Consider the following 105,123-nt stretch of genomic DNA (forward strand, 5'->3'; position numbering starts at 1 on the left):
GGCAGTCAAAGGCATGGCAAAAAACAACAACAAACAAAAACCACCAAACACACTATTGAGTTCTCAAACAACACACCCGGTTTTCAGGCAACCCTGCCACTGTACTCCAGGGCTTGGGCGACGTCAACCCCGGACGTCGGCTCCGTACGGAGATCGCAGCGGTTTCGACGGCCGCGGGGTTGGCACTGCGGACTACTCTACCCGTTCGATCTCCGCACCCAAACTCGCCAGGTTCTCCACGAATAACGGGTACCCGCGATCGATGTGATAGACGTCGTGGACCTCGGTGTCTCCGTCGGCGACCAGGCCCGCCAACACCAGGCCAGCCCCCGCGCGGATGTCCGAGGACCACACCGGCGCGCTGGACAACTGCGGGATCCCCCGCACCACCGCGTGGTGTCCGTCGGTGCGCGCGTCGGCGCCGAGCCGGACCATCTCCTCGACAAACCGAAACCGGGCCTCGAACACGTTCTCGGTGATCATCGAGGTGCCGTCGGCGATCGAGGCCAGCCCGATCGCCATCGGTTGCAGGTCGGTGGGGAACCCGGGAAACGGCAACGTCGCGACGTTGACGGCTTTGGGCCGCTCGTATTGCGCGACGCGGAAGCTGTCATCGGTCTGGGTGACGGTGGCGCCGGCGTCGTGCAGCTTGTGCAACACCAGCTGCAGGTGCGCGGGATCGATCCCGGTCACCGTGATGTCGCCGCGGGTCATCACCGCCGCGATGGCCCAGGTGGCCGCGACAATGCGGTCCCCGATCACCTGATGTTCGGTCGGGTACAGCCGCGGCACCCCGGTGATCGTCAACGTCGGCGACCCGGCGCCCTCGATCTGGGCACCCATCTGGTTCAACATCGTGCACAGGTCGACCACGTCGGGTTCGCGGGCCGCATTGTGAATCGTGGTCACACCCTCGGCCAGCACCGCGGCCATCAGGATGTTCTCGGTCGCTCCCACGGACGGGAACTCCAGCTGAATCTCCGCGCCCCGCAACGTGTCTGCGTGCGCGACCACGCAGCCGTGCTCGATATTGCACTGGGCGCCCAGTTGCCGCAGCCCGGCCTGATGCATATCCAGCGGGCGCGACCCGATGGCGTCACCGCCGGGAAGCGCGACCTTGGCCCGCTTGCACCGGCCCACCAGCGGGCCCAGCACGCAGACCGAGGCCCGGAACTGCCGGACCGCAGCGAAGTCGGCGTCGTACTTGAGCTCGTCGGGGGACGTGATGCGGACGGTGACCCCGTCGAGTTCCACGGTGGCGCCCAGGCCGCGCAACACCTCGGCCATCAACGGGACGTCGAGGATGTCCGGGCAATTCGTGATGGTGCTGGTGCCCTCGGCCAGCAGCGCCGCGGCCATCAGCTTGAGCACGCTGTTCTTGGCGCCCCCGACGGCGACCTCGCCGGACAACCGGTTGCCGCCAGTCACCACGAATCGCTCGCTCACGCGAGTCAGTCTAGTGAGAGTGATGACCAGTGTCAGTCGGACCGGTACGGTTTGACCATGGCTGTGCACATCACGCGCGTCTACACCCGGACCGGCGACGACGGGACCACCGGGTTGAGCGATTTCTCCCGTGTCTCCAAGAATGACACGCGCCTGACGGCGTACGCCGACTGCGATGAGGCCAACGCCGCGCTCGGCGTCGCGGTCGCGTTGGGCAAGCCCGACGAGGCGCTGACGGCCGTGTTGCGCCAGGTCCAAAACGACCTGTTCGACGTGGGCGCCGATCTGGCCACCCCGGTGGCCGAGAACCCGGAGTATCCCCCGCTGCGCATCACCCAGGCCTATATCGATCGGGTGGAGCGCTGGTGCGATGAGTACAACGAAAGCCTGCCGAAGCTGAATTCGTTTATCTTGCCGGGCGGTTCGCCGCTTTCGGCGCTGCTGCACACCGCCCGCACCGTGGTCCGTCGCGCGGAGCGGTCGGCCTGGGCGGCGATCAGCGCCCATCCCGATGACACCACCACGTTGCCGGCCAAGTACCTAAACCGCTTGTCCGACTTGCTGTTCATCCTGGCGCGGCTAGCCAACCCGCACGGCGATGTGCTGTGGCAACCCGGCGGCGGGGCCTAAGCGCTCGGGCTGAGCGCCGAAATCGACGTTAACGTGTGCTCCACTCGCACTTTCCCGCGATAACGTCGATCTCGCCGTGAAAAACCCGAGCCCGTCGATCTCGCGGCCAAAACCCGAGCCCGTGAAATCCGCGGCAAAGCCCGAGCCGATCAGGTGCTGCGGCGACGGGCGCGCGGTGAGGGTCGGGATTCCAGCCAGGACAGGAACGCGGTGCGGGCGCCCTGATCCAGCGCGATCTCGAATCCCTCTCTGCGGTCCTGGGTGCTGTCCCGGAGTTCCAGGACCACGATCTCGCCGGTCATGATGTCGAACTCGTCGCCGCGCGGCGAGCGCCGCGACACGATTTCGACGCCGCGCCGGGCCAGCCGACGGTCCGGCCACAACCGCACGCTGGACAGCCGATAAAACGCCGCTTCACCACCGCGGTAACGGATTACCCCGTGGCGCCAGCCGTGCCCCCCGACCGCGGGGATGTCGCGCATGATCGCCGCCGTGCCGCCCTGCCGCAGATTCCAGAGTCGGTAGCTCAGCGCCAGGACGGCAAGCAACAGGACGGCGCTGAGCACGGCCAGGAGGATCATTGGCACGTGCATCGGCCAGACCTGCTAGTCGATCACGCCCAAGGCGCGCAGCCGGGCTCGTCCCCGGGCCGCGACCCGCGGGTCGCCGGACTGGGCGTCGTGGCGGGCGGTGGCCTCGTCGATCTCGTCGGCGAAGTCGACGGACTCGGCGAGGATGCTCACGCCCTCCTCGGTCACCGACAGGAAGCCGCCGTGCACCGCGATCCGCAGATCGTCCTCGTCGTCCCGCTCGACCTTCACCATGGCGTCATCGACGAGTTCGGCGACCAACGGGATGTGCCGGGGCATGATCCCGATCTCGCCGACGGTGGTGCGGGTGAAGATGAAGCTCGCCTTGCCCGACCACACCTTCCGGTCGACGGCGACGATCTCGACATCCAGTTCTGCCACCTCATACCACCTTTCGCCGCCGGGCCGCCATCACAGCTTGGCGCCGAGGCTCTCGGCCTTCTTGGCCAAGTCGTCCAGACCGCCGATCAGGAAGAAGGCCTGCTCGGGCAGGTGGTCGAACTCGCCCTTGCACAGCTTGTCGAACGCCTCGATGGTCTCCTTGAGCGGCACCGTCGAACCGGGCTGGCCGGTGAACTGCTCGGCGGCCATCATGTTCTGGCTCAGGAACCGCTCGATACGCCGCGCCCGGTTCACCAGCTGCTTGTCCTCCTCGGACAGCTCGTCGATACCGAGGATCGCGATGATGTCCTGAAGGTCCTTGTAGCGCTGCAGGATTCGGATGACCTCTTGGGCCACCCGGTAGTGCTCGTCGCCGACCACACCCGGGTCGAGGATGGTCGAGCTGGACGCCAGCGGGTCCACCGCCGGGAAGATGCCCTTGGAGAACACCGCACGAGAGAGCTCGGTGGTGGCGTCCAGGTGCGCGAAGGTCGTCGCCGGTGCCGGGTCGGTGTAGTCGTCGGCGGGCACGTACACGGCCTGCATCGAGGTGATGGAGCGACCCCGGGTCGAGGTGATGCGCTCCTGCAGCTCACCCATCTCGTCGGCCAGGGTGGGCTGGTAGCCCACCGCCGAGGGCATCCGGCCCAGCAGCGTGGAGACCTCGGAGCCGGCCTGGGTGAACCGGAAGATGTTGTCGATGAACAGCAGCACGTCCTGGCCCTGTTCGTCGCGGAAGAACTCGGCCATGGTCAGCGCCGACAGCGCCACCCGCATACGAGTGCCCGGCGGCTCATCCATCTGCCCGAACACCAACGCGGTGTCCTTGAGCACGTTGGCCTCACCGAGCTCGACCCACAGGTCGTTGCCCTCACGGGTCCGCTCCCCCACCCCGGCGAACACCGACGTACCACCGAAGTTGCGGGCGATGCGGTTGATCATCTCCTGAATCAACACGGTCTTGCCCACACCGGCACCACCGAACAGCGCGATCTTGCCACCACGCACGTACGGGGTGAGCAGGTCGACGACCTTCAGCCCGGTCTCCAGCATCTCGGTGCGGGGCTCCAGCTCATCGAACGCCGGCGGCTTGCGGTGAATGGCCCAGTGCTCGAAGTCTTCTCCGTAACCCGGCTCGTCCAGGCAGTGACCCAGCGCGTTGAAGACGTGGCCCTTGACCCCGTCACCGACCGGGACCGAGATCGCCTTGCCGGTGTCGGTGACCTCCACGCCACGCACCAGCCCGTCGGTGGGCTGCATGGAGATGGTGCGCACCAGGTTGTCACCCAGGTGCTGGGCGACCTCCAGCGTCAGGGTTTTCGCCAGCGACTCGAACGTGACCTCCGCGTGCAGCGCGTTGAACAGTTCGGGAACGGCACCCCGCGGGAACTCGACGTCGACCACGGGGCCGGTCACCCGCACCACGCGTCCGGCGGTGTCGGTGCCGCGGGTGGCGGTGGACTTTTCAGCGGTAGCAGTCATGATCTTCTTCGCTTCCTTAGGGGCTTACCTGGCGTCGGCCAGCGCGTTTGCGCCACCGACGATTTCGCTGATTTCCTGGGTGATCTGGGCCTGACGCTCGCGGTTGGCCTCCAGCGTCAGGGCCTTGATCAAGTCGTCGGCGTTGTCGGTGGCCGACTTCATCGCCCGCTGACGCGACGCCAACTCCGAGGCGGCGGCATCCAGCAACGCGGCGTACACGCGGGTGGTCAGATACCGCGGCAGCAGTGATTCGAACAGCGTCGTCGCGTCCGGTTCGAACGAGTACAGGGTGCGCGGTCCGGTCTCCTCCCCGACGTACTCCACCACCATCGGGGCGATCCGACGCGCCTCGGCCGACTGCGACAGCATCGATTTGAACTCCGTCGCGACGATGTGCAGTTCGTCGACGCCGAGCACACCGTCGGTGCCGGGGTCGTCGCCGTGGTCGTCGGCCCCGGCCAAGAACGTCTTCACCAGCGTCGAGGCGATGCCGGTGGCATCCTCGTAGCTGGGCCGTTCGGAGAACCCGGTCCACGACTCGGTGATCTTCCAGTTCCGGAAGGTGTAGTAGCTCAACGCTTTCCGGCCGACCACGTAGAGCACCGGGGTCTTGCCTTCGGACCGCAGCAGGGAGAACAGCTCTTCGGCACGGCGGAAGATGTTGGCGTTGTAGGCGCCACACAGACCACGATCCGACGACACCACCAGCACGCCGGCCCGCTTGGGCTCGTCGCGTTCGACCAGCAGCGGATGGTCCAGCGCGGCTTCGGCGGCCAACGTGGTGAGCAGCCGGGTGATCTCGACGGAGTAGGGCCGGGCCGCTTCCAGCCGGGCCTGCGCCCGACCGATGCGCGAGGTGGCGATCAGCTCCTGGGCCTTGGTGATCTTTTTGATCGACCCGGCAGAGCGGATACGTCCCCGCAGTTCGCGAAGTGTGGCAGCCATGTTCTTCCTGGGTCCGTTACTTCTTCTTCGGCGCGGGCTTGCGGACCTGTACCGCTTCCTTGCCCAGTTGCTCTTCGTCCAGGGCCTCGACGTGCGCGTCGGGCACCACCGAGCCGCCACCGGTGGCGGCGAAGCCCTTCTTGAACTGGTTGACCACCTCGGTCAGCTTTTCGCTGGCCTCATCGGAGAGCTTCTTCGACTCGCGGATCTCGGAGAGGATGTCTTCCTCGGAGGCCCGCACGTGGTCCAGGAATTCGGTTTCGAAGCGGCCGATGTCCTCGACCGGCACCGAGTCCAGGTGCCCACCGGTACCCAGGAAGATCGACACCACCTGCTCCTCGACCGCCATCGGTTGGTACTGCGGCTGTTTGAGCAACTCGACCAGGCGGGCGCCGCGCTCCAGCTGAGCCTTGGAGGTGGCGTCCAGGTCGGAGGCGAACGCCGCGAACGCCTCGAGCTCGCGGTATTGCGACAGGTCCAGACGCAGCGACCCGGCCACCTCTTTCATGGCCTTGATCTGGGCGGCACCACCGACGCGGGACACCGACACACCGACGTTGATGGCCGGCCGCACACCCTGGTTGAACAGGTCGGTCTCCAAGAAGCACTGGCCGTCGGTGATCGAGATGACGTTGGTCGGGATGTAGGCCGAGATGTCGTTGGCCTTGGTCTCGATGATCGGCAGGCCGGTCAGCGAGCCACCGCCGAGTTCGTCGGACAGCTTGGCGCAGCGCTCCAACAGCCGCGAGTGCAGGTAGAACACGTCACCGGGGTAGGCTTCGCGGCCCGGCGGGCGGCGCAGCAGCAGCGAGATCGCGCGGTAGGCCTCGGCCTGCTTGGTCAGGTCGTCGAACACGATCAGCACGTGCTTACCGGCGTACATCCAGTGCTGGGCGATCGCCGAGCCGGTGTAGGGGGCAAGCCATTTGAAGCCGGCGGAGTCCGACGCCGGGGCGGCCACGATGGTGGTGTAGTCCATCGCGCCGCCCTCTTCCAAGGCGCGACGCACGCTGGCGATCGTGGTGCCCTTCTGGCCGATGGCCACGTACACGCAGCGCACCTGCTGCTTGGGGTCGCCGGTCTCCCAGTTCTTGCGCTGGTTGAGGATGGTGTCCACGCAGACGGCGGTCTTACCGGTCTTGCGGTCGCCGATGATCAGCTGACGCTGGCCGCGACCGATCGGGGTCATCGCGTCGATGGCCTTGATGCCGGTCTGCAGCGGCTCGCTCACCCCTTGGCGCTGCACCACCGACGGCGCCTGGATCTCCAGGGCGCGGCGGGTCTCGGCCTCGATGTCCCCGCGCGCGTCGATCGGCTGACCCAGCGGGTTGACCACCCGGCCCAGGAACGCGTCGCCGACCGGCACCGACAGCACTTCGCCGGTGCGCTTGACCTGCTGGCCTTCTTCGATGTTCTCGAAGTTACCCAGGATCACCGCGCCGACGCTGTGCTCGTCGAGGTTGAGCGCCACCCCGAGCACGCCGCCGGGGAACTCCAGGATCTCCTGGGTCATCACCGAGGGCATACCCGCGACGTGGGCGATACCGTCACCGGCGTCGATGACCGTGCCGACCTCTTCGCGGGCGGTGTCGGAGGTAAAGGAGCTCACGTACTCCTCGATTGCCCCCTGAATGTCATCAGCGGAGATTGTCAACTCAGCCATGGCGTTTCGTCTTCCTGCCTTAGATATGGGTAGTTATCGATAAGTCTGGGTTAGTCGGGCAACTGGGCCTGGGCCGTGGCCAGACGCGCCGCCAACGTACCGTCGATCACCTCGTCGCCCACCGCGATCGAGAGCCCGCCCAGCAGTGCGGGATCGATCTGCATCTGCACGGTCACCGGGTGGCCGTAGATCCGGCTCAACACCGCGGTGAGCCGGGTGCGCTGGGCGTCGGAGAGGCCCGCGGCCGCACCGACGTGGGCGATGACCTCGCCGCGGCGGGCCACCGCGACCTCGGCCAGGCCCAGCACCGCCTGCGCGGCCGGTTCGCCGCGCAGCAGCTGGATGGTCTGGGACAGCAGCGCCACCGCGATCGGGTTGGCGGTGCCGCCGGCGCTCTCCAGCACCTTGCGCAACAACGCCACCCGGCCTTCGGCGGGCGCGGCGTTGTCGCTGAGCAGCGTGTCCAGGCGCGGCTGGGCGTCGAGCACGCGGGAAAACCGGAACAGCTGGTCTTCCACCTCGTCGACCTGTCCGGCGCGTTCGGCGCGCACCAGCAGCGCCTGCCGAGCCAGGAGTTCGACGGCGTCGACCAGATCCGCGTTCGCCGACCAGCGCTCCGCCACAGCGGCTTTGACCAGCTGCAGGGCCGAGTCGGCGATCTTGCCGCTCACCAACCGCTGCACCAGCTGAACCCGGGGAGCGGGGTCGTCCGCGGGTTGCGTCAGATACCGGGTGACGACGGTTTCGCGGTCCAGCAGTGCGGCCACCGAGGCGAGGTCCTCGCCCAGGGTGGAAAGTCCCGCGTCGTCGAGGCCGGCGACCACGTCATCGAACCGCGCCGCCAGATTCGTCAACGCTTGCCGGCTGACCGAGCGCATCTTGGACGCCACCGGATATTGGACTTCGGCCGCCGACGGGGCCATGGCATCCAGCTCATCGAGGAACCGGTCGACGCTGGCCGACTGGTTGGCCGAATCGGTGACGTGATCGCGCACCAGCTCCTCGGCACGCCGCACGGATTCGCTGCCCAGGTCGGCGCGCAGCTGGCGGATCAGTTGGGCGCGCAGCAGTTCGACCTGCTGGCCGCCCTGCACTTTGATGCGCTCCACCTCGCTGTCGGCCTGGGCCCGCAGTTGTTCGGTGAGGCGTTTGGCATCCGCCTGGGCCTCCTCGGAGACCCGCTTCGCCTCGGCCTTGGCGTCTTCCAACGCCTTGGCGTGGGCCTGGTCGGCTTGCGCCAGCTTTTCGGCGGCCGCGGCGGACTCCGCCAACTGGTCCCGCACCGACTGCTGCTGGGCGGTCATCAGGCGGCGGACCGGCGGCACGACGTAGCGCCACACCAGCCAGACGATGACCGCGAAACCAACCAGTTGTCCGATGAACGTCGACATGATCCGCTACCGCCCTGTGGTCGCCGGGGTTGCTGCCGAGGTGGTGAGGTCCACGCCGAGAATCCGGCTGGCCAGGGTCGCCGAGAGTGTCTCCACCCGGGCGCGCAGCTCCCCGGCCATAGCGTCCCCCTCCTGCTTGAGTTGCTCGCCGGCGCTTTGCAGGGTGGCGGCCACCTCCGCGTCCGCGCGACCGCGCATCTCCTCGAGGACCTTGCGGCCCTCCGCCCGTGCTTCGTCGCGCACCGCGGATGCTTCCACCCGCGCCTGCGCCATCTGCTTCTCGTAGTCGGCCTCGGCGGCAGCGAATTGCTCGGCCGACTTCTTGTTGTCGGCGATGGTCTTGGTGACCATGTTCTCGCGCTCCCGCAGCACCTTCATGATCGGCGGCACCACGAAGGTGCCGATCACGCCGAGCACGATCAAAAAGATGACCAGCACGACGAAGAAGGTGCCGTTGGGGATGAGGAAGTTGTTGCCGCCGCCTTCCTCGGCTCCCTGACCGGCGGCCAGGACAATAGCGCTCATGTCACCCATCTCTGCGGATTACTTGACCGGGGTGGCGAACACGAACAGCGCCATGAAGGCCAGGTTGATGAAGTACGCCGCCTCAACCAGACCGACGGTGATGAAGAACGGGGTGAACAGCCGGCCCTGGGCCTCGGGCTGCCGCGCGATTCCGGAGATCAGCGCGTTACCGGCGATACCGTCACCGATACCGGCGCCGATCGCGCCGCCGGCCATGATCAGTCCACCACCGATGAGGGCGCCGGCAGCGATTGTGGGGTCCATTCCTTATCCTCCTTGATAACTGGTAGCCATCTACCAGGTCTGTAGTGGTCCGCGTCAGCGGGGTTCGGGTGCTCTAGTGGTGCTCATCTTCGAGCTCCATGGCTTGACTGAAGTACAGGATCGTCAGCAGCGCGAAGATGAACGCCTGGATCAATCCGACGAACAAGTCGAACGCCTTCCAGATCGCGTTTGGCGCCCACAGGATGTAGGGCGGGAACAGCGCGATCAGGCCGACCAGGATGCCGCCGGCGAAGATGTTGCCGAAAAGCCGGAGGGACAATGAGATCGGTTTGGCGATCTCTTCGACCAGGTTGATCGGCGCCAGGATCGCGACATGGCCCTTGAGCAGCTTGACCGGGTGCCCGATGATGCCGCGCCGCCAGAACCCGGCCAGGTGATAGCAGAGGAACACGAACAACGCCAACGCCAACACATAGTTGATGTCGGCGGCCGGTGGCGCGAACAGCTCCTTGGCGTTGCCGGCCTTGTCGCTGTACTGCAGCGGCAGCACCGACAGCCAGTTGGAGATCAGGATGAACACGAAGATCGTGACCGCCAGCGGCAACACGAACGGCGCGATCTTCATCCCGATGGCACCCTCGATCTGGTTGCGCATCTGAATGGTGATCGCCTCGAAGAACAACTGCACCCCGCCGGGCACCCCGCTGGAGGTGACCTTGGCGCGCAAGAACAACGCCAGGGCGATCACGATCGCCGCGGCGATCCCGGAAGCCACGATGGTGTCGACGTTGACCTCGCCGAGCACCGGCCAAACGGCCGTCTCATGGTGGCCGACCTCGATAGCGGCCTCGGCCAGGATCGTCTCAGTCATCTGCGGTCCCTTCGTCCACGCCGGGCTCTGTCGCTTGTGTGCGCAGCTTTTTTACCACTGGCATCGCGGTGGTCAGCACGAGTACTGCCTGAAACAGCGCCAATCCGAACAGCACACCGAGCCCGGTGGGCTGGAAGTAGAACGCGATCGCCAGCCCGACCACCGTAATGACCAGCAGCCGCGACGCGGAATTGAGTGCCATCTTCTTCTTCAGCGGATGGTCCTGGGCGGTGATGGCCAGCGCCGCACGGCGCACCAGCACGGCGTTGAGCAGACCCAGCGCGAGCCCCAGACCGAAGAACAACCCGAACGCCAGGTGGCCCAGCTGGGCGGCCGCGGCGGTGGCGACCGCGGTCAGGGCAACGCAGATGAGGAGCAGCCGAACCGGCCGGAATACCACAGAGGGCAACACCAACGGCGCGTCCTGCGCTGGTGTCGTCACCGCCTCACCTCAATCCCCGCGTTCTCGAGTGCCGCTGTTGTGATCTGTTGCGCGACCCGCCGAGCGTAACGGATGGGCCAGGGCGCGCTTGAATCACTCAAGGGGCAGCTCCCTGTGTCGGTCGTTGGTCGGCGCCGATCGGCTTGTACACCGATGGGCCGGGGCCGGCAACCCGCGAGGTTTTTTCGGGTTCTGCCAGCACCGTACCACATGGTAGACACCCCTACTACTGGTCGTCGTAGAGTGTTTCGCCGCGGCGCAATAACGGGATCACCGTCACCACAATCGCCACGAGAATCGCCCCCAGCATGACCGCCCCGGTGTAGCGCGGATCGAAGAAGATGGTACTGGCGGTGCCCAGGGCGATGATGCCCACCCACAGGTAGATGAGCAGCACCGCGCGCCGGTGGGAGTGGCCGATCTGCAGCAAGCGGTGATGCAGGTGCATCTTGTCGGGGGTGCTGAACGGGCTGAGGCCGGCGCGGGTGCGGCGCACGATCGCCAACAACGTGTCCAGGGCCGGCACGAACATCACCGCGACCACCAACAGGAACGGCGACAGCAGCGCGAACGCGTCGCGGGCGCCGTAGGCGCTCTGCGAGATCGGACCGGCGGCGGTCGTCGACGCGGCCGCCAGCATCAGGCCGATCAGCATCGACCCGGAGTCGCCCATGAAGATCTTGGCCCGGTGGAAGTTGTGCGGCAAAAACCCCAGACACGCCCCGGCGAGCACCACCGAGATCACCGCCGGCGGGTAGAACAACACGTCGCCGCCGTGGTCGCGCAGCAGGCCGACGGAAAACATGCAAATGGCCAATGCGGTGATGAGCCCGAGGCCGGCGGCCAGTCCGTCGAGGCCGTCGACGAAGTTCATCGCGTTGACGATCGAGACGGTCAACGCCAGCGTGAGCAGGATCGAGGAGACCTGATCCAACACGATGGTGCCCACCCCGCCGAGCGGGATGTACAGCACGCTCCAGGCCACCCCCATGGTGACCAGCACGCTGGCCGCGGTGATCTGGCCGGCGAACTTGGTCAACGCGTCCAGGCCCCACCGGTCGTCGATCAAGCCGATGCCCATGATCACCCCGCCGGCCACCAGCACCGCGGGCATGCCCGACGAATACACGAAGCCGCGGGTGAGCGCCGGCAGCTGGGACGCCAAAAAGACCGCCGCCAGGACACCGACGTACATGGCCAGCCCGCCCATCCGCGGCGTGGGCTGCACGTGCACGTCGCGGTCGCGCGGGTAGGCCACCGCGCCCAACCGGGTAGCCAACAGCCGCACCGGCCCGGTGGTGAAGTAGGTGATGATCGCCGCGGTCAGCCCGACGAGGGCGAGCTCGCGCAGCGGGACGCCGGCACCGCGCTCCGACAGCGCGAGCAGACCGCCGGCCAGGGTGTCCACGTCGCTGAGCACCCCGCGACCGTACTGCACGACCCTAAGCTCCGATCACGCCGTCAACTCGGTGGGCTCCACGCCCAGCACGGTGCCGATGGCTTCGGCGCTGACCGGTCCCACCCGCAGGATGCGCGGGGTGGCGGCGGTCAGATCGACGATGGTGGAGGCCGCTTGCTGCGCCGAGGGTCCCGCGTCCAGATACACGTCGACCAGGTCGCCGAGTTGGCGGTGGGCCTCGGCGGCGTCGACCGCCGGCGGCTGGCCCGACGTGTTCGCGCTGGAGACCGCCATCGGGCCCACCTCACGCAGCAGTTCGATGGCCACCGGGTGCAACGGCATGCGCAGCATCACGGTGCCGCGCGCGTCGCCGAGGTCCCACTGCAGCGACGGCGCCTGGCGGACCACCAGGCTCAGCGCACCCGGCCAGAAGGCGCGGATCAATTCGTGGGCGGCGTCGGGCACCGCGACCACCAGCCCCTCGATGGTGTGCCAGGAGCCGACCAGCACCCCCACCGGCATATCGCGGCCGCGGCGTTTGGCGGCCAACAGTGCGGCGACGGCGCCGCCGTCGAAGGCGTCCGCGCCGATGCCGTAGACGGTGTCGGTGGGCATCACCACCAGCCGGCCGCTGCGTGCCGCGCTGGCCGCCGCGGCGATGCCCTGGGCCCGCTGATCGGTGTCGGTGCAGTCATAGATGGTCATGGCCGCCGCTCCTTCCTGACCGCCGTCACGAAACGAAGGCGCCCGGTCAGGTCCCGTCGCGCCGTGATGTCGTCGAAAAGGCCGGTGGCCGCGACGGTGTCGACGGTGAGCGTCGAGGTGGTGTCGTCGTGTTCGACGGCAAACCGGCCGCCGGGACGCAGCCAGCGGCCCGCGGCGGCGGCCACCGCCGCAATCACCGTCATCCCGTCCGGCCCCCCGAACAGCGCGTGCGCGGGATCGTGCTGGGCCACTTCGGGTTCGAGAACCGCACCGTCGGGAATATAGGGCGGGTTGGCCACCACCAGATCGACGCCGCCGTCGAGCTCGGCCAGCAGGCCGGGCGTCGTCGCGTCGGCGCGCACCACCTCCACGCCGGTGCCCGCACAATTGCGCCGGGCGTAATCCAGTGCGGCCTCGGAGTCGTCGACGGCGCACACCCGGGCCGCGGGCCAGTGCCGCGCCAACGCGATCGCCAACGCGCCAGATCCGGTGCACACGTCGACGATCACCGGCTGCGGGTCCAGTGGCTGCGCCATCGCCCACGCCAGCAGCGCCTCGGTTTCCGGACGCGGGATGAACACCCCCGGGCCGACGTGCACGGTCACCGGGCCCAACGACGCCGTCCCGGTCAGGTGCTGCAGCGGCACCCGTTGCGAACGCGCGGCCACCACGTCGTGATACCGGGCGAAAAAGTCGTCGCCGGGCGGGTCGAGCAGCGCCAGGCGGCCGCGCTCGGTGCCCGCCAGATACGCGGCCAACTCCTCGGCATCGGTGCGCGCCGAATCGATCCCGGCCGCGGCGAACACCGCGGCGGCGGAGTCGATGGCGCACCGCAGCCGGGTCATGGCTACGTCTCCTGCTGCAGCCGGGACTGTTTGTCGGCGGCGGCCAGCGCGTCGAACAGCGCGTCGAGGTCGCCGTCGAGTACCTGGTCGAGGTTGTGCGCCTTGAAACCGATCCGGTGGTCGGTGATGCGGTTCTCCGGGAAGTTGTAGGTGCGGATGCGTTCGCTGCGGTCCACGGTCCGGATTTGGCTGGCCCGGTCGGCCGACGCATCGGCCAGCGCCTGCTCCTCGGCCATGGCTTGCAGCCGCGCCGCCAGCACCTGCAGCGCCCGGGTCTTGTTCTGCAGCTGCGAACGTTCGTTTTGGCAGGTGACCACGATGCCGGTCGGCAGGTGGGTGATCCGCACCGCGGAGTCGGTGGTGTTGACGCCCTGGCCGCCCTTGCCGGAGGAGCGGTAGACGTCGATACGCAGATCCGATTCGTCGATCTGGACCTCGCCGACCTCCTCGGGTTCGGGATACACCAGCACCCCGGCCGCCGAGGTGTGCACCCGGCCTTGGGATTCGGTCACCGGGACCCGCTGCACCCGGTGCACGCCGCCCTCGAACTTCAGCCGGGACCAGACCCCGTCGACGGCGTCGCCCTTGCTGGCGATGGTCAGCGTCGCGTCCTTGTAGCCGCCCAGATCCGAGGTGGTCTCATCGAGCACGGTCACCGTCCAGCCGCGACGCTCGGCGTAGCGGATGTACATCCGGGCCAGGTCGGCGGCGAACAACGCCGATTCCTCGCCGCCCTCCCCCGATTTGACCTCGAGCACGACGTCGTCGGCGTCGTGCGGGTCGCGGGGCGCCAGCATGTCGGTGAGCTGGGTGTCCAGTTGGGCCACCCGGGTCTCCAACTCGGTGACCTCGGCGGCGAACGAGTCGTCGTCGGCGGCCAGCTCCCGGGCGGTGTCCAAATCGCCGCGCGCCGATTCCAGCTTGCGGTGGGTGGCGACGATGGGCGCCAGCTGCGCGAACCGCCGCCCGGCCTTGCGCGCCTCGACGGGATTGTTGTGCAGCTCGGGGTCGGCGAGCTGACGTTCCAGGTCGGCGTGTTCGGCCAACAACGCGTCGATCGCCGCGACGCTCTGCGTCATCTCAACCTCCGAACACAAAGCGACGCCCGGCCTGCGCGGGTTGCCGCAACAGTCCGGGCGTCGGTGCTGCTACTTGTCGGCCGAAGCTTCCTGCTGGGCCCCGGTCTTGCGCTTGCCGTAGCGCCGCTCGAAGCGGGCCACCCGGCCGCCGCTGTCCAGGATCTTCTGCTTCCCGGTGTAGAACGGGTGGCACTGCGAGCAGACCTCGACCACGATGTGGCCGCCCGGCTTGGTGCTTCGGGTGGTGAACGAGTTGCCGCAGCCGCAGACCACGGTGGTCTCGCCGTAGGCAGGGTGAATGCCAGATTTCATGATGTCCTCTTCGATTGCGGGTCGCCGGGTCGCCGGTAAGGCGTGAACCGGAACCTCAAGGTGCCTGAAATGCCAGGGCGGTCGCCGGTCGATTATGCCAGGTCAGCCGCCATCCTCCCAAACGTCGCGCTGAGCGCCCGCATTCCCGCGGTCCGCCGCGGTGCCCGCGGTGCCGCCCCACCCCCGGATGAATAGGGCCCCCGGCCGACGTTAAACAATTAACGCCGGTGGCAGATCGTCACCGACACGGACAGAAAGTTGCGGCGGTGACGATGAAGATGCAGATCAAACGCCTAATGACCGGGAGCGCGGTGGCCGCGGTTGCGCTGGCGCTGGGCGCCGGGGTGGCCAGCGCCGACCCGGAAGTGCCGCCACCGCCCCCGGTGCCCAACGTCGACGCGCCCGTTCCCCCGGTTCCGGCGGCCCCGCCGATCCCGGAAGCGCCGCCGATCCCGCCGGTGCCGGCCGTCCCGCAGCCCGGCGGGCCGGTGGAGGCACCGCCCGTTCCGCCGGTGCCGGCGATCCCGCCGGTCCCGGCCGTCCCGCCGGTGCCGCGGGTCAGCGTGGGTGGCTGACCTCGTCGACCGCTGACGCGGCGGTGCGGCGCCCCTCGACGGGGGTGTAGGTCCTGCAGTTTCCGTTGCGGGTCCACAGCACCCCACCGTCGGGTGTCGCACCGCGCGCGGTCAGTTCCCGCTTGAGCACCTTGTTGGTCGCCGTCGCCGGCAACGCCTCGGTGAGCCAGACGTGCCGCGGCCACGCCTTGGGCGACAGATCGGATTGGCCGGCCAAAAAGTCGCCGAACTCCTGCGGCGTCAGCGCGGCGCCGTCGTGCAGCACGATCGCCGCCATCACCTGATCCCCCACCCGCTCGTCGGGCACCGCGTACACCGCGACCTGGCTGACCGGCTCCAGCCGCAGCAGGATCCGTTCGATGGGGGCGGTGGTCATGTTCTCGCCGTCGACCCGCAGCCAGTCCCCGGTGCGTCCGGCGAAATAGATCCAGCCCTCGGCGTCGGCGTAGGCCAGGTCGCCAGACCAGTACATGCCGTGCCGCAGCCGGGCGTCGGTGGCATCCCGGTCGTTGTAGTAGCCGGAGAACATGCCGGCCCCGGTGGTGTTGACCAGTTCACCGATCGCCGCGTCGGGGTTGGTCAGCGTGCCGTCCGCGGCGAATTCGGCGGCGACGCACTCGGTCACCGTGTGGGGGTGGTAGATGGCCACGCCGGGAAACGGTTTACCCAAGGCGCCCGCCGGGCAACCGTCCTCGCGGGTGACGATGATGGCGCCTTCGGTGGAGCCGAAACCGTCCCAGACCGTGCACCCGAAGCGGCGGGAAAACTCGGCGATGTCACGGTCAGTGGCTTCGTTGCCGAACGCGACCCGCAGCGGGTTGGCGTGATCGTCGGGTTGTTCGGGGGTGGCCAGCACGTAAGCCAGCGGTTTGCCGACATAGTTCATATAGGTCGCCTGGTAGCGGCGCAGGTCACCCAACAACCGCGACGCCGAGAACGCCGCGGGCACCATCGACGCACCGCAGCCCACCGCCACGCTCCAGCCGGCCAGCACCCCGTTGGAGTGAAACAGCGGCATCGACAGGTAGCAGATGTCGGACGCGCTCAGCTCGAAACGTTGAATCAGCGACGCACCGGCGAACGGCACGATCAGGTGCGGCAGCTGCACGGCTTTGGGATCCCCGCTGGTCCCGGACGTGAAGATCATCATGAAGGTGTCCGTGGGGGCGACCTCGCGGTGCGGGACCAGGTCGCCGGCGTCGGCCAGCATCGTCGACCACTCGGCACCGTCGACATCGATGATCCGCACCCCGGGCAGGTCCAGGCCGTCGAGCAGGTCGGCGTGCGCGGCATCGGTGAGCAGGATCTGGCTGTCCGACTTGCGGATATCGCCGGCCAGCGCGGCCCCGCGGCGGGTGTCGTTGATCCCGCACAGCACGTAGCCGCCCAGGGCGGCGGCCGCCATCGCGGTGAGCATCTCGGGGGTGTTGCCCAGCAGCACCCCGACGTGCAGCGGCCGGTCCGGGTCGGCGGCCTTGATCAGCGCGGCCGCGGTGGCCGCGGCGTCGGCCAGGTGTTCACGCCAGGTCCAGATGCGCTCGCCGTACCGGACCGCCGGGGCGTCGTCGCCGACCCGTTCGCGAAGGAGTTGTTGCACCGTGTCTGCCACGGGCACCATTGTGGCCCAACACACACGACGGCCCCCGACGCACTGGGTGCCGGGGGCCGTCGCCGGGTGTGCTAATCGATTTCTGCGCCACCCGGTGTCGTCTTGGACACCTGCACTAAGAACTCGTAGTTGTTCTTCGTCTTGCGCAGCTGGCTCATCAGCAGGTCGATCGCCTGATGCGAATCCAGCCCGGAAAGCACCCGACGCAGCTTGTGCACGATGGCGAACTCGTCCGGGGACAGCAGCAACTCGTCTTTACGGGTGCCGGACGGGTTGACGTCGACCGCGGGGAACACCCGGCGCTCGGCGATCTTGCGGTCCAGCTTGAGCTCGGCGTTGCCGGTGCCCTTGAACTCCTCGAAGATCACCGTGTCACCGGTGGACCCGGTCTCCACCATCGCGGTGGCGATGATGGTCAGCGAGCCGCCGTCTTCGATATTGCGGGCCGCACCCAGGAACCGCTTCGGCGGGTACAGCGCGGTGGAGTCCACACCACCGGACAGGATGCGACCCGAGGCCGGCGAGGCGTTGTTGTACGCGCGCCCCAACCGGGTGATCGAGTCCAGCAGCACCACAACGTCCTTGCCCTGTTCGACCAGACGCTTGGCCCGTTCGATGGCCAGCTCGGCCACCGAGGTGTGATCCGACGGCGGCCGGTCGAACGTCGAGGCGATGACCTCGCCCTTGACCGAGCGCTGCATGTCGGTGACTTCTTCGGGCCGCTCGTCGACCAACACCACCATCAGGTGGCATTCGGGGTTGTTGCGGGTGATCGCGTTGGCGATGTCCTGCAAGATCGTGGTCTTACCGGCCTTGGGCGGCGACACGATCAACGCGCGCTGGCCCTTGCCGATCGGCATGATCAGGTCGATGACGCGGGTCGTGAGCTTGTCGCCCCCGGTCTCCAGCCGCAGCCGCTGATTCGGGTACAGCGGGGTCAGCTTGCCGAATTCGGGACGCTTCTTGGCGTCTTCGACCGGACCACCGTTGACGCTGTCCAGGCGCACCAGCGGGTTGAACTTCTGCCGCTGGTTGGGTTGTTCCCCTTCCCGCGGCACCCGCACCGCACCGGTCACCGCGTCACCGCGGCGCAGGCCGTTCTTGCGGACCATGTTCATCGAGACGTAGACGTCGTTGGGACCGGCGAGATAACCGGAGGTGCGCACGAACGCGTAGTTGTCCAACACGTCGAGGATGCCGGCCACCGGCTGCACGACGTCGTCCTCGCGCAGTTCGGTGTCACCGCCCTCGCCGGAGCGTTCGCCGCGGCGGCGCCGATCGCGGAACCGACGCCCCCGCCGGCCCTGACGGCCGTCGCCGTCGTCGTCCCCGCCCCGGTTCTGCTGGTCCCGCTGGCCCTGCTGGCCGCCGGAGCCCTGCTGGTCACCGCCTTGGTCGCCGCCCTTGTTGTGGCTGCGCTCCTCGGACTTGTCGGTCTTGGTGTCCTCGGATTTGCGGCCCTCGGTCGCGGTGTCCTGGTCGTTGCGCGGGCCGGACTTGCCGGCGTCGGACTGCTCGGCCTTGTCGCTCTTGTCGGCCTTATCCGCCTTGTCGCCCTTGTCGGCGGCCGTCGGCTCGGCGGCGGGCGATCCGGCGTCGCGGCTCGCGCCCCGACGCGCTCGGCGCGGGGCGGTGCCCGACGGCGCCTCGGCCGGCGGAGTCGACTTGGTGTCGGCGGTGTCCGCCGACGGTTCCGGGGCGGAGCTGCCGGCGGGCGCTTCCGTGGCGCCCCCGTTGCTGTGGCCGGGGTTGGCGCTGCCGCCCGGGTTTTGGCGATCCTTGATCGCCGCGATCAGCTCGCTCTTGCGCATGCCCGAGGTGCCTTTGACACCAATGCGGCTGGCCAGCGCGCGCAGTTCCGGCAGCACCATCGCCGACAGCGCCGCCTGCGGTGCGGCGGCGTTGTCGGATTTCGCGGCCCCGACCGGGGTGTCACCGCCGGTGGTGGCGGACGCGGAAGTGTTTGTGGTCACGGAATCCGACAGCAGGCTGCCTTGGGTGCTGCTGCCAGCCGTGATGAGGTCCGTATCAGTCACGGATTTCCTTTCTTCCCTCGCTGGTTGTGTCGCGGCGAGGGGTTAGTTGCATTCAGCCAAATCGCCGAGTGCGTTCCACCATCTCCTGTGTTGCGGTGCTGACCCGCATCGGCGGCGTTGAATGGCGAACCGTCTCCACGAGAAGAATTTGGTGGTGTGTCCCAGTGATATCGCAGTATTAGTGCAGACGCAGATCCTGCGATTGCTGGACGGCTCCGAGAATAACCTGCTTCCGAGCGGGAAGCAAGGCATACCCCGCGCCGCGTGCCGAGCCTCAGCTCGGCACCACCACTCCCGAACTCCAGCGAACTCCGTCGCCGACGGTCATCTCCCGGACGGCAAAGCCCTTTGCCGCGCCGTACTCGACGACCTCATCCGGCAACGCCGCAGCGGTACTGAGCGCAATCACCGCAGGTCCTGCACCAGAAAGCACCGCTGCGATGCCATAACGCCGCAGCAGCTGCAGGTATTCCGTGGACGCCGGGAGCGCGGCGGCGCGCTGCGGCTGGTGCAGCAGGTCCTCGGTGGCGGCCAGCAACAGATCCGGCCGCTGGGTGAGCGCCACCACCAGCAGCGCGGCGCGGCTCACATTGAACCGGGCGTCGTGGTGGCTGACCTGTGCGGGCAGCAGCACCCGGGTTTCGGCCGTCGACGAGCGTTGCTCGGGAATCGCCGGGAACAGATGGATATCGGGGTGCAGCCGCAACGGCACCGCCCCGTAGGCCGGTGGGGTGCGGCTGCTGTCGGTCCACGAGACCACCGCGCCGCCCAACACCGCGGCGGCGGCGTTATCCGGATGGCCTTCGAACTCCGAGGCCAGCTGGACCAGCTCCGCCTCGGTCAGCGGCGTCGTATCCACCTGTGCAACAAGGCCATTGACGGCCGCCAGCCCGCCGACCACGGCCGCCGCCGACGAGCCCAGCCCGCGCGAATGGGGCACGACGTTGCGACACCGCACCACCAACCCCGGGGCGGCGACGCCGGCCGCCTGCAGCCCGCGCCGGATACCTTGGACCACAAGATGATCCGGGCCCAGCGACACCTGGCCGGCACCCTCGCCGTCGACCTGCACCACCAGCCCGGAATCGGCTGTTTCGACGATGATCTCGTCGTAGAGGCCTAGGGCCAGGCCAAGGCTGTCGAAGCCGGGTCCGAGGTTGGCGCTCGACGCCGCCACGACCGCACTCGCGGACAGCCCGGCCGGCAGAATCTGGGTCACCGACACCCCTTCTAGACCAGTCCCAACTTCGCAACCACGGCGACCGGGTCGACGGGCACCGGGGTCACGCTTGGCATGTCTTTGAGTGCGGTGTCGGGATCCTTGAGGCCGTTGCCGGTGACGGTACACACCACCGTCGAACCGCGGGCCACCCAGCCGTCCTCGATGGACTTGAGCAGCCCGGCGATGCTGGCCGCCGAGGCCGGCTCGACGAAGACGCCTTCGGCGCGGGCCACCAGGTGGTAGGCGGCCAGGATCTCCTCGTCGGTGGCGGCCAGGAACCGTCCGCCGGACTGCTGCTGGGCCTCCACGGCTTGGGCCCACGACGCCGGCGAACCGATCCGGATCGCGGTGGCGATGGTCTCGGGCTCGCTGACCGGTTCACCGAGGACCAGCGGCGCCGCGCCGGCCGCCTGGGTGCCCAGCATGCGCGGCAGGCTTTCGGTGACGCCGTCGTGGTAGTACTCGCGGTAGCCCTTCCAGTACGCGGTGATGTTGCCGGCGTTGCCGACCGGCAGCGCATGCACGTCCGGGGCGGCGCCCAGCGCGTCGACGATCTCAAACGCGGCGGTCTTTTGCCCCTCGATGCGCACCGGGTTGACCGAGTTCACCAGGGAGATGGTGGGGAAATCGGCCGCCATCTTGCGGGCCAGTTCCAAACAGTCGTCGAAGTTGCCGTCGATCTGGATGATCTTGGCGCCGTGCATCACCGCCTGCGCCAGCTTGCCCATCGCGATCTTGCCCTGCGGAATCAGCACCGCACAGGTGATCCCGGCCCGGGCGGCGTAGGCTGCCGCCGACGCGGAGGTGTTGCCGGTGGAGGCGCACAGCACCGCCTGCTGGCCGCGGGCCACCGCATCGGTGACCGCCATCGTCATCCCCCGGTCCTTGAAGGAGCCGGTGGGGTTGAGCCCCTCGACCTTGAGATGCACGGTGCAGCCGGTCTGTTCGGACAGCCGGGTGGCGTGGATCAGCGGGGTGCCGCCCTCGAGCAGCGTGATCGGGGTCCAGTCGTCGCCGACCGGCAGCCGGTTGCGATAGGCCGCGATCAAGCCCGGCCAGGGCTGGTGAATGGTTCTCGGGGCGGCGCTCACTGGCCGGTTCCTTCCAGTCGTAACACACTGGCCACCCGCTGCACGGCGTCCAAATCAGCCAGCGCGGCAACGGTTTCCGACAGCGCGGCTTCGGGGGCCCGGTGGGTGACCACCACCACCCGGGCGCCGATGCGGCGGCCGTCCTCGTCGGCCACGCCCTCCTGACGCACTTCGGCGATGCTGACTTCGTGTTGGGCGAATTCGGCTGCCACCGTGGACAGCACACCGGGTTTGTCGGCGACATCCATGCTGACGTAGTACCGGGTGACGATGTCGCCGATCGGCGCGATGGGCAGTTGGGCGTATTTGGACTCGCGCGGGCCGCGGCTGCCCTGCACCCGGTTGCGCGCGGCCATCACCAGGTCACCGGTCACCGCCGAGGCGGTCGGCGCCCCGCCGGCGCCCTGCCCGTAGAACATCAGCCGACCGGCGGCCTCGGCCTCCACCACCACGGCGTTGAAGGCGCCGTTGACGGTGGCCAGCGGGTGACTCGACGGCACCAGGGCCGGGTAGACGCGGGCCGAAACCCGTTGCTGGCCTTCGGCGGTGGTGATCCGTTCGCAGATGGACAGCAATTTGATGGTGCAGCCCAGGGAACGCGCGGACGCCACGTCGTCCGGGGTGATGTTGGCGATGCCCTCGCGGTAGACGTCGTCGGCGGTGACCCGGGTGTGAAACGCGATGGACGCCAGGATCGCGGCCTTGGCCGCGGCGTCGTAGCCCTCGACGTCGGCGGTGGGATCGGCCTCGGCATAGCCCAGCGCCCGGGCATCGGCCAGCGCGCTGGCGTAATCGGTGCCGGTGGAATCCATCTCGGACAGGATGTAGTTGGTGGTGCCGTTGACGATGCCGGCCACCCGCCGCACGGTGTCCCCGGCCAGCGACTGGGTCAGCGGCCGGATGACCGGGATGGCGCCGGCCACGGCCGCCTCGAAGTACAGGTCGACCCGGGCCCGTTCGGCGGCGTCGGCCAACTCCCCGGTGGAGCGCGACAGCAGCGCCTTGTTCGCGGTGACCACGGACTTGCCGTGCTCCAGCGCCAACAGGATCGCCTTGCGGGCCGGCTCAACCGGCCCCATCAGCTCCACCACAATGTCGACGTCGTCGCGGGAGACCAGTTCCTCGATATTGTCGGTCAGCAGTTCGGCGGGCACGCCCCGATCGGCGGCGATCCGGCGCACACCGACACCGCGCAGCACCAACGGCGCACCGATCCGGGCAGCGAGGTCATCGGCGCTGTCTTCGATGATTCGGACCACTTCACTGCCGACATTGCCGAGCCCTAATACCGCGACACCGACCGGCTCCTCGTTTAACACGCTCACCTCACTTCCAGGCTCAGTAGGTCATCGACCGTTTCCCGCCGCAGCAGCAGGCGGGCCTGACCGTCGCGCACCACCACCACGGCGGGACGCCCGATCAGGTTGTAGCGGCTCGACATCGAATAGCAGTAGGCGCCGGTGGCGGCCACCGCCAGCAGGTCACCCGGTTGCACATCGTCGGGCAGCCAGGCGTCACGGACGACGATGTCGCCGCTCTCGCAGTGCTTTCCGACGATGCGGGACAACGTCGGGGCGGCGTCGCTGGTCCGCGAGACCATCCGGACGTCGTACTCGGCGCCGTAGAGGGCGGGGCGGATGTTGTCGCTCATGCCGCCGTCCACGCTGACGTAGCGACGCTGCGCGGTGGCGCTCACGTCGACGTCTTTGACGGTGCCGACCTCGTAGAGCGTGACGGTACCCGGACCGGCGATCGCCCGGCCGGGTTCGACCACCAGCGTCGGGGTGGGCAGGCCGACGGCCGCGGACTCGTCGCGCACGATGGCGCCCAGCGTGGTGGCCAGTTCGGCGATCGGCGGCGGATCGTCGTACGGCAGATAGGAGATGCCCAGCCCACCGCCCAGGTCGACAACCGACATCTGCGCGGTCTTGTCCACCCCGAACTCGGCGACCACGTCGTGCAGCAGCCCGATGACCCGGTGCGCGGCCAACTCGAATCCGGCGACGTCGAAGATCTGCGACCCGATGTGGCTGTGCAGGCCGACCAGCCGCAGGTGGTCGGTGGCGAACACCCGCCGGACGGCGGCCATCGCGGCGCCGCTGGCCAGCGACAGCCCGAACTTCTGGTCTTCGTGGGCGGTGGAGATGTATTCGTGGGTGTGCGCCTCCACGCCCACGGTGACCCGCACCAGCACGTCCTGCACCACCCCGGCTTCGCCGGCGATCACGTCGAGGCGCTCGATCTCGGTGATCGAGTCCAGCACAATGTGGCCGACCCCGGCCTTGACCGCCGTGGTCAGCTCGGTGACCGATTTGTTGTTGCCGTGCAACGTAATCCGCTGCGCCGGGAAACCGGCGTGCAACGCCACCGCCAGCTCGCCGCCGGTGGCGACATCCAGGGACAAGCCCTCCTGGTCGATCCAGCGGGCGATCTCGCTGCACAGGAAGGCTTTGGCGGCGTAGTGCACGTTCGCGCCGCCGCCGAAGGCCGCCGCGATCTCGCGGCAGCGGCCGCGGAAGTCGTCTTCGTCGATGACGAACAGCGGGGTGCCGTACTCGGCGGCCAGGTCGGTGACGCCGACACCGGCGATCCGCGCCACCCCGTCGTCGCCGCGAACGGTGTTGCGCGGCCAGACATTCGGCGCCAGCTGCACGGTCTCCTGCGGGGTTTGCGGACGCGGCGGCGCGCCCGGGTGCGGGATCTCTTCGGCGTGCCGGGGTCCGGCGGGATGGACGTTCACATGCGCTCCGGTGCGGTCACGCCCAGGATGCCCAGGCCGTTGGCGATGACCTGACGGGTGGCCTGGCACAGCGCCAGCCGCGCGGTGTGCAGCTCGGTCGGTTCCTCATCGCCTTGCGGCAGCACCCGGCACGAGTCGTAGAACCGGTGGTAGTCGCCGGCGAGGTCTTCCAAGTAGCGGCACACCCGGTGCGGTTCGCGCAGCGACGCGGCGGTCTGCAGCACCCGCGGGAACTCACCCAGGTTGCGGATCAGGGTGCCTTCCTTGTCGTGGGTGAGCAGCTCCAGGTGGTGGGTGTCTCCGATCAGGCCCAGTTCAGCGGCGTTGCGGGCCAGCGCCGAGAGCCGCGCGTGCGCGTATTGCACGTAGTAGACCGGGTTTTCGTTGGACGCCGAGGACCACAGCGCCAGGTCGATGTCGATCGGGGTGTCCACCGAGGAGCGGATCAGGCTGTACCGGGCGGCGTCCACCCCGATGGCCTCGACCAAATCGTCGAGGGTGATCACGGTGCCGGCGCGCTTGCTCATCTTGACCGGCTGGCCGTCGCGGACCAGGTTGACCATCTGGCCGATCAGCACCTCGACGGTGGCCGGGTCGTCCCCGAACGCCGCGGCGGCCGCCTTGAGCCGGGCGATGTAGCCGTGGTGGTCGGCGCCCAGCATGTAGATGCACAGGTTGAAGCCGCGTCGCCGCTTGTCCAGGTAGTAGGCCAGGTCCCCGGCGATGTAGGCGGGATTGCCGTCGCTTTTGATGACCACCCGGTCCTTGTCGTCGCCGTAGGCGCTGGTGCGCAGCCAGGTGGCGCCGTCCTTCTCGTAGATGTTGCCCTTGTCGCGCAGCTGCTCGATGGCCTGCTCGACGCGGCCCGACGTGTGCATCGAGTCTTCGTGCGTGTAGACGTCGAAGTCGGTGCCGAAATCGTGCAGCGAGGCCTTGATGTGGGTGAACATCAAGTCGACGCCGATCGCGCGGAAGGTCTCGTGCTGCTGCTCGGCCGGTTGGTCGAGGGCGTCGGGGACCTCGGCGAGGATTTGCGCGGCGATGTCGGTGATGTAGGCGCCGGCGTAACCGTCCTCCGGGGCGGGCTCGCCCTTGGCGGCGGCGATCAGCGAGTTGGCGAACCGGTCGATCTGGGCGCCGTGGTCGTTGAAGTAGTACTCGCGCACCACGTCGGCGCCCTGGGTGGTCAGCAGCCGGCCCAGCGCGTCACCGACGGCGGCCCACCGGGTGCCGCCGATGTGGATCGGGCCGGTCGGGTTGGCCGAGACGAACTCCAGGTTGACCTCGAGGTCCTTCAGCTCCTCGGAATGGCCGTAGTGCGTGCCGGCGTCGACGATGTTGGTGACCACGACGTTTTGCGCCGAGGCTTCGATGCGCAGGTTGACGAAGCCCGGCCCGGCGACGTCGGCCGCGGCGATGCCGTCGGTGTTGGCCAGCGCCGCGGCCAGCCAGCCGGCCAGCTCCCGCGGGTTGGCGCCCACTTTCTTGCCCAGCTGCAACGCCAGGTTGGTGGCGTAATCGCCGTGCTCGGGGTTGCGCGGACGCTCGACGGTGACCGTCGCGGGCAGTGCGGCGGTGTCGAGGTCATGCGCGGCGAGGACCGCGGCGGCGGTGGCCTTGAGCAGTTCGGCCAGATCGGCGGGGGTCACGAGGCTCCATCCTATGGTCTGACGTGGTCAGGACCCGAATCCGTCCGGTTCTTGGGCTCGGGCGTTCATGCGTTAGGCTGTCGGAGCCCACTGGCGCAGCATGTTGTGCACGCGCCCCCGTAGCTCAGGGGATAGAGCGTCTGCCTCCGGAGCAGAAGGCCGCAGGTTCGAATCCTGCCGGGGGCACCACGTCTGACCTGGTAATTCGTGGTGTCAAGTCCCCCACGCCCCGTACGACGCCACTTGGTACCCGCCCGGAGACCGGCGCGACCACGTCGGCCGCCAAACAGGACGCGGTGTATCTATTTCGTCAGGTATCCGATCAGCGCCTCACGGATCAGCTCGGACCGAGACCGATCCTCCATCGCGGCTTTTTCGTCCACCAAGGCGACCGGTTGTTCGTCGCTCCTGCCGGCGATTGTGCGGACCGTCACGCCTACCAGGATGCGGCGCCTGCCAAGCGACGGAGTAGAACTGAAGTCTGTGGTCTGTATCCGCCGGTCACGTTGAGCCAAAGGGTTAAAGCGATGTTGAAGAAGATTGGGATTGGCGCCGGCGCAATTGTTGCCGCGATCACATTCTCGGCACCTGCGCACGCCGATGATGCCAGCTACCTCGACTACCTCCGATCACACGACGAGAACATCATGCGCTACGGCCCGGTCGAAAATGACTGGGTGACAGCCGGACACTTCGCTTGCGCTCGGCTGCGCGACGGCGAGACCCCCGAGCAGGCGGCCAACCATCCCTGGCACGCCTTCCAGGCCAACGGCCCGCTGGTCGTCGACGCGGCACGCCATGAGCTGTGCCCGGACAAGCTCTAGCGATCTGACCCGTTCGGCGCTCGGCGGTCGTCATGCTTGACATGATGTACCGCGCCGCGCGGCGGCGAGTCGCCGACTTGGTCAGCACGCTGCGCGACGACCAACGGCGCACCCCGGTACCGGCCACCCCGGGCTGGACGGTGCACGACGTGCTGGCGCATCTGGTCGGGGGTGCGGCCGACCTGGCGAGCGGACGCCTGGACGGGGCACCCGGTGACGCGTGGACGTCCCGCCACGTCGCCGAGCGTCGGCACCACTCGGTGGCCGAGCTGCTCGCCGAGTGGGAGCGCATCGGCCCGGCGGTCGAATCGGGCCTGGCGACCGCACAATTCTCCGGCCCCAACCTGGCCGGGGACGTCATCGGCCACGAAGCCGACCTGCACGAGGCGCTGGGACTGGCCCGGCCGGACCGCGCGCACTGGCAGCCCGTGCTGGAGGTGATGATGGCGCTGGTGGGGCGGCGGCTGCGCCATGGGACGGCGCTGGTGATCCGCGACGAGCACGGCCAGCAGTGGCGCTGCGGTTCCGGGGATCCCGAGACACTGCTGCGCGCCGACGGCTATGAGCTGCTGCGCGGCGCCTTCAGCCGCCGCTCCCAGCGCCAGATCGCGGCGTGGGACTGGACACCGGCGCCAACGGCCCAAATGACCGAGCGGTTCGGCTTGTTCGGCCCACGCGAGGACGACCAGCCGATCCCGGTTGGGTGACGTCGTCGAGGCGAGCTAGCCCAGCACGGTGTGCATCAACATCACGTCGTAGGCGTTCCACAGCGACAGCGTGAAGTACACGTCCTTGCCGTTGGTCCAGGGATGCAGGTACGGCGCGTAGATACCGCCGGGCATCTGCATCGAGGACACCAGGGGCTGTTCGGCACTCCAGGGTCCCTGCGGAGCCGGGGCGGTCCGCGCCACCACGTCGTTGGCGCCGTTGCTGTAGAGCACCAAGAACTTCCTGAGATAGGAGTTGTACTGGGCGGACATCTCGCCCACCGGGCCCGGGATCACCGGGGTCGCCGCGCCCGGATTGCTCGGCACCCAGTTCCCGGACTCGTTCCAGTACTGGTACCTGGTGACGTCGGTGAGCATGCCTTCGGGCACCCGGGAAAGATAGGCCGAACCGCCGCGCCCGGACGGTGTGCCGAACGAGTACAGGTACCCGTCGCCGCCCCGCAGGTAGGCCCCCATCTGGAAGTTCTCATTGCCCGGCACGTAACGGGCGCCGGGAACGTTCTCCGGAGAGGTCGACCGCACGGTCTGCGGGAAGATCCCCCAGTGCTCGCCGTTGTCGGGCGACATCGCGATGGCCGAGTAGTTCGTCGACCACTCCCCGTCGCGTCCCCATTGCTTGATGGACATGAAATTCATGTACTGCTTGCCGCCGACCGAGATTGCGGCGGTCGGAATCATGCCCTCCTGGCTGGGCGCCCACTTGACGTGGGGCAGGATCGGCCGGGAAAAGTTCGATTGCAGCACCGGTGAGCCCGAGTATTTGTTGCCGACAATGCCAGGGCCCACCAGGATTCCGTCGGACAGGTCGCGGTCCTGGCTGCGGAACAACGTGTTGTACCGCCATTGTTGGCCGGGCAGGCGGCAGTAGCCGAAGGTGTCGCCGAACGCCATGAGCACCTGACGGTTGGCGGGATCGCCGTTGTCCCACGGAATCCCGAGGTCGGTACCGGAGATGCCGAACCGTTCGAGGGTCTTGTTGGGGCTGTTGGGTCCGGTCACCCACTCGACCAGCGACGTCGTCGACCCCCCGATCGCGGCACCGGGATCGGGTGCCGCGGCCGCCGGAGCGGGCGCAGGGTTCGGGACCGGCTGAGCGGCTGCCGGCGGCGCGGGGGCACCCCCGCCGGGCGGCGGAACCGGCGGGGCCGGCACGACGGCCGCTTGCTGCTGGATCGGCGCGGCGGGGTCGGGTGGATCCCGGCGCGCGGCGTACCCCGAACCGCTCGGGTGCAGCAGGGACCTGATCAGCGGGCCCAGCTTGGGCAGCGGTGCCGATGGATTGGTCCCGCGAGGCCGGCGCCCGGTCGGCCGTTGCACGGGTCCCGGGGTGGGCGTCACCGGGACCGCGGTCGGGGGATCGACATTGGCTTCGGGCGAATTGCAGGTCGCCGCGGACGCAGACGGCGCGGGGCCGGTCTCAACGATCAGCGCGACGGCGGCCAGCACTGCCATCGCCGCTGAAACGATTCGACGGATCGCCGACATGTCACACCTTTCTGGGGGACGCGCCTTGACGTCCGCACTCGACTGGTGTGACGATAGTGGCCTGCGAGGCTGTTGTGGCCTGTGATTCGGGAGTGGTACCCATCCGTGACCGTGTCGCAACCGACCGTTTTGGCCCCGACGGCGGGTGGACGTGCTAGGGCGTCAGGGACCGTTTAGGCGAGAGCGCGCACCGCGTCGGATACCTGGCGCAGCTGGTCGAGGTCGGAACTGGTCGGGATGAGATGCACTTCGTCGGTGCCGATCGCCGCGAATTTACGCAGCACCGCGACCAGCTCGTCGGCGCTGCCCGCCCATCCGGTGGTCGGCGCCATCGCGTCGACGTACTCGGCCGGGATCCAGTTCATGTAGCGCCGCAGGTGTGCGTGCACCTGGGCCCGGGCGGACTCGTCGTCGCCCAGGGCGAACCAAAACGACGTCGCCAGATGGGGTTTGGGTTTGCCGGCCTGCGCCCAGGCGGTGCGGGCGACGTCGAACAACTCGTTTTGTTTGGTCACGTCGAGATCCAAGGTGGTGCCGGCCAGCCCGTCGGCCCACCCCGCGGCGCTGCGGACGGTCTTGGGACCGATGCTGCCCACCAGCAGCGACGGACCGCCCGGCTGCACCGGCGTCGGCCCCACCGGCAGCACCGATTCGGTGATCTTCTCCCCCGCCCAGACCCGTTTCATGACCGCCACCCGCTGCGCCATGCCGCGCATCGTCTGGGTGGCCGGGTCGGCGCCGACCGCGTGATAGTCCTCGTGCCGACCGCCCACGCCGATCCCGACGGTCAGTCGTCCGCCGCACAGCAGGTCGCCGGTGGCCAGCGCCTTGGCCAGCAGGACGGGATCGTGCAATTGGGGCACCACCACCGTCGTCACCAACCGAACCCGCTCGGTCCAGGCCGCCAGCGCCCCCAACAGGGTCAGGCTGTCGGGGTTGGTAAACGCGATCCGCTCACCCCAGCACAACGACGAGAACGGCCCGTCATCGATGGCGCGCGCCCAGTCCCGCAGCAGCGTCGCGTCTAAGTCTGGCTCCATCACCGGCATGGTCATCCCGATCTGCACGACGGCGATTCTGGCATGACCACCACAGGCGGCCGGCCGGGTGGCAGCATGTGGCGGGTGGCCATCACCAGCAGCTCCATCGCCCATGTCCGGCTCACCGTCACCGACATCGAGCGATCGCGGCAGTTCTACGAATCGGTGTTCGGCTGGCCGGTCCTCGTCGAGATCCCCGCGAACGCCGATCAGGCGATTCGGGCGCGGTTGGGTTTTCTGTTCGGCGGGGTCATCTACGACCTGGGCGGTGCGCTGATCGGGCTGCGGCCCGTCGCCGATGACCGCTTCGACGAAAACCGGGTCGGCCTGGACCACCTGGCGTTCCGGGTGGCCAGCAAGGACGAATTAAACTCGGCCGCAGTGCATCTCGACGGCCTCGGGATCAGTCACGAGCCGATCAAGGACATCGGCCCGTCGTACATCCTGGAGTTCCGCGACCCGGACAACATCGCGCTGGAGCTCACCGCACCCAAGTAGCGGGCGAGCGTGCGCAGAAACGGTGATCGGCTCGGCGTGTCGGCCGGGGACGCGCACGCTCGCGGCGGAGGACACTAGGGCCATGAGCATTTCCTTCAATCACACCATCGTCGCCGCACACGATAAGCGGGCGTCCGCCGGGTTTCTGGCCGAGCTGTTCGGGCTGCCCGACCCGCAGCCGTTCGGCCACTTCATGGTGGTGGGCCTAGACCACGACGCCAGCCTCGATTACGCCGAGGTGCCCGCCGATGAAGCGATTCGGCCGCAGCACTACGCATTTCTGGTGTCCGAGGCGGACTTCGACGCCATCTACGACAAGATCTCGTCGCGCGGCATGCCGCACTGGGCCGACCCCGGCGCCCAGCGGCCCGGCGAGATCAACCACAACGACGGCGGCCGCGGGTTGTATTTCCGCGACCCCAACGGGCATGCGATGGAGATCCTGACCCGCCCGTACGGCTCGGGTTCCTAAGTCCCGCGGGGGGCGCACCGCATCGAGAAAGGCGAGCTATGGCAAGCCATGAGGTCGACGTCGAGGTGCGCGGCCCGTGGTCGTTGGCGACCAGCCGTGAGTTCTGGGAAGGTTTCGCTCCCGCGGCCCTGCCCGATCAGGGCGCACCCAACGGTTCTGACGGCGATCAGTTGCGGTCGGTGTTTTTGATCGAGGAACAGTGGCGGCGCGCGGAGGTCACGGTAACGCAGCACGGCAGCACCGCGCGGCTGGCCCTGCGCGGCAGCGGCGAGCTAGACGTCGGCGCCGCGCAGGTGTGCCGGTTTTTGTCGCTGGACGTCGACGCGCGCCAGTGGCCACAGGTGGCCCGTCGAGACCCGGTGATCGCCCAGGCCCAAAAGCACCTGCCGGGGCTGCGTCCCTGCGGCTTCCATTCGCCCTATGAGGCTGCCGCGTGGTCGGTGCTCTCCCAACGCATCCGCATCCGGCAAGCCGCGCGGTTGCGCGGCGACTTGATCGACCGCCACGGCCAGCGGGGCGCTTTCCCGCCGCCGGCGCTGCTACGCGGTCTCGACTTGGACTTGCCCGGCCGAAAGACCGAGTATCTGCACGCCGTCGCCGAGGCCGCCCTCGACGGCCGGCTGGACGGGGCGACGCTGCGGTCCATGCCGCCTGAGCAGGCCATCGCTACCGTGCAAGAGGTCAAGGGTTTGGGCCCCTTTGCCGCCGAACTCGTCGTGATCCGCGGTGCCAACGCCCCCGATGTACTGCCCCGCCACGAACGCCGGCTCGACGCCGAAATTGTTGAGCAGTATGGGCCGGATCGCACCCTGGCCGACGTATCTGAAGCCTGGCGACCGTTTCGCACCTGGGCGGCGGTGTACTTGCGCGCCCTGCGCGAACAGCGCACCGGAGAAATCGGCGGGCGCGCTTAGTCGGTCCCGCGGTGGTGGCCGCGGGCGTGTTCCTGCGACCGGTAGTCGTCGGCGAGCCGGGTGACGTGATCGGGCAGCGAGCCGGTGGCCACATCGCCCAGGCTGGTCTTCTCCAGCACCAGGCGCATGCTGGCGCGCAGCGCCCGCCACACGTCGGGCAGCGCGGCGGTGGGACCACCGTAGGGCAGGTCGCCCAGCCCGATATCGCGGACGCTGGCCAGCGGGCCGTCGATGCAGCGCAGCACGTCGGCGATGCTGATCTCGGTGGCCGGGCGGGCCAGTTCGTAGCCGCCGTCGCGGCCGCGGTGGCTGCGCACCAGCCGATCGGTGCGCAGCGCCGTCAGGATGTCGACCAGAAACTGTGGCGGGATGCCCTGGGCTTGGGCCAGGTCATCGGTTTTCACCAGCGTGCCGGCCTCGGCGGTGGCGAGCTGCACCATCGCCCGCACCGCGTACTCCGCCTTGGCCGACATCCGCATGCTGGGGATTCTGCCACCCGACTCGCGCCGTCAGGCGATAGCGGCCAGCACCACCTCGGCGTATTCGGGGCGACACACCACCAGATCCGGCAGCAGCGGGTCGGGCCGGTTGTAGCTCAGCGCCGACCCGTCGATGCGGCAGGTGTGCAGCCCCGCCGACCGAGCCACCGCGACCGGCGCCGCCGAATCCCACTCGTACTGCCCGCCGGCGTGCACGTACACATCGGCGCGGCCTTGCACCACCGCGGCGACCTTGGCGCCCGCCGACCCCATCGGCACCAGGGTGGCGTCCAGCCGGTCGCGCACCGCCAACGCGAGTGCGGGCGGGCGGGTGCGCGACACCACGATCCGCGGCGGCCCGTGGTGCGCCGGGGGCGCGGCGACCGTCGGGGTGGCCAGCGTGACGCCCTGCGCGGGCAGCGCCACCGCGCCGGCGGCCAGTTCCCCGGACACCCACAGCGCCACGTGCACGGCCCAGTCGTCGCGGCCCAGTTCGGCGAATTCCCGGGTGCCGTCCAGCGGATCGACGATCCACACCCGCTGGGCGCGCAGCCGCGCCGGGTCGTCGACGCCCTCCTCGGACAGCACCGCGTCACCGGGCCGCTCGCGCGCCAGCGCGTCGGTCAACAAGTCGTGGGAGCGCTTGTCCCCCGCGGCCTTGCGTTCGGCCTCGCTGGCATCAGCCAGCTCGTGGCGCACACCCAGCAGCAGCTGGCCGGCTTGGGTGGCCAGCCGCGCGGCCAGCTCGTGATCGCTCACCGCCGCGACTCGAGCAGGTCGATGACCTGCTGCGCGAGTTCCTCGGTGCTGTGCTGCGGGGTGAGCCGCAGATCCGGGTTCTTCGGCCGCTGATACGGGCTGTCGATACCGGTGAAGTGGGTGATCTCCCCCGCCCGCGCTTTGGCGTACAGGCCCTTGGGATCCCGCTTCTCACAGTCCTCCAGCGGGGTGTCGCAGAACACCTCGATGAAGTCGAGGCCGGCCTCGGTGTGCACCCGGCGCGCCAGCTCGCGGTGCTCGACCAGCGGGCTGATCGCCGGCACCAACACGGTGTGCCCGGAATCGGCCAGCAGGGTCGCCACGTGCGCCAGCCGGCGCAAGTTTTCGGCCCGGTCGGCCATCGAGAAGCCGAGGTCGGCGTTCAGCCCGTGCCGCAGGTTGTCGCCGTCGAGCACGTAGGCCGGCACACCGTCGTCGAGCAGTCGGCGCTCGACCAGCATCGCCACCGACGACTTGCCCGACCCGGACAGGCCGGTGAACCACACGGTGCGGCCCCGCGCCATCCGGTCGGCGGCGGTCACCAACGACTGGTGCCGCACCGTATTCGGGCTCGAGGCGTGCCCGGCGGCGTCCCGCAGCACCATGCCGGCGGCCACGGTGCCGTTGGTGGCGGGATCGATCAGGATGAACGATCCGGTGCTGCCGTTGCGGGTGTACTCATCCAGCAGCAGCGGCGCCTGGGCGCGCAGCGAGATCCGGCCGAGTTCGTTGAGCTTCAACGCCGTCGCGGTCTTGTCGCGATGCAACGTGTTGACGTCGAGGCGGTAGTCCAACCCGGTCACCCGCACCCGGGTGGTGCGGGTGGTGTGCTTGATCAGGTAGTCGCGGCCGGGTTCGAGCGCCGAGCCGTCGGCCATCCAGCACACCGTCGCGTCGAAGTCCTGGCTGACCCGCGGCTGGTTGTTGGCCCGGGCGATCATGTCGCCGCGGGAGATGTCCAGGTCGTCGGCCAGGCTCACCGACACCGCCATCGGCGGGAACGCCTCCTCGACGGGTCCGGTGGGTCCGTCAATGGCGGTGATGCGACTGGACTTTCCGGTGGGCAGCACCACGATCTCGTCGCCGGGGCGCATCACCCCGCTGGCCACGGTGCCCGCGTAGCTGCGGTGGTCGCGGTGCTCGTGGGTTTGCGGGCGGATCACGTACTGCACCGGGAAACGCACATCGACCAGGTTGCGGTCCCCGGCCACGTACACCTCCTCCAGGTGCGACAGCAGCGCCGGCCCGTCGTACCAGGGGCTGGCATCGGACTTGGTCACCACGTTGTCGCCGTGCAGCGCCGACAGCGGAATGGTGGTCACGTCATGGATGTCCAGCCGGGTGGCGAAGGCGTGAAAGTCGTCCCGGATCGCCTCGAATTTCTCTTGGTCCCAATCGATCAGGTCCATCTTGTTGACCGCCAGCACCACGTGCCGGATCCCCAGCAGCGACGCCAAGAAGGTGTGCCGGCGGGACTGTTCCTGCAACCCGTGCCGCGCGTCGACGAGCACGATCGCCAGGTGCGCGGTGGAGGTTCCGGTCACCATATTGCGGGTGTACTGGATGTGGCCCGGGGTGTCGGCGATGATGAATTTCCGCTTGGGGGTGGCGAAATAGCGGTACGCGACATCGATGGTGATGCCCTGTTCGCGTTCGGCCCGCAGCCCGTCGGTGACCAACGCCAGGTCGGTGTAGTCGTGGCCGCGTTCCTTGGAGGTGGCCTCCACCGACGCCCACTGGTCCTCCATGACGGCCTTGGAGTCATACAGCAGCCGACCGATCAGGGTGGACTTGCCGTCGTCGACGGAGCCGGCGGTGGCGATGCGCAGCAGTGTCGTCATCAGAAGTACCCCTGCCGTTTGCGGTCTTCCATGCCGGCTTCCGAGATCCGGTCGTCGGCGCGGGTCGCGCCCCGCTCGGTCAGCCGCGACACGGCGGTTTCGGCGATCACCTCGGCCACCGTGGATGCCGACGACTCGACGCACCCGGTGCAGGTGACGTCACCGACGGTGCGGAACCGCACCGAGGTCTCGAAGACCTCCTCGTCGGGGCGCGGCTGCAGGTACCGGTGCTCGGCGAGCAGCATCCCGTCGCGCTGGAAGACGCGGCGCCGGTGCGCGTAGTAGATCGCCGGCAAGGTGATCTCCTCGGCGCCGATGTAGGACCAGATGTCGAATTCGGTCCAGTTCGACAGCGGGAACACCCGGATGTGCTCGCCCTTGTGGTGCCGCCCGTTGTAGAGGTTCCACAGCTCCGGGCGCTGCGCCTTGGGGTCCCATTGGCCGAACTCGTCGCGGAAGCTGAACACCCGCTCCTTGGCGCGGGCCTTCTCCTCGTCGCGGCGCGCACCGCCGAAGGCGGCGTCGAAGCGGTTCTCCCGGATCGCGCGCAGCAGCGTCACCGTCTGCAACGGGTTGCGTGACGGGCCGGATTCGACGACGCGCCCGGCGTCGATGTCGTCTTGCACCGAGGCCACCACCAGCCGCACCCCGGTCTGGGCGACCAGTTCGTCGCGGGTGGACAGGACCTCGTCGAAGTTGTGGCCGGTGTCGACGTGCATGACCGGGAACGGCAGCCGGCCCGGCCGGAACGCCTTGACCGCCAGGTGCAGCATCACGATCGAGTCCTTGCCGCCGGAAAACAGCAGCACCGGGCGTTCGAACTCGGCGGCCACCTCCCGGATGATGTGGATGGCCTCGGCCTCCAGCGAGCGCAGGTGACTGAGCTCGTACTGTCCGGGCGCCGGGGACGTCGTCTCTGTGTCGGCCGCCGGGCCGGCCGTCGCCGCGGACGTCACAGTATCCCGGTAAAGTTGGTAGAACTGACCATAATTACGAGCATAACCAACTATAAAACCAGCCGTGCTCCGCGCTGTCAACGGGCCTTTCCCGGCGCCTACCCGCGCTAGAGGGTGACCTCGTTGAGCTTGCCGGTGGCGACGTCGAAGACGAAGCCGCGCAGCGAGGTGGTCTGGGTGATGAACGGGCTGGCCTTGACCCGACGCAGCGATTGGCGGACATCGTCTTCCGGGTCGGGGAAGGCCTCGGCCGCCCACGACGGCCGGATCCCGGTCTCCGCCAGGACCGAGCGCTTGAACTCGTCGTCGGTGAAGGTGAGCATGCCGCAGTCGGTGTGGTGGATCAGGATGATCTCCCGGGTGCCCAACAGCCGCTGGCTGATCGCCAGCGAGCGGATCGCGTCCTCGCTGATCACGCCGCCGGCGTTGCGGATCGAATGTGCCTCGCCCTCGTTGATCCCGAGCACCCGATACACGTCCAACCGGGCGTCCATACAGGCCACCACCGCAACATGTTTGCTCGGCGGCATGGGCAGCGGGCCGTGGAAGGTCTTCGCGTACTCGGCGTTGTTGGCCAGGTAGTCGTCGGTAACTGTCACGCCCATCTCCTCACCACATTTGGGGGTATATCGTTTGCTAGACAGACGGTTGGCGCCGGTCAGTTTAACAATCAGCGGCGCCGATTCCACGGGTTAGGATCAGCGAAACTTAAGAAGGTGCGCGCCGGTGACCGGCGACACGGGGCGGCCAGCCACCGGCGAAGGCACCGGCGCGCTCTACCCTGTGCCCATGCCATCCGCACCGGGACGCCACGCATGACCCGTTTCCTGGCGCGGCGGGTGCTCAACTACCTCGTGTTGTTGGCGCTGGCCTCGTTTTTGGCCTTCTGCTTGACGTCGGTGTCCTTTTCGCCGCTGGATAACCTGCTGCACCGCAATCCGCGCCCACCGCAGGCGGTGATCGACGCCAAGGCCGCCGAACTCGGCCTGGACAAGCCGATCCCGCTGCGCTACGCCCACTGGGCCTCGCACGCCGTGCGCGGTGACTTCGGCGTGACCGTCAGCGGTCAGCCGGTCGGTGCCGAGTTGGGTCGCCGCATCGGGGTCAGCCTGCGGCTGCTGATCGTCGGGTCGGTGGTCGGCACCCTGATCGGGGTGGCGCTCGGGGCGTGGGGCGCCATCCGGCAGTACCGGCTGTCCGACCGGGTCATCACCCTGTTGGCGTTGCTGGTGATCTCGACACCGACGTTCGTGCTGGCGAACCTGGCCATCCTGGCCGCGCTGCGGGTCAACTGGGGGTTGGGCGTGCAGTTGTTCGAGTACACCGGCGAAACCTCGCCCGGGGTGGCGAGCGGGGTGTGGCCGCAGCTGCTGGACCGGCTGCAGCATCTGATGCTGCCGTCGCTGACGCTGGCGTTGGGCGCGGCCGCCGGGTTCAGCCGCTACCAACGCAACGCGATGCTCGACGTGCTGGGCCAGGATTTCATCCGCACCGCCCGGGCCAAGGGCCTGACCCGCCGGCGGGCCTTGATCAAACACGGCCTGCGCACCGCGCTGATCCCGATGGCCACCCTGTTCGCCTACGGGGTGGCCGGGCTGGTGACCGGGTCGGTGTTCGTGGAGAAGATCTTCGGCTGGCACGGCATGGGCGAGTGGGTGATCCAGGGGGTGGCGACGCAGGACACCAACATCATCGCGGCGATCACGGTGTTCACCGGCGGGGTGGTGCTGATGGCCGGGCTGCTGTCCGACGTGATCTACGCGGTCCTCGATCCGCGGGTGCGGGTGTCATGACCGCCGCCGACACCGCGCAGTTCACCTCGCGGCGCACCCTGGTGCTGCGCCGGTTTGTGCGCAGCCGGTCGGCGGTCGGGTCGCTGCTGCTGCTGGCGCTGCTGTTCATCGCCTGCTACGCGCTGCCGCCGCTGTTGCCGTACTCCTACACCGACCTGGACTACAACGCGCTGCTGCAACCGCCGGGCGCCGCGCATTGGTTGGGCACCAACGCCTTAGGGCAGGACCTGTTGGCGCAGATGCTGCGCGGGATGCAGAAGTCGATGCTGATCGGGGTGTGCGTGGCGTTCATCTCCACGCTGATCGCGGCCACCGTCGGCGCGGTCTCCGGCTATTTCGGCGGCTGGCGGGACCGGGTGCTGATGTGGCTGGTGGATTTGCTGCTGGTGGTGCCCGCCTTCATCCTCATCGCGATCGTCACGCCGCGCACCAAGGGCGCCGGGAACATCTTCTTCCTCATCCTGCTGCTGGCCGGGTTCAGCTGGATGGTCAGCTCGCGGATGGTCCGCGGCCTGACGATGAGCCTGCGGGAACGCGAATTCATCCAGGCCGCACGGTATATGGGCGTGCCCAACCGCCGGATCATCACCCACCACGTGGTGCCCAACGTCGCCTCCATCCTGATCATCGACACCACCCTCAACGTCGCGGTGGCGATCCTGGCCGAAACCGGGCTGAGCTTCCTCGGTTTCGGCATCCAGCCCCCCGACGTGTCGCTGGGCACCCTGATCGCCGACGGCACCGCGTCCGCGATCACCTTCCCGTGGGTGTTCCTGTTTCCCGCCGGGGTGCTGATCACGATCTTGGTGTGCGCCAACCTGGCCGGCGATGGCCTCCGCGACGCGTTGGATCCCGGCAGCGCCACCCTGCGGCGGGGGGCGCGATGAGCCCGCTGCTGTCGGTGACCGACCTGGCCGTCACCTTCCCCACCGACACCGAGCGAGTCGCCGCGGTGCGCGGCATCAGCTATCACGTCGATCCCGGCGAAGTCGTGGCCATGGTCGGCGAATCCGGGTCGGGAAAGTCGGCGGCGGCCATGGCGGTGATGGGCCTGCTGCCCGAATACGCCGCGGTGTCCGGCTCGGTGCACCTGCACGGCGCCGAGCTGCTCGGCCTGTCCGATGCCGCGATGTCCCGGTTCCGCGGCAAAACGATCGGCATGGTGTTCCAGGATCCGATGTCGGCGCTGACGCCGGTCTACCCGGTCGGTGCCCAGATCGCCGAGGCGATCGAGGTGCATCAGCCGCAGGTGGGCCGCAAGGCCGCGCGCCGGCGGGCGGTGGAACTGCTGGAGCTGGTGGGCATCGCCCAGCCGCAGCGGCGGGCCCGGGCGTTTCCGCATGAACTGTCCGGCGGCGAGCGGCAGCGGGTGGTGATCGCGATCGCGATCGCCAACGACCCGGACCTGTTGATCTGCGACGAGCCCACCACCGCACTGGATGTCACCGTGCAGGCGCAGATCCTGGACGTGCTCAAGACGGCCCGCGATGTCACCGGCGCCGGGGTGCTGATCATCACCCACGACCTGGGGGTGGTCGCCGAATTCGCCGACCGGGCATTGGTGATGTATGCCGGCCGGGTGGTGGAGGCCGCCGCGGTGGCCGACTTGTACCGGGAACGCCAAATGCCCTACACCGTGGGGTTGTTGGGCTCGGTGCCACGCTTGGACGCCGCGCAGGGCACCCGGCTGGTGCCGATCCCGGGTGCGCCGCCGTCGTTGGCCGCGCTGGACCCCGGCTGCCCGTTCGCGCCCCGGTGCCCGCTGGCCATCGACGAATGCCGCACCGCGGAGCCGGATTTAGCCCCGGTGGGGCCCGACCATCGGGCGGCCTGTATCCGCACCGAGCACGTCGCGGGTCGCAGCGCCGCCGACATCTACGGAGTCGGCACCGACACACCCGACGCCGCATCCGCCGACGACGCGCCGGTGGTGGTGCGGGTACAGGATCTGGTCAAGACCTACCGGCTGACCAAAGGGGTGGTGCTGCGGCGCAACATCGGTGAGGTCCGCGCGGTCGACGGGGTCAGCTTCGAACTGCAGCAGGGCCGCACGCTGGGCATCGTCGGCGAGTCGGGGTCGGGGAAATCCACCACGCTGCATCAGATTCTGCAGCTCAGCGCCCCACAGGCGGGAAGCATCGAGGTGCTGGGCACCGACGTCGCCACCCTGACCGCCACCACCCGGCGGGTGCTGCGCCGCGATCTGCAGGTGGTGTTCCAGGATCCGGTGGCCTCCCTGGACCCCCGCTTCCCGGTTTTCGATGTGCTCGCCGAGCCGCTGCGCGCCAACGGGTTTGACAAGACCGAGATCAACGCCCGGGTCGCCGAGCTGCTGGAACTGGTGGGGCTGCGGCGCGCCGACGCCAGCCGCTACCCCGCCGAGTTCTCCGGCGGGCAAAAGCAACGCATCGGTATCGCCCGGGCGCTGGCGTTGCAGCCGAAGATCCTCGCGCTCGATGAGCCGGTATCCGCCCTGGACGTGTCCATCCAGGCCGGCATCATCAACCTGCTGCTGGATTTGCAGCAGCGGCTCGGGTTGTCCTACCTGTTTGTGTCCCATGACCTTTCGGTCGTCAAACATCTCGCGCACCGGGTGGCGGTGATGTTCGCCGGCGCCATCGTCGAGCAGGGTGAGGCCGATGAGGTCCTGCGCGCACCCCAACACGACTACACCCGCCGGCTGCTGGCCGCGGTCCCCCAACCGGAGCCGCATCGTGGGTAGCCGGGCGTTGACTCTGCGCTCACGGCGCGGTTTGGCGCGACAATCGCGCCCCAGACGCAGAGTCATTGCGGTCTGCGCAGCGGTGCTGACGGCCGGACTGATCCTCACCGGGTGTGCACCGGTCGACGTCGACGCGGTCGACGGCGCCGCCGAGATCGGCAGCAGCAGCGACATCAACCCGCAGGACCCGGCGACGTTGCAGGACGGTGGGAACCTGCGGCTGGCGCTGGCGGAGTTCCCGCCGAACTTCAACACCTTGCACATCGACGGCAACCTGGCCGATATCGGCGGCATGCTCAAGGCCACCCTGCCGCGCGCGTTCACCATCGGCCCGGACGGCTCGGCCACGGTGGACACCGACTACTTCACTAGCGTCGAGCTCACCGGCACCGACCCGCAGGTGGTGACCTACACCATCAACCCGAGGGCGGTGTGGTCCGACGGCACCCCGATCACCTGGGAAGACATCGCCAGCCAAATCCACGCCATCAGTGGGGCCGACGACCGGTTCGCGATCGCCAGCACCGCCGGGGCCGAACGGGTCAAGTCGGTGACCCGCGGTGTCGACGACCGGCAGGCGGTGATGACCTTCGCCAAGCCGTATTCGGAGTGGCGCGGCATGTTCGCCGGCAACTCGATGCTGCTGTCCAAGAGCATGACCGCCACCCCCGAGGCGTTCAACAAGGGCCAACTGCAGCGGCCCGGCCCGTCGGCCGGCCCGTTCATCGTGTCCGGGTTGGACCGCGGCGCGCAGCGCATCACGTTGACCCGCAATCCGCGCTGGTGGGGCGCCAAGCCGCGGCTGGAGACCATCACCTATCTGGTGCTCGACGACGCGGCGCGGCTGCCGGCGCTGCAGAACAAGACCATCGACGCCACCGGGGTGGGCTCCCTGGACCAGCTGACCATCGCGCGGCGCACCCGCGGCATCTCGATCCGTCGCGCCCCCACCCCGGCCTGGTATCACTTCACCATCAACGGGGCGCCCGGCTCGATCCTGGCCGATAAGGCACTGCGGGTGGCCATCACCAAGGGCATCGACCGCCAGCTCATCGCCGACGTGACCCAGCGCGGCCTGACCACCGACCCGGTGCCGTTGAACAACCACATCTACGTCGCCGGCCAGGACGGCTACCAAGACAACAGCATCGGCTACGACCCGGAGCAGGCCAAGCGTGAACTCGATGCGCTGGGCTGGAAACTCAACGGGCAGTTCCGCGAAAAAAACGGGCGCCGTCTGGTGATCCGCGACGTGCTCTACGACGCGCAGACCACCAAACAGTTCGGCCAAATCGCGCAGCACAGCCTGGCGCAGATCGGGGTCCAGTTGGAACTGGACGCCAAGGCCGGCTCCGGTTTTTTCACCAAGTACATCAACGTCGGCGACTTCGATTTCGCGCAGTTCTCCTGGGTCGGTGACGCGTTCCCGCTGGCCGGGCTCACCCAGATCTACGCCCGGCACGGGGAGGGCAATTTCGGCAAGATCGGCAGCCCGCAGATCGACGCCAAGATCGAGGAGACGCTGTCCGAGCTCGACCCGGGGAAGGCCCGGCAACTGGCCAACGAGGTCGACCGGCTGTTGTGGGCGGAGGGATTCAGCCTGCCGTTGACCCAGACCCCGGGCAACATGGCGGCCCGCAGCTCCCTGGCCAACTACGGCGCCACCGGGCTGGCGGATTTGGATTACACCGCGATCGGCTTCATGCGCGAGTGACCCTGCGCGCCGAACGGCCAGTTATGACACGTTTTTCGCGAAATTCCGTGTCATAACTGGCCACTCGGTGGCCAAGCACGGACGCGATGCGCTCACTGTTGCTGCGAGTGCAGGGGCGGCGGCGTCCACGCCGGCCACGACGGCGCACCGATGATCTGACCCGCGGACATGGTGGCGACGATCCGCGGCCCGACACCCGCGGAGTTGTCGTAGACCATGGCGCTATCGGATTCGGCGATCGCCGCCGCGACCAACCCCCAAAGGCGACGGTAGCGCTCCCGTATCTTGTCCTCCGGCACGGCAGGGCCACCGGTCTGGACGCGGAGCCGAACGCGCTCGACGGCCAGGTCTTCGGGGACCAGCACAACGTGCACCACGACGGTGTACCCGGCGGCGCGGGCAGTGCGGATGAGATCGAGCTTGGACGGGTGGGAGAAGACCGTCTCGGCGATGAACGGGCGTCGGGCCGAGATCAGGTGGGCTCTGGTGTCGGCGGCGACCCGAGCGGCGTCGTAGGCATGCGCCTCGGGATCGTCCGGCCAGCGTTGCCGGGCGATCTCGTCGGCGTTGACGAACACGCTGCCGGGCAGCAGGGCCGCGAGAACGGTGGCCACGAACGTGGATTTCCCGGCCCCATTGGGGCCGGCCACCACGTCGAGTCGGGTCACGACCGGGCGTGGTGGCCCTCATCGAGGACAACCGCTGTCCCGTCCGGCTGGTATTCGACGATGTCGCCGGTTTCGTTGAGGGCGACCCAGGGTGTGCCGCGGGCCGCGAACTCGGCGGCGTAGTTGGTCTGCGCCACCTTCTCCTCGATCGCCGCGTTGATCTCGGCGTTGAACACCGTGCTTTCTTCGGGGGTCAGGACGTTGACCGCCAGATCGCCGGCCAACGCGGCCTCCACTCGGCGGCGCGACGCGCTGTACTGGCTGGACACCGCCCGCCCCACCCGCGTCCAATGGTCGAGCTGCTGTTTGGCGGATCGGCCCTGGCGTCCGCCTTCGACCGCCGCACTGTCGGCCAGATCGGCGGCGATCCGCATCACCCGATCGTCGGCTTTGGGCATGACCACCTCCTCGAGTAGCAATCTGCTACCAGTGTAGCGAATTGCTACACGGTTCAGCCGCGGGTCAGGCACTCAGTTCGATGCGGTGCGCACCGTCCACGCTTTGGTAGCGGGCGGGGGTGCAGGTCAGCACGATCACCTGGCCGTCGGCGCCGACCATGTCGAAAACCTCCCCCATGCTGGCCAACCGGCCCGGATCGGTGAAGCCGAGCGCGTCGTCGATCAGCACCGGGACGGTGTCTTCCTTGGCCACCAGCGCCGCCCCGGCCAGCCGCGCCAGGATGCCGAGTTGCTCCTTGGCGCCACCGGACAGCGACTCGTAGGGCACGGTGCGGCCGTCGAGGGTGCGGGTGTTGATGCGCAGGTCGCTGTCGACGTCGACTTCGAAGCTGGGCCCGAACACCGGGCGGCCGAGCCGTTCGATCTCGGCGCGGAACGGGGCGACGTAGCGCTGCCGGGTGGTGTCGCGGTGGCGGGCCATGGTCGAGCGCAGCAGCTGTGCGGCGCGGGCCCGCCGCCCGATCCGGGCGTGCTCGGCCGCCGCGTGCGCCCGGCTGTTTTCGGCGGCGTCGAGCTTGCCCTTGCGGCCCTCGGTGCCGAAGACGGCGAGTTCGACCTCGACGGCATGCAGCGCGCGGGCGGTCTCGGCGTGCCGGGTTCGCAGCGCCCCCGCGTCGGCGGCGGCCGCAGCAAGTTCGGCGGCCACCGCGTCGGGGCTGGCCGCGGCCAGCTGGTCGGACAGGTCGGCGACGCGCTGCTGCGCGGTGTGCACGGCCTGGGCGTTGGCGTCCGCGGTGCCGGCCAGGTCGTCGTCGCTGACTGACGCCCGCTGGGCGGCCAGCCGCTCGGCGACCGCGTCCAACTCCGTGCGCTGGGCGGCCACCTTGTCGCGCCGCAGCGCGGCGCGGGTGGTGTTCTCGGTGAGCTGGCCGGCCGCCGCGGCGGCTTCCCGACGCCGGGTTGCGGTGTCCGCGGCCGCCTGGGCGCGCGCCGCCGCGGCGGCGTCGAGTTCGGCGCGGGCGGCGGCGGCATCGGTGGCGACGTCGGGCTGGTCGGCGCGCAGCTGCTCCAGCCGGCCGCGCAGCTGATCGAGCGGGTCGTCGCCGCGCAGCGCCGCCAGGGTGGCGCCCAGCTGGTCGCGGCGACCGTGCAGTTCCCGGCGCCGCTGGTCGGCGCTGCGCGCCGCGGCCAGATCAGCCACCCCGGCGGCCTGCAGGGCGGCGCCCAGTTCCTGTTGCGCCGCAGCGCATTTGGCCTCCGCATCCCGTGCGGTGTCGCCGGGACGGACCCGCACGGTCAGCAGGTCGGGGACCGCCACCTCGGTGGCGGCGGTGGCGGTCGTCGACCAGCTTTGACCCGCCGGCAACGACACCCGCTGGTCACCGACGACGAGTTCGAGGTCGGCAGCCGCGGTGACTTCCACCGTCGCCGAGATCGCGGCCAGCGACGCCGCCGCACGATCCAGCGCGGCCGTGGCGTCTTCGATCCGGCGCAGCAGCGCCTCGGTCACGGTGATGCCGGACAGCTCCCCGCACACCAGGTCGTGGTCACGCTGGGTGGCGTCGATCTTGGCCAGCCGGGCGGCCAGCCGGTCGGCCTCGTCGCGGTGAGCGAGCTGGTCGACGACGCGGCGGGCGGCCTCGACGCGCCGCTCGGCGGCGGCCAGCACCTCGGCCGACTGCTCGACGGCGGCGTCGGCGGCCTCCGCGGCCTGCCGTGCCGTGGACTCGGCGTCGGCGGCGTCGCGCGCTTCGGCCGCCAGGGCGGTGATGGCGGTTGTCCGGGTGTCGAGGTCGGTGCGCAGCCGCACCCGCTCGGTGTGGGCGGCCGTCGAGGCGGTGCTGGTGGCTTCGGCCGCGGTGGCGATCAACTGCGCTTCGCGCAGCTGCTCGGTGAGTTCGGCGATCCGGTCGGCTGCGGCGCGGGCAGCGGTGTGGCGGGCGCCGGCGGCCTCCTGTTGCCCGGCCAGCTGGGCCAGCTGCTCGGTCAGCTCGGCGTGTCGGCGGACCCGGTCGTCGACCTCGGCGAGGTCCGCTGCGCAGCGCGCCACCTCGTCCTCGGCGGCGCCCAGTGCGGCGATGGCGGTGGCCCACTCCCCGGTGGGGCGACCGGTCGCGGTGAAGTAGCGCCCGTACTCGGCGTCGATGCGTTCGATGAGCAGCGGTTCGGTGCCGCTGGACGTGGCGGTGTCGCCGGCGGCGACGTCGAGCGCCCGGGACAGCGCATCGCAGCCGGACAGGTCCACCGCCGCGGTCGATGCGGCCTGCAGCACCCGCTGGGCACGCCACAGGTCGGTGTCCATGGTCTCGGTCAGGATCGCGCGGACCCGCTCGTGCGCCTCGTCGCCGGTCAGCTGCTCGCGGCGCGGCGCCAGCACCGTCAACTGGGTCTCGGCCTTTTTGTGGAAGCGCTTGTGGTAGACGAAACGGTAAGGGCCGGTGCTGATTTCGGCGGTGACCTCGGCGCCGACGTCGGCGTGGGTCGGCTTGACCTGCTTGACGTCCTTCTTGGTGGAGCGGTCCTTGGACTCCAGCAACAGATCCAGCGCCTCGATCATCGAGGACTTGCCGACCTCGTTGGCGCCGGACACCACCACCACCCCGTGGTCGGGGAAGTCGATCTCCCGGTGCGCGACGCCGCGGTAGTTGGTCAGGACCAGCCGGTGCAGTTTCATGCCGCACCCCGCTGGGTGAGCCGCAGCAGCAACGCCAGCGCCGCCTGCGCGTCGTCGGCGGTGGCGGTGTCGGCGCCGCGTGCGGTGGCGACCAGTTCGTGCACCGCGTCGGCGGCGAACCCGCCGATCCCCAAGTCGTCGAACTCGCCGTCGGCGGGCAGCACCGCCAGGTCGGTGTGGCGCTCCCAGGTACCCAGCCAGGCGAACAGCCGGGCGTACTTGTCCAGGCACGCGTCCAACGCGGCGCGGTCGGTGACGCTCAGCGAGCCGGTCAGCGCCAGCCGCACCACGGTGCGGTCCTTGTCGGGCAACTGGTCGAGGTTGATGTCCAGGTCGGCGATGTCGCGGCTGGTGTCGACCTGGCGGTGCAGGGTGAGGAACCGCCAGCGGCCGACGTGGCGGGCCTCGACGCTGACCGTGCCGTCGTTGTCGTCGATGTCGACGATCAGGACATGACCGGGGTCGGATTCGATGTCGTCGAAGTTGGTGACCTCCGGTGAACCGGAGTACCAGACCCGACCGGTCGCGCCGACCTGGGTGCGGGAATGCTTGTCGCCCAGCGCGACATAGTGGAGGGCTCCGCGGGCCAGCGCCTCCTCCAGGGCCGCGAGCCGGATCAGCGAGGGCTTGCCGGGGTCGGGGTCCAGCACGTCGACGCCGCCGTGGGCGAGCAGGATCCGGGTGGCGCCGTTGTCGGGCAGGCCGTCGAGCGCGGCGGCGGCCAGGTCGGTGGTGGGCGCCTTGGAGCGCCACGGCGCGGCGACGATCTCCAGTCCGGGCCGCACCCGATGTGCCCCGGCGGTGTCGAGCACCACGACGTTATCCGGGCATTCGGCGGTGAACAACGCGCTGGTGTACACCGAGGCCGCATCGAGTGGGTCATGGTTGCCGGGCAGTAGATACACCGGGATCCCGATGGTGCGCATGGCTTCCAGGGACTGGCTGATCACCGCCGGGGCCAGCTGGTTGTGCTCGAACACGTCGCCGGCCACCACGACGAACTCCGCGCCGGTCTCGGCGGCCAACGCACCGAGGCCGGCCACCGCGTCGCGGCGGGCCGCCGAATACCGGGGCTGGGCGTCGCCGGCCAGGAAGTGACGGGTCATGCCGAGCTGCCAGTCGGCGGTGTGCACAAACCGCATGTCACTCCCCTTTTTTGCGTCTCGCCTGCGCCCGATCTGAACCGGGCACCGCGAGTGTATGACCGGCCGCCGACAAGCCCGTGGACCTTGCTCGGCAGGTCCCCGGGTCGGGGCGCTAGGTGGCGCCCAGGGGCACCACCAGCCTCATCAGTCGCAGATGTTGCTAGGGGCGCTCACAGGTAGATCCCGTCCGGAACCGCCGCGCGGTAGCGCCCACTGCCCACCTCGGCCAGCAGCGCCGCGGTACTGACCTTTGCGCCGTCGTCGGCCAATATGGCCCGGCGAACGATCTCGCGGATGTCGCTACCGCTGGTGTTCTGGGGCAGCGCGGCCACCACCGCCACGGTGTCAACAGCCGACCCACCGGGCAGACCCGCGATCAGTGCCGCCAGGATCCGTCCCGCGTCGGCGCGGCTGGGGTAGCCGACCTCGACGATGGAGTCGAACCGCCCGGTGCGGATGGCCGCCTTGTCCAGCGTCGCGGTGTCGTTGGTGGAGGCCAGCGTCAAGATGCGGGCATCGGGTTGAATGTCCATGGCCTGCAACAGCTCCGACAACCCCTCAGCACCGGTCGCGCGGTCGCGACACCACAGGTCGACGTCCTCCAGCACGAGCAACACCGGACCGCCGAGGCGCTGGGCTTCCTCCACGACAGCGGTCAACAGCTGCGCCCCGGCCTTGGCCTCGACGTAGATGACGGTGAATTCACCGACGACCTCCCGTGCCATCACCGCGCTCACCGCCGACTTGCCGGTCCCGGGCGGACCGCACAACAGAACACCGCGCCGCGCACCCAGGCCGTGCTCGTTCAGCACGGCGTGGCGGTCGCGTACCGCGGTCACCCCAAGATCGACCTCGGTCCACACCGCATCGGGAACGATGACGGTCTCCCGCGTCACGGTCGACGGCAGCTCGATGACGGCCAGGCTCAGCCCGTGCGTGTAGCTGGCGCGTACCGCTTGGCCCCGGTAGGGGTTCAACCGGATGGCGCGGTCGAACAACCGGTCCAACACGACGCGGGCACCGTCCTGCGCCTCCGGCGTCACATAGGCGCTCACTTCCGCCGAATGCAGGACGCTCTCGCGGGCTTCGATGTAGATGACGCATCCGGTGTCATCGAGCAGCGTCCCGGCGGGAAAGTGCACACGCAAGCACAACGGGTGTCGGTAGCGCCGCCCACCGAGCTCGGTCTGCGTCCACTTCGGCGGATGGGTGTATTCGCCGGGCCCGATTTCGCAGACGTGCGCGTGCTTTTCGATCCATTCCCCCAGCGCCAGCGCGGTGGTCAACCGGGACACCGGCGTGAGCTCGCGTTCCTCATCGAGCAATTGGGCGCAGTCCGCGACGCCCAAGCAGCGGGCGGTGAACTTTTCCGCGGTCTCGGCGCGCTCGCGCTCGGAGACGCCGATCAACAACTCGCCGAGCGCGCGCAGCGCGGGACGCACCGCACCGTCCTGGCCATCGAGCCACGCAGTCACATCATCGATGGGACGGCGGCGCACCTCAGCGCCGGCGGTCGGCTCGGTCAATTCGTGGTCGGTGAGGGTCATCGCTTCGTTGTTCGTTCGGAAGAAAGGGCAGCCGACCAGCTTCGCACCCCACCGTCAGGTGGTCAACTGGTTTGCGCGGGCTTGCTCTAGCGTGGGACCGGTGAGCGACCAACCCCGCACCCTGGTGCTGCTACGGCACGCGAAGTCGACCTACCCGGACGGCGTGGCCGACCACGACCGCCCGCTGGCGCCGCGCGGCGTGCGGGAGGCCGGGCTGGCCGGTGACTGGCTACGCGCCCACCTGCCCGGCATCGACGCGGTGCTGTGCTCGACGGCGACCCGGGCCCGGCAAACCTTGGCGCGCACCGGTATCGACGCTCCCGTGCGCTACATCGAACGGCTCTACGGCGCCGTGCCGGGTGTGGTGGTCGAGGAAATCAACACGGTTCCCGATGATGTGACCACCCTGCTGGTGGTCGGCCACGAACCGACGATGTCCCAGGTGACGCTCGCCCTGGCCGGCGCCGAGGGCACTAACCCGGCCGCCGCCGAACGGGTCTCGACGAAGTTCTCGACGTCGGCGATGGCGGTGTTGCGGGTGCCGTGCGAGTGGCGGCAGCTGGAGCTCGGCGGCGCGGCGCTGACCGACTTCCACGTGCCGCGCTGAGTGGCCGGTATCTCAACGCCGATTCTCATCCACCGCGAGCGCGTTGAGATTGCGTCGAGGGTCGCGATTTTTCGAAAACCACGACCACCGAAGCAATCTCGACGCCAAGGAGAAGCAATCTCGACGCCACGGACAGCGACGCCACGGGAAGCAGCCCGCCGAGCGCGTCAGAAGTTGCGGGCCAGCGTGAGCTCCATCAGCTTGATGGCCTGCTCGCAGGCGTCGATGCCGGCGGTCTGCGGGTTCACCCACCAGCCGACCACCCCGGCGGCGTCGCTGGCCACCCCGCACGACCCGTTGGGGTCGTTGGGGCGCATCACGATCGAGTCGACGCCCTCGATCAGCCGGCTCTCGATCTGGTATTTCAGGCCTTCGGCGACCTTGCGTTCGTTGGCCAGGCTGCCCTGCTCAAACCAGAACCGGGTGATGTCGATCAGCCCGGCGGGGTTGGCCGCCTGCCAGCGGCAGATCGCGCCGACGAACGTGCTCTGGATGTCCAGCGGGTCGGCCCCGACGGTCTTGGCGAGGATGTCGGTGGTCAACACCTCGCATTCCTTGAGCAGGTTCGGATACATCTGCTGGGAGTTGTCGTTGCGTGGCACGTCGCCGGACCCCACCTTGACCGGGGTGCCACCGACCGACTTCGAACAGCCGGTCAGTACGGCCAGCAGGGTCAACACCGCCGCAGCCACCGCGACGACCCGGTTACGTGCACGCACCGACGGGCTCATTTCGCGTTCACAATCGATTGTCGGGTCAGTTCCTTGGCCACATCGCACGGGTCGGGGAAGGGCTTCTGGGCGAAGCTGACCGACCATTCGATGAAGTCGTCGTCGAACTGAATACCCACCTCGCACAGGCTGTCCCCGAGGGATGCCTGGGTGCCGATCGCGATGAACCCGCCGTGGCCCTCGATGTTGATGTCTTCGACGCTGGTGCGGGACAGTTCCTCGGTCTTGCGTTCCCGCCCGATCGGGCTGCCGCGGTACCAAGAGAAGGAAAAGTGCGGGCCCAAAATCCCGCCACCGGCCAGCCACTGGCAGCCCACCGAGTTCTGCGCGGTGTTGACCAGCCCGGTCACCTTGGTCAGTTCGGTGACGGTCTGATCGCTGACGCCGCCGCATTGCGGGAAGAACGGGCCGTGTTTGCCTTCGGCGTTGGGCGCGGCGGTCGACGGCACCGCGGGCCCATCATTCGAGCCGCCGGAATCGCTGCACCCGGCGACCAGCGCGATCACCGCCGCCGTGCCGGCCGCCGCGCGGGCCAGCGGCATCATCTTGGACTGCACCGCTATGCGCACCTACTGCTCGTCACACGATGCACTGTAGCGTCCACCCGGCGCGGCTAACCACGGCGTGCCGGGTGACCAGTCACTTTGCGCCGGGTCGCGGGCCCCCGGTCGACCCCGGACCGACACCGGCTTGTGCGACAGTTACCAGATGCTGTTGGCCCTGCTGCGGCGCTACGTCCGGCCGTATCGACGGCTGGTCGCCGCGGTCATGGCGCTGCAGCTGATCAGCACTTTGGCCTCGCTGTACCTGCCGACCGTGAACGCCACCGTCATCGACGAGGGTGTGGCCAAGGGCAACACCCGGGTCATCGTCGTGCTGGGCGCGCTGATGCTGGCGGTCACCGCGCTGCAGGCGGTGTGCGCGGTGGGCGCGGTCTACTTCGGGTCCCGCGCCGGGATGGGGTTCGGCCGCGACCTGCGCGCGGCGATGTTCGGCCGGGTCCTCACCTTCTCCGAACCCGAGACCGCCGGCTTCGGCGCGCCGTCGCTGCTGACCCGCACCACCAACGACGTCCGCCAAATCCAGGTGCTGGTGCAGATGACCTGCACCGTGCTGGTCACCGCGCCGATCATGAGCGTCGGCGGCATCGTGATGGCCGTGCACCAGGACGCCGGGCTGTCCTGGCTGCTGCTGATCGCCGTGCCGGTGCTGGCCGTGGCCAACTACGCGATCATCGCCCGGATGTTGCCGCTGTTTCGCCGCATGCAGCGGCTGATCGACAACATCAACCGGGTGCTGCGCGACCAGCTGTCCGGGGTCCGGGTGGTCCGGGCGTTCGCCCGCGAACCGTTCGAACGTGACCGGTTCGACCAGGCCAACCGCGCGCTGTCGGACACCGCCCTGACCACCGGTAACTGGCAGGCGCTGATGTTGCCGGCCACCACGCTGACCATCAACTGTTCCAGCGTCGCGCTGATCTGGTTCGGCGGGCGGCGCATCGATGCCGGCCAGATGCAGATCGGGTCGCTGGTGGCGTTCCTGTCGTATTTCATGCAGATCCTGATGGCGGTGCTGATGGCGACCATGCTGCTGTCCATCCTGCCGCGCGCCTCGGTGTGTGCCGAACGGATCACCGAGGTGCTGGCCACCCGCCCCGCGATCGGCGCCCCGGCGACACCGCGGTGCCCGCCGGGCGGCGTGACCGGCGTCATTCGGCTCGACGGCGTCGCGTTCCGCTACCCCGGTGCCGAGCAGCCGGTGCTGCGCGACGTCTCGCTGACCGCGCGGCCCGGCACCACCACCGCCATCGTCGGCAGCACCGGTTCGGGTAAATCGACGCTGGTGTCGCTGATCAGCCGGCTGCACGACGTCACCGCCGGCGCGGTTTCGATCGACGGCGTCGATGTGCGGGACTACGACCCCGAGCGGCTGTGGTCGACGCTGGGCCTGGTGCCCCAGGGCGGTTACTTGTTCTCCGGCACGGTGGCCGACAACCTGCGCTACGGCAAACGCGACGCCACCGACGCCGAGATGTGGGAGGCGCTGGCCGTGGCGGCCGCCGACGAATTCGTGGCCGCCCACCGCGACGGCCTGGCGATGCGGGTCGCCCAGGGCGGCATCAACTTTTCCGGCGGGCAGCGCCAACGGCTGGCGATCGCGCGCGCGGTCATCCGCCGCCCGGCGATCTACCTGTTCGACGACGCGTTCTCCGCGCTGGACGTGCACACCGACGCCGCGGTGCGCGCCGCGCTGGCACGGATCGCGGGGAAGGCCACGGTTGTCATCGTGGCGCAGCGGATCTCGACGATCGCCCACGCCGACCAGGTGGTGGTCCTCGACGAGGGGACGGTGGCCGGTATCGGGTCCCACGACGCGCTGCTGGCCGAGTGCCCCGCCTACGCCGAATTCGTCGACTCGCAGTCGGTGTGGGCCGGGGTGGGAGGCGTGTCGTGACCGGGCCGGTGCGTCCGCCGCTGCGCGCCGCCGCGCCCGCGGGCCGGTCCCGGGATTTCCCCGGCACCGCGGTGCGGCTGGTGAAACGCCTTACCCCGCAACGCGGTTTAGTGGCCGCGGTGATGACGTTGTCGCTGGGCGGTATCGCGATCGGGGTGGCCGGACCACGGGTCCTGGGCCACGCCACCGACGTGGTGTTCAACGGGGTGATCGGTCGCCAACTGCCGGCCGGGATCACCAAAGACCAGGCCGTGGCCGCCGCCCGCGCCCGCGGCGACACCACCTTCGCCGAGCTGCTCTCCGGGATGAACCTGGTGCCCGGGCAGGGCGTGGACTTCGCCGCGGTGGGGCGCACCCTGGCGCTGGCGTTGGGCCTGTATCTGGTTGCCGCGCTGCTGGTGTGGCTGCAAGCCCGGCTGCTCAACCTCACCGTGCAGCGCACCATGCGGGCGTTGCGCGCCGACGTCGAGGACAAGCTGCACCGGCTCCCGCTGTCCTACTTCGACGGCCGGCAGCGCGGCGAGCTGCTCAGCCGGGTCACCAACGACATCGACAATATGCAGAGTTCGATCTCGATGACGATCAGCCAGCTGGTGACGACCACGCTGACCGTGGTGGCGGTGCTGGCGATGATGGTGTCGATCTCACCGCTGCTGGCCGGGATCACGCTGCTGACGGTGCCGCTGCTGTTGCTGACCACCCGGGCGATCGTGCGGCGCTCGCAGCGGCTGTTCGCCGCCCAGTGGGCCAGCACCGGGCGCCTCAACGCCCACATCGAGGAGACCTACAGCGGTTTCGCGTTGGTACGGACGTTCGGTCACCGGGAGTGGGCACAGCAGCGGTTCCGCGAACTCAACGACGACGTCTATCAGGCCAGCGTGGGCGCCCAGTTCTTCTCCGGCCTGGTGTCGCCGGCCACGATGGTGCTGGGCAACCTCAGCTACGTCGCGGTCGCCGTGGTGGGCGGGCTGCAGGTGGCGACCGGGCAGATCACCTTGGGCAGCATCCAGGCCTTCATCGCCTACGTGCGCCAGTTCAACCAACCGTTGACGCACCTGGCGGCCATGTACAACACGCTGCAATCGGGAATGGCCAGCGCCGAACGGGTTTTCGAGCTGCTGGACGAGCCGGAGGAACCGGCCGATCCGGAGCCGGCGGCGCTGCCCGGCGACCGGCACGCGTGCCGGGTGGAGTTTGACCGGGTGCACTTCGGCTACCAGCCCGGCACCCCGGTCATCGAGGATCTCTCGTTGGTGGTGGAACCGGGCAGCACGGTCGCGATCGTCGGGCCCACCGGGGCCGGCAAAACCACCCTGGTCAACCTGCTGATGCGGTTCTACGACGTGGACTCCGGACGGATCCTGGTCGACGGCGTCGACATCACCGGCATGAGCCGGCACTCGCTGCGGTCCCGGATCGGCATGGTGCTGCAGGACACCTGGCTATTCGGCGGCACGATCGCCGAGAACATCGCCTACGGACGGCCGGCGGCCGGCGAGGATGAGGTGGTGGCCGCCGCCCGGGCCGCCCATGTGGACCGGTTCGTGCACACCCTGCCGGACGGCTACCAGACCCGGATCAGCGACGCCGGCGCCAATATCAGCGCCGGCGAGAAGCAGCTGATCACCATCGCTCGGGCGTTTCTGGCCCGCCCGCGGCTCCTCATTCTCGACGAGGCGACCAGCTCGGTGGACACCCGAACCGAACTGCTGATTCAGCACGCGATCGCTGAGCTGCGTCGGGACCGCACCAGTTTCATTATCGCCCACCGCCTTTCGACGATCCGCGACGCCGACCACATCCTGGTGCTGGACCAGGGCCGGATCGTGGAATACGGCAACCACGCCGAGTTGCTGGCCCGCCGCGGCGCCTACTACGCGATGGCGTCTCGTTAAAGCTCGGGGCCTTGGCCGCGCAGGTCGTCGACGTCGGCCATCGCCTCGCGCAGTTTGGCCAGCCACTCCTGGGTGTGCTCCCCGACGAGCTTGACCGACCAGGCCAGCGCGTCCGAGCGGGATCGGGCCACCCCCGCGTCGACCAGGGTGTCGAGCACCTGGCGCTCGGGTTGCTTCAACCGGGTCATGACCGGGACCGCGATGTGGGTAAACAGGACTCGCTCACCACCGACCTCGACGCCCCAGGACACCTTGCGGTCGTAGCGGTCCTGCGCCTCATCGGCGATCGCCATCCGCTCGGGTCGGGTGTCCTCCCGGAACCGGGATGCGCGTCCCGCGGCGTGCGCCTGGGATTCGTCGGCGCCCTCGGCTGCCGGCAGTCGGCCGATCACGGTGATTTCCTCGCGGTCGACGATCACCTCGGGGGCACCGTCGAACCAGGCCTCCGGCAGCCGCCCCGCGAACCAGTCCGCGGCGTCGCCGGCGTCGGGCTGGTGTGCTTGCTGCCAGCCCCCGGGGCGGCCGCGCCGCCCGCTGTGCACATAATGTCGTTTCATGATTACATGATTACACCGTTACAGACCCCAGGGCGAGGGGTTCACCGAGGGCGAACAATCCGCCCTCGGGGCGCTGGCTCCGGGTGCCCGAAAACCGTTGCTACCCCGCGCCGACAGGTGTAAGTTGAAGCGCGAAGCAGGCCCGGACATGACCGATCCAAAGAGCCGGCATAAAGGGTGACAAGCCGGCCGCGCAGGATGTGGAGACGCCCCTAATTGTCAGCCGGGCCTGCCTCATTGTGTCGAGGGTTTACCTCGTAATCCGCAGTACGTCCTCGAGTGGCCGGCGCGGCGTGGCCGGCGGGGTCTCGTCGAGCGTCGGCGCGACGCCCACCCGGATCAGGATCTGCGGCAGGTCGCCGTGCCCGGTGAGCGCGGCCAGGATCTCGCGGCTGGCCGGCAGCTCGGTCAGGTGGGTCAGCGGGCAGGTCGCCAGGCCGGCCAGCGTGCACTCCAACAGCACCGTCGAGAGCACCTCGCCGCACGCCAACGCCGCCGCGCGACTGTCCTCGTCGGTGGACAGCATCACAATCGTCGACCAGTCCACCCCGATCTCGGTGCGCCGCTCCGGGCGCTGGATGACCGGGAAGGCCCGCCCGACCTCGACGCGATCGCTTTCGGCGGCCGACACCAGCGCGCTCTGCGGGATCCCGTCCGACACCTCGAACGGTGCTGTCCACCAGTCGAGTTCGGCGTGGTAGGCGGAGTCGTACAGCCGCAGCGATTCGGTGAGCTGCGCCGCCTCGGCGAGTTGGGGGCGCACCGCCTCGGGCAATGTCTGCAGCCGCACGGCGCTCTCGGCGATCCTGGCGCGCAACACGGTCTCAAACGCGTCCCAGCCGGCCGGCGCCAACAGCGGCAGCCGGTCACTCCGCCGGGCCAGGATCGCGTCGGCGCGACGGTGCTGACCGTCGGTCACGTAGTCCAGCGCGGTGAACCCGATCGAGGCCAGGTGCTGGGGCTGGTTCGGGTTGGGGAAGCGGTCCACCACCGCATGCCAGCCGGCCGCGGCCATCGCCACCCGCAAGTGATCCAGCACGGCACCGCAGCTGATCAGCGCCTCACGGCCGGACTGATCGGTGTGCACCGCACGGGTCTCATCGACGTACAGCTCCAGCCGGTCACCGTCGAGCACCCACAGCCAGGGTTGGCTGTTGTGCAGCGAGGGCGCGCGGCACGCCAGCCGCACCGCCTCGGCGATGACCGCGGGTTGCACCATCGTCACCATCGTGTCCAACATGACCCACCTCCACGTGTGCTCTCCCGTGAAGTCTTGTCACGTCGCGGCCGCGGCGCCAGGACCGAACGTCCCATTCACTGTGGGCCTTTCGGCCCGATCAGGCACTCTCACCGCGGCGGGCGCGGAACAGTTTGACCTCATCCTTGATGCCCTTGAGCCGCCGGGCCCCGGCAAAAGACCAGCTGAACCCCCCGGTAGCGCCGAGGGCTTCGCGCACCGTTTCGGTCACCAACACCGCGCCCGGACGCGCCACCCCGGTCACCCGGCTGGCCAGGTTCACCGGACTGCCGAACCAGTCGCCGGCGCGGCTCACCGCCGGACCGGCCGCCACCCCGGCCCGCAGCCGCGGAAAGTCCGCGTCGGAATCGGTAGCCTCGACCAGCTTGAGCACGGCGTCGAGCAGCGGTGCCGGCTCGGTGCAGACGAACATCACCGCGTCGCCGATGGTCTTGATGAACCGCACCGGGGGGACGGCGACATCGCGGGCCCGGTCGGCCAGCCGGTTGGCCAGCTGCTCCAAGTCTTCCGGTGGCACCACCTCGCCGAGCCGGGTGAACCCGACCAGGTCGGCGAACGCGATGCTGACCTGCCGGGCGCCCGGCAGCGCGGTGCCGGCGGCCCGTTCGCTGGCGGTGACGGCCTCGGTTTCCATCTGGTGGCGCAGATGCATGAACAGCATGTCGGTGATCCACGGCCCCAGCAGCGGCGCGACCTGGCTGATCAGCGCCTGGGAGGCCTGGGCGATCTGAAGTTCGGTGGCGCCGGGCTGCAGGATCGTCGCCAGCGCGGTGAAACGCATCACCTCCGCGGCGTGCGAAAGTCCTTCGGCCAGCACCCGAACGACCTGCACCAGGTGCTCGGGTTGCAGGCCGAGCTCGAGGAATTTCTGGGCGTGCGCGGCGGCCTCGCCGTCCGCGCGCAGGTGCACGGCGGCGTCGGGGTCGTCCACCTGGGCCAGCCCGATGGCCCGTTGGATCCGCTGCAACAGCTCCAGGTCGACGCCGTAGTGTTCGCTGATCTCCCGCGCCGAGACGTAGCTGCCGTCGTCGCCAATGATGCGCCGCGACCCCAGCAGCAGCGGCATCGGCGCGGCACGAATCTGCTCGACGGTCAGGCCCTGCTCGAGCAGCCACGCGATCAGCTCGGCGCGCTCGGTGCGGGCGGTGCCCTCCAGGCCGTCGAGCAGGGCTTCGATGTCGGGGTCGGCCACGTCGCCAACGTATACCGCCGTCGGGCATCATGGGTGGCGATGGCTGCACCGCTGCTGGAGGGCTTCCCGCCGGTCGTCGACGACCGCGCCCGGCGGTTGATTCTCGGCTCGTTCCCCAGCGTCCAATCCCTGACCACCCGGCAGTACTACGGCAATCCGCGAAACGCGTTCTGGCGCATCACCGGCGCGCTGCTGGATTTCGACCACGCCGCCGCGTACGAGACCCGGCTGGCCGCGCTGCGGTCACACGGCGTCGCGCTGTGGGATGTGCTGCGCGCCTGTCGGCGGGTGGGCAGCGCCGACGCGAAGATCGACCCGAAAAGCATGGTGGTCAACGACTTTGCGGCGCTGTTGGCCCGCTATCCGGGGATCGACCGGGTGTACTTCAACGGCGGCGCGGCCGCGCAGATATTCCGGCGCCGAGTCGTTGCGGTGCGACCCCTGCACTATGTGCAGCTGCCGTCGACCAGCCCGGCGCGGGCCATGGCGCCCGCCGCCAAACTGGACGCCTGGCGGGTGATCAGTTCTGGCTGACGACGTCGCCGGACCCGGTGGCCGGGCTTTTCCCACCTCTCCTGTCGGACCGCCAGGCTAGCAACTGCCCCACCGCGGCCAGGGCCCACAATTGCTGATATGAGCGACAGTGCCTTTGACCGGTTGACCGAGCAGCAGCTGCGCGATCGCCGGACGATCAAGTGGAACTACTTCGGGGCCGACGTGCTGCCGCTGTGGATCGCCGAAATGGACTTTCCCACCGCGCCCGCGGTGCTCGACGGGGTGCGCGAGTGCGTCGCCAACGAGGAATTCGGCTACCCGCCGTTCGGCGAGGACGTGCTGCCGCGCGCCACCGCCGACTGGTGTGCGGCCCGCTACCGGTGGCCGGTGGCACCCGAATCGGTCCGGGTGGTTCCCGACGTCCTCAAGGGCCTCGAGGTCGTCATCAACTTCCTCACCCGCCCGGAGAGCCCGGTGGTGTTGCCGGTTCCGGCCTATATGCCGTTCTTCGACGTGCTGCAGGTCACCGGCCGGCAGCGGGTGGAGATTGGAACCCCGCGGCAGGATTCGGGCCGCTATGTGTTGGACCTGGACGCCCTGGAGGCGGCCTTCGCCGGCGGGGCCGGGTCGCTGATCCTGTGCAACCCGAACAATCCGCTGGGCACCGCCTACACCGCCGACGAGCTGCGCGCGATCGTCGAGCTCGCGGCCCGCTACGGCGCCCGGGTGCTCGCCGACGAAATCCACGCCCCGCTGATCTACGACCGGCGTCACGTGGCGGCCGCCTCGGTGTCCGACACCGCCGCCGACACCGCGGTCACCCTGCTGTCGGCGTCCAAGGGCTGGAATCTGCCCGGGCTGATGTGCGCGCAGGTCGTGTTGACCAACGAGCGCGACCGCGCCGACTGGGACCGGATCAACATGCTGCACAAGATGGGCACCGCCACCGTCGGCATCCGGGCCAACATCGCCGCCTACACCCGCGGGGCGCCGTGGCTCGACGAGCTACTGCCCTACCTGCGGGCCAACCGCGACCACCTGGCGGCGACGTTGCCGCGCGCGGTGCCCGGGCTGAAGATCAATGCCCCGGAGGCCACCTACATGTCCTGGGTGGATTTTCGCGGGTTGGACCTGCCCGCCGAGCCGGCGGAGTATCTGCTGACCAACGCCAAGGTGGCGCTGAGCCCGGGCATCCCGTTCGGCGCGGCGGTCGGTCGCGGGTTTGCCCGGTTCAATTTCGCGACCCCCCGGCCCATCCTGGACCGGGCCATCGAGGCGATCGCCGCGGCTTTGCGCTGAGCCACTACCGTGGCGTTATGTCCTGCGTGTTCTGCGCGATTGTCGCCGGGGAAGCTCCCGCCATCCGGATCTGCGAGGACGACGACTACCTGGCGTTCCTCGACATCCGGCCGTTCACCCGCGGGCACACGTTGGTGGTGCCCAAACGGCACACCGTCGACCTGACCGACACCCCGCCGGAGACGCTGGCCGGCATGCTGGCGGTCGGGCAGCGGATCGCCCAGGCGGCCCGCGCCACCGAGCTGGCCGACGCCACCAACATCGCGATCAACGACGGCCGCGCCGCGTTCCAGACCGTGTTCCATATTCACCTGCACGTGCTGCCCCGGCGCACCGGCGACAAGCTGTCGGTGGCCAAGGGCATGGTGTTGCGCCGCGATCCGGACCGGGAAGGCACCGGGCGGCTGTTACGCGACGCGCTGGCGCAATTGGACGCCGCTGCACAAGACTGACAGCCATGGAGATACCCCGCTGGATTGAGCAGCAGGTCGCCGTGCCGCTGCTGCGCCTGCACGACACGATCTATCAACGCACCAACGGGCGGATCGGGCACAAGATACCGGGCGTGCCGCCGAGCCTGCTGCTGCACACCACCGGCGCCAAGACCGGTAAGGCGCGCACCGCCTCGTTGACCTACGCCCGCGACGGGGACGCGTATCTGATCGTCGCGTCCAAGGGCGGCGACCCCCGCTCCCCGGGCTGGTATCACAACCTGAAAGCCCAGCCCGACGTCGAGATCAACGTCGGGCCACAGCGATTCGCGGTGACCGCGCGACCGCTGCTGCCCGACGACCCGGATTATGCGCGGCTGTGGCGAGTGGTCAACGACAACAACGCCGACCGCTACGAGGCCTACCAGCGCCGCACGTCGCGGCCGATCCCGATCATCGTGTTGACCCGACGCTAAAACAGCTCTTTGGCCAGCAGTTCCAGGGTGCGTTCCCGACCCGGGGCGGCCGCCGGCTCGGTGCCGCGGCGGGCGGAGGCCACCGGGTTGATCATCACCTCGTCGACGTCGAACCGGTCGGCCAGCGCCCGCACCTGCTCGCCGGCTTGGGCCGGTGCCCCCAGCACGGCGCGGTGCACGCCGGCCTCGACGATGTGCTGTTGGGCCGGGGTCAGTGCGGCACCCTGGGCGTCTTCGACGAGGTCGAGCGGACCCAACGGCTCACCGGTGCGCAGCCGCGCCATCATCTGCAGGTTGGGCAGCATCAACGCCGCGGCCTCCTCGCGGGTTTCGGCGACGGCCGCGTTCACGGTCAAAAACGTGGTCGGCTCGGGGCAGAGCGGGCTGGGCACGAACGTCGACCGGTAGAGCGCCAACGCCTCCTCGGTGCCCTTCCCGGAGAAGTGGTGCGCGAACACATACGGCAGCCCCTTGGCCGCGGCCAGCCGCGCGGAATACAGCGACGACCCCAGCAGCCACAGCCGCGGCTCGCTGGCCGCGGCGGGGGTGGCCTTGAGCAGGTAGTCGCCGTCGCGCAGTTGGACCGGCACACCGCGGCTGCTCATCATCGCCCGCACGTGGTCGAGGTACTCGGGAAAGTTCTCGATGTCGCGATCGTCGCGGCCGGCCGCGCCGCGCAGCATCACCGAGGTCACCGGGTCGGATCCCGGGGCCCGCCCGATGCCCAGGTCGATGCGGCCCGGCGCCGCAGCCTCCAACAGCGCGAACTGTTCGGCCACCGCCAGCGGCGCGTGGTTAGGCAGCATCACCCCACCGGAGCCGAGCCGCAGCTGGGTGGTCTGCGCGGCCAGGTAGGCCAGCAGCACCGGCGGGCTGGTCGCGCCGACCGACGGCATGTTGTGGTGCTCGGCGACCCAAAACCGGGTGAAGCCGAGCCGGTCAGCGGTCTGCGCCAGCCGCACCGTGGCCGCCAGCGCATCGGCGGTGGTCTGGTCGGTACGCACCGGGACAAGGTCAAGCACAGAAAGACGCACGTCGGTGTGCAACGCCGGCGGCCCGGTGAACCTTCCCGCGGTCAGCGGATGCCGGCCGCCGTGCGCGCGTCGACGAAAACCTGGTCGAGCATGGCCGGGGTCAACCGGCCGGTGAACATGTTCTGCTGGCTGGGGTGAAAGCAGCCCAGCAGCCGCACCCCCGACCCCAACTCCGCGACCGCGCCGTGCCCGAAGCGCGGCTTGGGCCTGGGCACCTGATCGGCCAGCAGCCGCAGCACCACCTGCCAGGCGAACCCGCCCAGGGCGACGATCGCCCGCACGTGCGCGGCGACCAGCTGCCACTCGGCGGCGAGCCAGGGCGCACAGGTGGCGCGTTCGGCCGGGGTGGGGGCGTTCGCCGGGGGTGCGCAGCGGACCGGGGCGACGATGCGGACCTTGTTGGCCCGCAACCCGTCGGCGGCGTCCACGCTGGTGGCCTGACTGGCCAGGCCGGCGCGGTGCAACGCGGCGTACAACTGGTCGCCGGAGCGGTCGCCGGTGAACATCCGACCGGTGCGGTTGGCGCCGTGCGCGGCGGGCGCCAACCCGACGATCAGCAGCCTCGGACGCGGCGATCCCCAGCTCGGCACCGGCCGCCCCCAGTACGGCTGATCGGCGAAGGCGCGGCGTTTGATCACCGCGACCTCCTCCCGCCAGGCCACCAGCCGCGGGCAGGCCCGGCACACGCTGATTTCGGCGTCGAGTTCGGGGATCGACCCGGCCTGTTCGGCGAGCAGCGCCACCTGCGCGGCGTCGCCGGCCACCGCGGTGTGCGGGGTCGCCGGATCCCCCGGCCAGCCCGACCCGGGCGGCACCGGCGAGTCGAACGGCGTACCGGTGCGCGGATGGGGAAACACCTCACCATCGTGCCCGGCGCATAGGATCGGTGTGTGGATGCCCAAGTGCTCGATGAGCTGATCGCCGAGTTGCCCGACGGCATGGTGGTCACCGATCGCGCCATCACCGAGAGCTACCGCCAAGACCGTGCCCTGGACCCGGCCGCCGGGAAACCCCTGGCCGTGGTGCGGCCACGGCGCACCGCAGAGGTGCAGGCGATCATGCGCTGGGCCAGCCGGCACGGGGTCCCGGTGGTGCCGCGCGGGGCCGGCACCGGGCTGTCCGGCGGCGCCACCGCGCTCGACGACGGCATCGTGTTGTCGACGGAGAAGATGCGCGACATCACCGTCGACCCGGTCACCCGCACCGCGGTGTGCCAGCCCGGCCTGCTCAACGCCGAGGTCAAAAAGGCCGTCGCCGAGCACGGGCTGTGGTATCCGCCGGACCCGTCGTCGTTTGAGATCTGCAGCATCGGCGGCAATATCGCCACCAACGCCGGCGGGCTGTGCTGCGTGAAGTACGGGGTGACCACCGACTACGTGCTGGGCCTGCAGGTGGTGCTGGCCGACGGCACCGCGGTCCGGTTGGGCGGCCCGCGGCTCAAGGATGTCGCGGGGCTGTCGCTGACCAAGCTGTTCGTCGGCAGCGAAGGCACCCTGGGGGTGGTCACCGAGGTGACGCTGCGGCTGCTGCCGGCCCAGCACACCTCCAGCGTGGTGGTGGCCACCTTCGCCTCGGTGCAGGCCGCGGCCGAAGCCGTGCTGGGTGTCACCGCGCGGATCCGCCCGGCCATGCTGGAGTTCATGGACGCGGCGGCGATCAACGCCGTCGAGGACCACTTCCGGATGGGGCTGGACCGCGAGGCCGCCGCCATGGTGCTGGGCGGCTCCGACGAACGCGGTCGGGCCGGCGCCGAGGACATCGAGCTGATGGCCGCGGTGTTCACCGAACACGGCGCCAAGGAGGTGTTCTCCACCGACGACCCCGACGAAAGCGAAGCGTTCGTCGCCGCGCGGCGGTTCTGCATCCCGGCGGTGGAAGCCACCGGCTCGCTGCTGCTGGAAGACGTCGGGGTGCCGCTGCCGGCGCTGGCCGACCTGATCACCGGCATCGAGGCCATCGCCGCCGACCGCGACCTGACCATTTCGGTGATCGCCCATGCCGGCGACGGCAACACCCACCCGCTGATCGTCTACGACCCCGCCGATGCGGCCATGACCCGCCGCGCCGAGACCGCGTTCGGCGAGATCATGGACCTGGCCGTGGCGTTGGGCGGCACGATCACCGGCGAGCACGGGGTCGGACGGCTCAAGCGGCCGTGGCTGGCCGGGCAGATCGGGCCCGAGGCGCTTGCGCTTAACCAGCGGATCAAGGCCGCGCTGGATCCCGCTGGCATCCTCAACCCCGGCGCGGCGTTTTAACACTGCGCCGAGTGGCACTCTGGCGACGCCGTACCGGCGTGTCGCGTCGCCAGAGTGCCACTCGGCGAGCGCGATGGTTGACATCGGGCTGCCATTGTCGTACTCATGAGACATGACGACTTCTGTGTCTCACGAGGCGCGCTTTGAGCTCTGTAACGCGGCCACCTGGCCGAACCCGTGGCCGATGTACACCGCGTTGCGCGACCATGACCCGGTGCACCACGTGGTGCCCGACGGCCGACCCGATCAGGACTACTACGTGCTGTCCCGGCACGCCGATATCTGGGCGGCCGCCCGCGACCACGAAACCTTCTCCTCGGCCCAGGGCCTGACCGTCAACTACGGCGAGCTGGAACTCATTGGCCTGGCGGACAACCCGCCGATGGTGATGACGGACCCGCCGGTGCACACCGAGTTCCGCAAGCTGGTGGCCCGGGGTTTCACCCCGCGCCAGGTGGAGGCGGTCGAGCCCCAGGTGCGCGAATTCGTCGTGCAGCGCATCGAGCGGTTACGCGCCAACGGCAGCGGCGACATCGTCGCCGAGCTGTTCAAACCGCTGCCGTCGATGGTCGTCGCGCACTATCTCGGGGTGCCCGAGGAGGACCGCGCCCAGTTCGACGGCTGGACCGAGGCGATCGTGGCGGCCAACACCGCCGAGGGCGGTTTTGCGGCCGCGGCCGAAACCGCCGGTGACGCCGTCGCGTCGATGATGACCTACTTCACCGGCCTGATCGAGCGGCGTCGCGCCGAACCCGCCGACGACACCGTGTCGCATCTGGTGGCCGCCGGGGTCGGCGCCGACGGCGATCTCGCCGGGCTGCTGTCGATCCTGGCGTTCACCTTCACCATGGTCACCGGCGGCAACGACACCACCACCGGAATGCTGGGCGGCTCGGTGCAATTGCTGCACCAGCGGCCCGACCAGCGTCGGCTGCTGATCGAGGATCCCGGCCTGGTCCGCGACGCCGTCGACGAGCTGCTGCGGCTGACCTCGCCGGTGCAGGGCCTGTGCCGCACCACCACCCGCGAAGTGACCGTCGGCGACACCACCATCCCGGCCGGCCGCAAGGTGCTGCTGCTGTACGGGTCGGGCAACCGCGACGAACGCCAGTACGGCCCGGACGCCGCCGAACTGGACGTGACCCGGCGACCGAGCAGCATCCTGTCCTTCAGCCACGGCGCCCACCACTGCCTGGGCGCAGCGGCGGCGCGGATGCAGGCCCGGGTGGCGCTGACCGAGTTGCTGGCCCGCTGCCCGGATTTCGAGGTGGACCTGTCCGGGGTCGTCTGGGCCGGCGGCAGCTATGTGCGACGCCCGCTGTCGGTCCCGTTCCGGGTCGCCTGATGGCGGGCACCGACTGGCTGGCCGACCGGCGCAGCGAGGTGGCCGCCGAACGCATCCTGGACGCGGCCGGCGAATTGTTCACCGACCACGATCCCGGCGCGGTCGGCATGCTCGAGATCGCCCGGGCGGCGGGGTGTTCGCGCGCCACGCTGTACCGGTACTTCGAGAACCGCGACGCGCTCTACACCGCCTACGTGCACCGGGAGGCCCGGGCGCTCTACCACCAGATGACCGAAAACCTGGCCGACGTCACCGACCCGCACCAGCGGCTACTCACCGGCATCGGGCAGGCGCTGGCGCTGGTGCGGCAAAACCCGGCGTTGGCGTCGTGGTTCGCCACCACCGGGCCGCCGATCGGCGCGGAGATGGCCGACCGTTCCGCGGTGATCACCGCCCTGGTCGCCGGCTTCGTGGGCTCGCTGGACCCCGACGGGGGCGCGGCGCCACAGGCCGTCGAACGTCGCGCCCGCTGGGTGGTGCGGGTGATGACCTCGCTGCTGAACTTTCCCGGCCGCGACGCCGCCGACGAACGGGCGATGCTCGAGGAGTTCGTGGTGCCGGTCGTGGCGCCCGCAACGCGACCCAGTCACGCCACCCAATAAGCCTGGGCTTTAAGGGATTTGCGGTAATTTAGGGCAGGCTAACCTATCCGGCCGTGGGTTGGGGTCGTACCCGGGTGAGCCGATGCAGCAGCCACGACAGCGGGATCGTCAGCGCCAGCGTCACCACGAACAGCACCAGCATCGAGCCGGTGTAGACCGGGTAGCGCACCACCTTGACCAGCGCGACGTTCATCAGCACCAGGTGGATCAGGAAGATCTCGTAGGAGATCTCCCCCAGCCACACCATCGGCCTGCTGGCCAGCAGCCGCGGAGACCAGCCGCGGTTGCCCAGCGCCAACGGCGCCACCAGCAGCCCGGCGATCGCGGCGTAAAACGCGGCTTTGACCAGCGCCTCACTCAGCCCAGTCGGCGACGTCGTCGGCGCCCCGGCGATCGGGGTGGCCACGATGAAGTAACTGACCACCGCCAGCGGCAGCGCGGCGAACGCGTAGCAGCGCACCCCCATCGCCTGCAGCACCGCCAGCATCATCCCGACCACGAACCAGGCCAGGTAGCTGGGCAGCCACAACCGCGCCGCGTACGGCAGCCACGACGCGGTGTGCGCCAGCACCAGCCACCCCGGGGTGACCGCGATCAGGGCGGCCAACCCGGCCAGCAGCAGCCCGGGTCGCCAACGCCGCTGGCACAGCACCACCAGCAGCAGATACGCCAACGCCGGCAGCACCAGGTAGAACGCGACCTCCACCGCCAGGCTCCACATCTGGGTGAGGCCCTGGTGCAGGTAGCCGCCGTAGACGTAGTGGTCGGCGTAGATCTGCGTCAAGGTGAGGTTGCGCAGCAACCCGAGCCAGGTGTGGCCGGGGTTGTAGCCGGACGCCAGCGACTGCGCGAAGAAGTGATACAGCAGGTAGGTCGCCAGCACGGTGACGACGTAGGCCGGCATGATGCGCCGCACCCGGTGCCAGGCGTAGCGGCTCACCGACGGCCCCGCACGGCCGGCCGCGGCCGCTTTCACCCACGGCCGAAACAGCAGAAAACCGGACAGCACAAAGAAGATCGGGACACCGATCTCCATCCGCGACCAGACCAGGCCGACATACCCGTGGGTGTACTTGCCGGTGGTGTAGGCGGCGTGGGTGGCCACCACCAGGATCGCCGCGACGGCGCGGATGCCGGTCAGCGAGGCGACCCGATCGACGGTGGCGACCTGCTCGAGTCCGCCCTGGGCGGTCTCGCTGCGCGACAGGGTCATCCCGCAGGTTTCCGGCGCGGCGCGCCCTCGGTGCGGCGGCGGGGTTTGCCCGACGAACGGTCGGGCTGCAGGTTGATCAGCACCCCGGAGATGCGGGTGCGCTCCAACGCCTTGACCGCTTGGCGCGGCAGCTTGGCCGGCAGCTCCACCAGCGAGAAGTCGCCGCGGATGCTGATGTGGCCGAAGTCGCTGCGGTGCAACCCGCCCTCGTTGGCGATGGCGCCGACGATCGCACCCGGGCTGACCTTGTGCCGCTTGCCGACATCGATGCGGTAGGTGACGAAACCGTCCTTGGGCCCGCCCTTGGCGCCCGGTTTGCGCGCCGGCCGGTCGGCCCGGTCGCGGGGCCGGCGCTCCGGCGGCGGCTCCGGCGCCATCAGGAACTGGTCGCCGTCGCGGGACTGCAGCGCCAGCGCCGCGGCGATATCGGCCATCGGCACGTCGTGCTCGCGCCCGTAGTCCTCGACCAGACTGCGGAACAGGTCGATACCGGGCGCGCCGAGGGTGTCGGTGATGGAGTCCCGAAACTTCGCCACCCGCTGGGCGTTGACGTGCTCGACGGTCGGCAACTCGATCTCGGTGAGCTTTTGCCGGGTCGCCTTTTCGATCGCCTTGAGCAGGTGCCGCTCCCGCGGCGAGACGAACAGCAACGCGGTGCCCGAGCGCCCGGCCCGGCCGGTGCGCCCGATCCGGTGCACGTAGGACTCGGTGTCGTTGGGGATGTCGTAGTTGAGCACATGGGAGATGCGTTCCACGTCCAACCCGCGGGCGGCCACATCGGTGGCGACCAGGATGTCCAGGTTGCCGTCTTTGAGGGCGGTGATGGTGCGTTCCCGCTGCGCCTGCGGGATGTCGCCGTTGATGGCGGCGGCGGAAAACCCGCGGGCCCGCAGCCGTTCGGCGACCTCCTCGGTGGCCTGCTTGGTGCGGACGAACACGATCATCGCCTCGAACGGCTCGACCTCGAGCAGCCGGGTCAGCGCGTCCATCTTGCGGGGGCCGGCGACCTCCAGGTAGCGCTGCGAAATGTTCTCCGCGGTGGTGGTTTTCGCTTTGACGGTGACTTCGACCGGGTCGTGCAGGTATTTGGTGGTGATCTTGCGGATCGCCGGGGGCATGGTCGCGCTGAACAGCGCCACCTGCTTGTACTCCGGGGTGTCGGCCAAGATCCGTTCGACGTCCTCGGCGAAACCCATCTGCAGCATCTCGTCGGCCTCGTCGAGCACCAGGTAGTCCATCCGGGACAGGTCCAAGGTGCCCCGTTCCAGGTGGTCGATGACCCGCCCGGGGGTGCCGACCACCACCTGCGCGCCGCGCCGGAGCCCGGCCAGCTGCACACCGTAGGACGAGCCGCCGTAGATCGGCAGCACGTTGACCTGCGGCAGGTGCGCGCCGTAACGCCCGAACGCCTCGGCGACCTGCAGGGCCAGCTCCCGGGTGGGCGCCAGCACCAGCGCCTGGGTGGCTTTGCTGTCAGTGTCGATTTTGGACAGGATCGGGATCGCGAAAGCGGCCGTCTTGCCGGTGCCGGTCTGCGCCAACCCCACCACGTCATCACCGGCCAGCAGCGCCGGGATGGTGGCCGCCTGGATGGCCGAGGGGATCTCGTAGCCGACGTCGGCGACGGCCCGCAGCACCGCCGGGTGAATCTGCAGGTCGGCAAACGTCGCCGGGGACGTCGCGGCGGGGGCATCTGGGGAGGTCATGGCAGATGGAGTCTATCGGCTTATCCGCGGTCCCCTGGCCCCGCGGCCACGCCTGCCGCATTCGCGGCGGCGCTGGCGGTACGGTGCCCGGTGTGTTGTGGGTAGCAAATCGAGGCCGGCGCCGTGCCGGCCGGGTGATGAGGTTAGCCACCGCCGGGCTGTGCGCCGCCGGCGCGCTGGCCGGATGCGGGTCGGGCGACTCCACGGTCGCCAAGACCCCGCAGGGCAGCAGTCCCCCAACCCCGGCGGCGGCCGCGCCACCGGCCACCAGTGCGCCGCCCAGCAGCGCGCCGCCGGCCGACCCGTGCGCGGTCAATCTCGGTGCGCCAGCGATCGCCAAGGCGGTGTCGGAGCTGCCGCGGGATCCCCGCAGCCAGCAGCCGTGGAATCCCGAACCGTTGGCCGGCAACTACAACCAGTGCACCCAGCTGTCGGCGGTGATCGTCAAGGCCAACACCAACGCCGAGCACCCCAACACCCGGGCGGTGATGTTCCACCAGGGCCAGTACCTGGCGCAGGGGGTGCCCGACACCTACGGGTTCAGCGGAATCGACCTGGCGCAGTGCGGCGACGACGTTGTCGCCCTGCAGGCGGCCAGCGGCATCGCGGGCCTGAGCAGCGTGGTGAAGTTCCGCTGGAACGGGACCGGCGTCGAGCTGATCGGCAACACCCCCGCCGGCTGAGTGGACCTGTCGGTGCGCTGACCTAGCGTTGGTGACGTGTTCGTCCTCGACGACAAGGTCATCTACAGCGCCTCGGACCTCGCGGCCGCCGCGCAGTGCGAATACGCCTTGCTGCGCGGCTTCGACGCGAAACTCGGCCGGGGCCCGGGCGTCGACACCGACACCGACCTGTTCACCCGCACCGCCGCCCTGGGCGACGAGCACGAGCAGCGCCAGCTCGACGAGCTGCGCGATCGGTACGGGCCGGTCACGGTCATCGGCCGGCCGGCCTACACCCACGCCGGGTTGACCGCGGCCACCGAGGCGACGCTGCGCGCGGTCGCCGACGGCGCGCCGGCGCTGTGTCAGGCCGCGATGTTCGACGGACGGTTCCTCGGGTTCGCCGACTTCCTGGTGCGCGACGGCGACCGGTACCGGATCCGCGACGCCAAGCTGGCCCGCTCGGCCAAGGTCACCGCGCTGCTGCAGCTGGCCGCCTACGCCGACGCGCTGGGGCGCGCCGGGGTGCCGGTGGCGCCGCAGGTCGAGTTGGTGCTCGGCAACGGCAAGCTGGTGGGGTACCGCAGCGACGAGCTGACCCCCGTCTACCGGGCGCAGCGCACCCGGGTGCAGCGGCTGCTCGATGACCACTACGCCGGCGGCGCCGCGGTGCGCTGGGACGACGCTTCGGTGCAGGCCTGCTTCCGCTGCCCGGTGTGCACCGAGCGGGTCCGCGCCGACGACGACGTGCTGCTGGTGGCCGGGATGCGGGTCACCCAGCGGGCCCGGCTGCTGGAGGCCGGCATCGTCACCGTCACCGACCTGGCCGCGCACCGCGGGCCGGTGCCCCACCTGGCGCAGCGCACCGTGGACGCCCTGGCCGCCCAGGCGAAACTGCAGGTCGCCCAGCGCACCACCGGGGTGCCGCAGTTCGAGGTCGTCGACCCGCAGCAGCTGGCGCTGCTGCCCGAACCCGACGACGGTGACCTGTTCTTCGACTTCGAGGGCGATCCGCTGTGGACCGCCGACGGCACCGAGTGGGGCTTGGAGTACCTGTTCGGGGTGCTGGAAGCCGGTCGGCGGGGGGTGTTTCGTCCGCTGTGGGCGCACGACCGCGTCGAGGAGCGCCGGGCGTTGACGGAGTTTTTGGCGCTGGTGGCCCGCCGCCGCCAACGCCACCCGAACATGCATATCTACCACTACGCGCCCTACGAGAAGACCGCGCTGCTGCGGCTGGCCGGCCGGCACGGCGTCGGTGAGGACGCGGTCGACGACCTGCTGCGCAGCGGGGTGCTGGTCGACCTGTATCCGCTGGTGCGCAAGAGCATCCGCGTCGGCGCCGAGTCGGTCAGCCTCAAGGCGCTGGAACCGCTGTATATGGGCGCCGAGCTGCGGGACGGCGATGTCACCACCGCCGCGGATTCGATCACCGGGTACGCACGATTTGCCGAGCTGCGCGCCGCCGGTCGCGACGCCGACGCGGCGACCATGCTCAAACAGATCGAGGACTACAACCACTACGACTGCCGGTCCACCCGTGCCCTGCGGGATTGGCTGCTGCTGCGGGCGTTTGAATCCGGGGTCGCCCCCAGCGGCACCCAACCCGTCGTCGAGGGCGGCGGCGTCGAACCCGAGGACCCGCTGGCCCGGGTGTTGGCGGCAGCCGCCGGGGACGCGGCCGGCGGCGACCGCAGCCCCGAACAAACCGCCGTCGCGCTGGTGGCCGCCGCCCGCGGCTATCACCGGCGGGAGGAAAAACCGTTCTGGTGGGCGCATTTCAACCGGTTGAACTATCCGATCGACGAATGGGCCGACGACCCCGACGTGTTCGTCGTCGATGCGGCCGGCGTCGTCGCCGACTGGCACCGGCCGTCGCGGCGGCACAACCCGCAGCGGCGGGTGCGGCTGACCGGCGCACTGGCCCGCGGCCAGCTGAACACCAAGGTGTTCGCGCTGTACGCGCCGCCGGCGCCGACCGGCCTGGTCGATAGCCCCGACCGGCGGGCGGCCGGCCACGCCGAGGTGATCGAGGTCGACGACCCCACCGTGCCCACCGAACTGGTGATCTGCGAACGGATCCCCAAGGACGGCACCACCTTCGACCAGCTGCCGTTCGCGCTCACCCCGGGCGCGCCGATCCCGACCAAAACCTTGCGCAACGCCATCGAAGCGACGGCGACCGAACTCGCCGCGGCGCTGCCGGCGCTGCCCCGCACCGCCACCGTCGACCTCCTGCTGCGCCGCCCGCCCCGGCTGCGCGGTCGCGCCGGGCTGCCCCGGAGCGACGACGTCGCCGCCGACATCACCGCCGCGCTGCTCGACCTGGACGGCTCCTACCTGGCCGTGCACGGGCCGCCCGGCACCGGCAAAACCCACACCGCGGCCCACGTCATCGCCGACCTGGTCGGCCAGCACGGGTGGCGGGTCGGGGTGGTCGCGCAGTCCCACGCCGTGGTGGAGAACCTGCTGGACTGCGTCGTCGACGCCGGCCTGGACGCGCAGCGGGTGGCCAAAAAGCGCCACGACCGCGACAACCCACGCTGGCAACACCTCCCGGAAAACCAGTACGCCGCCTTCATCGCCGGCACCGACGGATGCGTGATCGGCGGCACCGCATGGGATTTCGTCAACCGCGACCGGGTGCCGGCGGGCTGCCTGGACCTGCTGGTGATCGATGAGGCCGGCCAGTTCTGTCTGGCCAACACCATCGCGGTGGCGTCCGCGGCGGCGAACCTGTTGCTGCTCGGCGACCCGCAGCAGCTGCCGCAGGTCAGCCAGGGCACCCATCCCGAACCGGTCGACGCCTCCGCGCTGGGTTGGCTGGTGGACGGTCACCGCACGCTGCCGCCCGACCGCGGCTATTTCCTGGACCGCAGCTACCGGCTGCACCCGCGGGTGTGCGCGGCGGTGTCGGCGCTGTCGTATGCGGGCCGGCTGCAATGCGTTCCCGAGGTAACCGCGGCCCGCCGGCTAGCCGGCTACCCGCCCGGGGTGCGGGTGCTGACGGTCCACCATGACGGCAACGCGACCGACAGCCCCGAGGAGGCCGCGGTGATCGTCGCCGAGATCACCCGCGCGCTCGGGGCGTCCTGGACCGATGAGCGCGGCACCCGACCGCTGACCGCCGCCGACGTGCTGGTGCTGGCGCCGTACAACGCCCAGGTGGTGCTGCTGCGTGCGCGGTTGGCGGCCGCCGGGCTGGCCGAGGTGCGGGTCGGGACGGTGGACAAGTTTCAGGGCGGGCAGGCGCCGCTGGTGTTCGTGTCGATGACGGCGTCCTCCATCGCCGACGTTCCGCGCGGCATCTCGTTTCTGCTCAACCGGAACCGGCTCAACGTCGCGGTCAGCCGGGCGCAGTATGCGGCCACGATCGTGCGGGCCGACGCGCTGACCGACTATCTGCCCGCCACACCGGCCGGCCTGGTCGACCTCGGCGCCTTCCTGGCCCTGACCGCTGGCCCCTGAGTCGCCCCCTGGGCCGGTCGCCCTCATCGGCGAGTGTGCGATCTCATACGTTTTCGGCGCGAAAAGCGTATGCATCTGCACAGTCGGCGAGCGGCTTACCACGTTTTCGGGCAGCCGCGGGCGATCAGGGCCGCACCGACACGGTCGAGGAACCCCCACGGGTTGGTGTGCAGCATCCGGGCCGTCAACCGGATATCGTTCCAGCCGAGTTCGGCCAGTTTGGCATAGCGCTCGAGGTCCCAGTCCCGCTGCCGGGGCTCGGTCCAATGGTGGGCGCCTTCAAAGTCGACGCCAACACGCCATTCCGCCCAGCCCATGTCGATGCGCGCAAACACCCGTCCGTACTCGTCACGCACCGGGATCTGGGTCTGCGGCCGCGGGAAGCCCGCTTGCACCAGCAGCAACCGGGTCAGCGACTCGTAGGGCGACTCGGCGCCGCCATCGACCAGGCGCAGCGTTTCCCTCAGCTGCCGCAGTCCCCGAACGCCGGGATGACGGGTGATCACCGCCTCGACGTCGACCGCCTTGACATCGGTGGCGTTCATCAGGGCGTCGATACGCTGCACCCCGTCCGTGAGCGGGAGTCGCCTGCCGAGGTCAAAGGCGGTGCGAGCGGCGGTGGTTGCCGGCATTCCGGAGACCGTTTGGGTTTCGCCGGGCAGCAGGACATCGGTGTGGACGCGCAGCCGCGGCGGCGGTCGCCGATTGGTGTGGATGAGCTCGGCGGGCAGGTCGGCGTCGATCCACTTGGCGCCCAACAGGGCCGCCGCCGAGAGCCCGGCGAGCACGCCCTGCCGACCCGACCAGAGCCAGGCCGCGCGGGACCGCTGAACCGGCGACAGCTCGGCTCCGCGCGGTACCCACACCCCGGGATAGACGGCGACATGACGGCGGCGCAGTTCGCGGAAGGTCAAGGCTCCGGCCTCTAACGCCTCCGCCGCCAGAAACGGCCACTCGACGGGTTGCATGACCGCCACGATCCAACATCTGCGGCCAGGCCGCCCCCGGCCATCCACAGCAGCGCCCGAGTGTGCGACCTCATACGTTTTCGGCGCGAAAAGCGTATGAATCTGCACACTCGGCGAGAAACCGGCGAGCGGCCGGGTCAGTCCTCGGGGAAGGAATGGCGGCCGTGGCCGGCCGCGTCGTCGGGACCGGGGTGGCGATGCCGGTGCGGCGGGGGTTGCTGCTCGGGGAAGCGGTGGCGGGCCGAACCGCCGTCGTCGGCGCCCGGGTGGTCCTCGGCCGGCCAGGAATGCGCGCCGCGCGGTCCTTTCCAGCTGCGACCGGTGCGGGCATGCTCCCCGTAATCGTCGGACGCCGACAGGTCGTCGGTGTCCTCGAACATCCCGGCGTCAGCGACCTCGCGTCGCGGCGATAGGTCGGCAAGCGGACGGAACCGCTGCTCATCGTCGACGTGAAAGCCGTTGTGGGCGAACCCGATCGGCTCGACCGCCGCGTTCCGTTTGAGGTCGTGCACGGGATCGTTGGCCAGGCTGGGCCAGGATTCCAGCGGGTCGCCGGGCCAGGGGTCGGCGGCGGTGGGCGGCACCGGCAGCGGGTCGGTGTCCCTGTCGTCCTCGGGCTCCGGCCCGATGTCCCCGGCGGGCGCAGCCACCGGCGGGTCGAACGGGTACTCGACGTCGTCGTCGGCGGGGATGACCGGGATCACCTCCGTGCGGCCCTCAAAAATCGCAGGGCGCTGCTCGACGTCGTCGAGGTCGGCAAAGGCGGCCGCCCGCGCCGGTGGCGGCGGCTCGGCGGTGATCATCCCGACCAAAAACAGCGCCGCGATCACCCCGAACAAGGCGATGAACGCCGGCAGCAGCATCGCGTCGGACATTGCCGCCGCGAACGGTTCCCGCAGGAATTCGGGAAGTTGCAGCACCTCCCCGCCCGGCCACTGCGGATGCCCGCTGTTGGGCAGGTCCGGCATATCGGCGGACAGCCGCCCGGTCATGAACGCGGCCATGCCGGCGCTGCCGAGCACGGTGCCGATCTGCCGGGTCGCGTTGAACACCCCCGACCCCGCGCCGGCCAACTCCGGCGACAGGGTGCGGGTCGCGGTCGCGCTCAGCGGCGACCAGATGAACGCCATGCCGATCCCCAACGCGGCGAACGGCAACAACAGCCGCCAGATCGGGGTGGTGGGGGTCATCTCGATCGACAGCCAGGTCAGCGCGATCGCCAGCATGGAGAACCCGAACCCGACCACCGGGCGGGGATGCGACCGGTCGACGATGCGCCCCACCAGCGGGGCCAACAGGCCGTTGGCGACCGGCATCGGCGCGGTCAGCAGGGCCGCGCGGGTCGGTGACAGCCCGCACACACCCTGCGCGTAGAACATGACCGGGAACATCAGCGCCACCGACGCGAACCCGATCACGGCAACAGCGAGGTTGGACAGGCTGAAGTCGCGGTCGGCGAAGACCCGCAGCGGCACCAGCGGCTCGTGCCGGTTGATCGCCTGCCAGTAGCCGAACATCACCAGGCAGCCGACACCGGCGACCATCACCGCCCAGATCCACGGCTGCCAGTGGTTGGACTGGCCCTCTTGCAGGGCGAACACGATCAAAAACACCCCCACCCCGGACAACGCCACACCGAGCAGGTCGAACCGGTGGGTGTGGGTGGGCAGGACCGGGATCAGCCGGGCCGCCAGCGCCAGCCCGATCACCCCGATCGGCACGTTGACGAAAAAGATCCACTCCCACCCCAACACGTCGGCCAGCACGCCGCCGGCCAGCGGGCCGATCAGGGTCGCGACCCCGGCGGTGGCACCCCACACGCTCAGCGCCACCCCGCGCCGCTCCGGCGGGAAGATCCGGGTGATCATCGTCAGGGTTTGCGGGGTCAGCAGTGCGGCACCGGTGCCCTGCACCACCCGGGCCGCGATCAGCATGCCGATGCTGCCGGACAGGCCGCACCACAGCGACGCCGCGGTGAACACCGCCAGCCCGATCAGATACAGATTCTTCGGGCCGAACCGGTCCCCCAACCGGCCCGCGACCAGCAGCGGCACCGCGTAGGCCACCAGGTAGGCGCTGGTCACCCAGATCACCGCGTCGAACCCGATGTCGAGCGCCGTCATGATCTTGGGGTTGGCGACCGAGACGATGGTGGAGTCGACCAGGATCATGAAGAACCCGACGACCATCGCCCACAGCGCGTACCAGGGGTTCGCCGGGGCCGCCGCGGTCGGCCGGCCCGCGCGCGTCGCGGTGCTCATCCGCGCCACCGCCCCGAACACCCGTGGTCAGCAAACCCGTGCAACCACATGACCTTGATATGTGCGGTGACCAGCAAGGAACCCTGGGCCACCATCCGAATCGCCGGCGACGGGCTGGCGTCGCGCAGCGGCGTCAGTTGGTTGGCCATCGATCAATCCGTCCCGCGCGGCTCCGGTCCGCTCCCCTCTGGCTATCTCCGGCCCGGACGATTCCGGGCAAAGTAATCCGCTGCGACGCTACGGACAGATCGGCCGCCGGACAACCCCGGCCCGCCGACCAGCGCGGTGAGCCGGGAACGTCCGTGGTTTGCGGGACGTTAGCCTGAAGGCACGGTATTCGGAGGGGAGGCGACCATGGGCGCCCGACGGAGCGGATCAACGCCGACTCGGCTACCCACTGCCGGCGACGAGAACCCCAGCACGGCGGCGCGGGCACTGTCCCGCATCATCGAGCGGAGTTCGCGGGTGCAGCGCCCGGCGGTGCGGGCCTATGTGGACCGGCTGCGCAACAGCAACCCCGACGCCACCCCGGCCGATATCGTCGCCAAATTGGAGAAGCACTATCTGCGCGCGGTGATGGCCAGCGGCGCGGCGGTGGGTGCGACGGCCGCGGTCCCCGCGGTCGGCACCTTGGTCGCGCTGTCCGCGCTGGCCGGCGAGACCGCGGTCTTCCTGGAGGCCACCGCGATCTTTGTGCTCGCGGTCGCCGAGGTGCACGGCATCCCCGCCGAACAACGGGAACGGCGTCGCGCCCTGGTGCTGTCCGTGCTGGTCGGCGACGGTGGCAAACGCGCGGTCGCCGATCTGCTGGGCCCCGGGCGCACCCGCGGCGCCTGGTTGTCGGAGGGCACCGCCGCGCTGCCGCTGCCGGCGGTGACGCAGCTCAACTCGCGCCTGCTGAAATACTTCGTCAAGCGCTACACGATCAAGCGCGCGGTGTTGGCGTTCGGCAAGCTGCTGCCGGTCGGCATCGGCACCCTGATCGGGGGCTGGGGTAACCGGCTGATGGGCAAGAAGATCATCGGCAACGCCCGCAAGGCATTCGGCGATCCGCCGGCGCGCTGGCCGGTCACCCTGCACCTGCTGCCGGCGGCGCAGGACAGCGGCTAAGCCGCTGGCCTGCGGTGACACGTCTAGCGGAATATCCGCGAAGCGTTAGCCTTTAGGGGCGGGGAATCCGACACAGCGGGGTGTAGGCAACAGTGGCAAGCACCGCCGAGCGCGGTGGCCAAAGGATGAGGAATCGAGGCGAGTAGCTGCCGTGAGCACTACAAGTTCACCATTCGGTCAGAACGAATGGCTGGTCGAGGAGATGTACCGCAAGTTCCGCGACGACCCCTCCTCGGTGGATCCGAGCTGGCATGAGTTCCTGGTCGACTACAACCCCGAGCCCACCGCGGAGACCCCAACCACCACCGACGCGCAGCCGCACCAGCGGCCCGCTCCGGCCCCGGCCGCCCCGCCTGCCCCGGCACCGGCCACCGGCAACGGCGCGGCCGCGCCACCCCGCCCGGCGCCGGCGAAGCCCGCCGCTGCGGCGCCGGCCGACGGTGACGAGGTGCAGGTGCTGCGCGGCGCCGCCGCCGCCGTGGTGAAGAACATGTCCACCTCGCTGGAGGTGCCCACAGCCACCAGCGTGCGCGCCGTGCCGGCCAAGCTGATGATCGACAACCGCACCGTCATCAACAACCACCTCAAACGCGCCCGCGGCGGCAAGGTGTCGTTCACCCACATCCTGGGCTACGCGATGGTGCAGGCGGTCAAAGCGTTCCCCAACATGAATCGGCACTTCACCGAGGTCGACGGCAAACCCAACGCGGTCACCCCCGCGCATGTCAACCTCGGCCTGGCGATCGACCTGCCCGGCAAGGGCGGCAAGCGTTCGCTGGTGGTCGCGGCCATCAAACGGTGCGAGACCATGCGGTTCGGCCAGTTCATCGCCGGCTACGAGGACATCGTCCGTCGGGCCCGCGACGGCAAGCTGACCGCCGAAGACTTTGCCGGGGTGACGATCTCGCTGACCAACCCGGGCACCATCGGGACCGTCCACTCGGTGCCGCGGCTGATGGCCGGGCAGGGCGCCATCATCGGGGTCGGGGCGATGGAATACCCGGCGGAGTTCCAGGGCGCCAGCGAGCAACGCATCGCCGAGCTGGGGATCGGCAAGCTGGTGACGCTGACCTCCACCTACGACCACCGGATCATCCAGGGCGCGGAATCCGGTGATTTTTTGCGGACCATCCACGAAACACTGCTCTCCGACGGGTTCTGGGACGAGATCTTCCGGGAACTCGGCATCCCCTACGAGCCGATCCGGTGGCGCACCGACAACCCGGACTCGATCGCCGACAAGAATCCCCGGGTCAACGAGCTGATCGCCGCGTACCGCAACCGCGGACACCTGATGGCCGACACCGATCCGCTGCGGCTGGACAAATCCCGGTTCCGCAGCCACCCCGACCTCGACGTGCTGACCCACGGTTTGACGTTGTGGGATCTGGACCGGGTGTTCAAGGTCGACGGTTTCATGGGGGCCACCCACAAGAAGCTGCGTGATGTGCTGTCGGTGCTGCGCGACGCCTACTGCCGGCACGTCGGGGTGGAGTACACCCACATCCTGGAGCCCGAGCAGCAGCAGTGGCTGCAGGAGCGCGTCGAGGTCAAGCACGACAAACCGACCGTCGCCCAACAGAAGTACATTCTGAGCAAACTCAACGCCGCGGAAGCGTTCGAAACCTTCCTGCAAACCAAATACGTGGGGCAGAAACGGTTCTCGCTGGAAGGCGCCGAGACCGTCATCCCGATGATGGACGCGGCGATCGACCAGTGCGCCGAGCACGGCCTCGACGAGGTGGTCGTCGGCATGCCGCACCGCGGCCGGCTCAACGTGCTGGCCAACATCGTCGGCAAACCGTATTCGCAGATCTTCACCGAGTTCGAGGGCAACCTGAACCCGTCCCAGGCGCACGGCTCCGGCGACGTCAAATACCACCTCGGCGCCACCGGCGTGTATCTGCAGATGTTCGGCGACAACGACATTCAAGTGTCGCTGACCGCCAACCCGTCGCACCTGGAGGCCGTCGACCCGGTGCTGGAGGGGCTGGTCCGGGCCAAACAGGACCTGCTCGACAAGGGCACCAGCGAACAGGGCTTCTCGGTGGTGCCGATCATGCTGCACGGGGACGCAGCGTTCGCCGGTCAGGGTGTCGTCGCCGAAACCCTGAACATGGCGATGCTGCCCGGCTACCGGGTCGGCGGCACCATCCACATCATCGTCAACAACCAGATCGGGTTCACCACCGCGCCCGACCACTCCCGGTCCAGCGAGTACTGCACCGACGTCGCGAAGATGATCGGGGCGCCGATTTTCCACGTCAGCGGCGACGACCCGGAGGCGTGCGAATGGGTGGCGCGGCTGGCGGTGGACTTCCGGCAGAAGTTCCACAAGGACGTGATCATCGACATGTTGTGCTACCGCCGGCGCGGACACAACGAGGGCGATGACCCGTCGATGACCAACCCGTACATGTACGACGTCATCGACACCAAACGCGGCGTCCGCAAGAGCTACACCGAAGACCTGATCGGCCGCGGCGATATCTCGATGAAGGAAGCCGAAGACGCCCTGCGCGACTACCAGGGGCAGCTGGAGCGGGTGTTCAACGAGGTCCGCGAGCTGGAAAAGCACGCGGTGCAGCCCAGCGAATCGGTGGAGTCCGAGCAGCAGGTGCCCCGCGGGCTGTCCACCGCGGTGGACAAGGCGCTGCTGGCCCGCATCGGCGACGCGCATCTGGCGGTTCCGGATGGGTTCGCGGTGCACCCGCGGGTCAAGCCGGTGCTGGAGAAGCGCCGCGAAATGGCCTACGAGGGCAAGATCGACTGGGCGTTCGCCGAACTGCTGGCGTTGGGTTCGCTGGTCTCCGAAGGCAAGCTGATTCGGCTGTCCGGCCAAGACACCCGCCGCGGCACCTTCTCCCAACGGCATTCGGTGATCATCGACCGCACCACCGGTGCCGAGTTCACCCCGCTGCAGCTGCTGGCCACCACCACCGACGGCAACCCGACCGGTGGCAAGTTCCTGGTGTACGACTCGCCGCTGTCCGAATTCGCCGCCGTGGGCTTCGAATACGGCTACACCGTCGGCAACCCGGACGCCCTGGTGTTGTGGGAGGCGCAGTTCGGCGACTTCGTCAACGGCGCCCAGTCGATCATCGACGAGTTCATCAGCTCCGGTGAAGCCAAGTGGGGACAGCTGTCCAACGTGGTGCTGCTGCTGCCGCACGGCCACGAAGGCCAGGGGCCCGACCACACCTCCGGGCGCATCGAACGTTTCCTGCAGCTGTGGGCGGAAGGCTCGATGACGATCGCGGTGCCCTCGACGCCGTCGAACTACTTCCACCTGTTGCGCCGGCACGCCCTGGACGGGATTCAGCGGCCGCTGATCGTGTTCACCCCGAAGTCGATGCTGCGCAACAAGGCCGCGGTCAGCGACATCAAGGACTTCACCGAGGTCAAGTTCCGCTCGGTGCTGGAGGAACCCGGCTACGAGGACGGTATCGGGGACCGCAGCAAGGTCACCCGCGTCTTGTTGACCAGCGGCAAGGTGTACTACGAGCTGGCCGCCCGCAAGGCCAAGGACAACCGCGACGACGTCGCGATTGTGCGGATCGAGCAGCTTGCGCCGCTGCCGAAGCGTCGGCTGGCCGAAACGCTGGACCGCTACCCCAACGCCGCCCAGTACTTCTGGGTGCAGGAGGAGCCGGCGAATCAGGGCGCCTGGCCGCGGTTCGGCCTGGAGTTGCCGGAGCTGTTGCCCGACAAGCTGACCGGGATCAAGCGGATCTCGCGGCGCGCCATGTCGGCGCCGTCGTCGGGTTCGTCGAAGGTGCACGCCGTCGAGCAGCAGGAGATCCTCGACGAAGCCTTCAGCTGAGGGGGCTAGCCGCCCAGGATCGGCAGCTGCGGCACGCCGGCGCCCAACCGGGACACCAGGGCGGGACAGAAGATCGAGATCGCGATACCGGTGAACATGGTCGACGGGCCCAGCGACATCCCGGTGGAGTCGGCCACTTTCGCCGCCACGTTGGCGGTGTTCTGCCCCGGCTCGGACAACATCGGGCAGACCGACTGACCGACCGCGACGGCGGCCGCTGGGTCCGGGCTGGCGATGCCCGCGTTCGTCAGCGCGGAGAGAAACGCATCGCCGCTCGCGTCGGCGTGGCTCGGTGCGGCCAGCACCGCCGACCCGGCGAACAACCCGGCGGACAGCATCAACGACCCGATCCCGCGACTGCACTTCATGATCACCGCATCGTACGGCGGTCAGGGCCCGTCACCGAAATTCGGGGCCACCCGCGCAAGAAGGTACCGCCGGTACCGGCTAGCCTGGCATCGACCGACTGAACACGTAGGGAGTGGGCGCATGCAGGGGTTTGCCGGGAAAGTCGCCGTCGTCACCGGCGCGGGTTCGGGTATCGGCCAGGCATTGGCCATTGAGCTGGCCCGGTCCGGGGCTCGCCTCGCCATCAGCGATGTCGACCTGGAGGGGCTGGCGCAGACCGAGAAGGAGCTCAAGGCGATCGGTGCACCGGTCAAGGCGGACCGGCTCGACGTCACCGAACGCGAGGCGTTCATCGCCTACGCCGACGCGGTCCACGAGCACTTCGGCAAGGTCAACCAGATCTACAACAACGCCGGCATCGCCTTCACCGGTGATATCGAGGTCAGCCAGTTCAAGGACATCGAGCGGGTGATGGACGTCGATTATTGGGGTGTGGTGAACGGCACCAAGGCGTTTTTGCCGCACTTGATCGCCTCCGGGGACGGGCATGTGGTCAACGTGTCCAGCATCTTCGGGTTGTTCTCGGTGCCCGGCCAGGCCGCCTACAACTCGGCGAAATTCGCGGTCCGCGGCTTCACCGAGGCGCTGCGCCAGGAGATGGCCTTGGCCGGCCACCCGGTGAAAGTGACCACGGTGCACCCGGGCGGCATCAAAACCGCGATCGCGCGCAACGCGACCGCCGCCGAGGGGGTCGACGCCAACGAGCTCGCCGAGTTCTTCGACAAGCGGCTGGCGTCCACCTCCCCGCAGAAGGCGGCGCGGGTGATCCTCGAGGGTGTCCGCAAGAACCGGGCTCGGGTGCTCATCGGCCCCGACGCCCGGGTGCTCGACCTGATCGTGCGCATCACCGGTTCGGGATACCAGCGGTTGTTCTCCGCGGTGACCGGCCGGATGATGCCGGCGTCGCGGTAAAGCCCGCGGTCAGCGGCCAAGCGGGTGTTCGGCCAGCCAGCCGTCGGCGACGGCTTGCGGGTCGGCGCCGTCGGCCACCCGGCGGCGCATGTCGACCAGGGCGGCGGTGTCCAGTACCCCGGCCACCTCGTTGATCGCCAGCAGCTGCCGTTCGGGCAGCTCGTTGCGGCGATACAGCGGCACCACGTTCTCCGCCGCCACCAGCGGCGGCTCGCGATCGGCCAACACCACCAGGTCCGCGGGGATGTCCGGGGCGGCGGTGCTCGACCACGCCGCGGTCAGCTGTCCAGCCCGCAGCGCCGCAAACAGCGCGGTGTCGTCGGGGAAGTCGCGGGCGGCGGGCAATCGGCACTGCCCCACCGCCGCCGGGGTGCGGCCGCCCCGGGTGGCCCCGAGCACCAACCCGGCGCAGTGCCGGACCAGTGCCGACAGGTCGGCGCTGTCCCAGGCCTGCGCGGTGGCCTTGGTGACCACCAGCGCGGGCTTGTCCTCCGCGGCGGTGGTGTAGTCACCGGCCGCGATGCCCTCGGGCAACGCAGCGATCATGGCGCGGTAGACCTGCTTGTCCGACCGCACGGTGGGGTTGGGGATGAACGTCCGCAGCAGCCGTCCGGTCAGCGCGGGCACCACATCCAGGGACCCGGAGCTCAGCTCGGCGACCGGATCGGCCCCGGTGCTGACATGGGCGGGAGCCCCCGAGCCGCGTAACGCCCCGGCGTACAGGTGCGCCAGCACCACGAACTCCGGGTCGGCCGTCGTCCCGACGGCCAGCGACGGGGGCGCAGGTGGCCCGGCGCAGCCGGCGGCCACCAGGGCCAGCAGGGCTAACGGACCTGCGACCCACCGGCGAACGTTAGTCGGCAGCACCTGCTGGCGACACTTGATCGGCGGCGGCCGCGGCGACCGCGGCGGCCACCGCCGGCCCGACCCGCGGGTCCAGCGGGCTGGGCACGATGTGGTCGGGCGCCAGGTCGTCGCCGACCACCGAGAAGATCGCCTCGGCGGCGGCCACCTTCATCCGTTCGGTGATGCGCCGCGCACCGGCGTCCAACGCGCCGCGGAAGACACCCGGGAACGCCAGCACATTGTTGATCTGGTTGGCGAAGTCGCTGCGCCCGGTGGCGACGACGGCCGCGTACTTCTTGGCGAGGTCGGGGTGGATCTCGGGGATCGGGTTGGACAACGCGAACACGATCCCGTTCGGCGCCATCGAGGCGATGAGGTCTTCGGGCACGATCCCGGCCGACAGCCCCAGGAACACGTCGGCGCCGGCCAGCGCCTCGGCCAGCCCGCCGGTGCGGCCCGCCGGGTTGGTGCGCCCCGCGATCTCGGCTTTGATGCTGTTCAGGTCGCCGCGGCCGGCGTGCACGATGCCTTTGGAGTCCAGCACGGTGATGTCGGAGATGCCGCGGGCCAACAAGATGTTGGTGCAGGCCACCCCGGCGGCCCCGGCGCCGGAGACCACCACACGCAGCCCGGCCATGTCCCGGTTGAGCACGGCGCTGGCACCCAGCAGCGCGGCCAGCACCACGATGGCGGTGCCGTGCTGGTCGTCGTGCATGACCGGGCAGTCCAGCGCCTCGATCACGCGGCGCTCGATCTCGAAGCAGCGCGGTGCGGAGATGTCCTCCAGGTTGACCGCGCCGAAGGTGGGCCGCAGCCGCACCAGGGTCTCCACGATCTCGTCGGGATCCTTGGTGTCCAGCACGATCGGGATGGAGTCCAGCCCGCCGAACGCCTTGAACAGCGCGCTTTTGCCCTCCATCACCGGCAGCGACGCCGCCGCACCGATGTCCCCGAGGCCCAGCACCGCGCTGCCGTCGCTGACCACGGCGACCAACCGGTTGGCCCAGGTGTAGCGGGCGGCCAGCGTCACGTCCGCGGCGATCGCCCGGCTGACCTGCGCCACCCCGGGGGTGTAGGCGATGGACAACGCGCGCTGGGTGTCCAACGGCGTTTTCAGTTCGACGGCCAACTTCCCGCCAACATGAGCGGAGAAGATTTCCTCGTCACCGATAACTAGATGCGCAAACGGCTCCGTTTCTGCCACCGCGTCAGGGTACTGCACCGAGGTGGACACGGCAGCGCCGCGGGTGCCGTGCGAACCGTACTGACGAGTAGCATTTGAGCGTCAGGTATCGGAGTTTCGCGATTGAGGTGACCTGCTCAAGGGAGACCGGACCATGCCGTCGTTTCGTTCGCTGCCGCCGTCGCTGCGCGGCGCGCACCACGACTCATCGACCGAAGTCGAGCGGGCTCCGATACCGGTTGAGCGCGCCATGGTCGACTGCGGCGTCTACGTCGACGGGGTGCGATTGCCCGGCAAATTCACGCATTCCGCGGCGCAGGCCAAGGTGCATGAGATCGAACAGGCCGGCCAGGACGCGTTCACCTGGATCGGCCTGCACGAACCCGACGAAACCCAAATGCAGGGCGTGGCAGACGTTTTCGGGCTGCACCCGTTGGCCGTCGAAGACGCCGTGCACGCCCACCAGCGCCCCAAGCTGGAACGCTACGACGAGACCGTGTTCTTGGTTCTCAAGACCGTCAACTACGTCGCGCACGACTCGGAGGTGCTGACCCGCGAGATCGTGGAGACCGGCGAAATCATGATCTTCGTCGGCAAGGATTTCGTGGTCACCGTCCGCCACGGTGAACACGGCGGGCTCTCCGAGGTGCGCAAACGCATGGACGCCGACCCGCAACACATGCGGCTGGGACCGTATGCGGTGATGCACGCGATCGCCGACCATGTGGTGGACCACTATCGCGAAGTCACCAACCTGATGGAAGACGATATCGACACCATCGAGGAGGTGGCGTTCGCGCCGGGACAGCGGACCGACGTCGAACCGATCTATCAGATCAAACGCGAGGTCGTCGAATTGCGCCGATCCGTCGCGCCGCTATCGGTCCCGTTTCAGCGGATGCAGACCGAGTACAAGGATCTGATCTCCAAGGAGGTGCGTCGCTACCTGCGCGACGTCGCCGACCACCAGGCTCAGGCCGCCGACCGGATCACCAGCTATGACGACATGCTGAGCTCGCTGGTGCAGGCGGCGCTGGCCCGGGTCGGCATGCAGCAGAACGCCGACATGCGCAAGATCTCGGCCTGGGCGGCCATGTTGGCGGTGCCCACCCTGATCGCCGGCATCTTCGGCATGAACTTCGCCAACATGCCGGTGCTGCGGTGGGAGTGGGGCTATCCGGTGACGCTGCTGGTGATGGTGGGCATCTGGGTGGTGCTGTACCGCACCTTCCGCCACAACGATTGGTTGTAGACGGCGACGCTCGCCGTGGCGCGAGCGTGCGCAAACCCGGTAATTTGCCCGGCGTGTCGGCCGGAGACACGCACGCTCGCGGGGAACGTCCGGTCAGCCGGGCTGGGCGGCGCGGCGCCGCGGGTCGAGCACGTCGACGCCGTCGGTGTGCCAGGCCTCGCGCAGGGCCTCGGCGCCCTTGAGCCGCACCCAGGCCGCCTCGGTCGCGGTGATCGGCGTCGCCGATAGGAACCGCACCGGCTCGCACGGCGGCGGCAACGCCGCCTCCCCGATACCGCTGTCGCCCAACAACACCGCCGTGAACGGCGCCTCGGCCCACAGCGGCGACCCCAGGTCGATCAGCGCGTCGACGGTCAGTACCACCCCCTCCACCACCGGCGCCGCGGCCAGCACCGCCAGGCTGCGGGCTAACCCGGTCGCCGGACCCGGATCACGCAGCCGCAGCACAACTTCGGCGCGCGGGCCGCGCAGCGGGTCAGCCACCATGTCGGCGGCGTCGGTCATCGGATGCCGCGAACAGCCCAGCGACACGTAGTGCACCACCCGGTCGGCATCGGGGCCGAACCGCAGCACCTCCACCGGTTCGGTGCCCAGAAACGTCACGCTGGCCGCTGCGGGCGGCGCGTCGATGCCGGCCCGGGTGAAGTGGCCCACTAGGTGCTCGCGCACCGTAGCCAACGGCGCACTCACGACGCGTCGGGCGGGGGCGGGATCGTGAGGTTGACACCGGAGTCGGCGTCGAAGATCACGAGTTTGGCGGCGTCGACGGCCAATTGGATGGACTGGCCCTTGGCGGCCTTCGACCCGGCCGGCACCCGGGCCACCAGTTCGCTGTCGCCGCCGTCGGATTCGGCGGCCAGCTCGGCCAGTTGCGCTGACTCCACGTGGGAACCGGCAAGGGTGAAATACACGTATTTGTCGGCGCCCAACGACTCCACCATGTCGACCTTCACCTCGAAGGTGACCGCGGTGATGCGCTGATAGCGGTCCATCAACGCCGCATCGACGAGATGTTCGGGCCGCACCCCGACGATGACGTTGTCCGGTGTCGGATGCTGGGTGACCGCGTCGTAGACCGGCTGGGTCAACGTCACCTCACCGAACGGCAGGCTCACCCCGGTCGGGGTCAACGTGGCCGGGAAGAAGTTCATCGCCGGCGAGCCGATGAAGCTCGCCACGAACAGGTTGGCGGGCCGCTCGTAGAGCTCGTCGGGGGCGCCGATCTGTTGCGCCACACCGCCGTGCATCACCACCACCCGATCGCCCAGCGTCATCGCCTCGGTTTGGTCGTGCGTCACATAGACCGTGGTGGTGCCCAGCCGGCGCTGCAGCCGGGCGATCTCCCCGCGCATCTGCACCCGCAGCTTGGCGTCGAGGTTGGACAGCGGCTCATCCATCAAGAACGCCTTGGGGTGGCGCACGATGGCGCGGCCCATGGCGACCCGCTGCCGCTGCCCCCCGGAAAGCTGCGCCGGTTTGCGGTCCAGTAGCTCAGTCAGATCGAGGATTTTCGCGGTCTCCTCGACCTTCTCGGCGATCTGCGCCTTCTTCATCTTGGCCAAGGTGAGCGGGAACGCGATGTTTTGCCGCACCGTCATGTGCGGGTAAAGCGCGTAGGACTGGAACACCATCGCGATATCGCGATCCTTGGGAGCCTTCTCGTTCACCCGCTCGCCGCCGATGCGCAGTTCCCCCGAGGAGATATCTTCCAGGCCGGCAATCATATTCAAGGTGGTGGATTTACCGCAGCCGGACGGCCCGACCAGGATGAGAAACTCACCGTCGGCGATGGTCAGCGACAGGTCCTGCACGGCGGCGGCGCCGTCGGGGTAACGCTTGGTCACGTGATCCAACACAATCTCGGCCATCGCTATCCCTTCACCGCGCCGGAGGTCAATCCCGCGACAATCCGTCGTTGGAAGATTAGAACAAAGATGATGATCGGGACGGTGATCACCATCGCGCCGGCGGCAATGGATCCGGTCGGCTCTTCGAATTGCGAACTGCCGGTGAAGTTCGCGATCGCCACCGGCGCGGTGATCGCGGCTTTGGTGGCGGTCAGCGACAGCGCCAGCAGCAGGTCGTTCCAGGCGAAGATGAACACCAGGATCGCCGCCGTCACCACCCCGGGTGCGGCCAGCGGCGCGATCACCTTGCGGAAGGCCTGCCCGGGCGTGGCGCCATCCATCTTGGCCGCCTTCTCCAGGTCCCAGGGAATCTCGGCGAAGAACGCCGACAACGTGTAGATCGCCAGCGGCAGCGCGAACGTGATGTAGGGAATGATCAGTCCCAGCCAGGTGTCGAACAGCCCGGTTGCCCGTTCAATGTTGAACAGCGGTGTGACCAGCGATATTTGCGGGAACATGGCGATCAGCAGCGCCGCGCCGATCAACGCCCGCTTGCCGGGAAAGGCCAGCCGCGCCACCGCGTAGGCCGCCATGGCGCCGATCACCACCGCGATCACGGTGGTGATCAGTCCGATGCCGATCGAATTGACCAGCGCCGAGGTGAAAAACCCGCCGGAGAAGATGCCGCGGTAGTTGTCCAACGTGATCGACGACGGAATCAGCTTGCCGTCCTTGACCGTTGACGTGGGTTTGAGCGACAGCGACAAGATCCACAGCACCGGGAACAACGCGTAGAGCACCACCAGGGCGTCGATCACCACCCAGCCCGCCGCCCGGCCCCGGCCGCCCACCTGCTCAGCCATCCCGCTCGGCCCCCGGGGCCGCGGCGCCGAACACCTTGATGAACAGCACCGCGATCAGCGCGACGCAGACGAAGATCAGCACCGAGATCGCCGATCCCAGACCCACATTGAAGCCCTTGAACAGGTTGTCGTAGCCCAAGATCGACACCGAGCCGGTGTTGTTGGAGCCATTGGTGAGCACGTAGATATTGTCGAAGATGCGGAACGCGTCCAGGGTGCGAAACAGCAGCGCCACCAGGATGGCGGGTTTGATCAGCGGCAAAATGACCTTGGTCAGGCGCCGCCAGGCGCCGGCGCCGTCGACCTGGGCGGCCTTGAGCAGATCCTCGGGTACCAGCGCCAGCCCGGCCAAAAGCAGCAGCGCCATAAACGGTGTGGTCTTCCACACCTCGGCCAGCACCACGATGCCCAGCGACGGGATCTGCTCGGTCAGCGGCGCGCTGCCGTGCGGCAGCAGATTGGCCAGGTACCCGGTGCCCGGGGTCCACGCGTAATACCAGCTGTAGGCCGCGGCCACCGTGACGATGCCGTAGGGCACCAGCACCGCGGTGCGCACCACCCCCTTGACGAACAACGTGCGGTGCATCACCAACGCCAGCGCCATCCCCAGCACCAGTTCGACGGTGACCGAGACGACGGTGATCGCCAGGGTCACCGCGAACGCGGTCCACCAGTACCGGTCGGTCAGCGTCGTCACATAGTTGTCCAGGCCGACGAACGCGGTGTCACCGGGGGTGGCCAGGTTGTAGCGCTGCAGGCTCAGCCAGATCGCGTACCCGACCGGGTAGGCGGTCACCGCGAGCATCAGGATCACCGCCGGAGCGACCAACAGCAACGCCAGCCGCCGCTGCGATCGGCGGTCATCGGTGCCGGCCGCCGGGGTGACGGGTGCGGTCACGGGATCAACCCCTTGCCGTCGATGGCCTTTTGCACCTGCACGCTCAGCGCATCGGCGGTGCGCTCCGGGTCGATCGCGGTGATCGGCGCTAACGTCGCCGAGATCCGGGTGGACACCGCCTGATACACCGGCGTCGCCGGCCGCACCGCGGCGTGGCTGAGCTGCTGGCGGATGACGGCGTGCTGCGGATAGGTGGCCTGGAATTGCGGGTCGTCATACAGCGAGGTCCGCACCGCCGGAAGGCCCCCTTCGATCGAGACATACTTCTGGTTGGCGACATTGCGCAGGCAGCGCACGGCTTCAAACGCTACGGCCTGGTGCCGGGTGGTTTTGGCCACCGCCAGGTTCAGCCCGCCGATGGTCACCGTGGCCGGCCGGCCCGGCTGCGCGGCCGGGTAGGGCGCAAAGCCCAGCACCTGGCGGCTGGCATCGTAGGCGATGCGGAACTGGTCGCCGCTGGGCGTGAAAGTGCCGACGTCGTTGATGCTGCCGGCCAGCGCCGGATTGCGGTTGAGCGGCAAAAACGCCACCCCGCCTTTCACCGCGTTCTCCAGCATGGACGGCAGCACGAACGGCCAATTGACCTCCAGTGCGGCGTTGCCCTGCTCCAGCGCCAATCGTGCGGTGCCCTCATCGGTTTGGCTGATCGACGGGTCGGCGCCGGGCGCGGTGGCCACCGCCTTCATGATCTGCAACGCCTTGACGGTGGCGGCCCGGTGCGCCGGGGTGTCGGTCAGGGTGACGGTTTTGCCGTCCTCGGAGAGCACCCGGCCGCCCGCGCTGTCCAGCAGCGTGTTGAACCACACCACCAGGCCCTCGTACTGTTTGGCCTGCACGGCGATCCAGCTGGGTTGCCCCGCGGTGTGCAGCCGGGTGGCCTCGGCCACCATGGCATCCCAGGTCGTCGGCGGCTTGTTCATCAAATCCGCTCGGTACCACAGCAATTGGGTGTTGGTGGTCAGCGGTGCGGCGTACAGCCGCTGCCGCCAGCGGGCGGTGGCGAGCGGACCGGCCAGGGTGTTGGTGGTCGCGTCGGTCTCGGCCCGCCCGGCCGGATCGTCGGACAGCGGCACCACCCACCCGGCTTCGGCGAACTCGGCGGTCCACACCACGTCCAGCGCCATCACGTCCAGGGTGCGGTCGTTGCCGGTGAGCCGACGGGCCAGTTGCAGCCGCTGCTCGTCGGCGGACCGGGGCAGGCTGATCTGGCGGATGCTGAATCGTCCGCCGGCTTGGTCCGAGCAGCGTTTGGCGATCGCGGTGAAGGTCGCGGAGTCGGTGCCCGGGGTGTAGAGGCTGATCGTGAGGCCGGTGTCGGCCGAGCCGCAGCCCGACACCGCCGATCCGACGGTCAGCGCCGCCAGCGCGGCCGCGCCCAGCCGGCGTGCGCGCCCGCGACGACTCGCCACGACACCGCCTCTCATCCCTCAAAGGATTGTTCCGCGCCAGAACCGTAGAGGTCCGTGGGCGTGATCCGCAACACTTCTGCTGTCCGCGGCCTCAGATGGTCAGGCGCGCCAGCAGATCCCGAGCTTGCTCGGCGTTCTGGGGATCGCACAGCACGTCGTAGCGGCCGGCGACCAACTGGAGGGTGGAGCTGAAATCCCGGGTGCCCCGCGCCATCGCGTACGGGATCGACGACGTGATCAACCCGAAGAACACCCCAGCGATCAACCCGGTCGCCAGCGCCGACCAGGGGTGCGGGCTGAAGATGCCCAACACCAGCCCGATGAACAGGCCCAGCCAGGCCCCGGTCAACACGCCGCCGCCGAGCACCTTGGGCCAGGTCAATCGGCCGGTGACCCGTTCGACCTGCATCAGGTCGACCCCGACGATGGTCACCTGGTGCACCGGGAACTGCTGGTCGGACAGGTAGTCGACGGCGCGCTGGGCCTCGGCGTAGGTGGGATACGACCCGATCGGCCAGCCCTTGGGCGGGGTCGGCAACTTGGCGCCGCCGCCGCGACCCGCCGCGGTGGCCGGTGTCTGTCCAGGCTGGAACGGGCCCGTCATGGCTCCCAGGCTAGCCAAGCCGACCACGGTCCGGCCACCGGCACGCCCCTGGCCAACACAACGACCACGCACCACCGGCAGGTCGGCTAGGTTGAACACCATGACAGGTCCGGGTAGCACCTCCGGCGAGTCCGGCTACCCCGAGCAGCCACCGCCGAACCCCTACGCGCCGATCGACTATCCGGAGTACCCGCCGGGCTACCCGCCGCCTCCGCCGGGGCCGCCCGGTTACCCGCCGCCACCGGCCGGTTACCCGCCGGCTCCGCCCGGCTACCCGCCGCCGTACCCGGGTCCCCCCGCCTACCCGGCCTACCCCGGGGGCTACGACCCGTACCGTCCGGTCGCGCAATCCGGAACGAACGGGATGGCGATCGGGTCGCTGATCTGCTCGCTCGCCGGGCTGTTCACCTGCGGTGTTACCGCGATCGTCGGAGTGATCCTCGGGCTCGTGGCCATGCAGCAAGTCAAAACAACCGGTCAGGAGGGTCGTGGAATGGCGCTGGCCGGGGTCATCGTCGGCGCCGTGGTGATTGCGCTGATCGCGCTTCTCTTCTTCGCCGGGTTCCTCGGCGCGATCAACGACAGCCGCACGTACTAGGCGTTGGGGTCCGGTCGCCGAGATTGACACCACGCGGCTCGGCACTCGAACTTCTGCTCCGTGGCGTCAATCTCGGCGCACCGCCGTGCCGGCGCGCTTAGCTCGGCGGCTCGAACGGGTCGGAGAGCCGCCGCATCCCGGCGGCGCGGCCCTTGGCGGCGACCACCAACGCCATCTTGCGGCTGGCTTCGTCGATCATCTCGTCGCCGAGCATCACCGCGCCGCGGGCCCCGCCCGCACTGGAGGTGTGCCACTCGTAGGCCTCCAGGATCAGCTCGGCGTGGTCGTATTCGGCCTGGCGCGGACTGAAAATCTCGTTGCCGGCCGCGATCTGATCCGGGTGCAGCACCCATTTCCCGTCGTAGCCCAGTGCCGCCGAGCGCCCGGCCACCCGCCGAAACGCCTCCACGTCGCGGACCTTGAGGTACGGGCCGTCGATCGCGGCGATGCCGTGCGCGCGGGCGGCGATCAGGATCGTCATCAGCACCTGGTGGTAGGCGTCGCCGACGTCGTAGCCCTCGGGTTGCTCGCCGACCACCAGGGTGCGCATGTTCAGGCTGGCCATCAGGTCCGCGGGCCCCAGCACCAACGCCTGCACTCGCGGCACCGCGGCGATGGCGTCGACGTTGAGCAATCCGCGGGCGTCCTCGATCTGCGCGTCGATGCCGATCTGGCCGACCGGCAGCCCGTGGCTGATCTCCAACTGGGTCAGCAGCAGATCGAGCGCTTGAACGTGGGACACGTCGCTGACCTTCGGCAACACCACCACGTCAAGCTGGGCGTTCGGCGCCGCCCCGACCGCGGTCACCACCTCGATCACGTCGGCGTGCGTCCACGGGGTGGTCCAGTCGTTGACCCGCACCCCGCGCAGCTGCCCGGCCCAGCCCGGAGCGGCCAACGCGGCCGCCACCCGGGTGCGGGCCGCGGGCTTGGCATCCGGGGCGACGGCATCCTCCAGATCGAGGAACACCTCGTCGGCGGGCAGGCTCTTGGCCTTGTCGATCATCTTCTGACTGCTGCCCGGCACCGAAAGGCAGGTTCGGCGGGGCCGATACGCGTTATCCACGGATTTACTCCTACCCTTTGAACCATGGCGTCGGTCAACAGGGTGTACGTGGCGAGACTGGCGCGCATGCCGGTGCTAGGGCCGGTTGGCGAATCCGTCGGGCGGGTCCGCGATGTCGTGGTCAGCATCAGCATCGTGCGCCAGCAGCAGCCGCGCGTCCTCGGACTGGTTGTCGAACTGTTGAACCGTCGAAGGATTTTCGTGCCGATTCTGCGGGTCGCGGCGATCGAACCCAACGCGGTATCGCTCAACACCGCCAACGTGTCGCTGCGCCGGTTCGCCCAGCGACCCGGCGAGGTGCTGGCGCTGGGGCAGGTGCTCGATACCCCGGTGCGGGTCAACGATCCCGACTTGCCGCAGTTGGCCGGCATCGAGGTGGTGATCACCGACCTGGGCATCGAGCAGGCGCGGTCCCGCGATTGGCTGGTGACCCGCGTCGCCGTCCGCAACCAGCGCCGGCTGGGCCGGCGGACCGCCGCGCACGTCGTCGACTGGCACACCGTGCAGGGTCTGACCCCGTCGGCGCTGGCCATGCCGGGCCAGGCGGTGGCGCAGTTGCTGCAGCAGTTCGAAGGGTGGCGACCGATCGAGGTGGCCGACGCCGTCCGCGAGCTACCGGCCAAACGCCGCTACGAGGTGGTCAAGGCGCTCGATGATGAGCGGTTGGCCGACGTTTTGCAGGAGCTGCCCGAGGATGACCAGACCGACCTGTTGCGGCATCTGGACACCAAGCGCGCGGTCGACGTGTTGGAGGCGATGGACCCCGACGACGCCGCCGACGTGCTCGGTGTGATGAACCCCACCGAAGCCGAAACCCTTCTGGCCCGGATGGATCCGGGGGACTCCGACCCGGTACGGCGCCTGCTGAAACATTCCCCGGACACCGCGGGCGGCCTGATGACCTCCAACCCGGTGGTGCTGACCCCCGACACCGCGGTCGCCGAAGCGCTGGCCCGGGTCCGCGACCCCGACCTCACCCCGGCGTTGTCGTCACTGGTCTTTGTGACCCGCCCCCCGACGGCCACCCCAACCGGACGCTACCTGGGATGTGTGCACTTGCAGCGGCTGCTGCGCGAACCACCCGCCGAACTGGTGGGCGGGATCATCGACAGTGACCTGCCCAGCCTGACCCCGGAGGTTTCGCTCGGCGCGCTGACCCGCTATTTCGCGGCCTACAACTTGGTGTGCGGGCCGGTGGTCGATGAGCAGAATCACCTGCTGGGCGCGGTCACCGTGGACGACGTGCTCGACCACCTGCTGCCCCACGACTGGCGCGAAACCCTCGACGAACCCGAGTTGGAAACGGCTGGAGGCCCGTCGTGAGCGTCCGTTCGGCGCGCCAGCGGCTGTCCACCCCGCGCACCTCGCGGGTGTCCGCGCCGCAGGTCGACGTCGAGGCCTTAGCCCAAATCGGCGAGTCCCTCGCCCGGTTCCTCGGCACCGGGCGCTATCTGGCACTGCAGACCGTCATCGTGGTGGTGTGGATCGCGTTGAACCTGTCCGCGGCCGGTCTGCGCTGGGATCCCTACCCGTTCATCCTGCTCAACCTGGCGTTCTCCACCCAGGCGGCGTACGCGGCGCCGCTGATCCTGCTGGCGCAAAACCGGCAGGAAAACCGGGATCGGGTCGCGCTCGAGGAGGATCGTCGGCGCGCCGCGCAGACCAAGGCCGACACCGAATACCTGGCCCGGGAGCTGGCCGCGCTGCGGCTCGCAATCGGCGAGGTCGCCACCCGCGACTACCTGCGCCACGAACTGGATGACCTGCGTGAACTGCTGGAGGGGCTGCAGCCGACGAAACCCGCGGAGCGGGAACAACCGGTGGACCGGCACGCCACCCGTCCCAATTGACTGTGAGCTCGGGCATTGTTGCCACTGAGGTCACAGCAGTTATGTATGGTGACGGAGTTCACCTGCGGTTCCGAGAAGCTCTGAGGACGGTCGAGTGCGCATAGGGGGAAGTTGGGGCGCGGCCTCGGCCCTCACCAGGGGCGCAGCCCGCGCGTGGGATGCGATACGGCAGCGGGCGACCCGGGTCACCCGGTCACCGCTGTGCGGCTTGGCGGTGATCACCCCGCTGGTCTTCGTCGGCGCCGTCGGCGGCGGGGCGCCGCGGTTTTCCCCGCCGGTGCGCGACGCCGCGGTCACCCCGCTGGCCGCCGTCGCTCCGGCCCCCGCGGACCCGTCCGGTCCGGCGGTGGTGGCGGTCACCCGGCCGCCGACCAGCTTCAAAGTCGCGGCGGCCGCCGCGTCGGCGCCGCCGCCGGCGATCGTGGTGAGTTCGCCGGGCATGCTGGGGATTCCGGGGATGGCGCTGGCCGCCTACCGCAACGCCGAACAGCAGATGGCCGTCGCCGAACCGGGCTGCGGCATCAGCTGGAACCTGCTGGCCGGGATCGGGCGCATCGAATCCATGCACGCCAACGGCGGCGCCACCGACGCCCGCGGCACCGCGGTCCGGCCGATCTACGGTCCCTCGCTGGACGGCACCCTGCCCGGCAACGAGGTCATTGTGCAAAGCCGCGCACCCGGCCGGGTGGTCTACGCCCGCGCCATGGGCCCGATGCAGTTCCTGCCGGGCACCTGGGCGCGGTACGCCTCCGACGGCGACGGCGACGGCGTGGCCGACCCGCAAAACCTGTACGACGCCACCCTGGCGGCCGCCCGCTACCTGTGCAGCGGCGGGCTGAACCTGCGCGACCAGTCGCAGGTGCTGACCGCCATCCTGCGCTACAACAACTCGATGCCCTACGCCCGCAACGTGCTGGGCTGGGCCGCCGCCTACGCCACCGGTGTCGTCCCGCTGGATCTGCCGCCGCTCACCGGACCACCGCCGCCGATCGGCGACGCCCACCTGGAGCACCCGGAGGGCCTGGGACCGGCGTTGCCGCTGAACTTCAACGGCCTGCCGCCCACCGACCCGCTGGCCCGGATGCCGCTGATCGACCTCGGCCCCTCCCCGACCGCCGGCCCGTACCCGGGTTGGCCGGCCCAGCTGCCCGGGTCGCCGTCGGCGCCGGCGCGGTCGCCGAACTGTTCGGTGATCTGCATCGAACCCCAGGCTCCGCCGCCCGCCGATCCGCTGCCGCCGTTCGGGGCACCGCCCGCGCCGCTGCCGCCGTTCGGGGCGCCGCCGGCCGATGCGCCCCCGCCGGGCCCGTTCGGCCCGGCGGCGCCGGTGCCGGTGCCGGCACCGCTCGGTCCGGCCCCGGGCCCGGCCCCCGGTCCGGTGAACTAACCAACGTCACTACTGACCGGTAGCGGCGGGCGCCTAGACTCGGCGGTGATGTCTGAGCCTCGCGATACCGACCCCGACCTGACCGCCGCGATCCGCGCCGCGCTGGCCAAGGTGATCGATCCCGAGCTGCGGCGCCCGATCACCGAACTCGGCATGGTCAAGGGCATCGAGGTGGGCCCCAACCGCGAAGTGAACGTGGGGATCTACCTGACGATCGCCGGTTGTCCGATGAAAGCCGAGCTCAGTGAGCGGGTCACCCGGGCGGTCGCCGACGTTCCGGGCACCGGCGCGGTCACCGTCACGCTGGATGTGATGAGCGACGAGCAGCGCACCGAACTGCGCAAACGGCTACGCGGCGACGCCGCCGAACCGGTGATCCCGTTCGCCCAGCCCGGCTCGCTGACCCGGGTGTACGCCGTCGCATCCGGCAAGGGCGGGGTGGGTAAGTCCAGCGTGACCGTCAACCTGGCTGCGGCGCTGGCGGCCCGCGGGCTGTCGGTCGGGGTGCTCGACGCCGACATTTACGGGCATTCCATCCCCCGGATGATGGGCACCACCGAGCGCCCCACCCAAGTCGAGTCGATGATCCTGCCGCCGATCGCCCACGAGGTGAAGGTCATCTCGATCGCGATGTTCACCCAGGGCAACACCCCGGTGGTGTGGCGGGGCCCGATGCTGCACCGCGCGCTGCAGCAGTTCCTGGCCGACGTGTACTGGGGCGACCTGGACGTTCTGCTGCTGGATCTGCCCCCGGGCACCGGCGACATCGCCATCTCCGTGGCCCAGCTGATTCCGGGCGCGGAGATCCTGGTGGTGACCACGCCGCAGCTGGCCGCCGCCGAGGTGGCCGAACGCGCCGGGGCCATCGCGCTGCAGACCCGCCAGCGCATCGCCGGGGTGGTGGAGAACATGTCCGGGCTGCTGATGCCGGACGGGTCGACATTGCAGGTGTTCGGCGAGGGCGGCGGTCAGCAAGTGGCCGAGCGGCTGTCCCGCTCCGTCGGCGCCGAGGTGCCGCTGCTGGGTCAGATCCCGCTGGATCCGGAGATCGTCAAGGCCGGCGATGCCGGCGTTCCGATCGTGCTGGCCCACCCCGACGCGGCGGTCAGCAAGGAACTGCGCTCCATCGCCGACACCCTGGCGTCGCGCCGCCGCGGCCTGGCCGGGATGTCGCTGGGTGTGGCCCCGACACCCAAGTAGCCCGCGGCGAGCAGACGCAAAAGCACCCCAAAACGGGCGTTTTGGGGTGCTTTGCGTCTGCTCGTGGCCTAGGCCGGGCTACGTCGCGTCGCTGTCGAACGGGGTGGGACCGGTCTCCGGCCGAGTCGGCGGGGCCGGAGTGACCGGGGGGGCCGTCGTCGGCTGGTCAAAGCTTCCGGTGAACAGCGAGTCGTCGCCGTCGAGCAGATGTTTGGTCAGCGCCGCCCGCGGGGTCATCCCGCGCAGTTTCTGCAGCTCGGACAGCGGTTCACGCAGGTCGTCGAACTCTGGGCCGATCTCCTCGCGCAGCTGACTGGTCGCGCTGGACAGGTAGTCGCGGGCCTGCCGCAGCGCGTTGGCGCTCCACCGGATCGCGCCGGGCAGCCGCTCGGGGCCCAGGATCACCAGCCCGACCACCACCAACACCAGCATCTCGCCCCAGCCGACGTTGGCGAACACTTAGCCCTCCGGACCCGCCGCCGGGTTCACCGTCAGCGTGACGTGCCGGCCCTCGCGGACCACCTCGATCGGGGCGTCCTGGCCGATGGCCAGCTGCCGCACCGCGACGACGAACTCGTCGGCGTCGGCGACGTTGCGGTCCCCGACCTTGACGATCACATCGTTTTCCAGGATGCCGCCCTTCTCCGCCGGGCTGCCCTGCTTGACGTTGGCGACCTGCGCGCCGGAGGCCACCGCGTTGCTCACCGAGCGGACGTTGACGCCCAGCGTCGGGTGCACGATCTTGCCGTCGCGGATCAGGGTTTCGGCCACCGTCTTCATCTCTTTGACCGGGATCGCGAACCCCAGCCCGCTGGCGCTGTCGGACAGCGACTTGCCGGCGGTGTTGATCCCGATCACGTTGGAGTCCATGTCGATCAACGGGCCACCGGAGTTGCCGTGGTTGATCGAGGCGTCGGTCTGCACGGCGTCGATCACGGTGTCGGTGTCGGAATCCTCCCCGGACAGCGGCACCGGGCGGTGCAGCGCACTGACGATGCCGTGGGTGACGGTGCTGCGCAGCCCCAGCGGCGCCCCGGCCGCCAGCACCTCGTCGCCGACGCGCAGCTTGTCGGAGTCGCCGAGCCGGGCCACCGTCAGGTTGTTGACGTTGTCGACCTTGACCACCGCCAGGTCGGTTTTGGGGTCGCGACCGACCAGGTTGGCCAGCACCTCTTTGCCGTCGTTGAACACCACGGTCATCTTGAACTTGCCCGGGTTCAGCGCCGCCTCGGAGATGACGTGATTGTTGGTGACGATGTAGCCCTTGCCGTCGATCACCACCCCGGAGCCCTGCATGCCCTCTTCGTCGCTGACCACCTCGATGGTGACCACCGAGTTGGCCACCGCGTCGGCGACCTTGGCGAACCGGCCGGCGGGCTCTTCGGCGTTGCCGGCGGTGGACAGCGTCACCTTGGATTTGGTGAGCGCCTCCACGTACTCGGCCGATTTGCTGCCGAAGCAGCCGCCGACGAATCCGATCAGCAGGGCGAGCACACCGAGCACCGCCAGCGCCCAATAGGACACCCGCCCGCCGAACAACACATCGCGGACCCCGAGTTTGTCGAGGCTGCCGCTGACGTGGGCCGGCGGCGGTGCCAGCGCCGGGGTGCCCAACGCGGCACCGGCGCCCGGATCGCGCCACGGGTCGTCGGGTTCCTCCAGCAGGTCGCGGTCCTTGTCGCCGTCCAGCGCGCCGGCATCGGCCGGGTGGCGCTGCAGCGATTCGGCGGTCGGCGAGGGGCGACCGAACGCTTCGGCCAGCACCGGGTCCGGCGGCAGGTCGTGCGGGGTGAACTCGCCCTGGTCGGCGTACTTGCGCGCGCGCAGCCCCTCGGCCACAAACGATCCGTCGACCCCGGCGGGGCGGCCGAACGCCTGGCGCGACGCGGGGTCGACCGGCGGACGGTAGATGGGGCGCGGTTCCAGGCGGTGACGGCCGGGAGTTTCCTGGTTGGTGCTCACGTCATCCTCTTCTGAGCGCAGTAAACGCACACTACGGGCCCGAGCGCGGCGGTTGGACTCACCCTACCGGCGCTTGCGGCGCTCACGCGTACCGCCGTCGGCGAACTGATCGGGCAGCTGGGTGGGTTCGGGGTCCGGCGGCGGGGTGTGCGGAATCTGCGACAACAGGCCGAGCAGGTTACTGGGGATGCTGATCGGCCGAGAATCGCGCAGCGCCGCCCGGGCCCGGCTCTGGCCTTCGACTTCGGCGGCGCATTCCGCGCACAACGACAGGTGGTGGGCGGCGCGCAGGTGCGCGTTCATCCGCAGCTCACCGTCGACAAAGGCGGCGATCGCCTCGGTGGACAGATGCTCGGTGGAACCGAATTGGCGCGGCGCGCCGACCGGGGCGTCGCTTTGCGAGGCGAACTGGGACGGCAGCCAGGAGAACGCGCGGCGGAACACTTGTCCCCGGTCGGCCATCACCTACTCCTCTCCGCATCCCGGATCGATTCTGCCAGCGCACTACCTCGAATGTAGCGCGGTGACACCCACCGGACACGCGGGAACGGCTCGCGTCGGGACGGCATGGCCGGGACGGATTCGGCCTCAGCTGACGGCGGTGACGCCGTCGTGGTGCTCGGGGTGCGCCGCCAAGTAGTCGCGCAGCGCCTGGCGGCCGCGGTGGATGCGGCTGCGCACCGTGCCCAGTTTCACCCCCAGGGTGGCGCCGATCTCCTCATACGACAGACCTTCGATGTCACACAGCACCACCGCGGCCCGGAACTCCGGCGGCAGCGAGTCCAGGGCGGCCTGCAGGTCAGGGCCCAGCCGGGAATCGTGGTAGATCTGCTCGGGGTCGGGTTCGTCGGCGGGCACCCGGTCGTAATCCTCGGGCAGCGCCTCCATCCGGATGCGGGCGCGGCGACGCACCATGTCCAGGAACAGGTTGGTGGTGATGCGGTGCAGCCAGCCCTCGAAGGTACCGGGCTGGTAGTTGTGCACCGAGCGGAACACCCGGATGAACGTCTCCTGGGTCAGGTCTTCGGCGTCGTGCTGGTTACCGGAAAGCCGGTAGGCCAACCGGTACACCCGGTCGGCGTGTTGGCGCACCAACTCGTCCCAGGACGGCAACGTCGCCTTGTCCCCCGTCGCGTCGAACACCGCAGTGCCCTGCAGCTCCTCGGACGGCTCGACCCAGTCAACATCGTGGCGCTGTTCTGGATGGGACATGCTGACCGGACTCATCAGTGTGGTGATGTTCAGATCCTCCAACTCGGTGGTGCCAGGGGTTGGCAGCCGATCAACCGGGCCAACGCGATGCGGCTCGCGCGTATTCCCGGACCAGCTCCGACCACGTTCCATGCCGCTACCATTTCGCACCGGCGTGTGGCGGCTATGTGCCCGCACTGAACATTGACTAAGAAACCATCTGGTAACCCCATTGCGCTGCAGATACTCTGCTTGACTCGGCTTCGGCGACGATGACGGCTCGGGCGTGTCGCGGTGTGTGGGCGCGCCTGCTCGGCACCGACCCCGATTGGACCTACGCTGCGGGCATGGCCAGCACCAACCACCCCTCCGATCAGGCGACCTCGTCCCGACAAGCCGACGCCATCTCCGCGCACGCCGAGGCGTCGATCACCGAGGACGTGATCCTGGCGGCGGCCCGCGACCGCGCCGACGACATCGGCGTCGGCGCGGTCACACCGGCGGTCGGGGCGCTGCTGAGCCTGCTGGCCAAGCTCAGCGGCGGCAAAGCCGTCGTCGAAGTCGGCACCGGCGCCGGGGTCAGCGGCTTGTGGTTGCTGTCGGGGATGAGCGAGGACGGCGTGTTGACCACGATCGACATCGAGCCCGAGCATCAGCGGATCGCCAAGCAAGCGTTCGCCGAGGCCGGCATCGGCCCGTCCCGGATGCGGTTGATCAGCGGCCGGGCCCAGGAGGTGCTGACCCGGCTCGCCGACGAGTCCTACGAACTGGTGTTCATCGACGCCGACCCGCTCGACCAGCCCAGCTATGTGGTGGAGGCGGTGCGGCTGCTGCGCCCCGGCGGCGTCGTCGTCGTGCACCGCGCCGCGCTGGGCGGGCGCGCCGGCGACCCGACCGCCCACGACCGGGAGGTGACCGCGGTGCGGGAGGCGGCGCGGCTGATCGCCGAAGACGAACGGCTCACCCCGGCGCTGATCCCGCTGGGCGACGGCCTGCTGGCCGCCGTGCGCGACTAGCTTTCCCTTCCCTCGAGCTTCACCCCGCGAGCGTGCGCAGTTGCACGCCCCAGGCCGGTCCGAGCTGGCATTCTGCGCACGCTCACCGGCAAATCCCCCGGCCAAGCAGCGAAAGTGCGCTTACACAGCAGAAGTTCGAGAGGACTCCTGCGTGCACGCACTTTCGGCGTTGGGAATGCGAACCAAGCCCGTTTTCACCCCGGCGGGGCGTCCCGAGAAGGGCCCAATGGCTCGCGCTCGATGCTTGACGTGTGATTGAACGCGTGTTTAAGCTATTAAACATGCGTTCAACCGACCTGACGACGAGCGCCCGGATTCGCGATGCGGCGATCGAGCAGTTCGGTCAGCACGGCTTCGGGGTGGGTCTGCGCACCATCGCCGACGCCGCCGGGGTGAGCGCGGCGCTGGTGATCCACCACTTCGGCTCCAAGGACGGCCTGCTGCAGGCCTGCGACGACTACATCGCCGAGGAGATCCGCCAGGAGAAGTCCGCGGCCATCCAGTCCACCGATCCCGCCACCTGGTTCGCTCAGATGGCCGAGATCGAGTCCTACGCGCCGCTGATGGCCTACCTGGTGCGCAGCATGCAGTCCGGTAGCCCGTTGGCGAAGACGTTGTGGCGCAGAATGCTCGACAACACCGCGGAGTACCTCGACGAAGGTGTTCGCGCCGGCACCGTCAAACCCAGCCGCGATCCGCAAGCCCGCGCGAAGTATCTGGCGATCACCGGTGGCGGCGGATTCCTGCTGTATCTGCAGATGCACGAGACCCCCACCGACCTACGTGCGGTGCTGCGCGACTACGCCCAAGACATGGTGCTGCCGGCCCTGGAGGTCTCCACCGAAGGCCTGCTGGCCGACCGAACGATGTACGACGCCTTCCTGGCCCAACACGACGCCGACCAAGGAGAAGCCAATGCCGGGTAACGACTCCCCCATCGAAGTCCGGGGCCTGACCAAAAACTTCGGCGCGGTGCGCGCGTTGGACGGCCTCGACCTGACGGTGCGCCACGGCGAGGTGCACGGCTTCCTGGGCCCCAACGGCGCCGGGAAGTCGACGACGATCCGCATCCTGCTGGGTCTGGTCAAGGCCGACGGCGGCACCGTTCGGCTGCTCGGCGGCGACCCGTGGACCGACGCGGTCGGCCTGCACCGCCAGATCGCCTACGTGCCCGGCGATGTGACGCTGTGGCCGAACCTCACCGGCGGCGAAACCATCGACCTGCTGGCCCGCATGCGCGGCGGCATCGACGAGCAGCGCCGGGCCGAGCTGATCGACCGCTTCGAGTTGGACCCGCACAAGAAGGCCCGCACCTACTCCAAGGGCAACCGGCAGAAGGTGTCGCTGATTTCGGCGTTCTCCTCCCGGGCCCGGCTGCTGCTGTTGGATGAGCCGAGCAGCGGACTGGACCCGTTGATGGAGAACGTCTTTCAGCAGTGCGTCGGCGAAGCACGGGACCGTGGCGCAACGGTGCTGCTGTCCAGCCACATCCTGGCCGAAACCGAGGCGCTGTGCGAACGGGTCACCATCATCCGGGCCGGCCAGACCGTGGAAAGCGGCTCGTTGGACTCCTTGCGCCACCTGAGCCGGACCTCGATCAAAGCCGAGCTGGCCCGGAATCCCGGTGATCTCACCCGGATTCCCGGGGTGGGCGACGTCACCATGGACGGCTCCACGCTGCGGGCCCAGGTCGACAGCGCCAGCCTCGGCGAACTCATCCGGGCGCTCGGCGACGCCGGGGTCCGTAGCTTGGTCAGCCAGCCGCCGACGCTCGAAGAGTTGTTCCTGCGCCACTACGACACCGGCGACGGGCAGCGCGAACCCCAGGAGGTGCGGCGGTGACCGCCACACTGGATCGGCCGCCGGACCGCCAAGCGGCCCACCGCAGTTCGCACCTCACCGGCACGCTGGGGCTGCTGCGGCTCTACCTGCGCCGCGACCGGGTGGTGCTGCCGCTGTGGGTGCTGCTGCTGTCGGTGCCGCTGTCCAGCGTCTACATCGCCAGCGTCGCGAAGGTGTACCCGGATCAGGCCGAGCGCGCCGGGTTCGCGGCCTCGATCATGGCCAGCCCGGCCCAGCGGGCGTTGTACGGTCAGGTCCACAACGACAGCCTCGGCGCGGTTGGCATCTGGAAGGCCGGGATGTTCCATCTGCTGATCGCGGTCGCGGTCATTCTCACCGTAATTCGGCATACCCGCGCCGATGAGGAGACCGGCCGCACCGAGCTGATCGATTCGACCGTGGTGGGCCGCTACGCCAGCCTGACCGCCGCGCTGCTGGTGGGATTCGGGGCGTCGCTCGCCACCGGGGTGATCGGCGCGGCGGGCCTGCTGACCACCGACGTGGCGGCCAGCGGGTCGCTGGCGTACGGGGCGGCGCTGGCCGGCTCGGGACTGGTGTTCAGCGCGGTCGCCGCGGTGGCCGCGCAGCTGTCGGCAAGCGCCCGGGTCGCGCGGGGCACCGCGTTTAGCGTGCTGGGCGCGGCGTTCACCCTGCGCGCGGTCGGAGATGCCGGCTCCGGCACGCTGTCATGGCTGTCCCCGCTGGGCTGGTCGCTGCTGGTGCGCCCGTATGCGGGCGAACGGTGGTGGGTGCTGGGGCTGCATGTCGCGACGGCGACCCTGCTCACCGCGTTGTCCTACCGGCTGCTGGCCCGCCGCGACGTCGGCGCCGGGCTGATCGCCGAACGTCCCGGCCCCGCCCGGGCGACCCCCACGCTGGGGGGCGCCGCCGGGTTGGCCTGGCGGCTGGACCGCGGCGCGCTGCTGCTGTGGACGGTGGGGTTGGGCCTGTACGGCCTGCTGATCGGCAGCATTGTGCACGGTCTGGGCGACGAGTTGGGCACCAGCGGGACCGCGCACGACATCGTGGTCCGGATGGGCGGCACCGGGGCGTTGGAGCAGGCCTTCGTCGCGGTCGCGTTTTCGATGCTGGGCATGGTGGCCGCCGCGTTCGCGATCTCGTTGACCCTGCGGCTCCATCAGGAGGAGACGGGCCAGCGCGCCGAGCCGCTGCTGGCCGGTGCGGTGAGCCGGCCGCGTTGGCTGGCAAGCCATCTGGTGCTTGCGCTGGGCGGATCGGCGGCGGCGCTGCTGCTGGCCGGCGGGGTGGCCGGGCTCGCCTACGGCGTCGCCGCCGACGATGTCGGCGGCAAGCTGCCCGCCGTGCTCGGCACCGCCGCGGTGCAACTGCCCGCGGTGTGGCTGGCGGCCGCGGTGACCGTCGCGCTGTTCGGCGTGGTTCCCCGGTTCACCCCGGTGGCCTGGGGGGTGCTGGTTGGGTTCGTTGCGCTGTACCTGCTGGGGTCGTTGTCGGGGGCGTCGCAGTGGCTGCTGGACCTCGAACCGTTCGCCCACATTCCGCGGGTGGGCGCCGGCGCCATCGACGCGGTTCCGCTGCTGTGGCTGCTGGGCATCGATGTGGCGTTACTAGCGCTGGGAGCGGTCGCTTTTCGGCGCCGCGATCTGCGGTGTTGAGGAGGCTAGGATGAAAACCCTTGGTAAAGGATTGGTTTCGGCCACCCTGGGCCTGGCGGCGTTCGGGTTGCTGCTGTTCCTGCCGGCCGGAACGTTCCACTATTGGCAGGCCTGGGTTTTCCTGGCGATGTTCGCGCTGTCCACCTGGATCCCCAGCGTGTATTTGATGCGCACCAACCCGGCCGCGCTGGATCGGCGGCTGCGGGCCGGGCCGTTGGCGGAGACCCGCCCGGTGCAACGGATCCTCATCACGGTCGTGTTCGTCTGCTTTCCGGCCATGTTCGTGCTCAGCGCGCTGGACCACCGCTTCGGGTGGTCGCCGGTCCCGGCGACGGTGTCGCTGGTGGGCGATGTCCTGGTCGTGATCGGACTGGTCTCCGCCATGGTGGTGATCGTCCAAAACGGTTATGCGGCAGCCAACGTCACCGTCGAGGCGGGACAGAAGGTGGTCTCGACCGGCTTGTACGCGCTGGTGCGGCACCCGATGTACACCGGAAACATCATCTTGATGGTCGGCGTCCCGCTGGCGCTCGGCTCGTATTGGGGGTTGGTGTTCGTCGTTCCGGGCCTGATCGTGCTCGTCCTGCGCATCCGCGACGAAGAAGCCCTGCTCGGCCAGGAGTTGGCCGGCTACCGCGAGTACACCCACAAGGTGCACTACCGCCTGGTGCCCTACGTGTGGTGAATTTCCGCCGCGAGCGTGCGCAAACCCGGTGATTCGCTCGGCGTGTCGGCCGGGGACACCTTCGTAAGGGGTTTTTGTCAAGGGGTTGGGGGGCTGTGCCCCGGTCCTCGTCTCTACG

General features: G+C 69.4%; 99 protein-coding genes and 1 tRNA gene. 38 read left to right on the top strand and 62 right to left on the bottom strand.

Annotated features, from left to right (window positions below):
• Positions 1–192: 192 nt before the first annotated feature.
• Positions 193–1,446 (bottom strand): UDP-N-acetylglucosamine 1-carboxyvinyltransferase, encoded by a 1,254-nt coding sequence (gene murA / locus ACAG26_RS21355; protein ID WP_370485072.1) that lies wholly within the window; start codon positions 1,444–1,446, stop codon positions 193–195.
• A gap of 57 nt (positions 1,447–1,503) precedes the next feature.
• Between murA and ACAG26_RS21360 the strand changes: the two genes are divergently transcribed.
• Positions 1,504–2,076 (top strand): cob(I)yrinic acid a,c-diamide adenosyltransferase, encoded by a 573-nt coding sequence (locus ACAG26_RS21360; protein ID WP_370485073.1) that lies wholly within the window; start codon positions 1,504–1,506, stop codon positions 2,074–2,076.
• Between the two features lie 149 nt (positions 2,077–2,225).
• Here ACAG26_RS21360 and ACAG26_RS21365 read toward each other — a convergent pair whose 3' ends face one another.
• The 15 genes from ACAG26_RS21365 to rpmE form a co-directional block, all read right to left on the bottom strand.
• Positions 2,226–2,669 (bottom strand): DUF2550 domain-containing protein, encoded by a 444-nt coding sequence (locus tag ACAG26_RS21365; RefSeq protein WP_370485074.1) that lies wholly within the window; start codon positions 2,667–2,669, stop codon positions 2,226–2,228.
• Positions 2,670–2,681: 12 nt separating this feature from the next.
• Entirely contained in the window at positions 2,682–3,047 is a 366-nt protein-coding gene (locus ACAG26_RS21370; RefSeq protein WP_370485075.1) for a F0F1 ATP synthase subunit epsilon, read from the bottom strand.
• Positions 3,048–3,077: 30 nt separating this feature from the next.
• On the bottom strand, positions 3,078–4,529 hold the full coding sequence (gene atpD / locus ACAG26_RS21375) for a F0F1 ATP synthase subunit beta (RefSeq protein ID WP_370485076.1): 1,452 nt from the start codon (positions 4,527–4,529) through the stop codon (positions 3,078–3,080).
• 24 nt (positions 4,530–4,553) lie between these two features.
• Positions 4,554–5,474 carry a F0F1 ATP synthase subunit gamma gene (locus ACAG26_RS21380; RefSeq protein ID WP_370485077.1) on the bottom strand — a complete coding sequence of 307 codons (921 nt, stop codon included), beginning with the start codon at positions 5,472–5,474 and terminating at the stop codon, positions 4,554–4,556.
• A gap of 16 nt (positions 5,475–5,490) precedes the next feature.
• Positions 5,491–7,137, bottom strand: coding sequence for a F0F1 ATP synthase subunit alpha (atpA, locus tag ACAG26_RS21385; protein WP_370485078.1), 1,647 nt, complete (start codon positions 7,135–7,137; stop codon positions 5,491–5,493).
• A 50-nt stretch (positions 7,138–7,187) separates the two neighbouring features.
• Positions 7,188–8,528 carry a F0F1 ATP synthase subunit B/delta gene (locus ACAG26_RS21390; protein ID WP_370485079.1) on the bottom strand — a complete coding sequence of 447 codons (1,341 nt, stop codon included), beginning with the start codon at positions 8,526–8,528 and terminating at the stop codon, positions 7,188–7,190.
• 6 nt (positions 8,529–8,534) lie between these two features.
• Positions 8,535–9,062, bottom strand: coding sequence for a F0F1 ATP synthase subunit B (locus tag ACAG26_RS21395; RefSeq protein ID WP_370485080.1), 528 nt, complete (start codon positions 9,060–9,062; stop codon positions 8,535–8,537).
• Positions 9,063–9,071: 9 nt separating this feature from the next.
• The gene (locus ACAG26_RS21400; RefSeq protein ID WP_370485081.1) at positions 9,072–9,317 is read right to left on the bottom strand and encodes a F0F1 ATP synthase subunit C; all 246 of its coding nucleotides are present in this window, start codon (positions 9,315–9,317) and stop codon (positions 9,072–9,074) included.
• 73 nt (positions 9,318–9,390) lie between these two features.
• Positions 9,391–10,149 (bottom strand): F0F1 ATP synthase subunit A, encoded by a 759-nt coding sequence (gene atpB / locus ACAG26_RS21405; RefSeq protein WP_370485082.1) that lies wholly within the window; start codon positions 10,147–10,149, stop codon positions 9,391–9,393.
• The gene (locus tag ACAG26_RS21410) at positions 10,142–10,591 is read right to left on the bottom strand and encodes an ATP synthase subunit I (RefSeq protein ID WP_370485083.1); all 450 of its coding nucleotides are present in this window, start codon (positions 10,589–10,591) and stop codon (positions 10,142–10,144) included. Before ACAG26_RS21410 ends, atpB begins: the two co-directional genes overlap by 8 nt.
• A gap of 226 nt (positions 10,592–10,817) precedes the next feature.
• On the bottom strand, positions 10,818–12,029 hold the full coding sequence (locus ACAG26_RS21415; RefSeq protein WP_370485084.1) for a glycosyltransferase family 4 protein: 1,212 nt from the start codon (positions 12,027–12,029) through the stop codon (positions 10,818–10,820).
• A 15-nt stretch (positions 12,030–12,044) separates the two neighbouring features.
• Positions 12,045–12,695, bottom strand: coding sequence for an L-threonylcarbamoyladenylate synthase (locus ACAG26_RS21420; RefSeq protein ID WP_370485085.1), 651 nt, complete (start codon positions 12,693–12,695; stop codon positions 12,045–12,047).
• The gene (prmC, locus tag ACAG26_RS21425; RefSeq protein WP_370485086.1) at positions 12,692–13,540 is read right to left on the bottom strand and encodes a peptide chain release factor N(5)-glutamine methyltransferase; all 849 of its coding nucleotides are present in this window, start codon (positions 13,538–13,540) and stop codon (positions 12,692–12,694) included. Before prmC ends, ACAG26_RS21420 begins: the two co-directional genes overlap by 4 nt.
• Before the next feature lie 2 nt (positions 13,541–13,542).
• Positions 13,543–14,619: a peptide chain release factor 1 gene (gene prfA, locus ACAG26_RS21430; protein ID WP_370485087.1), complete on the bottom strand. Its 1,077-nt coding sequence runs from the start codon at positions 14,617–14,619 to the stop codon at positions 13,543–13,545.
• Between the two features lie 69 nt (positions 14,620–14,688).
• Positions 14,689–14,931, bottom strand: coding sequence for a 50S ribosomal protein L31 (rpmE, locus tag ACAG26_RS21435; protein WP_071028960.1), 243 nt, complete (start codon positions 14,929–14,931; stop codon positions 14,689–14,691).
• Between the two features lie 266 nt (positions 14,932–15,197).
• On the opposite strand from rpmE, the gene ACAG26_RS21440 reads away from it, so the two are divergent.
• The gene (locus ACAG26_RS21440; RefSeq protein ID WP_370485088.1) at positions 15,198–15,506 is read left to right on the top strand and encodes a hypothetical protein; all 309 of its coding nucleotides are present in this window, start codon (positions 15,198–15,200) and stop codon (positions 15,504–15,506) included.
• Here the strand turns inward: ACAG26_RS21440 and fadD1 are convergent.
• The 7 genes from fadD1 to argS all read right to left on the bottom strand — a co-directional run bounded on the left by fadD1 (position 15,490) and on the right by argS (position 25,853).
• Positions 15,490–17,115, bottom strand: a complete 1,626-nt coding sequence (gene fadD1 / locus ACAG26_RS21445; protein WP_370485089.1) for a fatty-acid--CoA ligase FadD1 — start codon at positions 17,113–17,115, stop codon at positions 15,490–15,492. The two genes, ACAG26_RS21440 and fadD1, sit on opposite strands and share 17 nt — an antisense overlap.
• A 71-nt stretch (positions 17,116–17,186) precedes the next feature.
• Positions 17,187–19,151 carry a transcription termination factor Rho gene (rho, locus tag ACAG26_RS21450; protein WP_370485090.1) on the bottom strand — a complete coding sequence of 655 codons (1,965 nt, stop codon included), beginning with the start codon at positions 19,149–19,151 and terminating at the stop codon, positions 17,187–17,189.
• A gap of 274 nt (positions 19,152–19,425) precedes the next feature.
• On the bottom strand, positions 19,426–20,370 hold the full coding sequence (gene thrB / locus ACAG26_RS21455) for a homoserine kinase (RefSeq protein ID WP_370485091.1): 945 nt from the start codon (positions 20,368–20,370) through the stop codon (positions 19,426–19,428).
• Between the two features lie 11 nt (positions 20,371–20,381).
• Positions 20,382–21,464: a threonine synthase gene (thrC, locus tag ACAG26_RS21460; protein WP_370485092.1), complete on the bottom strand. Its 1,083-nt coding sequence runs from the start codon at positions 21,462–21,464 to the stop codon at positions 20,382–20,384.
• The gene (locus ACAG26_RS21465) at positions 21,461–22,783 is read right to left on the bottom strand and encodes a homoserine dehydrogenase (protein WP_370485162.1); all 1,323 of its coding nucleotides are present in this window, start codon (positions 22,781–22,783) and stop codon (positions 21,461–21,463) included. The genes thrC and ACAG26_RS21465 overlap by 4 nt, the downstream gene beginning before the upstream one ends.
• A 2-nt stretch (positions 22,784–22,785) precedes the next feature.
• Complete coding sequence (lysA, locus tag ACAG26_RS21470; RefSeq protein WP_370485163.1) at positions 22,786–24,165, bottom strand: diaminopimelate decarboxylase; 1,380 nt, start codon at positions 24,163–24,165, stop codon at positions 22,786–22,788.
• A 35-nt stretch (positions 24,166–24,200) separates the two neighbouring features.
• Entirely contained in the window at positions 24,201–25,853 is a 1,653-nt protein-coding gene (argS, locus tag ACAG26_RS21475; RefSeq protein WP_370485093.1) for an arginine--tRNA ligase, read from the bottom strand.
• 113 nt (positions 25,854–25,966) lie between these two features.
• Here argS and ACAG26_RS21480 point away from each other — a divergent pair.
• A tRNA-Arg gene (locus tag ACAG26_RS21480) sits at positions 25,967–26,042 on the top strand.
• Between the two features lie 113 nt (positions 26,043–26,155).
• Here ACAG26_RS21480 and ACAG26_RS21485 read toward each other — a convergent pair.
• Positions 26,156–26,218 carry a ribbon-helix-helix protein, CopG family gene (locus tag ACAG26_RS21485; protein ID WP_370485164.1) on the bottom strand — a complete coding sequence of 21 codons (63 nt, stop codon included), beginning with the start codon at positions 26,216–26,218 and terminating at the stop codon, positions 26,156–26,158.
• A 162-nt stretch (positions 26,219–26,380) separates the two neighbouring features.
• Between ACAG26_RS21485 and ACAG26_RS21490 the strand changes: the two genes are divergently transcribed.
• Together ACAG26_RS21490 and ACAG26_RS21495 are read left to right on the top strand one after the other, a co-directional pair.
• Positions 26,381–26,677, top strand: a complete 297-nt coding sequence (locus tag ACAG26_RS21490) for a DUF732 domain-containing protein (RefSeq protein ID WP_370485094.1) — start codon at positions 26,381–26,383, stop codon at positions 26,675–26,677.
• Between the two features lie 32 nt (positions 26,678–26,709).
• A complete protein-coding gene (locus ACAG26_RS21495; protein WP_370485095.1) occupies positions 26,710–27,384 on the top strand; it encodes a maleylpyruvate isomerase family mycothiol-dependent enzyme in 675 nt (224 codons plus the stop codon).
• A 15-nt stretch (positions 27,385–27,399) separates the two neighbouring features.
• On the opposite strand, the gene ACAG26_RS21500 is transcribed toward ACAG26_RS21495, so the two are convergent.
• Together ACAG26_RS21500 and ACAG26_RS21505 are read right to left on the bottom strand one after the other, a co-directional pair.
• Positions 27,400–28,890, bottom strand: coding sequence for a DUF4185 domain-containing protein (locus ACAG26_RS21500; protein WP_370485096.1), 1,491 nt, complete (start codon positions 28,888–28,890; stop codon positions 27,400–27,402).
• A 173-nt stretch (positions 28,891–29,063) separates the two neighbouring features.
• Positions 29,064–29,945 carry an LLM class flavin-dependent oxidoreductase gene (locus ACAG26_RS21505; RefSeq protein WP_370485165.1) on the bottom strand — a complete coding sequence of 294 codons (882 nt, stop codon included), beginning with the start codon at positions 29,943–29,945 and terminating at the stop codon, positions 29,064–29,066.
• Positions 29,946–30,005: 60 nt separating this feature from the next.
• Here ACAG26_RS21505 and ACAG26_RS21510 point away from each other — a divergent pair, with 60 nt between their 5' ends.
• From ACAG26_RS21510 to ACAG26_RS21520, 3 genes are all read left to right on the top strand, one after another.
• On the top strand, positions 30,006–30,428 hold the full coding sequence (locus ACAG26_RS21510) for a VOC family protein (RefSeq protein WP_370485166.1): 423 nt from the start codon (positions 30,006–30,008) through the stop codon (positions 30,426–30,428).
• An 82-nt stretch (positions 30,429–30,510) separates the two neighbouring features.
• On the top strand, positions 30,511–30,900 hold the full coding sequence (locus tag ACAG26_RS21515) for a VOC family protein (protein WP_370485097.1): 390 nt from the start codon (positions 30,511–30,513) through the stop codon (positions 30,898–30,900).
• Positions 30,901–30,938: 38 nt separating this feature from the next.
• A complete protein-coding gene (locus tag ACAG26_RS21520) occupies positions 30,939–31,814 on the top strand; it encodes a DNA-3-methyladenine glycosylase (protein ID WP_370485098.1) in 876 nt (291 codons plus the stop codon).
• Here ACAG26_RS21520 and ACAG26_RS21525 read toward each other — a convergent pair.
• The 5 genes from ACAG26_RS21525 to ACAG26_RS21545 form a co-directional block, all read right to left on the bottom strand.
• Entirely contained in the window at positions 31,811–32,293 is a 483-nt protein-coding gene (locus ACAG26_RS21525) for an RrF2 family transcriptional regulator (protein WP_370485099.1), read from the bottom strand. The genes ACAG26_RS21520 and ACAG26_RS21525 overlap by 4 nt on opposite strands.
• A 30-nt stretch (positions 32,294–32,323) precedes the next feature.
• Positions 32,324–33,052, bottom strand: coding sequence for a 3'(2'),5'-bisphosphate nucleotidase CysQ (locus ACAG26_RS21530; protein ID WP_370485100.1), 729 nt, complete (start codon positions 33,050–33,052; stop codon positions 32,324–32,326).
• Positions 33,049–34,893 carry an adenylyl-sulfate kinase gene (gene cysC / locus ACAG26_RS21535; protein ID WP_370485101.1) on the bottom strand — a complete coding sequence of 615 codons (1,845 nt, stop codon included), beginning with the start codon at positions 34,891–34,893 and terminating at the stop codon, positions 33,049–33,051. The genes ACAG26_RS21530 and cysC overlap by 4 nt, the downstream gene beginning before the upstream one ends.
• Positions 34,893–35,849, bottom strand: coding sequence for a sulfate adenylyltransferase subunit CysD (gene cysD / locus ACAG26_RS21540; RefSeq protein ID WP_370485102.1), 957 nt, complete (start codon positions 35,847–35,849; stop codon positions 34,893–34,895). Before cysD ends, cysC begins: the two co-directional genes overlap by 1 nt.
• A gap of 107 nt (positions 35,850–35,956) precedes the next feature.
• Complete coding sequence (locus ACAG26_RS21545; protein WP_370485103.1) at positions 35,957–36,448, bottom strand: beta-class carbonic anhydrase; 492 nt, start codon at positions 36,446–36,448, stop codon at positions 35,957–35,959.
• Between the two features lie 216 nt (positions 36,449–36,664).
• Between ACAG26_RS21545 and ACAG26_RS21550 the strand changes: the two genes are divergently transcribed.
• The 4 genes from ACAG26_RS21550 (at position 36,665) to ACAG26_RS21565 (ending at position 42,078) form a co-directional block, all read left to right on the top strand.
• Positions 36,665–37,642: an ABC transporter permease gene (locus ACAG26_RS21550; protein WP_370485104.1), complete on the top strand. Its 978-nt coding sequence runs from the start codon at positions 36,665–36,667 to the stop codon at positions 37,640–37,642.
• Positions 37,639–38,529 carry an ABC transporter permease gene (locus tag ACAG26_RS21555; protein WP_370485105.1) on the top strand — a complete coding sequence of 297 codons (891 nt, stop codon included), beginning with the start codon at positions 37,639–37,641 and terminating at the stop codon, positions 38,527–38,529. The genes ACAG26_RS21550 and ACAG26_RS21555 overlap by 4 nt, the downstream gene beginning before the upstream one ends.
• Complete coding sequence (locus tag ACAG26_RS21560) at positions 38,526–40,364, top strand: dipeptide ABC transporter ATP-binding protein (protein WP_370485106.1); 1,839 nt, start codon at positions 38,526–38,528, stop codon at positions 40,362–40,364. Before ACAG26_RS21555 ends, ACAG26_RS21560 begins: the two co-directional genes overlap by 4 nt.
• Before the next feature lie 97 nt (positions 40,365–40,461).
• The gene (locus ACAG26_RS21565) at positions 40,462–42,078 is read left to right on the top strand and encodes an ABC transporter family substrate-binding protein (protein WP_370485167.1); all 1,617 of its coding nucleotides are present in this window, start codon (positions 40,462–40,464) and stop codon (positions 42,076–42,078) included.
• Positions 42,079–42,170: 92 nt separating this feature from the next.
• Here ACAG26_RS21565 and ACAG26_RS21570 read toward each other — a convergent pair whose 3' ends face one another.
• The 5 genes from ACAG26_RS21570 to ACAG26_RS21590 form a co-directional block, all read right to left on the bottom strand.
• The gene (locus ACAG26_RS21570) at positions 42,171–42,746 is read right to left on the bottom strand and encodes a zeta toxin family protein (protein WP_370485107.1); all 576 of its coding nucleotides are present in this window, start codon (positions 42,744–42,746) and stop codon (positions 42,171–42,173) included.
• Positions 42,743–43,144 carry a hypothetical protein gene (locus ACAG26_RS21575; RefSeq protein ID WP_370485108.1) on the bottom strand — a complete coding sequence of 134 codons (402 nt, stop codon included), beginning with the start codon at positions 43,142–43,144 and terminating at the stop codon, positions 42,743–42,745. Before ACAG26_RS21575 ends, ACAG26_RS21570 begins: the two co-directional genes overlap by 4 nt.
• A gap of 64 nt (positions 43,145–43,208) precedes the next feature.
• Positions 43,209–45,818 carry an AAA family ATPase gene (locus tag ACAG26_RS21580; protein ID WP_370485109.1) on the bottom strand — a complete coding sequence of 870 codons (2,610 nt, stop codon included), beginning with the start codon at positions 45,816–45,818 and terminating at the stop codon, positions 43,209–43,211.
• Positions 45,815–46,960 carry an exonuclease SbcCD subunit D gene (locus ACAG26_RS21585; RefSeq protein ID WP_370485110.1) on the bottom strand — a complete coding sequence of 382 codons (1,146 nt, stop codon included), beginning with the start codon at positions 46,958–46,960 and terminating at the stop codon, positions 45,815–45,817. Before ACAG26_RS21585 ends, ACAG26_RS21580 begins: the two co-directional genes overlap by 4 nt.
• Positions 46,961–47,133: 173 nt before the next feature.
• Positions 47,134–48,510 (bottom strand): ATP-binding protein, encoded by a 1,377-nt coding sequence (locus ACAG26_RS21590; protein WP_370485111.1) that lies wholly within the window; start codon positions 48,508–48,510, stop codon positions 47,134–47,136.
• Positions 48,511–48,610: 100 nt separating this feature from the next.
• On the opposite strand from ACAG26_RS21590, the gene ACAG26_RS21595 reads away from it, so the two are divergent.
• Positions 48,611–49,117: a histidine phosphatase family protein gene (locus ACAG26_RS21595; RefSeq protein ID WP_370485112.1), complete on the top strand. Its 507-nt coding sequence runs from the start codon at positions 48,611–48,613 to the stop codon at positions 49,115–49,117.
• A 167-nt stretch (positions 49,118–49,284) separates the two neighbouring features.
• Here ACAG26_RS21595 and ACAG26_RS21600 read toward each other — a convergent pair whose 3' ends face one another.
• Together ACAG26_RS21600 and ACAG26_RS21605 are read right to left on the bottom strand one after the other, a co-directional pair.
• Positions 49,285–49,848: a DUF3558 domain-containing protein gene (locus tag ACAG26_RS21600; RefSeq protein ID WP_370485113.1), complete on the bottom strand. Its 564-nt coding sequence runs from the start codon at positions 49,846–49,848 to the stop codon at positions 49,285–49,287.
• Positions 49,845–50,393 (bottom strand): DUF3558 domain-containing protein, encoded by a 549-nt coding sequence (locus tag ACAG26_RS21605; RefSeq protein WP_370485168.1) that lies wholly within the window; start codon positions 50,391–50,393, stop codon positions 49,845–49,847. Before ACAG26_RS21605 ends, ACAG26_RS21600 begins: the two co-directional genes overlap by 4 nt.
• A gap of 163 nt (positions 50,394–50,556) precedes the next feature.
• Here ACAG26_RS21605 and ACAG26_RS21610 point away from each other — a divergent pair, with 163 nt between their 5' ends.
• Both ACAG26_RS21610 and ACAG26_RS21615 read left to right on the top strand, forming a co-directional pair.
• On the top strand, positions 50,557–52,302 hold the full coding sequence (locus ACAG26_RS21610; RefSeq protein ID WP_370485114.1) for an ABC transporter ATP-binding protein: 1,746 nt from the start codon (positions 50,557–50,559) through the stop codon (positions 52,300–52,302).
• Positions 52,299–54,197 (top strand): ABC transporter ATP-binding protein, encoded by a 1,899-nt coding sequence (locus ACAG26_RS21615; RefSeq protein WP_370485115.1) that lies wholly within the window; start codon positions 52,299–52,301, stop codon positions 54,195–54,197. The genes ACAG26_RS21610 and ACAG26_RS21615 overlap by 4 nt, the downstream gene beginning before the upstream one ends.
• Here the strand turns inward: ACAG26_RS21615 and ACAG26_RS21620 are convergent.
• The 3 genes from ACAG26_RS21620 to ACAG26_RS21630 form a co-directional block, all read right to left on the bottom strand.
• Positions 54,194–54,754: a hypothetical protein gene (locus ACAG26_RS21620; protein WP_370485116.1), complete on the bottom strand. Its 561-nt coding sequence runs from the start codon at positions 54,752–54,754 to the stop codon at positions 54,194–54,196. The two genes, ACAG26_RS21615 and ACAG26_RS21620, sit on opposite strands and share 4 nt — an antisense overlap.
• A 250-nt stretch (positions 54,755–55,004) precedes the next feature.
• A complete protein-coding gene (locus ACAG26_RS21625; protein WP_370485117.1) occupies positions 55,005–55,994 on the bottom strand; it encodes an NAD(P)H nitroreductase in 990 nt (329 codons plus the stop codon).
• Between the two features lie 97 nt (positions 55,995–56,091).
• The gene (locus ACAG26_RS21630) at positions 56,092–57,204 is read right to left on the bottom strand and encodes an adenylate/guanylate cyclase domain-containing protein (RefSeq protein WP_370485118.1); all 1,113 of its coding nucleotides are present in this window, start codon (positions 57,202–57,204) and stop codon (positions 56,092–56,094) included.
• A gap of 39 nt (positions 57,205–57,243) precedes the next feature.
• Between ACAG26_RS21630 and ACAG26_RS21635 the strand changes: the two genes are divergently transcribed.
• The 4 genes from ACAG26_RS21635 (at position 57,244) to ACAG26_RS21650 (ending at position 59,905) form a co-directional block, all read left to right on the top strand.
• Entirely contained in the window at positions 57,244–57,738 is a 495-nt protein-coding gene (locus ACAG26_RS21635) for a DNA-deoxyinosine glycosylase (protein WP_370485119.1), read from the top strand.
• Between the two features lie 99 nt (positions 57,739–57,837).
• Positions 57,838–58,998, top strand: coding sequence for a MalY/PatB family protein (locus ACAG26_RS21640; protein WP_370485120.1), 1,161 nt, complete (start codon positions 57,838–57,840; stop codon positions 58,996–58,998).
• Between the two features lie 17 nt (positions 58,999–59,015).
• A complete protein-coding gene (locus ACAG26_RS21645) occupies positions 59,016–59,450 on the top strand; it encodes an HIT family protein (protein WP_370485121.1) in 435 nt (144 codons plus the stop codon).
• Positions 59,451–59,455: 5 nt separating this feature from the next.
• A complete protein-coding gene (locus ACAG26_RS21650) occupies positions 59,456–59,905 on the top strand; it encodes a nitroreductase family deazaflavin-dependent oxidoreductase (RefSeq protein WP_370485122.1) in 450 nt (149 codons plus the stop codon).
• Here ACAG26_RS21650 and ACAG26_RS21655 read toward each other — a convergent pair.
• Both ACAG26_RS21655 and ACAG26_RS21660 read right to left on the bottom strand, forming a co-directional pair.
• A complete protein-coding gene (locus ACAG26_RS21655) occupies positions 59,902–60,939 on the bottom strand; it encodes an LLM class flavin-dependent oxidoreductase (protein ID WP_370485123.1) in 1,038 nt (345 codons plus the stop codon). The two genes, ACAG26_RS21650 and ACAG26_RS21655, sit on opposite strands and share 4 nt — an antisense overlap.
• A 41-nt stretch (positions 60,940–60,980) precedes the next feature.
• Positions 60,981–61,796: a uracil-DNA glycosylase gene (locus tag ACAG26_RS21660; RefSeq protein WP_370485124.1), complete on the bottom strand. Its 816-nt coding sequence runs from the start codon at positions 61,794–61,796 to the stop codon at positions 60,981–60,983.
• 81 nt (positions 61,797–61,877) lie between these two features.
• Here ACAG26_RS21660 and ACAG26_RS21665 point away from each other — a divergent pair, with 81 nt between their 5' ends.
• From ACAG26_RS21665 to ACAG26_RS21675, 3 genes are all read left to right on the top strand, one after another.
• Entirely contained in the window at positions 61,878–63,197 is a 1,320-nt protein-coding gene (locus tag ACAG26_RS21665; RefSeq protein ID WP_370485169.1) for an FAD-binding oxidoreductase, read from the top strand.
• A gap of 112 nt (positions 63,198–63,309) precedes the next feature.
• Positions 63,310–64,542, top strand: a complete 1,233-nt coding sequence (locus tag ACAG26_RS21670; protein WP_370485125.1) for a cytochrome P450 — start codon at positions 63,310–63,312, stop codon at positions 64,540–64,542.
• Entirely contained in the window at positions 64,542–65,144 is a 603-nt protein-coding gene (locus tag ACAG26_RS21675; RefSeq protein WP_370485126.1) for a TetR/AcrR family transcriptional regulator, read from the top strand. The genes ACAG26_RS21670 and ACAG26_RS21675 overlap by 1 nt, the downstream gene beginning before the upstream one ends.
• 43 nt (positions 65,145–65,187) lie before the next feature.
• On the opposite strand, the gene ACAG26_RS21680 is transcribed toward ACAG26_RS21675, so the two are convergent.
• Both ACAG26_RS21680 and ACAG26_RS21685 read right to left on the bottom strand, forming a co-directional pair.
• Positions 65,188–66,357 carry an acyltransferase family protein gene (locus tag ACAG26_RS21680; RefSeq protein WP_370485127.1) on the bottom strand — a complete coding sequence of 390 codons (1,170 nt, stop codon included), beginning with the start codon at positions 66,355–66,357 and terminating at the stop codon, positions 65,188–65,190.
• Positions 66,354–68,063, bottom strand: coding sequence for a DEAD/DEAH box helicase (locus ACAG26_RS21685; RefSeq protein WP_370485128.1), 1,710 nt, complete (start codon positions 68,061–68,063; stop codon positions 66,354–66,356). The genes ACAG26_RS21680 and ACAG26_RS21685 overlap by 4 nt, the downstream gene beginning before the upstream one ends.
• Positions 68,064–68,200: 137 nt before the next feature.
• Between ACAG26_RS21685 and ACAG26_RS21690 the strand changes: the two genes are divergently transcribed.
• Both ACAG26_RS21690 and ACAG26_RS21695 read left to right on the top strand, forming a co-directional pair.
• Positions 68,201–68,746, top strand: coding sequence for an LppP/LprE family lipoprotein (locus ACAG26_RS21690; RefSeq protein ID WP_370485129.1), 546 nt, complete (start codon positions 68,201–68,203; stop codon positions 68,744–68,746).
• Between the two features lie 36 nt (positions 68,747–68,782).
• Entirely contained in the window at positions 68,783–72,190 is a 3,408-nt protein-coding gene (locus tag ACAG26_RS21695) for a TM0106 family RecB-like putative nuclease (RefSeq protein WP_370485130.1), read from the top strand.
• Between the two features lie 95 nt (positions 72,191–72,285).
• Here ACAG26_RS21695 and ACAG26_RS21700 read toward each other — a convergent pair whose 3' ends face one another.
• The 3 genes from ACAG26_RS21700 to ACAG26_RS21710 form a co-directional block, all read right to left on the bottom strand.
• Positions 72,286–73,158 (bottom strand): hypothetical protein, encoded by an 873-nt coding sequence (locus tag ACAG26_RS21700; RefSeq protein WP_370485131.1) that lies wholly within the window; start codon positions 73,156–73,158, stop codon positions 72,286–72,288.
• Positions 73,159–73,295: 137 nt separating this feature from the next.
• Positions 73,296–75,419, bottom strand: a complete 2,124-nt coding sequence (locus tag ACAG26_RS21705) for an MFS transporter (protein WP_370485132.1) — start codon at positions 75,417–75,419, stop codon at positions 73,296–73,298.
• On the bottom strand, positions 75,416–75,568 hold the full coding sequence (locus ACAG26_RS21710; protein WP_370485133.1) for a hypothetical protein: 153 nt from the start codon (positions 75,566–75,568) through the stop codon (positions 75,416–75,418). Before ACAG26_RS21710 ends, ACAG26_RS21705 begins: the two co-directional genes overlap by 4 nt.
• 205 nt (positions 75,569–75,773) lie before the next feature.
• Here ACAG26_RS21710 and ACAG26_RS21715 point away from each other — a divergent pair, with 205 nt between their 5' ends.
• Together ACAG26_RS21715 and ACAG26_RS21720 are read left to right on the top strand one after the other, a co-directional pair.
• Positions 75,774–76,529 carry a hypothetical protein gene (locus ACAG26_RS21715; protein ID WP_370485134.1) on the top strand — a complete coding sequence of 252 codons (756 nt, stop codon included), beginning with the start codon at positions 75,774–75,776 and terminating at the stop codon, positions 76,527–76,529.
• Positions 76,530–76,680: 151 nt separating this feature from the next.
• A complete protein-coding gene (locus tag ACAG26_RS21720) occupies positions 76,681–80,352 on the top strand; it encodes a multifunctional oxoglutarate decarboxylase/oxoglutarate dehydrogenase thiamine pyrophosphate-binding subunit/dihydrolipoyllysine-residue succinyltransferase subunit (protein WP_370485135.1) in 3,672 nt (1,223 codons plus the stop codon).
• A 5-nt stretch (positions 80,353–80,357) separates the two neighbouring features.
• Here ACAG26_RS21720 and ACAG26_RS21725 read toward each other — a convergent pair whose 3' ends face one another.
• On the bottom strand, positions 80,358–80,720 hold the full coding sequence (locus ACAG26_RS21725; RefSeq protein ID WP_370485136.1) for a DUF732 domain-containing protein: 363 nt from the start codon (positions 80,718–80,720) through the stop codon (positions 80,358–80,360).
• Positions 80,721–80,841: 121 nt separating this feature from the next.
• Here ACAG26_RS21725 and ACAG26_RS21730 point away from each other — a divergent pair, with 121 nt between their 5' ends.
• Complete coding sequence (locus ACAG26_RS21730; RefSeq protein ID WP_370485137.1) at positions 80,842–81,672, top strand: SDR family NAD(P)-dependent oxidoreductase; 831 nt, start codon at positions 80,842–80,844, stop codon at positions 81,670–81,672.
• Positions 81,673–81,681: 9 nt separating this feature from the next.
• Here the strand turns inward: ACAG26_RS21730 and ACAG26_RS21735 are convergent, their stop codons facing one another.
• Together ACAG26_RS21735 and ACAG26_RS21740 are read right to left on the bottom strand one after the other, a co-directional pair.
• Positions 81,682–82,539 (bottom strand): glycine betaine ABC transporter substrate-binding protein, encoded by an 858-nt coding sequence (locus ACAG26_RS21735; protein ID WP_370485138.1) that lies wholly within the window; start codon positions 82,537–82,539, stop codon positions 81,682–81,684.
• Positions 82,526–83,722, bottom strand: a complete 1,197-nt coding sequence (locus ACAG26_RS21740; protein WP_370485139.1) for an NADP-dependent malic enzyme — start codon at positions 83,720–83,722, stop codon at positions 82,526–82,528. Before ACAG26_RS21740 ends, ACAG26_RS21735 begins: the two co-directional genes overlap by 14 nt.
• Positions 83,723–83,855: 133 nt before the next feature.
• Here ACAG26_RS21740 and corA point away from each other — a divergent pair, with 133 nt between their 5' ends.
• The gene (corA, locus tag ACAG26_RS21745; RefSeq protein WP_370485140.1) at positions 83,856–84,953 is read left to right on the top strand and encodes a magnesium/cobalt transporter CorA; all 1,098 of its coding nucleotides are present in this window, start codon (positions 83,856–83,858) and stop codon (positions 84,951–84,953) included.
• A 93-nt stretch (positions 84,954–85,046) separates the two neighbouring features.
• On the opposite strand, the gene ACAG26_RS21750 is transcribed toward corA, so the two are convergent.
• The 6 genes from ACAG26_RS21750 to ACAG26_RS21775 form a co-directional block, all read right to left on the bottom strand.
• Complete coding sequence (locus ACAG26_RS21750) at positions 85,047–85,643, bottom strand: suppressor of fused domain protein (protein ID WP_370485141.1); 597 nt, start codon at positions 85,641–85,643, stop codon at positions 85,047–85,049.
• Entirely contained in the window at positions 85,640–86,821 is a 1,182-nt protein-coding gene (locus ACAG26_RS21755; RefSeq protein WP_370485142.1) for an ABC transporter ATP-binding protein, read from the bottom strand. Before ACAG26_RS21755 ends, ACAG26_RS21750 begins: the two co-directional genes overlap by 4 nt.
• A 2-nt stretch (positions 86,822–86,823) precedes the next feature.
• Positions 86,824–87,663 (bottom strand): carbohydrate ABC transporter permease, encoded by an 840-nt coding sequence (locus ACAG26_RS21760; protein WP_370485143.1) that lies wholly within the window; start codon positions 87,661–87,663, stop codon positions 86,824–86,826.
• Positions 87,656–88,561 (bottom strand): carbohydrate ABC transporter permease, encoded by a 906-nt coding sequence (locus tag ACAG26_RS21765; protein WP_370485144.1) that lies wholly within the window; start codon positions 88,559–88,561, stop codon positions 87,656–87,658. Before ACAG26_RS21765 ends, ACAG26_RS21760 begins: the two co-directional genes overlap by 8 nt.
• Positions 88,558–89,970, bottom strand: a complete 1,413-nt coding sequence (locus ACAG26_RS21770; protein ID WP_370485145.1) for an extracellular solute-binding protein — start codon at positions 89,968–89,970, stop codon at positions 88,558–88,560. The genes ACAG26_RS21765 and ACAG26_RS21770 overlap by 4 nt, the downstream gene beginning before the upstream one ends.
• Positions 89,971–90,061: 91 nt before the next feature.
• Positions 90,062–90,574 (bottom strand): general stress protein, encoded by a 513-nt coding sequence (locus ACAG26_RS21775; protein WP_370485146.1) that lies wholly within the window; start codon positions 90,572–90,574, stop codon positions 90,062–90,064.
• A gap of 100 nt (positions 90,575–90,674) precedes the next feature.
• On the opposite strand from ACAG26_RS21775, the gene ACAG26_RS21780 reads away from it, so the two are divergent.
• Entirely contained in the window at positions 90,675–91,172 is a 498-nt protein-coding gene (locus ACAG26_RS21780; protein WP_370485147.1) for a DUF4190 domain-containing protein, read from the top strand.
• 97 nt (positions 91,173–91,269) lie between these two features.
• On the opposite strand, the gene ACAG26_RS21785 is transcribed toward ACAG26_RS21780, so the two are convergent.
• Positions 91,270–92,238 carry a CoA ester lyase gene (locus ACAG26_RS21785; protein ID WP_370485148.1) on the bottom strand — a complete coding sequence of 323 codons (969 nt, stop codon included), beginning with the start codon at positions 92,236–92,238 and terminating at the stop codon, positions 91,270–91,272.
• A gap of 24 nt (positions 92,239–92,262) precedes the next feature.
• Here ACAG26_RS21785 and ACAG26_RS21790 point away from each other — a divergent pair, with 24 nt between their 5' ends.
• The 4 genes from ACAG26_RS21790 to ACAG26_RS21805 all read left to right on the top strand — a co-directional run bounded on the left by ACAG26_RS21790 (position 92,263) and on the right by ACAG26_RS21805 (position 96,675).
• Positions 92,263–93,561: a magnesium transporter MgtE N-terminal domain-containing protein gene (locus ACAG26_RS21790; protein WP_370485149.1), complete on the top strand. Its 1,299-nt coding sequence runs from the start codon at positions 92,263–92,265 to the stop codon at positions 93,559–93,561.
• Entirely contained in the window at positions 93,558–94,088 is a 531-nt protein-coding gene (locus ACAG26_RS21795) for a DUF1003 domain-containing protein (RefSeq protein WP_370485150.1), read from the top strand. Before ACAG26_RS21790 ends, ACAG26_RS21795 begins: the two co-directional genes overlap by 4 nt.
• 94 nt (positions 94,089–94,182) lie before the next feature.
• Positions 94,183–95,475 carry a lytic transglycosylase domain-containing protein gene (locus tag ACAG26_RS21800; RefSeq protein ID WP_370485151.1) on the top strand — a complete coding sequence of 431 codons (1,293 nt, stop codon included), beginning with the start codon at positions 94,183–94,185 and terminating at the stop codon, positions 95,473–95,475.
• A 48-nt stretch (positions 95,476–95,523) separates the two neighbouring features.
• On the top strand, positions 95,524–96,675 hold the full coding sequence (locus ACAG26_RS21805; protein WP_370485152.1) for an Mrp/NBP35 family ATP-binding protein: 1,152 nt from the start codon (positions 95,524–95,526) through the stop codon (positions 96,673–96,675).
• 78 nt (positions 96,676–96,753) lie between these two features.
• On the opposite strand, the gene tatB is transcribed toward ACAG26_RS21805, so the two are convergent.
• The 4 genes from tatB to sigE form a co-directional block, all read right to left on the bottom strand.
• Positions 96,754–97,134, bottom strand: coding sequence for a Sec-independent protein translocase protein TatB (gene tatB / locus ACAG26_RS21810; RefSeq protein WP_370485153.1), 381 nt, complete (start codon positions 97,132–97,134; stop codon positions 96,754–96,756).
• Positions 97,135–98,637: a S1C family serine protease gene (locus ACAG26_RS21815; RefSeq protein WP_370485154.1), complete on the bottom strand. Its 1,503-nt coding sequence runs from the start codon at positions 98,635–98,637 to the stop codon at positions 97,135–97,137.
• Positions 98,638–98,700: 63 nt separating this feature from the next.
• Positions 98,701–99,099: an anti-sigma E factor RseA gene (gene rseA, locus ACAG26_RS21820; RefSeq protein WP_370485155.1), complete on the bottom strand. Its 399-nt coding sequence runs from the start codon at positions 99,097–99,099 to the stop codon at positions 98,701–98,703.
• A gap of 126 nt (positions 99,100–99,225) precedes the next feature.
• Positions 99,226–99,981, bottom strand: coding sequence for an RNA polymerase sigma factor SigE (sigE, locus tag ACAG26_RS21825; RefSeq protein ID WP_370485156.1), 756 nt, complete (start codon positions 99,979–99,981; stop codon positions 99,226–99,228).
• A 194-nt stretch (positions 99,982–100,175) separates the two neighbouring features.
• Here sigE and ACAG26_RS21830 point away from each other — a divergent pair, with 194 nt between their 5' ends.
• The 5 genes from ACAG26_RS21830 (at position 100,176) to ACAG26_RS21850 (ending at position 105,005) form a co-directional block, all read left to right on the top strand.
• Positions 100,176–100,844, top strand: a complete 669-nt coding sequence (locus tag ACAG26_RS21830) for an O-methyltransferase (protein WP_370485157.1) — start codon at positions 100,176–100,178, stop codon at positions 100,842–100,844.
• Positions 100,845–101,125: 281 nt separating this feature from the next.
• On the top strand, positions 101,126–101,770 hold the full coding sequence (locus tag ACAG26_RS21835) for a TetR family transcriptional regulator (RefSeq protein ID WP_370485158.1): 645 nt from the start codon (positions 101,126–101,128) through the stop codon (positions 101,768–101,770).
• Positions 101,760–102,686, top strand: a complete 927-nt coding sequence (locus ACAG26_RS21840) for an ATP-binding cassette domain-containing protein (protein ID WP_370485159.1) — start codon at positions 101,760–101,762, stop codon at positions 102,684–102,686. The genes ACAG26_RS21835 and ACAG26_RS21840 overlap by 11 nt, the downstream gene beginning before the upstream one ends.
• On the top strand, positions 102,683–104,320 hold the full coding sequence (locus ACAG26_RS21845) for an ABC transporter permease (protein WP_370485160.1): 1,638 nt from the start codon (positions 102,683–102,685) through the stop codon (positions 104,318–104,320). Before ACAG26_RS21840 ends, ACAG26_RS21845 begins: the two co-directional genes overlap by 4 nt.
• 10 nt (positions 104,321–104,330) lie before the next feature.
• The gene (locus ACAG26_RS21850; RefSeq protein ID WP_370485161.1) at positions 104,331–105,005 is read left to right on the top strand and encodes an isoprenylcysteine carboxylmethyltransferase family protein; all 675 of its coding nucleotides are present in this window, start codon (positions 104,331–104,333) and stop codon (positions 105,003–105,005) included.
• Positions 105,006–105,123 lie beyond the last annotated feature (118 nt).

The organism is Mycobacterium sp. pUA109 (assembly GCF_041287095.1).
GTDB lineage: Bacteria > Actinomycetota > Actinomycetes > Mycobacteriales > Mycobacteriaceae > Mycobacterium.

What these genes read in the sequence shown, in the direction of transcription:
- ACAG26_RS21360 (WP_370485073.1), top strand. Translation starts at nt 1,504, where the DNA reads ATGGCTGTGCACATCACGCGCGTCTACACCCGGACCGGCGACGACGGG.
- ACAG26_RS21365 (WP_370485074.1), bottom strand. Translation starts at nt 2,669, where the DNA reads ATGCACGTGCCAATGATCCTCCTGGCCGTGCTCAGCGCCGTCCTGTTG.
- atpD (WP_370485076.1), bottom strand. Translation starts at nt 4,529, where the DNA reads ATGACTGCTACCGCTGAAAAGTCCACCGCCACCCGCGGCACCGACACC.
- ACAG26_RS21380 (WP_370485077.1), bottom strand. Translation starts at nt 5,474, where the DNA reads ATGGCTGCCACACTTCGCGAACTGCGGGGACGTATCCGCTCTGCCGGG.
- atpA (WP_370485078.1), bottom strand. Translation starts at nt 7,137, where the DNA reads ATGGCTGAGTTGACAATCTCCGCTGATGACATTCAGGGGGCAATCGAG.
- ACAG26_RS21390 (WP_370485079.1), bottom strand. Translation starts at nt 8,528, where the DNA reads ATGTCGACGTTCATCGGACAACTGGTTGGTTTCGCGGTCATCGTCTGG.
- ACAG26_RS21395 (WP_370485080.1), bottom strand. Translation starts at nt 9,062, where the DNA reads ATGGGTGACATGAGCGCTATTGTCCTGGCCGCCGGTCAGGGAGCCGAG.
- ACAG26_RS21400 (WP_370485081.1), bottom strand. Translation starts at nt 9,317, where the DNA reads ATGGACCCCACAATCGCTGCCGGCGCCCTCATCGGTGGTGGACTGATC.
- atpB (WP_370485082.1), bottom strand. Translation starts at nt 10,149, where the DNA reads ATGACTGAGACGATCCTGGCCGAGGCCGCTATCGAGGTCGGCCACCAT.
- ACAG26_RS21420 (WP_370485085.1), bottom strand. Translation starts at nt 12,695, where the DNA reads ATGACCATCTATGACTGCACCGACACCGATCAGCGGGCCCAGGGCATC.
- prmC (WP_370485086.1), bottom strand. Translation starts at nt 13,540, where the DNA reads ATGACCCGGCTGCGGTGCGCCATCGACTCCGCCGCCGCGGTGTTCGCC.
- prfA (WP_370485087.1), bottom strand. Translation starts at nt 14,619, where the DNA reads ATGACGCAGAGCGTCGCGGCGATCGACGCGTTGTTGGCCGAACACGCC.
- rpmE (WP_071028960.1), bottom strand. Translation starts at nt 14,931, where the DNA reads ATGAAATCTGGCATTCACCCTGCCTACGGCGAGACCACCGTGGTCTGC.
- ACAG26_RS21490 (WP_370485094.1), top strand. Translation starts at nt 26,381, where the DNA reads ATGTTGAAGAAGATTGGGATTGGCGCCGGCGCAATTGTTGCCGCGATC.
- ACAG26_RS21495 (WP_370485095.1), top strand. Translation starts at nt 26,710, where the DNA reads ATGCTTGACATGATGTACCGCGCCGCGCGGCGGCGAGTCGCCGACTTG.
- ACAG26_RS21500 (WP_370485096.1), bottom strand. Translation starts at nt 28,890, where the DNA reads ATGTCGGCGATCCGTCGAATCGTTTCAGCGGCGATGGCAGTGCTGGCC.
- ACAG26_RS21505 (WP_370485165.1), bottom strand. Translation starts at nt 29,945, where the DNA reads ATGACCATGCCGGTGATGGAGCCAGACTTAGACGCGACGCTGCTGCGG.
- ACAG26_RS21510 (WP_370485166.1), top strand. Translation starts at nt 30,006, where the DNA reads ATGTGGCGGGTGGCCATCACCAGCAGCTCCATCGCCCATGTCCGGCTC.
- ACAG26_RS21515 (WP_370485097.1), top strand. Translation starts at nt 30,511, where the DNA reads ATGAGCATTTCCTTCAATCACACCATCGTCGCCGCACACGATAAGCGG.
- ACAG26_RS21520 (WP_370485098.1), top strand. Translation starts at nt 30,939, where the DNA reads ATGGCAAGCCATGAGGTCGACGTCGAGGTGCGCGGCCCGTGGTCGTTG.
- ACAG26_RS21525 (WP_370485099.1), bottom strand. Translation starts at nt 32,293, where the DNA reads ATGCGGATGTCGGCCAAGGCGGAGTACGCGGTGCGGGCGATGGTGCAG.
- cysC (WP_370485101.1), bottom strand. Translation starts at nt 34,893, where the DNA reads ATGACGACACTGCTGCGCATCGCCACCGCCGGCTCCGTCGACGACGGC.
- ACAG26_RS21550 (WP_370485104.1), top strand. Translation starts at nt 36,665, where the DNA reads ATGACCCGTTTCCTGGCGCGGCGGGTGCTCAACTACCTCGTGTTGTTG.
- ACAG26_RS21555 (WP_370485105.1), top strand. Translation starts at nt 37,639, where the DNA reads ATGACCGCCGCCGACACCGCGCAGTTCACCTCGCGGCGCACCCTGGTG.
- ACAG26_RS21560 (WP_370485106.1), top strand. Translation starts at nt 38,526, where the DNA reads ATGAGCCCGCTGCTGTCGGTGACCGACCTGGCCGTCACCTTCCCCACC.
- ACAG26_RS21575 (WP_370485108.1), bottom strand. Translation starts at nt 43,144, where the DNA reads ATGCCCAAAGCCGACGATCGGGTGATGCGGATCGCCGCCGATCTGGCC.
- ACAG26_RS21580 (WP_370485109.1), bottom strand. Translation starts at nt 45,818, where the DNA reads ATGAAACTGCACCGGCTGGTCCTGACCAACTACCGCGGCGTCGCGCAC.
- ACAG26_RS21585 (WP_370485110.1), bottom strand. Translation starts at nt 46,960, where the DNA reads ATGCGGTTTGTGCACACCGCCGACTGGCAGCTCGGCATGACCCGTCAC.
- ACAG26_RS21590 (WP_370485111.1), bottom strand. Translation starts at nt 48,510, where the DNA reads ATGACCCTCACCGACCACGAATTGACCGAGCCGACCGCCGGCGCTGAG.
- ACAG26_RS21600 (WP_370485113.1), bottom strand. Translation starts at nt 49,848, where the DNA reads ATGAGCCCGTCGGTGCGTGCACGTAACCGGGTCGTCGCGGTGGCTGCG.
- ACAG26_RS21605 (WP_370485168.1), bottom strand. Translation starts at nt 50,393, where the DNA reads ATGATGCCGCTGGCCCGCGCGGCGGCCGGCACGGCGGCGGTGATCGCG.
- ACAG26_RS21610 (WP_370485114.1), top strand. Translation starts at nt 50,557, where the DNA reads ATGCTGTTGGCCCTGCTGCGGCGCTACGTCCGGCCGTATCGACGGCTG.
- ACAG26_RS21620 (WP_370485116.1), bottom strand. Translation starts at nt 54,754, where the DNA reads ATGAAACGACATTATGTGCACAGCGGGCGGCGCGGCCGCCCCGGGGGC.
- ACAG26_RS21625 (WP_370485117.1), bottom strand. Translation starts at nt 55,994, where the DNA reads ATGTTGGACACGATGGTGACGATGGTGCAACCCGCGGTCATCGCCGAG.
- ACAG26_RS21635 (WP_370485119.1), top strand. Translation starts at nt 57,244, where the DNA reads ATGGCTGCACCGCTGCTGGAGGGCTTCCCGCCGGTCGTCGACGACCGC.
- ACAG26_RS21640 (WP_370485120.1), top strand. Translation starts at nt 57,838, where the DNA reads ATGAGCGACAGTGCCTTTGACCGGTTGACCGAGCAGCAGCTGCGCGAT.
- ACAG26_RS21645 (WP_370485121.1), top strand. Translation starts at nt 59,016, where the DNA reads ATGTCCTGCGTGTTCTGCGCGATTGTCGCCGGGGAAGCTCCCGCCATC.
- ACAG26_RS21650 (WP_370485122.1), top strand. Translation starts at nt 59,456, where the DNA reads ATGGAGATACCCCGCTGGATTGAGCAGCAGGTCGCCGTGCCGCTGCTG.
- ACAG26_RS21665 (WP_370485169.1), top strand. Translation starts at nt 61,878, where the DNA reads ATGGTGGTCACCGATCGCGCCATCACCGAGAGCTACCGCCAAGACCGT.
- ACAG26_RS21670 (WP_370485125.1), top strand. Translation starts at nt 63,310, where the DNA reads ATGACGACTTCTGTGTCTCACGAGGCGCGCTTTGAGCTCTGTAACGCG.
- ACAG26_RS21675 (WP_370485126.1), top strand. Translation starts at nt 64,542, where the DNA reads ATGGCGGGCACCGACTGGCTGGCCGACCGGCGCAGCGAGGTGGCCGCC.
- ACAG26_RS21680 (WP_370485127.1), bottom strand. Translation starts at nt 66,357, where the DNA reads ATGACCCTGTCGCGCAGCGAGACCGCCCAGGGCGGACTCGAGCAGGTC.
- ACAG26_RS21685 (WP_370485128.1), bottom strand. Translation starts at nt 68,063, where the DNA reads ATGACCTCCCCAGATGCCCCCGCCGCGACGTCCCCGGCGACGTTTGCC.
- ACAG26_RS21690 (WP_370485129.1), top strand. Translation starts at nt 68,201, where the DNA reads ATGAGGTTAGCCACCGCCGGGCTGTGCGCCGCCGGCGCGCTGGCCGGA.
- ACAG26_RS21700 (WP_370485131.1), bottom strand. Translation starts at nt 73,158, where the DNA reads ATGCAACCCGTCGAGTGGCCGTTTCTGGCGGCGGAGGCGTTAGAGGCC.
- ACAG26_RS21705 (WP_370485132.1), bottom strand. Translation starts at nt 75,419, where the DNA reads ATGAGCACCGCGACGCGCGCGGGCCGGCCGACCGCGGCGGCCCCGGCG.
- ACAG26_RS21710 (WP_370485133.1), bottom strand. Translation starts at nt 75,568, where the DNA reads ATGGCCAACCAACTGACGCCGCTGCGCGACGCCAGCCCGTCGCCGGCG.
- ACAG26_RS21715 (WP_370485134.1), top strand. Translation starts at nt 75,774, where the DNA reads ATGGGCGCCCGACGGAGCGGATCAACGCCGACTCGGCTACCCACTGCC.
- ACAG26_RS21725 (WP_370485136.1), bottom strand. Translation starts at nt 80,720, where the DNA reads ATGAAGTGCAGTCGCGGGATCGGGTCGTTGATGCTGTCCGCCGGGTTG.
- ACAG26_RS21730 (WP_370485137.1), top strand. Translation starts at nt 80,842, where the DNA reads ATGCAGGGGTTTGCCGGGAAAGTCGCCGTCGTCACCGGCGCGGGTTCG.
- corA (WP_370485140.1), top strand. Translation starts at nt 83,856, where the DNA reads ATGCCGTCGTTTCGTTCGCTGCCGCCGTCGCTGCGCGGCGCGCACCAC.
- ACAG26_RS21755 (WP_370485142.1), bottom strand. Translation starts at nt 86,821, where the DNA reads ATGGCCGAGATTGTGTTGGATCACGTGACCAAGCGTTACCCCGACGGC.
- ACAG26_RS21760 (WP_370485143.1), bottom strand. Translation starts at nt 87,663, where the DNA reads ATGGCTGAGCAGGTGGGCGGCCGGGGCCGGGCGGCGGGCTGGGTGGTG.
- ACAG26_RS21775 (WP_370485146.1), bottom strand. Translation starts at nt 90,574, where the DNA reads ATGACGGGCCCGTTCCAGCCTGGACAGACACCGGCCACCGCGGCGGGT.
- ACAG26_RS21780 (WP_370485147.1), top strand. Translation starts at nt 90,675, where the DNA reads ATGACAGGTCCGGGTAGCACCTCCGGCGAGTCCGGCTACCCCGAGCAG.
- ACAG26_RS21790 (WP_370485149.1), top strand. Translation starts at nt 92,263, where the DNA reads ATGGCGTCGGTCAACAGGGTGTACGTGGCGAGACTGGCGCGCATGCCG.
- ACAG26_RS21805 (WP_370485152.1), top strand. Translation starts at nt 95,524, where the DNA reads ATGTCTGAGCCTCGCGATACCGACCCCGACCTGACCGCCGCGATCCGC.
- rseA (WP_370485155.1), bottom strand. Translation starts at nt 99,099, where the DNA reads ATGGCCGACCGGGGACAAGTGTTCCGCCGCGCGTTCTCCTGGCTGCCG.
- sigE (WP_370485156.1), bottom strand. Translation starts at nt 99,981, where the DNA reads ATGGAACGTGGTCGGAGCTGGTCCGGGAATACGCGCGAGCCGCATCGC.
- ACAG26_RS21830 (WP_370485157.1), top strand. Translation starts at nt 100,176, where the DNA reads ATGGCCAGCACCAACCACCCCTCCGATCAGGCGACCTCGTCCCGACAA.
- ACAG26_RS21835 (WP_370485158.1), top strand. Translation starts at nt 101,126, where the DNA reads ATGCGTTCAACCGACCTGACGACGAGCGCCCGGATTCGCGATGCGGCG.
- ACAG26_RS21840 (WP_370485159.1), top strand. Translation starts at nt 101,760, where the DNA reads ATGCCGGGTAACGACTCCCCCATCGAAGTCCGGGGCCTGACCAAAAAC.
- ACAG26_RS21850 (WP_370485161.1), top strand. Translation starts at nt 104,331, where the DNA reads ATGAAAACCCTTGGTAAAGGATTGGTTTCGGCCACCCTGGGCCTGGCG.